General features: G+C 59.4%; 106 protein-coding genes and 1 tRNA gene (1 of these 107 only partly in view). 50 read left to right on the forward strand and 57 right to left on the reverse strand.

What is annotated here, in order from left to right; all coding sequences use genetic code 11:
- A partial coding sequence (locus tag AD930_RS17540; protein ID WP_456303517.1) for an amino acid kinase family protein occupies nt 1-139 on the reverse strand: 139 nt, incomplete at its 3' end.
- 120 nt (nt 140-259) lie between these two features.
- Here AD930_RS17540 and ubiG point away from each other — a divergent pair.
- Complete coding sequence (gene ubiG / locus AD930_RS15570) at nt 260-1,000, forward strand: bifunctional 2-polyprenyl-6-hydroxyphenol methylase/3-demethylubiquinol 3-O-methyltransferase UbiG (protein WP_061507001.1); 741 nt, start codon at nt 260-262, stop codon at nt 998-1,000.
- On the opposite strand, the gene AD930_RS15575 is transcribed toward ubiG, so the two are convergent.
- The 5 genes from AD930_RS15575 to AD930_RS15595 all read right to left on the reverse strand — a co-directional run bounded on the left by AD930_RS15575 (nt 987) and on the right by AD930_RS15595 (nt 4,475).
- Complete coding sequence (locus AD930_RS15575; RefSeq protein ID WP_061490828.1) at nt 987-2,264, reverse strand: lactonase family protein; 1,278 nt, start codon at nt 2,262-2,264, stop codon at nt 987-989. The genes ubiG and AD930_RS15575 overlap by 14 nt on opposite strands.
- A 26-nt stretch (nt 2,265-2,290) precedes the next feature.
- Nucleotides 2,291-2,764: a DUF2147 domain-containing protein gene (locus tag AD930_RS15580; RefSeq protein WP_231866741.1), complete on the reverse strand. Its 474-nt coding sequence runs from the start codon at nt 2,762-2,764 to the stop codon at nt 2,291-2,293.
- A 95-nt stretch (nt 2,765-2,859) separates the two neighbouring features.
- Complete coding sequence (locus AD930_RS15585; RefSeq protein WP_061490830.1) at nt 2,860-3,327, reverse strand: DUF1178 family protein; 468 nt, start codon at nt 3,325-3,327, stop codon at nt 2,860-2,862.
- Nucleotides 3,328-3,343: 16 nt separating this feature from the next.
- A complete protein-coding gene (gene grxC, locus AD930_RS15590) occupies nt 3,344-3,607 on the reverse strand; it encodes a glutaredoxin 3 (protein ID WP_043552517.1) in 264 nt (87 codons plus the stop codon).
- Nucleotides 3,608-3,689: 82 nt separating this feature from the next.
- A complete protein-coding gene (locus tag AD930_RS15595; RefSeq protein WP_061507002.1) occupies nt 3,690-4,475 on the reverse strand; it encodes a ComF family protein in 786 nt (261 codons plus the stop codon).
- A gap of 78 nt (nt 4,476-4,553) precedes the next feature.
- Here AD930_RS15595 and AD930_RS15600 point away from each other — a divergent pair, with 78 nt between their 5' ends.
- Nucleotides 4,554-5,441 (forward strand): methyltransferase domain-containing protein, encoded by an 888-nt coding sequence (locus AD930_RS15600; protein ID WP_061507003.1) that lies wholly within the window; start codon nt 4,554-4,556, stop codon nt 5,439-5,441.
- On the opposite strand, the gene moaA is transcribed toward AD930_RS15600, so the two are convergent.
- The 4 genes from moaA to AD930_RS15620 all read right to left on the reverse strand — a co-directional run bounded on the left by moaA (nt 5,438) and on the right by AD930_RS15620 (nt 9,236).
- Complete coding sequence (moaA, locus tag AD930_RS15605) at nt 5,438-6,454, reverse strand: GTP 3',8-cyclase MoaA (protein WP_061507004.1); 1,017 nt, start codon at nt 6,452-6,454, stop codon at nt 5,438-5,440. The genes AD930_RS15600 and moaA overlap by 4 nt on opposite strands.
- An 86-nt stretch (nt 6,455-6,540) precedes the next feature.
- Nucleotides 6,541-7,950: a phosphoglucomutase/phosphomannomutase PgmG gene (pgmG, locus tag AD930_RS15610; RefSeq protein ID WP_061507005.1), complete on the reverse strand. Its 1,410-nt coding sequence runs from the start codon at nt 7,948-7,950 to the stop codon at nt 6,541-6,543.
- Complete coding sequence (galU, locus tag AD930_RS15615) at nt 7,950-8,834, reverse strand: UTP--glucose-1-phosphate uridylyltransferase GalU (protein WP_061503227.1); 885 nt, start codon at nt 8,832-8,834, stop codon at nt 7,950-7,952. Before galU ends, pgmG begins: the two co-directional genes overlap by 1 nt.
- Before the next feature lie 315 nt (nt 8,835-9,149).
- Nucleotides 9,150-9,236, reverse strand: a tRNA-Leu gene (locus tag AD930_RS15620).
- A gap of 73 nt (nt 9,237-9,309) precedes the next feature.
- Between AD930_RS15620 and lipB the strand changes: the two genes are divergently transcribed.
- On the forward strand, nt 9,310-9,999 hold the full coding sequence (gene lipB, locus AD930_RS15625; protein WP_061507006.1) for a lipoyl(octanoyl) transferase LipB: 690 nt from the start codon (nt 9,310-9,312) through the stop codon (nt 9,997-9,999).
- On the opposite strand, the gene AD930_RS15630 is transcribed toward lipB, so the two are convergent.
- Nucleotides 9,977-10,528 carry a hypothetical protein gene (locus AD930_RS15630; protein WP_061507007.1) on the reverse strand — a complete coding sequence of 184 codons (552 nt, stop codon included), beginning with the start codon at nt 10,526-10,528 and terminating at the stop codon, nt 9,977-9,979. The two genes, lipB and AD930_RS15630, sit on opposite strands and share 23 nt — an antisense overlap.
- Nucleotides 10,525-10,860: a BolA family protein gene (locus AD930_RS15635; protein WP_061507008.1), complete on the reverse strand. Its 336-nt coding sequence runs from the start codon at nt 10,858-10,860 to the stop codon at nt 10,525-10,527. The genes AD930_RS15630 and AD930_RS15635 overlap by 4 nt, the downstream gene beginning before the upstream one ends.
- A gap of 47 nt (nt 10,861-10,907) precedes the next feature.
- On the opposite strand from AD930_RS15635, the gene AD930_RS15640 reads away from it, so the two are divergent.
- The 3 genes from AD930_RS15640 (at nt 10,908) to cobT (ending at nt 14,590) form a co-directional block, all read left to right on the forward strand.
- The gene (locus AD930_RS15640) at nt 10,908-11,516 is read left to right on the forward strand and encodes a DnaJ domain-containing protein (RefSeq protein WP_081894473.1); all 609 of its coding nucleotides are present in this window, start codon (nt 10,908-10,910) and stop codon (nt 11,514-11,516) included.
- A 95-nt stretch (nt 11,517-11,611) separates the two neighbouring features.
- Entirely contained in the window at nt 11,612-12,610 is a 999-nt protein-coding gene (locus AD930_RS15645; protein WP_061507009.1) for an AAA family ATPase, read from the forward strand.
- A 36-nt stretch (nt 12,611-12,646) separates the two neighbouring features.
- A complete protein-coding gene (cobT, locus tag AD930_RS15650) occupies nt 12,647-14,590 on the forward strand; it encodes a cobaltochelatase subunit CobT (protein WP_061507010.1) in 1,944 nt (647 codons plus the stop codon).
- A gap of 105 nt (nt 14,591-14,695) precedes the next feature.
- Here cobT and AD930_RS15655 read toward each other — a convergent pair whose 3' ends face one another.
- Together AD930_RS15655 and AD930_RS15660 are read right to left on the reverse strand one after the other, a co-directional pair.
- Nucleotides 14,696-16,150 carry a pyridoxal phosphate-dependent decarboxylase family protein gene (locus AD930_RS15655; RefSeq protein ID WP_061507011.1) on the reverse strand — a complete coding sequence of 485 codons (1,455 nt, stop codon included), beginning with the start codon at nt 16,148-16,150 and terminating at the stop codon, nt 14,696-14,698.
- Between the two features lie 3 nt (nt 16,151-16,153).
- Nucleotides 16,154-17,143: a bile acid:sodium symporter family protein gene (locus AD930_RS15660; RefSeq protein WP_043552495.1), complete on the reverse strand. Its 990-nt coding sequence runs from the start codon at nt 17,141-17,143 to the stop codon at nt 16,154-16,156.
- A gap of 155 nt (nt 17,144-17,298) precedes the next feature.
- Here AD930_RS15660 and AD930_RS15665 point away from each other — a divergent pair, with 155 nt between their 5' ends.
- Nucleotides 17,299-18,189 carry a hypothetical protein gene (locus tag AD930_RS15665; RefSeq protein WP_061507157.1) on the forward strand — a complete coding sequence of 297 codons (891 nt, stop codon included), beginning with the start codon at nt 17,299-17,301 and terminating at the stop codon, nt 18,187-18,189.
- A gap of 131 nt (nt 18,190-18,320) precedes the next feature.
- Here the strand turns inward: AD930_RS15665 and mfd are convergent, their stop codons facing one another.
- Together mfd and AD930_RS15675 are read right to left on the reverse strand one after the other, a co-directional pair.
- Complete coding sequence (gene mfd, locus AD930_RS15670; protein WP_061507012.1) at nt 18,321-21,800, reverse strand: transcription-repair coupling factor; 3,480 nt, start codon at nt 21,798-21,800, stop codon at nt 18,321-18,323.
- Nucleotides 21,797-22,120, reverse strand: a complete 324-nt coding sequence (locus tag AD930_RS15675; protein WP_061507013.1) for an FAD assembly factor SdhE — start codon at nt 22,118-22,120, stop codon at nt 21,797-21,799. The genes mfd and AD930_RS15675 overlap by 4 nt, the downstream gene beginning before the upstream one ends.
- 69 nt (nt 22,121-22,189) lie before the next feature.
- Here AD930_RS15675 and recG point away from each other — a divergent pair, with 69 nt between their 5' ends.
- Nucleotides 22,190-24,334, forward strand: coding sequence for an ATP-dependent DNA helicase RecG (recG, locus tag AD930_RS15680; protein WP_082781950.1), 2,145 nt, complete (start codon nt 22,190-22,192; stop codon nt 24,332-24,334).
- Nucleotides 24,335-24,344: 10 nt separating this feature from the next.
- Here recG and AD930_RS15685 read toward each other — a convergent pair whose 3' ends face one another.
- Nucleotides 24,345-25,115, reverse strand: a complete 771-nt coding sequence (locus AD930_RS15685) for an AraC family transcriptional regulator (protein WP_208598622.1) — start codon at nt 25,113-25,115, stop codon at nt 24,345-24,347.
- A gap of 116 nt (nt 25,116-25,231) precedes the next feature.
- Here AD930_RS15685 and AD930_RS15690 point away from each other — a divergent pair, with 116 nt between their 5' ends.
- Complete coding sequence (locus AD930_RS15690; RefSeq protein WP_061507014.1) at nt 25,232-25,627, forward strand: nuclear transport factor 2 family protein; 396 nt, start codon at nt 25,232-25,234, stop codon at nt 25,625-25,627.
- Nucleotides 25,628-25,672: 45 nt separating this feature from the next.
- Here AD930_RS15690 and AD930_RS15695 read toward each other — a convergent pair whose 3' ends face one another.
- The 7 genes from AD930_RS15695 to AD930_RS15725 all read right to left on the reverse strand — a co-directional run bounded on the left by AD930_RS15695 (nt 25,673) and on the right by AD930_RS15725 (nt 29,623).
- Nucleotides 25,673-25,975 carry a hypothetical protein gene (locus AD930_RS15695; RefSeq protein ID WP_061507015.1) on the reverse strand — a complete coding sequence of 101 codons (303 nt, stop codon included), beginning with the start codon at nt 25,973-25,975 and terminating at the stop codon, nt 25,673-25,675.
- 68 nt (nt 25,976-26,043) lie between these two features.
- Entirely contained in the window at nt 26,044-26,283 is a 240-nt protein-coding gene (locus AD930_RS15700) for a hypothetical protein (RefSeq protein WP_061507016.1), read from the reverse strand.
- A gap of 145 nt (nt 26,284-26,428) precedes the next feature.
- Nucleotides 26,429-27,043, reverse strand: a complete 615-nt coding sequence (locus AD930_RS15705) for a thiamine phosphate synthase (protein ID WP_061507017.1) — start codon at nt 27,041-27,043, stop codon at nt 26,429-26,431.
- Entirely contained in the window at nt 27,040-27,816 is a 777-nt protein-coding gene (locus AD930_RS15710; RefSeq protein ID WP_061503254.1) for a thiazole synthase, read from the reverse strand. Before AD930_RS15710 ends, AD930_RS15705 begins: the two co-directional genes overlap by 4 nt.
- A 6-nt stretch (nt 27,817-27,822) precedes the next feature.
- A complete protein-coding gene (gene thiS / locus AD930_RS15715) occupies nt 27,823-28,020 on the reverse strand; it encodes a sulfur carrier protein ThiS (protein WP_043552480.1) in 198 nt (65 codons plus the stop codon).
- A gap of 66 nt (nt 28,021-28,086) precedes the next feature.
- Complete coding sequence (locus AD930_RS15720) at nt 28,087-29,070, reverse strand: FAD-dependent oxidoreductase (RefSeq protein ID WP_061507018.1); 984 nt, start codon at nt 29,068-29,070, stop codon at nt 28,087-28,089.
- Between the two features lie 76 nt (nt 29,071-29,146).
- Complete coding sequence (locus AD930_RS15725) at nt 29,147-29,623, reverse strand: DUF3429 domain-containing protein (RefSeq protein WP_061507019.1); 477 nt, start codon at nt 29,621-29,623, stop codon at nt 29,147-29,149.
- 182 nt (nt 29,624-29,805) lie between these two features.
- On the opposite strand from AD930_RS15725, the gene eno reads away from it, so the two are divergent.
- The gene (gene eno, locus AD930_RS15730; protein ID WP_043552476.1) at nt 29,806-31,083 is read left to right on the forward strand and encodes a phosphopyruvate hydratase; all 1,278 of its coding nucleotides are present in this window, start codon (nt 29,806-29,808) and stop codon (nt 31,081-31,083) included.
- A 170-nt stretch (nt 31,084-31,253) separates the two neighbouring features.
- On the forward strand, nt 31,254-31,583 hold the full coding sequence (locus AD930_RS15735; RefSeq protein WP_043552474.1) for an FtsB family cell division protein: 330 nt from the start codon (nt 31,254-31,256) through the stop codon (nt 31,581-31,583).
- Nucleotides 31,584-31,784: 201 nt separating this feature from the next.
- On the opposite strand, the gene rpmG is transcribed toward AD930_RS15735, so the two are convergent.
- Entirely contained in the window at nt 31,785-31,952 is a 168-nt protein-coding gene (gene rpmG, locus AD930_RS15740; RefSeq protein ID WP_003623017.1) for a 50S ribosomal protein L33, read from the reverse strand.
- A 152-nt stretch (nt 31,953-32,104) separates the two neighbouring features.
- Here rpmG and AD930_RS15745 point away from each other — a divergent pair, with 152 nt between their 5' ends.
- Nucleotides 32,105-33,304 carry a molybdopterin molybdotransferase MoeA gene (locus tag AD930_RS15745; protein ID WP_061507020.1) on the forward strand — a complete coding sequence of 400 codons (1,200 nt, stop codon included), beginning with the start codon at nt 32,105-32,107 and terminating at the stop codon, nt 33,302-33,304.
- A gap of 5 nt (nt 33,305-33,309) precedes the next feature.
- Here AD930_RS15745 and AD930_RS15750 read toward each other — a convergent pair whose 3' ends face one another.
- Nucleotides 33,310-34,617: a carbohydrate porin gene (locus tag AD930_RS15750; protein WP_061507021.1), complete on the reverse strand. Its 1,308-nt coding sequence runs from the start codon at nt 34,615-34,617 to the stop codon at nt 33,310-33,312.
- Between the two features lie 257 nt (nt 34,618-34,874).
- Between AD930_RS15750 and lexA the strand changes: the two genes are divergently transcribed.
- Complete coding sequence (lexA, locus tag AD930_RS15755) at nt 34,875-35,540, forward strand: transcriptional repressor LexA (RefSeq protein WP_043552469.1); 666 nt, start codon at nt 34,875-34,877, stop codon at nt 35,538-35,540.
- A gap of 105 nt (nt 35,541-35,645) precedes the next feature.
- Here lexA and bioD read toward each other — a convergent pair whose 3' ends face one another.
- From bioD to AD930_RS15770, 3 genes are read right to left on the reverse strand one after another with little or no spacing between them, the layout of a single operon-like run.
- Nucleotides 35,646-37,094, reverse strand: a complete 1,449-nt coding sequence (bioD, locus tag AD930_RS15760) for a dethiobiotin synthase (RefSeq protein ID WP_061507022.1) — start codon at nt 37,092-37,094, stop codon at nt 35,646-35,648.
- A complete protein-coding gene (locus AD930_RS15765) occupies nt 37,091-37,777 on the reverse strand; it encodes an alpha/beta fold hydrolase (protein WP_156477176.1) in 687 nt (228 codons plus the stop codon). Before AD930_RS15765 ends, bioD begins: the two co-directional genes overlap by 4 nt.
- 2 nt (nt 37,778-37,779) lie before the next feature.
- The gene (locus tag AD930_RS15770; protein ID WP_061507024.1) at nt 37,780-38,976 is read right to left on the reverse strand and encodes an aminotransferase class I/II-fold pyridoxal phosphate-dependent enzyme; all 1,197 of its coding nucleotides are present in this window, start codon (nt 38,974-38,976) and stop codon (nt 37,780-37,782) included.
- 148 nt (nt 38,977-39,124) lie between these two features.
- Between AD930_RS15770 and AD930_RS15775 the strand changes: the two genes are divergently transcribed.
- Complete coding sequence (locus AD930_RS15775; protein WP_061507160.1) at nt 39,125-40,384, forward strand: adenosylmethionine--8-amino-7-oxononanoate transaminase; 1,260 nt, start codon at nt 39,125-39,127, stop codon at nt 40,382-40,384.
- A 142-nt stretch (nt 40,385-40,526) separates the two neighbouring features.
- Here AD930_RS15775 and AD930_RS15780 read toward each other — a convergent pair whose 3' ends face one another.
- The 6 genes from AD930_RS15780 to AD930_RS15805 all read right to left on the reverse strand — a co-directional run bounded on the left by AD930_RS15780 (nt 40,527) and on the right by AD930_RS15805 (nt 45,887).
- Nucleotides 40,527-40,976 carry a molybdenum cofactor biosynthesis protein MoaE gene (locus AD930_RS15780; protein WP_341843841.1) on the reverse strand — a complete coding sequence of 150 codons (450 nt, stop codon included), beginning with the start codon at nt 40,974-40,976 and terminating at the stop codon, nt 40,527-40,529.
- A gap of 4 nt (nt 40,977-40,980) precedes the next feature.
- Nucleotides 40,981-41,244 carry a molybdopterin converting factor subunit 1 gene (gene moaD, locus AD930_RS15785; protein ID WP_061507025.1) on the reverse strand — a complete coding sequence of 88 codons (264 nt, stop codon included), beginning with the start codon at nt 41,242-41,244 and terminating at the stop codon, nt 40,981-40,983.
- 10 nt (nt 41,245-41,254) lie between these two features.
- Nucleotides 41,255-41,782: a hypothetical protein gene (locus AD930_RS15790; protein ID WP_043552460.1), complete on the reverse strand. Its 528-nt coding sequence runs from the start codon at nt 41,780-41,782 to the stop codon at nt 41,255-41,257.
- 169 nt (nt 41,783-41,951) lie between these two features.
- On the reverse strand, nt 41,952-42,521 hold the full coding sequence (gene pgsA / locus AD930_RS15795; protein WP_061491476.1) for a CDP-diacylglycerol--glycerol-3-phosphate 3-phosphatidyltransferase: 570 nt from the start codon (nt 42,519-42,521) through the stop codon (nt 41,952-41,954).
- A gap of 99 nt (nt 42,522-42,620) precedes the next feature.
- Nucleotides 42,621-44,537, reverse strand: coding sequence for an excinuclease ABC subunit UvrC (gene uvrC, locus AD930_RS15800; RefSeq protein WP_082781971.1), 1,917 nt, complete (start codon nt 44,535-44,537; stop codon nt 42,621-42,623).
- A gap of 261 nt (nt 44,538-44,798) precedes the next feature.
- Complete coding sequence (locus tag AD930_RS15805; RefSeq protein ID WP_061507026.1) at nt 44,799-45,887, reverse strand: dipeptidase; 1,089 nt, start codon at nt 45,885-45,887, stop codon at nt 44,799-44,801.
- A gap of 101 nt (nt 45,888-45,988) precedes the next feature.
- Here AD930_RS15805 and AD930_RS15810 point away from each other — a divergent pair, with 101 nt between their 5' ends.
- Nucleotides 45,989-46,795, forward strand: a complete 807-nt coding sequence (locus AD930_RS15810) for an exodeoxyribonuclease III (RefSeq protein ID WP_061507027.1) — start codon at nt 45,989-45,991, stop codon at nt 46,793-46,795.
- Nucleotides 46,796-46,893: 98 nt separating this feature from the next.
- Here AD930_RS15810 and AD930_RS15815 read toward each other — a convergent pair whose 3' ends face one another.
- Nucleotides 46,894-51,261, reverse strand: a complete 4,368-nt coding sequence (locus AD930_RS15815) for a translocation/assembly module TamB domain-containing protein (RefSeq protein WP_061507028.1) — start codon at nt 51,259-51,261, stop codon at nt 46,894-46,896.
- Nucleotides 51,261-53,147, reverse strand: coding sequence for an autotransporter assembly complex protein TamA (locus AD930_RS15820; RefSeq protein ID WP_061507163.1), 1,887 nt, complete (start codon nt 53,145-53,147; stop codon nt 51,261-51,263). Before AD930_RS15820 ends, AD930_RS15815 begins: the two co-directional genes overlap by 1 nt.
- A 334-nt stretch (nt 53,148-53,481) precedes the next feature.
- Between AD930_RS15820 and AD930_RS15825 the strand changes: the two genes are divergently transcribed.
- The 8 genes from AD930_RS15825 to AD930_RS15860 all read left to right on the forward strand — a co-directional run bounded on the left by AD930_RS15825 (nt 53,482) and on the right by AD930_RS15860 (nt 64,693).
- Nucleotides 53,482-54,558 (forward strand): lysophospholipid acyltransferase family protein, encoded by a 1,077-nt coding sequence (locus tag AD930_RS15825; protein WP_061507029.1) that lies wholly within the window; start codon nt 53,482-53,484, stop codon nt 54,556-54,558.
- Between the two features lie 94 nt (nt 54,559-54,652).
- Nucleotides 54,653-56,071, forward strand: coding sequence for a tRNA (N6-isopentenyl adenosine(37)-C2)-methylthiotransferase MiaB (miaB, locus tag AD930_RS15830; protein ID WP_082781953.1), 1,419 nt, complete (start codon nt 54,653-54,655; stop codon nt 56,069-56,071).
- 71 nt (nt 56,072-56,142) lie between these two features.
- Nucleotides 56,143-57,189, forward strand: a complete 1,047-nt coding sequence (locus AD930_RS15835) for a PhoH family protein (protein ID WP_231867428.1) — start codon at nt 56,143-56,145, stop codon at nt 57,187-57,189.
- Nucleotides 57,173-57,712: an rRNA maturation RNase YbeY gene (gene ybeY / locus AD930_RS15840; RefSeq protein WP_043552451.1), complete on the forward strand. Its 540-nt coding sequence runs from the start codon at nt 57,173-57,175 to the stop codon at nt 57,710-57,712. Before AD930_RS15835 ends, ybeY begins: the two co-directional genes overlap by 17 nt.
- On the forward strand, nt 57,709-58,656 hold the full coding sequence (locus AD930_RS15845) for a hemolysin family protein (RefSeq protein ID WP_061507164.1): 948 nt from the start codon (nt 57,709-57,711) through the stop codon (nt 58,654-58,656). The genes ybeY and AD930_RS15845 overlap by 4 nt, the downstream gene beginning before the upstream one ends.
- Before the next feature lie 70 nt (nt 58,657-58,726).
- Nucleotides 58,727-59,353 (forward strand): thioredoxin domain-containing protein, encoded by a 627-nt coding sequence (locus AD930_RS15850; protein ID WP_043552449.1) that lies wholly within the window; start codon nt 58,727-58,729, stop codon nt 59,351-59,353.
- 41 nt (nt 59,354-59,394) lie between these two features.
- Nucleotides 59,395-63,921, forward strand: a complete 4,527-nt coding sequence (locus AD930_RS15855; RefSeq protein ID WP_061507031.1) for an AAA family ATPase — start codon at nt 59,395-59,397, stop codon at nt 63,919-63,921.
- A 13-nt stretch (nt 63,922-63,934) separates the two neighbouring features.
- A complete protein-coding gene (locus tag AD930_RS15860) occupies nt 63,935-64,693 on the forward strand; it encodes a hypothetical protein (protein WP_061507032.1) in 759 nt (252 codons plus the stop codon).
- Between the two features lie 24 nt (nt 64,694-64,717).
- Here the strand turns inward: AD930_RS15860 and AD930_RS15865 are convergent, their stop codons facing one another.
- The gene (locus AD930_RS15865) at nt 64,718-66,235 is read right to left on the reverse strand and encodes an acetyl-CoA hydrolase/transferase family protein (RefSeq protein ID WP_061491000.1); all 1,518 of its coding nucleotides are present in this window, start codon (nt 66,233-66,235) and stop codon (nt 64,718-64,720) included.
- A 265-nt stretch (nt 66,236-66,500) separates the two neighbouring features.
- On the opposite strand from AD930_RS15865, the gene AD930_RS15870 reads away from it, so the two are divergent.
- The 4 genes from AD930_RS15870 (at nt 66,501) to gltA (ending at nt 69,613) form a co-directional block, all read left to right on the forward strand.
- Nucleotides 66,501-67,244 carry a metallophosphoesterase gene (locus AD930_RS15870; protein WP_061503281.1) on the forward strand — a complete coding sequence of 248 codons (744 nt, stop codon included), beginning with the start codon at nt 66,501-66,503 and terminating at the stop codon, nt 67,242-67,244.
- A 65-nt stretch (nt 67,245-67,309) separates the two neighbouring features.
- Nucleotides 67,310-67,627, forward strand: coding sequence for a chorismate mutase (locus AD930_RS15875; protein WP_197056267.1), 318 nt, complete (start codon nt 67,310-67,312; stop codon nt 67,625-67,627).
- The gene (locus tag AD930_RS15880) at nt 67,624-68,151 is read left to right on the forward strand and encodes a SixA phosphatase family protein (RefSeq protein ID WP_061507033.1); all 528 of its coding nucleotides are present in this window, start codon (nt 67,624-67,626) and stop codon (nt 68,149-68,151) included. Before AD930_RS15875 ends, AD930_RS15880 begins: the two co-directional genes overlap by 4 nt.
- Nucleotides 68,152-68,302: 151 nt before the next feature.
- Nucleotides 68,303-69,613 (forward strand): citrate synthase, encoded by a 1,311-nt coding sequence (gltA, locus tag AD930_RS15885; RefSeq protein WP_061507034.1) that lies wholly within the window; start codon nt 68,303-68,305, stop codon nt 69,611-69,613.
- A gap of 493 nt (nt 69,614-70,106) precedes the next feature.
- On the opposite strand, the gene AD930_RS17545 is transcribed toward gltA, so the two are convergent.
- Both AD930_RS17545 and AD930_RS15895 read right to left on the reverse strand, forming a co-directional pair.
- Nucleotides 70,107-70,346 (reverse strand): hypothetical protein, encoded by a 240-nt coding sequence (locus AD930_RS17545; protein ID WP_082779472.1) that lies wholly within the window; start codon nt 70,344-70,346, stop codon nt 70,107-70,109.
- 141 nt (nt 70,347-70,487) lie between these two features.
- A complete protein-coding gene (locus AD930_RS15895) occupies nt 70,488-71,411 on the reverse strand; it encodes an ELM1/GtrOC1 family putative glycosyltransferase (protein ID WP_061507036.1) in 924 nt (307 codons plus the stop codon).
- A 102-nt stretch (nt 71,412-71,513) separates the two neighbouring features.
- Here AD930_RS15895 and AD930_RS15900 point away from each other — a divergent pair, with 102 nt between their 5' ends.
- Nucleotides 71,514-72,275, forward strand: a complete 762-nt coding sequence (locus AD930_RS15900) for an orotate phosphoribosyltransferase (protein ID WP_025828154.1) — start codon at nt 71,514-71,516, stop codon at nt 72,273-72,275.
- Nucleotides 72,276-72,287: 12 nt separating this feature from the next.
- Nucleotides 72,288-73,154 carry a glutamate racemase gene (locus AD930_RS15905; RefSeq protein WP_061507037.1) on the forward strand — a complete coding sequence of 289 codons (867 nt, stop codon included), beginning with the start codon at nt 72,288-72,290 and terminating at the stop codon, nt 73,152-73,154.
- Between the two features lie 294 nt (nt 73,155-73,448).
- Here the strand turns inward: AD930_RS15905 and AD930_RS15910 are convergent, their stop codons facing one another.
- On the reverse strand, nt 73,449-74,519 hold the full coding sequence (locus AD930_RS15910; protein ID WP_061507038.1) for a polyprenyl synthetase family protein: 1,071 nt from the start codon (nt 74,517-74,519) through the stop codon (nt 73,449-73,451).
- Between the two features lie 117 nt (nt 74,520-74,636).
- On the opposite strand from AD930_RS15910, the gene AD930_RS15915 reads away from it, so the two are divergent.
- A complete protein-coding gene (locus AD930_RS15915) occupies nt 74,637-75,422 on the forward strand; it encodes a tRNA1(Val) (adenine(37)-N6)-methyltransferase (RefSeq protein ID WP_061507039.1) in 786 nt (261 codons plus the stop codon).
- Between the two features lie 95 nt (nt 75,423-75,517).
- On the opposite strand, the gene AD930_RS15920 is transcribed toward AD930_RS15915, so the two are convergent.
- From AD930_RS15920 to AD930_RS15930, 3 genes are all read right to left on the reverse strand, one after another.
- Nucleotides 75,518-76,534: a ribonucleotide-diphosphate reductase subunit beta gene (locus tag AD930_RS15920; protein WP_043552429.1), complete on the reverse strand. Its 1,017-nt coding sequence runs from the start codon at nt 76,532-76,534 to the stop codon at nt 75,518-75,520.
- 59 nt (nt 76,535-76,593) lie between these two features.
- Entirely contained in the window at nt 76,594-78,531 is a 1,938-nt protein-coding gene (locus AD930_RS15925) for a ribonucleoside-diphosphate reductase subunit alpha (RefSeq protein WP_061491747.1), read from the reverse strand.
- A 228-nt stretch (nt 78,532-78,759) separates the two neighbouring features.
- A complete protein-coding gene (locus AD930_RS15930) occupies nt 78,760-79,740 on the reverse strand; it encodes a Gfo/Idh/MocA family protein (RefSeq protein ID WP_061507040.1) in 981 nt (326 codons plus the stop codon).
- Between the two features lie 365 nt (nt 79,741-80,105).
- Here AD930_RS15930 and secD point away from each other — a divergent pair, with 365 nt between their 5' ends.
- Together secD and secF are read left to right on the forward strand one after the other, a co-directional pair.
- Nucleotides 80,106-81,671: a protein translocase subunit SecD gene (gene secD / locus AD930_RS15935; protein ID WP_208598626.1), complete on the forward strand. Its 1,566-nt coding sequence runs from the start codon at nt 80,106-80,108 to the stop codon at nt 81,669-81,671.
- A gap of 12 nt (nt 81,672-81,683) precedes the next feature.
- Nucleotides 81,684-82,628 (forward strand): protein translocase subunit SecF, encoded by a 945-nt coding sequence (gene secF / locus AD930_RS15940; protein ID WP_043552422.1) that lies wholly within the window; start codon nt 81,684-81,686, stop codon nt 82,626-82,628.
- Between the two features lie 95 nt (nt 82,629-82,723).
- Here the strand turns inward: secF and AD930_RS15945 are convergent, their stop codons facing one another.
- Complete coding sequence (locus tag AD930_RS15945) at nt 82,724-83,089, reverse strand: hypothetical protein (protein WP_052403984.1); 366 nt, start codon at nt 83,087-83,089, stop codon at nt 82,724-82,726.
- Between the two features lie 80 nt (nt 83,090-83,169).
- Nucleotides 83,170-83,628: a large conductance mechanosensitive channel protein MscL gene (gene mscL / locus AD930_RS15950; RefSeq protein WP_043552420.1), complete on the reverse strand. Its 459-nt coding sequence runs from the start codon at nt 83,626-83,628 to the stop codon at nt 83,170-83,172.
- 273 nt (nt 83,629-83,901) lie between these two features.
- Between mscL and rpmE the strand changes: the two genes are divergently transcribed.
- From rpmE to AD930_RS15965, 3 genes are all read left to right on the forward strand, one after another.
- A complete protein-coding gene (gene rpmE, locus AD930_RS15955; protein WP_043552419.1) occupies nt 83,902-84,132 on the forward strand; it encodes a 50S ribosomal protein L31 in 231 nt (76 codons plus the stop codon).
- Nucleotides 84,133-84,331: 199 nt separating this feature from the next.
- Nucleotides 84,332-84,823 carry an Hsp20 family protein gene (locus AD930_RS15960; RefSeq protein WP_052403983.1) on the forward strand — a complete coding sequence of 164 codons (492 nt, stop codon included), beginning with the start codon at nt 84,332-84,334 and terminating at the stop codon, nt 84,821-84,823.
- A 210-nt stretch (nt 84,824-85,033) separates the two neighbouring features.
- Nucleotides 85,034-85,627, forward strand: coding sequence for a DUF1013 domain-containing protein (locus AD930_RS15965; RefSeq protein ID WP_043552418.1), 594 nt, complete (start codon nt 85,034-85,036; stop codon nt 85,625-85,627).
- Between the two features lie 148 nt (nt 85,628-85,775).
- Here the strand turns inward: AD930_RS15965 and AD930_RS17550 are convergent, their stop codons facing one another.
- Entirely contained in the window at nt 85,776-85,940 is a 165-nt protein-coding gene (locus AD930_RS17550) for a YdcH family protein (protein ID WP_077930046.1), read from the reverse strand.
- Nucleotides 85,941-86,175: 235 nt separating this feature from the next.
- Here AD930_RS17550 and AD930_RS15970 point away from each other — a divergent pair, with 235 nt between their 5' ends.
- Genes AD930_RS15970 through AD930_RS15980 form a run of 3 tightly spaced genes read left to right on the forward strand, consistent with a single transcriptional unit; the run spans nt 86,176 to nt 88,135 of the window.
- Nucleotides 86,176-86,382 (forward strand): DUF465 domain-containing protein, encoded by a 207-nt coding sequence (locus tag AD930_RS15970; protein ID WP_043552417.1) that lies wholly within the window; start codon nt 86,176-86,178, stop codon nt 86,380-86,382.
- Between the two features lie 32 nt (nt 86,383-86,414).
- A complete protein-coding gene (purE, locus tag AD930_RS15975; RefSeq protein ID WP_208598623.1) occupies nt 86,415-86,954 on the forward strand; it encodes a 5-(carboxyamino)imidazole ribonucleotide mutase in 540 nt (179 codons plus the stop codon).
- Entirely contained in the window at nt 86,954-88,135 is a 1,182-nt protein-coding gene (locus AD930_RS15980; protein ID WP_061507042.1) for a 5-(carboxyamino)imidazole ribonucleotide synthase, read from the forward strand. Before purE ends, AD930_RS15980 begins: the two co-directional genes overlap by 1 nt.
- A gap of 4 nt (nt 88,136-88,139) precedes the next feature.
- Here the strand turns inward: AD930_RS15980 and AD930_RS15985 are convergent, their stop codons facing one another.
- Together AD930_RS15985 and AD930_RS15990 are read right to left on the reverse strand one after the other, a co-directional pair.
- Nucleotides 88,140-88,913: a JAB domain-containing protein gene (locus AD930_RS15985; protein ID WP_082781955.1), complete on the reverse strand. Its 774-nt coding sequence runs from the start codon at nt 88,911-88,913 to the stop codon at nt 88,140-88,142.
- Nucleotides 88,907-89,584 (reverse strand): JAB domain-containing protein, encoded by a 678-nt coding sequence (locus tag AD930_RS15990; protein WP_167375207.1) that lies wholly within the window; start codon nt 89,582-89,584, stop codon nt 88,907-88,909. The genes AD930_RS15985 and AD930_RS15990 overlap by 7 nt, the downstream gene beginning before the upstream one ends.
- Nucleotides 89,585-89,737: 153 nt before the next feature.
- Here AD930_RS15990 and AD930_RS15995 point away from each other — a divergent pair, with 153 nt between their 5' ends.
- The 6 genes from AD930_RS15995 (at nt 89,738) to AD930_RS16020 (ending at nt 97,888) form a co-directional block, all read left to right on the forward strand.
- Nucleotides 89,738-91,960 (forward strand): ATP-dependent helicase, encoded by a 2,223-nt coding sequence (locus AD930_RS15995; protein WP_061507045.1) that lies wholly within the window; start codon nt 89,738-89,740, stop codon nt 91,958-91,960.
- Complete coding sequence (locus tag AD930_RS16000) at nt 91,960-92,871, forward strand: 50S ribosomal protein L11 methyltransferase (RefSeq protein WP_061507046.1); 912 nt, start codon at nt 91,960-91,962, stop codon at nt 92,869-92,871. The genes AD930_RS15995 and AD930_RS16000 overlap by 1 nt, the downstream gene beginning before the upstream one ends.
- Nucleotides 92,872-92,949: 78 nt before the next feature.
- On the forward strand, nt 92,950-94,728 hold the full coding sequence (locus AD930_RS16005) for an aminopeptidase P family protein (RefSeq protein ID WP_061507047.1): 1,779 nt from the start codon (nt 92,950-92,952) through the stop codon (nt 94,726-94,728).
- Between the two features lie 94 nt (nt 94,729-94,822).
- Nucleotides 94,823-95,854: an isocitrate/isopropylmalate dehydrogenase family protein gene (locus AD930_RS16010; RefSeq protein WP_061507048.1), complete on the forward strand. Its 1,032-nt coding sequence runs from the start codon at nt 94,823-94,825 to the stop codon at nt 95,852-95,854.
- Nucleotides 95,855-95,951: 97 nt separating this feature from the next.
- A complete protein-coding gene (locus AD930_RS16015; protein WP_244150634.1) occupies nt 95,952-96,686 on the forward strand; it encodes an NUDIX hydrolase in 735 nt (244 codons plus the stop codon).
- Nucleotides 96,623-97,888, forward strand: a complete 1,266-nt coding sequence (locus AD930_RS16020; RefSeq protein WP_244150635.1) for an MFS transporter — start codon at nt 96,623-96,625, stop codon at nt 97,886-97,888. Before AD930_RS16015 ends, AD930_RS16020 begins: the two co-directional genes overlap by 64 nt.
- Before the next feature lie 6 nt (nt 97,889-97,894).
- Here AD930_RS16020 and AD930_RS16025 read toward each other — a convergent pair whose 3' ends face one another.
- Together AD930_RS16025 and rpsD are read right to left on the reverse strand one after the other, a co-directional pair.
- On the reverse strand, nt 97,895-99,442 hold the full coding sequence (locus tag AD930_RS16025) for a peptide chain release factor 3 (protein WP_043552391.1): 1,548 nt from the start codon (nt 99,440-99,442) through the stop codon (nt 97,895-97,897).
- 102 nt (nt 99,443-99,544) lie between these two features.
- Nucleotides 99,545-100,162 (reverse strand): 30S ribosomal protein S4, encoded by a 618-nt coding sequence (gene rpsD / locus AD930_RS16030; RefSeq protein WP_043552390.1) that lies wholly within the window; start codon nt 100,160-100,162, stop codon nt 99,545-99,547.
- Nucleotides 100,163-100,520: 358 nt separating this feature from the next.
- Here rpsD and AD930_RS16035 point away from each other — a divergent pair, with 358 nt between their 5' ends.
- Nucleotides 100,521-101,069 (forward strand): HdeD family acid-resistance protein, encoded by a 549-nt coding sequence (locus AD930_RS16035; protein ID WP_043552389.1) that lies wholly within the window; start codon nt 100,521-100,523, stop codon nt 101,067-101,069.
- A gap of 68 nt (nt 101,070-101,137) precedes the next feature.
- Here the strand turns inward: AD930_RS16035 and AD930_RS16040 are convergent, their stop codons facing one another.
- From AD930_RS16040 to AD930_RS16050, 3 genes are read right to left on the reverse strand one after another with little or no spacing between them, the layout of a single operon-like run.
- On the reverse strand, nt 101,138-101,464 hold the full coding sequence (locus AD930_RS16040; RefSeq protein WP_061507049.1) for a hypothetical protein: 327 nt from the start codon (nt 101,462-101,464) through the stop codon (nt 101,138-101,140).
- Nucleotides 101,465-101,483: 19 nt separating this feature from the next.
- Nucleotides 101,484-102,347, reverse strand: a complete 864-nt coding sequence (gene bla, locus AD930_RS16045; protein WP_244150636.1) for a class A beta-lactamase — start codon at nt 102,345-102,347, stop codon at nt 101,484-101,486.
- A 7-nt stretch (nt 102,348-102,354) separates the two neighbouring features.
- On the reverse strand, nt 102,355-102,975 hold the full coding sequence (locus AD930_RS16050; RefSeq protein WP_061507050.1) for a TetR/AcrR family transcriptional regulator: 621 nt from the start codon (nt 102,973-102,975) through the stop codon (nt 102,355-102,357).
- 99 nt (nt 102,976-103,074) lie between these two features.
- Between AD930_RS16050 and AD930_RS16055 the strand changes: the two genes are divergently transcribed.
- Nucleotides 103,075-104,496, forward strand: coding sequence for a coniferyl aldehyde dehydrogenase (locus AD930_RS16055; protein ID WP_061507051.1), 1,422 nt, complete (start codon nt 103,075-103,077; stop codon nt 104,494-104,496).
- Nucleotides 104,497-104,534: 38 nt separating this feature from the next.
- Here AD930_RS16055 and AD930_RS16060 read toward each other — a convergent pair whose 3' ends face one another.
- Nucleotides 104,535-107,201 (reverse strand): cation:proton antiporter, encoded by a 2,667-nt coding sequence (locus AD930_RS16060; RefSeq protein WP_061507052.1) that lies wholly within the window; start codon nt 107,199-107,201, stop codon nt 104,535-104,537.
- A 300-nt stretch (nt 107,202-107,501) separates the two neighbouring features.
- Between AD930_RS16060 and fumC the strand changes: the two genes are divergently transcribed.
- Genes fumC through AD930_RS16070 form a run of 4 tightly spaced genes read left to right on the forward strand, consistent with a single transcriptional unit; the run spans nt 107,502 to nt 111,097 of the window.
- Entirely contained in the window at nt 107,502-108,950 is a 1,449-nt protein-coding gene (gene fumC, locus AD930_RS16065; protein ID WP_061507168.1) for a class II fumarate hydratase, read from the forward strand.
- Nucleotides 108,951-108,995: 45 nt separating this feature from the next.
- A complete protein-coding gene (locus tag AD930_RS17985) occupies nt 108,996-109,175 on the forward strand; it encodes a hypothetical protein (RefSeq protein ID WP_156477178.1) in 180 nt (59 codons plus the stop codon).
- 14 nt (nt 109,176-109,189) lie between these two features.
- Complete coding sequence (locus tag AD930_RS17990) at nt 109,190-109,351, forward strand: hypothetical protein (protein ID WP_156102591.1); 162 nt, start codon at nt 109,190-109,192, stop codon at nt 109,349-109,351.
- A 12-nt stretch (nt 109,352-109,363) separates the two neighbouring features.
- Nucleotides 109,364-111,097 (forward strand): ABC transporter substrate-binding protein, encoded by a 1,734-nt coding sequence (locus AD930_RS16070; protein WP_082781957.1) that lies wholly within the window; start codon nt 109,364-109,366, stop codon nt 111,095-111,097.
- Nucleotides 111,098-111,277: 180 nt separating this feature from the next.
- Here the strand turns inward: AD930_RS16070 and pstS are convergent, their stop codons facing one another.
- Nucleotides 111,278-112,330, reverse strand: a complete 1,053-nt coding sequence (gene pstS / locus AD930_RS16075) for a phosphate ABC transporter substrate-binding protein PstS (protein ID WP_061507053.1) — start codon at nt 112,328-112,330, stop codon at nt 111,278-111,280.
- A gap of 42 nt (nt 112,331-112,372) precedes the next feature.
- A protein-coding gene (gene pheT, locus AD930_RS16080) for a phenylalanine--tRNA ligase subunit beta (RefSeq protein ID WP_061507054.1) crosses the window boundary here: on the reverse strand, nt 112,373-114,411 show its 3' portion. 421 nt of this gene lie beyond the right edge of the window; the window shows 2,039 of its 2,460 coding nt (coding positions 422-2,460); the start codon falls outside the window, past its right edge — the gene reads right to left on this strand; its stop codon occupies nt 112,373-112,375.

Consider the following 114,411-nt stretch of genomic DNA (forward strand, 5'->3'; position numbering starts at 1 on the left):
TGGCCGAGACAACCACCAGCACATCACAGCCAGCTTCCTTTTGTTTTTTGACACGCTCGGCCACGGCCTTAATGCGCTCAAGATCCCCCACGGATGTTCCACCGAACTTCATGACGATCCGAGGGACGGAACCGGGCATAATTTTTTTCTCCACCAGACGGGCTGCAAATGGTTGCGAAGCTTCACAAGGCGCGTCACATACCCTTCCCGGCCCCCTCTCGTCCAGCGGGGGAGATCAGCAGGAAAGGAATTTTGTTCCATGCATCCCTCCAGCCGAGACGCTGCCTCTTCCGTTTCTCCTGAGGAAATCGCCCGCTTCAGCGCACTGGCCAGCCAGTGGTGGGACCCAACCGGCCCCATGCGCCCACTGCACGCCATGAACGCCCTGCGCATTAGCTGGGCCTGCCGCCACTTCCCCATGCGGGGCCGCACCACGCGCCATGTTCGGGTGCTGGATATTGGCTGCGGCGCAGGTCTTGCCAGTGAGGCTCTGGCCAAAGCCGGCCATGATGTTCTGGGGCTTGATGCCTCGGCAGACGGCATCGCCGCCGCCCGTGCGCATCTGGAAGCCCACCCGCTGCCGGAAGGCTCTGGCACACTGGACTACCGGGTTGGCAGTGCGGAAGAACTGGTGGAAGAAAAGGCGAAATTTGACGCCGTTGTCGCCTTAGAAATTATCGAGCATGTCACTGATCCTGAAGCATTTATGAAAATGCTGGCTGATCTGGTGGAGCCCGGTGGGATTGTGATTGTCTCCACCATGAACCGCACCCTGCGCTCTTTGGCAGTTGGTAAAATCGGGGCGGAATATGTGCTCCGTTTGCTGCCTATCGGCACGCATGAATGGCGCAAATTCCTCACCCCGGCAGAACTGGGGCGGTTTGGCCGGGAGGCCGATCTGCGCATTCAGGCCCTCGCTGGCATGTCCCCCTCTCTTTCCGGGTGGAAAGAGAGCCGGGATCTGAGCGTGAACTACATCGCTGCCTTCAGGAAGGGCTGACGTCCGTCGGATCAGCCGCGATTGTCATGAATTCAAAACATGTGGGGCTTCCAACTGGTGTGAAGTCCCACGTGAAGCTGATCTTGCCGGTCGTCTTATCCACACGGAATGATGTGATGGAATCACTCCTCTGGTTTGCAACATACAAATAGCTGCCAGACGGATCGAACATCAGAGACCGCCCATAATCGGCATGGGTCCAGATTTCATCCACCAGAGTCAGGCTGCCATCTTTGGACACCTGAAAGACTGCCAGCGAATCCCCCAGCCGATTTGAGACGTACAAAAAGCGCTCATCCGGGGAGAGCAGAATACCAGCCGCCAGCGTACTACCCCGGAAATGGGCCGTGACAGAACTCACAGTCTGCTGCGGAGAAATTTTGCCGGTTTGCGGGTCAAAATCCGCCACCACGACCTTGGAATCCTGCTCACACAGCAGATAAATCTTCTTACCTTCAGACCCGAAGACGTAGTGACGTGGCGCAGAGCCGGGCGTCATGGTTGTAAAGGGAACGGCAGCTGGTGAAAGCTTTCCAGTCTCCAGATTGATGGTCCAGACGTACACGCGGTCCAGCCCGGCATCCATCACCAGCACGAATTTGCCGCTCGGATCGGTCTTGATCATGTGCGGATGCGCTGAGGAATGGTCGCTCACGGCAAAGTTACCGGGCGGGTTATCCGCAGCGCGGTCGGGCATCCGGGGGCCGGAGTTATGGATAAGGTCCGTCATGCGGCCCAGAGAGCCATCTGCCAGAACATGCAGAATGCCAATGGTGCCACCTGTGTAATTCGCCACCATGACAAACCGGCCTGAGGGGTGAACGCTCAGATGCGCAGGGTCAGCCCCACCCGAGGCAACCGTATTCAGCTTTTTCAGCCCACCTGTTGCCTGATCCACCAGAAAGGCCGTTACGGACCCGCTGTGCGAGGTGTCAAAATCATTAATCTCGCTCAGCGCATACAGAAAACGCCGGTCGGGTGAGAGCGTGATGTAAGAGGGGCTGGCGATATCCGTAAAGGTTGTCAGGTTGGTCAGCACACCCGTTTTCTGATTCATCTCGAAAACGCTGATGCCTTCTCCATTCCCGCCGGGCGGCCCGTGCTTGGTGTAACCACCAATGTAACAGATGGTCCGCCGGGTTGGTTTTTCATCCTGCGAAGGCGCTTTTGCTGTATCATCCGCCGCCTGTGCAGGCAGAGCGACAGTCAAAGCACCCGCAAAACTACCCAGACCAAAAATACGCCGGGAAAAGGAGTGTGTCATACTGTTATCGCCTTGTTATTTTTATTTCAGGGCATTTTACAAACTGGCCCCAGTGTCCCCTCATACCGCGTCCAGGTCTGTGTTTCACCAAAAAGTGGCAGGCCTATATAGCCACGCAACTTCAGAACATCTTTCTGCGGAGACCAGATCTGGGCCTGATAGACATGCCCGCTATCCGGATCGAGGATCTTGCCGTTCCAGCGCTTTTTATCATCGGACGACTGACGGAAGCCCGTCAGCATCTGAAGGCCGCATTCAGACTGGCCCTTATGGTCTTTGGGCACATCGTCCCCCTGATAGCTCAGGCCGACGAGCTGACCACAGACGGTATCGCCGCACATCCCAATCTTGAAAACGCCATCATGCCCCTGACTGAGCCAGTAGCCCATAAAGACGCTTTCCGGTGCTTCCGCAGCCTGCGCCTGAGCTGGTGCCATCCCTGCGGCACAGAGCAGAAACGAGCTGAGAAACGCCGTCATCCATGCGTTTTTGAGAATCACGCTGCTCTTCTCCCTTTTCAGACACGCCAGCAGAACGGCGGTACGGGCTGGAACCAGCTGGTGGTCATGCCACGTTACCGCCAGCCCTTCAACATTCAGCCATCAGCGCGGCGCACCCATGGAATACTCAAAACATCCACGCCTTCTTCCGCCAGCATGGAACGATCCTCTTCCGAGGCCTGACCGTAGATCCCGCGTTCCGGCGCTTCCTTGTGGTGCATCCGCAAGGCTTCCTCAGCAAAGCGATCGCCCACGTTTTCACACCCCGTTTCCACGGCCTGCCGGATTTTCTGAAAGGCCGCGACCATCTGGTCGGGCAGAACAGGACTGACAGGCTTTTCCCCCGCATTTTCAGCCGGGACTTCAGGACACTGGCGAGGCGCTGGCCCCTCAGAGCGTTTTTTGGCAATGGCGGGAGCCATCAGGGCCTGCTGCACGCCTGCGTGGCCGCATTCTGGGCAGGACAGAAAGCCACCAGCCTGTAACTGCGCAAAAGTCGCGCTGTCACGGTACCAGCCTTCAAACTCATGCCCGGCAGCACAGCGCAAACGGTAGCAGATCATCCCTCGCCTTCCTGGATCAGTCCGCCAGCCCAAGAGCGGCGTTCAGCTGCCCCTGCCGTTCCAGACGCATCAGATCATCACAGCCGCCCAGAGGCCGCCCATCCACAAATGTCTGCGGCACAGTGGTGCTACCGCCTGAGCGCTCACTGGCCAGCTCCCGTTCCGGCGTGCCACGGGGGGCATTAATCTCCTTGAACGGCACATTCTTGCTCTCAAGAAGCCGCACAGCGCGCACGCAATATGGGCAACCGGGCTGCGTATAAATTTCTATTGCTGGCATCGTGCCGTTTTCCTCATTTTTATAGGGACCGCTAAACCGGCCCTCGTGGTGCCTGCCAGACCCGGCATGCCGCCCTCTCTGTTCACATAGTTGTTTCCATGACAGGAAAATCAAGATCAACTTCTTTTTGCGCAGGCACCCTCCCCGCCACCAGCAGACTGACTGACGCCGCACCGGCATCCCGCAAGACCTGTGTGCAGACCGTTGCTGTTGCCCCCGTTGTCAGCACATCATCCACCAACACCACAGATCGGCCTGCAAACTGTGAGACGCGCCCGGGATGCACGGCAATGGCATCCACCATTTCGGCCTTGCGTTCCTGCGGTGAAAAACTCGCCAGACGCGAGGTTGCTTTTCTGCGCACCAGAGCATCCGGCACACACTGCAATCCGGTTCTCCGCGCCAATGCCCAGGCCAGAATCGCAGCCTGATTGTACCGCCGCCCGATTAAGCGCCAGCGATGCACCGGCACAGGCACCAGCACGACGTCCGATGTTAAAATATCCTCTCCCGCCTGCACCATACGGTTTGCCAGAAAGCGGGCATTTTCCAACCTATCGGCATATTTTAGTTGCAGGATCAGATCCCGGCTCGCCTGATCATATAAAAATGCTGCCCGGGCATGCGCCCACAGCGGATGATGGCGCTCACACGCCGGGCATAATCCGTCTGCTCCGATATAAGCCTGTGCGGTTTGTGGCGTGGCACACGCATCACAGCAGGGCGCGCCGCTGGGGTGCAACCGTCCGAAGCAGTCTGTGCAGACCAGTCCCGCCTGCGCCACATCCTCATTGCATAACAGGCACGTAGGCGGAAACAGCACATCCAGCGCTGCCGTCCCTATTTTCCGAGCGTATTTTCCCACCATCACAAAGCCTCGTACAGCATAGGTTTTTGCCGCATCTCCCCTTGGCAAACCAGCCTGAAACGCGCAGCGTCTCCCATTATGGATGCCCCCGTCATTTTTGACCGCAAGGCTGTCAAAGCCCACAGAACCCGCTCTGCCAGACTGCAAACCTCAGTCATGCCCATTCTGGATGCCGCTGCGGATATTCTGATGGACCGACTTGATGATGTCACCCGGCATTTCACCTGTGCGCTTGATCTGGGCGGTCGCGGGATTATGGCGCAACGTCTGATGGCGCGCGGCATTCCGGTGCTCTCGTCTGATCTTTCCCCCGCCATGGCAGCATGCGCTCCGGAACACGCCATCTGCGCGGATGAAGAAACGCTCCCCTTCGCTCCGCGCAGCTTTGATCTGGTCACCGCCAGCCTCTCCCTGCACTGGATTAACGACCTCCCCGGCACGTTCAGCCAGATTTGCCGCATCCTGAAGCCGGACGGCCTGTTCCTCGCCAGCATGCCCATCCTGCCCACGCTGCGTCCCTTGAGGCAGGCATTGGATGATGCCGAACTGGCATTATGTGATGGGATCTCGCCGCGTGTCTCGCCGCTGCCAACGCAGCAAAGCTGCGCGCACCTGCTCCAGCGTGCAGGCTTCGCCCTGCCGGTTGTGGATACAGAAAAACTGGATTTGCGTTACCGCTCTCTCATGGCGCTTTTGCAGGATTTACGCGCAGCAGGAGAAACAAATGCTCTGGCGCTGCGGAGCAAGACTGTGCCCCCGCGCCTCCTCTTCCCCGCAGCAGCCGCTGAGTTGAATCCGGATGAAGCGGACACGTTCGCCATGCCACTGCATATGGCTATTCTGACCGCATGGGCTCCCTCACCCACCCAGCAGCAGCCTTTAAAACCCGGCACCTTTACACATACGCTGGAGAGTGTTCTTGACGCTGCTCAGCCTGCATCGCCCACAGATAGCAAGCGTTCTTAACCGCCTGTTACACTCATATGGCGGACTGGGCCGGATACTTCTCCCGGCTTTGCGCCCAGCATGAAATCATGCCCCGTCGGCTTGCGATCAATAGCTGCCTGTATGCCTGCCAGAATAGCGGCATCATCCCCGCCAGAGCGCAGAATAGCCCGTAGATCCACGCCATCTTCATGCCCGAGGCAGGTATAAAGCTGCCCGGTGCAGGACAGCCGCACCCGGTTGCAGGTTGAGCAGAAATTGTGGCTCATCGGAGTGATAAAACCAATACGCTGCCCGGTTTCCGCCACGCGCATATAGCGCGCGGGCCCTCCTGAACGATCCGCCAGCGGCTCCAGCGTCCAGCGTTTGGCAAGATCCGCTTTGACCTCTGATAACGGCAGATAGCGCGCCGTGCGATCTTCCCCCGTATCCCCCATGGGCATGGTTTCAATCAGGCACAGATCAGCGCCAATTTCTCCGCACCATGCGAGCATGGCGTCAAATTCATCATCATTCACGCCAGCCATCGCCACGGCATTAACCCGCACTGCCATACCGACATCTCGTGCAGCCTTAATACCGTCCAATGTTGCGGCCAGTTTCCCTCGCCGCGTTATGCTGGCAAAACGCTCTTCATCCAGCGTATCAAGACTGACATTAACCCGCCGCACCCCGGCACGGAACAACGTCTCAGCATACAGCGCCAGCCTACTGCCATTGGTCGTCAGGGTTAATTCGTCCAGAGATCCTGCCTGTTCGGGATGGTGCAGCCATTGGCCCAGCGTTTCAAAAAACGGGCCAATATCTCGCCTGACCAGAGGCTCGCCCCCGGTAATCCGCAGCCGTTTAACGCCATGTTTCACAAAAACCTGACACAGCCGCAGCAGCTCCTCAAAATCCAGAACATCCGCGCGCGGCAAAAAAGTCATGCGTTCGGACATGCAGTATGTGCACCGCATGTCACAGCGATCTGTGACCGAAACACGAAGATAGGAGATGCGGCGCCCCGCAGGGTCCACTAAACCGGACAACATAGGTCCTCTATATAGTCGGAAGGAAACATTTTGTCGAAACCAAAAGTGGTTGCGCCGCCAGCAAACTTCAAGCAGACGGACTTTTCTTAATGCCCGGCGTTATTCCCGGAAAAATCTGGCGCGGACAAGCCTGATTGCGCCAGTTGTGCAACCACAGCCTGCTTCAGGCGCTCAAGAGCAGCCTCATCCGGCCCTTCCGCCCGCACCACCAACACGGCCTGCGTGTTGGATGCCCTTAGCAGCCACCAGCCATCGGGCGTGTTGACCCTTACGCCATCAATTTCAGAGACGTCCGCGCCTTCATGCCGCAAACGCGCGGCAACCTCCTCAATCACCTTGAACTTGCGCGTATCGTCACAATCAAAGCGCACTTCCGGGGTTGAAACGGTACGGGGCAGCGCCTCTCTGATGGCGGAAAGAGGCTTGTCCTGACGCGCGAGAATACCCAGCAGCCGCACAGCGGCATACAAGGCATCATCAAACCCGTACCATTTATCGGCAAAGAAAATATGGCCTGACATTTCTCCGGCCAGTGGAGACCCTGTTTCCGCCATTTTGGTCTTAATGAGAGAATGCCCGGTTCGCCACATCAGCGGCTTGCCACCGGCCTTGCGAACCTCATCAAACAGAACCTGGCTGGCTTTGACATCGGCGATAATCGTCGCACCGGGATGCGTTTTCAAAACGTCCCGCGCCAGCAGAATCAGGATCTGATCCCCCCAGAGGATTTCACCCTGATCATCCACCACGCCAACCCGGTCTGCATCGCCATCAAAAGCCAGACCAACATCAGCCTTCTGCCTGCGGACTTCCGCAATCAGCTGTTCAAGATTTTTCGCAACGGTCGGGTCTGGATGATGAGCTGGGAAATGGCCGTCAATCCCGCCATTTAGAACAATGTGTTCACCGGGCAACCCGGCAACCAGCTTTTGGAGAACGTCGCCAGCAGCGCTGTTCCCATTGTCCCAAACAACTTTTAGAGGCTTCTCGCCCCCATCCCAGTCTTTGAGCAACCGGCGCACGTAGTCCGTACGCAAATCAAGCCCGAGTATCGTCCCCCGTGCGAACGGCACGGCATGACCGGTTTCAGCAAGAACACCGAGTTCCTGAATCTGCGGCCCGAAAAAAGGCTTTCCGGCCAGCATCATCTTGAAGCCGTTATAATCTGCCGGGTTATGGCTCCCCGTTACCATCACTGCGCCATCAGCCTGCAGGGAGACAGACGCAAAATACAGCATCGGGGTCGGGCCACAGCGCACCCGCACAACATTCAACCCGCAGGCAACCAGCCCTTCAACCAGCGCATCTTCCAAATCCGGGGAAGACAGGCGGCCGTCGTAACCCGTCACAACAGTTTTGCCGCCATGACGAATGACAACAGAGCCAAACGTCCGCCCGATGGCAAAGGCATCTTCAGACGTGAGGCTTTTCCCGACAATCCCGCGAATATCATATTCGCGGAGACTGGTCGGGTTAAACGTGTGCGTAAACGTCATCAGATCTGAGACGTGTATTTCTTCAGGAATGCTTTCACATCGTCGGCAAGATCGGGGCGCTCGAGAGAGAATGCAATCTGCGCTTCCAGGAAGCCGATCTTGTTCCCGCAGTCAAAACGCTCGCCTTCATAGCGCAGGCCATGGAACGGCACGTGACCAATGGTTTTTGCCATGGCGTCCGTCAGCTGCACTTCACCACCAGCACCTCTTTCCAGCTTGGCCAGGTGCGTCATCACATCCGGGGTCAGAACATAACGGCCAATGATGGACAGGTTGGACGGAGCATCTTCCGGCTTGGGCTTTTCAACAAGGCCCTTCACTTCCACGAGGCGGCCATCATCCTTGCCAATGTCCAGAATACCGTAACGGTTGGTCTGCTCACGCGGCACTTCTGTTACCGCCACAACATTCCCGCCTGTCTGGTTATAGGCATCAACCAGTTGCTTCACGCAGGACGTGCCAGACTTCACAATGTCATCCGGCAGCAGGATAGCGAACGGGTCATCCCCGATGAAGCTGCGGGCACACCAGATGGCATGACCAAGGCCCAGCGGTTCCTGCTGACGCACCGCAACCAGAGAACCGGCTTCAATGCTGGTGGGTTCAAGCGCTTTCAGTGTGTCCAGCTTGTTGCGTTCACGCAGTGTCGCTTCGAGTTCGTAGGCAATGTCGAAATAATCGATCAGGGAATCTTTGCCACGGCCTGTAATGAGACAGAATTCTTCAATCCCAGCCTCACGTGCTTCGTCAATGGCGTACTGAATCAGCGGTCTGTCGACGACTGTCAGCATTTCCTTCGGCATAGCTTTGGTCGCCGGCAGGAAGCGTGTACCTAGCCCTGCAACCGGCAGGACTGCTTTACGTAAAGGCTTGGGCTTGGACACGAATACGACACCTTAAAAAATTAAAGTTACAACAAAAGTGAACTCTGTCGCTCGTAATCGCGGGAAGACCCGCTCGTCAAATCAATCCTGCCCGGCAGCAAAGCAACAGGGTGCTTTGCGCAAACACGCAGGAAAGTGTGACCCATACGGCAACACTAGCTCTATTTGCTTTTAAACCGGGAAAGCTGGGCCTGAATATGGCCAAATGAGCCAATTCGCAGCCATAAGCTGTTAAAAATTTAATATTTTGAGAAAAAGCAGCTCTCACAGAAACCAGAACAATTTTTAAACTGATTTTTGTGAGAGCTGAAAAAATGGTGCGGTCGAGAAGACTCGAACTTCCACGGGGTATTCCCCCACAAGCACCTCAAGCTTGCGCGTCTACCATTCCGCCACGACCGCACGTGACAACCAGCATCTGAAGAGCGATACCGTTTGGTGAGAAGCCCTATAACCGAACCGAGATCACGCGGCAATGACCAACGCACGTTTTTTATGGGAAATTAGCAAAAAGCCCGTTCCCTACCCTGCTGCACTGGCGCGTATGCAGACTTTAGCGCGGGAAATCCGGGCCAATGAGGCAGCTGAGCGGGTCTGGCTGCTGGAACACCCACCGCTTTTTACCGCCGGCACATCCGCAAAGGCGGAAGATTTATTCAACCCGCACCAGTACCCAACCTATGACGCAGGCCGTGGCGGGCAATGGACGTATCACGGGCCGGGGCAGCGAATCGCTTATGCGATGCTGGATCTTCACAACCCTCACGGCGAGGTCCGCGGGCGTGATGTGCGGTCTTACGTACATGGGCTGGAAGAATGGGTGATTCGCACCCTCGCAACATTCGGACTGAAAGGAGAATGTCGCGAAGGGCGTGTCGGCGTGTGGGTCATTGACCCCAGCACCGGTCAGGAAGAAAAAATTGCGGCCATCGGGGTCCGCGTCTCACGCTGGGTGAGCTGGCACGGGGTATCCATCAATCTGAACCCCCGCCTGTCCGACTTTGAAGGGATTGTACCCTGCGGCATTCGGGAATTTGGCGTCACCAGCTTTGAAAAGCTGGGGCTGAATGTCACGATGGCGCAGCTGGATGCAGCGCTAGCAGAAAGCTGGCAGGCTGTTTTTGGCAGCACACCCTCTGCGCTCACACCCCTCCCAGACGAATGAACAACGTGCGCTGCCGTTCATCCAGAATGCGAATTTCATAAAGCTCCAGAGCACGCCCGGCATCCCGGAAAATCAGCGTCACCAGCCCCTGTGACGGATTTTCCGTGCGGGTCAGTGAAATCTGCAAAATCCCTGGCGGTTTCTGAATATCGGTCACGGTCACCGGCCCGGAGAGCGTAATGGGATTGCCCATCAGCACACCCAACGGATTATGCGCGATCCCCATCCGTGTTTCTGACCCGGTCTTGCTATCCTTGAATACGGCATGCGCGCCTGACGCCTCAAGGTCCATGCTGTGCGGCACAGTATAATTCAGGTGCAGGTAGCCAGCGTGATAGGTCAGCACCCCACCCCCGGTCGAGCCATTTGGCCATGTCTGGGTAAAAGGCACATTTTCCAGCTTTGCAGCTCGCAGCCATGCTTCAACACGGGCCGTATCACTGGCCTGCGGGGCCTTCTGGCTACCCTGCCCGGTGGCGCAGGCCGCCAGAAAAGCGGGTGCCAGCAGCAGAATCTTGCGGCGCATCATGCCAGAGCGCTCTCTTCTTCCGGTGTCCGCAACGTAAGCGCCAAAGCGTGCAAACCGCTGCCAAATTCGTAGCTCAGCGCATCATGCACCATGCGGGAGCGATTCACTCTGTTCACGCCCTCAAAAAGAGGGCTGACCAGATAAACGCGAAAATGCGTTTCCGTCGCCCCGGCTTCCGGGCCACGCGTCATGGCCACATGGTGGGCATGACGGCTGCTTTCATCCAGAATTTCAAGCCGTGTCGGCTTAAAGGCAGCAGACAATGCGTCCCTTACCCGGCGGGCACGGATGCCGTCTGCCTCAGGCATGGAAGCTGAATTGCGTTGCGTCATCCTACGTTCCCTCTTGCACAGAACACACCAGCACGCACATAACCCTGATGATGAAGCGAAGGAATACCCGTCACCGGGCGTTCGATCCGGATCCGGATGCGCCCCAGCGCTGCTGTGACATGCCTGATTGTGAAAAGCCAGCAGGCTATCGTGCCCCCCGCTCACGCGAGACTCTTAACCAGTATTACTGGTTCTGTCTCGAGCATGTGCGGGAGTATAACGCACGCTGGGATTACTACAAAGGGATGTCACCCGGCCAGATTGAAGCGCATCTGCGTGCCGATATCGCATGGGATCGGCCGTCCTGGGCGTTTGGCCAGAGCGCCAAGCCCGGCAAGCAGACGTTTCATGAAGAAGACGTGCTGGACCCGCTTGATATCCTTGGCCAGAACCGGCGCTCCCGTGCGGAACGCGCGAAAAGCCGTGCCGCCCCCGGCGCACCGGAAGCCCTGCGGGAACCGCTGGCAACGCTCGGCCTGCCCTGGCCCGTGACCCTGGATGATGCAAAAGCGCGTTACCGCTCACTGGCCCGCAAGCATCACCCGGATGCCAACAATGGTGACCGGCGCTCGGAAGAGCGGCTGAAAAGCATCAATGTTGCGTTCACCGCTCTCAGGGCACATCTTATGTCAGAGGGCCTCGAAAAAGCGGGGTAACCATGCCATGCTGCCTGCATTATAAAGAGGCAGCCCTGACACCGATGCGTGTCTGACTGTCTTTTCGGAATGCCCACCTACCAGACGGATAAAGAATGACTGATTCTGCCAGCCTGACCACCACAGGCGATCTTCCCCCGATTTCAGCTCTTTCTGCGCCTGATCTTCAGGTTTCTGTGCGCGAGGTGTTTGGTATCGATTCTGACCTGACGGTTCCGGCCTTCTCCATCCGCACCGAGCATGTGCCGGAGATCGACCCCGCCTATCTGTTTGACCACGATACCACGCTGGCCATTCTGGCAGGCTTTGCGTTCAACCGCCGTGTTATGGTGCAGGGCTTCCACGGGACCGGGAAGTCTTCCCACATTGAGCAGATTTCTGCCCGCCTGAACTGGCCGTGCGTGCGCATCAATCTGGACAGCCATGTCTCCCGTATCGACCTGATCGGCAAGGACGCCATTGTGGTGCGGGACGGCCAGCAGATTACGGAATTTCAGGAAGGCCTGCTGCCCTGGTGCCTCCAGCACCCCTGCGCTCTGGTGTTTGACGAATATGACGCAGGCCGCCCGGATGTGATGTTCGTCATCCAGCGCGTACTGGAAGTTGAAGGCCAGCTGACCCTGCTGGATCAGAACCGCGTGATCAAACCGCACCCGTGGTTCCGTCTGTTCGCCACGGCCAACACCATTGGTCTGGGTGACACCACGGGGCTGTATCACGGCACGCAGCAGATCAATCAGGGCCAGATGGACCGCTGGAACATCGTCACTTCCCTGAACTATCTGCCGCATGCGCAGGAAGTGGGCATTGTCCTCTCCCGCATGGGCATCAGCCCGGATGACAGAGAAGCCCGTCGCACCATTGAAAGCATGGTCGCGCTGGCGGAACTCACGCGCGCCGGCTTCATGGCGGGTGATCTGTCCACCGTAATGTCCCCGCGCTCCGTGATCGCCTGGGCGGAAAACGAGAAGATTTTCAAGGATACGGCGTTCGCCTTCCGCGTGACCTTCCTCAACAAGTGTGATGAGGCCGAACGCGGCATGGTAGCCGAATATTATCAGCGCTGCTTCAACAAAAGTCCCCTGTCCAAATAAGGGCGCCTGAAGCACAAACGGAGAGCGGCTTTATCAATGGCTGACAGCAGGAAGGGAGCGCACGCTCCACCGTCTGGCCATAACCGGCCAGCCAGCGAGTCCGAGCAGACCAACCGGGTTGATGCCTTCAAGCAGGCCACCGCGGCAACATTGCGGGCCATTGGCGGCCAGCGGGAAGCAGAGGTTTCATTCCACACAGGCAACATGCCTGTGGGGCCGATCAGTCTTGCCGGAAAAATCCGCCTTCCCCAGCCTTCCCGCCATATGGATGAGGAAGAGATCGAGCGTATCCGTGGGGTCGCGGATGCGCAGGCGCTCCGGCTAAAACATCATGACTTTGACCTGCACCGCGCCCGCCAGCCCGACGATACTGTGGCACGAGACGTGTATGACGCTCTGGAACAGGCCCGTATTGAGGCCGTTGGCGCACGGCACATGCGCGGCGTGGCCGCTAACCTGCGCCACAGACTGGAAAAGGATTGTCAGGCTGCCGGGCTGGACCGGATTACCGACCCTGACGAACTCTCTCCGGCAGTCGCTCTGGAACTGCTGGCGCGGGAACGCCTGACTGGCGAGCCAGCCCCGGACTCTGCTCAGCCTATCTTACGCAAATGGCAGGCGGCTCTTTCCCCGCAGGCGCAAACTGCTCTGGAAAATCTGGCGCTCAGTCAGGATGATCAGGCTGCTTACGCTAAAGCGACCCGGAAACTTCTGGCAGCCTGCTCTCTGACGGAAGATGATACGCCGTCTGACGAGATGGAAGCCGATGATAACGGCTCCGACTCTGCCGCGAACGAAGACGAAAGCAACGCCCCGCCACCGGAAGCGCAGGAGGAAGATGTTCCACCTGAACCGGACTCCTCTTCCGACCCTGTCCCGCAGCCGGAGCTGATGGGCGGCGGTGGTGAAGCCTCACCTGAAGCACTGGAAGAAGACCGTGAAGGTAGCGGCGCAGATGGCACGGGTGAAGCCGCTGGCCCCAGTGCCCCGCCTGAGCGCGAGGCCGGAGAGACTGCTGGTGGTTACCATGCTTACACCACCGCTTTTGATGAAGAAATTAAAGCCGAAGAGTTGTGTGACCCGGAAGAACTGACCCGCCTGCGGCATCAGCTGGATCTGCAACTGGCAACCTTGCAGGGCGTCGTCTCCCGCCTGGCCAACAAGCTGCAACGCCGCCTGATGGCACAGCAGACGCGCGCGTGGGAGTTTGACCTTGACGACGGCATTCTGGATGCCGGGCGTCTCTCCCGCATTGTGGTCAACCCCATGCTGTCCCTCTCCTACAAGCGGGAACAGGAAACGGAATTCCGCGATACGGTTGTCACGCTGCTGATTGATAACTCCGGCTCCATGCGGGGCCGCCCCATTTCTGTTGCGGCATCCTGCGGAGATATTCTGGCCCGCACACTGGAACGCTGTGGCGTGAAAGTGGAAATTCTCGGCTTTACCACCCGTGCATGGAAAGGCGGCCAGAGCCGCGAGCAATGGGTCAAAGACGGCAAACCGGCAGAACCCGGCCGCCTGAATGACCTGCGGCATATCATCTACAAAGCGGCCGACATGCCCTGGCGGCGGGCTCGCCCCAATCTGGGCCTGATGCTGCGTGAAGGGCTTTTGAAAGAAAATATCGACGGCGAAGCCCTGCTCTGGGCCTGGAAGCGCATCAAAGGCCGACCTGAATCCCGCAAAATTCTGATGGTCATTTCAGACGGCGCGCCGGTGGATGACAGCACGCTCTCCGTCAACCCAGCATCCTATCTGGAAGACCATCTGCGCGCCGTCATTCATCAGATTGAAGAGCGTAGCCCGGTCGAACTGACCGCAATCGGAATTGGTCATGACGTAGGCCGGTATTACCAGCGTGCTGTGACCATTACCGATGCGGAAGAACTGGGCGGCACCATGCTGCAGGCCCTCTCCGGCCTGTTTGATGAAAAACAGAACCGGCCCGGCCGCCGCGGTAAAGCCAAACGGCGGTAAAACCCGGTTTTTCAGTTCTCATCCTTCAGTGCAGGCGAAGGCGTAAAAACCTGCACCTGCACTGAAAGATGAGGCTGGCTTTTCGGCCTGCCCTGCAGACATCCCTCAAGCAGTCTGACGCTCCAGCGTATGCCCGAGCCGTTTTTCCGCCAGATCCAGCAAAGTATCCAGCATGAGATCTGCATCGGCTTCCACCGTGCGGTGGTTGACGATCGCAGCCCGAATGGCACGCTTGCCATGCACGATTGTGGTTGAGGGTGCAGCTACGCCACTTTCCTGCAGGTCTTTCACTAGCTCACCATTCAGGGTGTCTTCATCTGTGTCTGGTGCAATCACCCGAAAGCAGACAATGTTGAGCGTCACGGGTGCCAGCAGTTCGAGGCAAGGCGTTGCCTGAACCCGTGTGGCCAGATGCTGCGCCACAGCACAACATTGGGACACCACGCCGCCAAGCCGTTCGGTTCCAAACGAAGCCAGCGTGAACCAGACCTTCAGAGCCCGGAAACCACGGGAGAGATCAGGGCCCAGATCACAAAACCACGGTGCTCCGGCAGCCAGCCCGCGATCTTCGCGCGACAAATAAGCGAGTGACTGCGCAAACGCCGCCGCCTGACGGCCCGGTTCGCGCACCAGAACGCACCCGGCGTCATAAGGGGTCTGCGCCCATTTATGGAAATCAAACGCAATGCTGTTAGCGCGCTCCATGCCTGCCAGTGCTGGAGCGTAGTGTGGAGAAAGGCGAGCCATCGCGCCAAATGCCCCATCCACATGGAACCAGAGGTTTTCAGCCTCAGCAAAATCCGCCAGAGCTGTCAGCGGATCAATCGAGCCGGTATCAACCGTCCCTGCCGTGCCCACCACCACAAATGGTTCCAGCCCGGCTGCCCGATCTGCCGCGACCATCTGCCGCAGGGCCGCCATATCCATTCGGAAATCTGCATCGACCGGCACCCGCCGCAGCGCCTGCGTGCCAAGGCCTGCCATATCAAAAGCGCGGGCAATGCAACCGTGGGCCGTTTGAGCAGCGTAGCCAACCAGCTTACGACCTGCCAGCCCAGCGCTCCGCATCTCAAGGCCCCCGTCCACAGCGCGGCTGGCCGTGATCATGGCGATAAAATTGGCCATGGAAGAGCCCGTGACCAGCACACCCGTTGCAGTTTCGGGAAAGCCCAGCATGGTCGCGGCCCAGCGGACAACCATGCGCTCCACTTCAATCGGCGCATGATCCCGGCCACCAAGATTGGCGTTCAGGCCCGCGGCCAGAAGCTCGGCCAGCATCCCCTGTGGCGTGCCGCCCCCATGCACCCACCCCATAAAACGCGGGTGCCGGTTGCCAGTCGCGTAGGGCGTCACGGAGTGGGAAAACTGGTCGTAAAGTGCCGTCAGAGAGGTTTCCTGCGTGGGGAGCTCGGCATCCCGAAAGCCCTGACGGACGGTATCTGGCATGGGCTGCCAGACCGGGCCGGAGGCCACGTTCTGCACGTTATCCAGCATTTCATCCAGCATGCGGTGCCCCAGCGCCCGTAATGCGTCCCAGTTTTCCGGATCAAGCCCCGCCACGTTTTACTCCTTTTGCGGCCCTCCTGCCGCCTGCAGGCCTTCCGCGTTTTCCTGCGTCATGCGGGCAAATTTTCTGGCCAGCACCGCACAGACGAACAACTGGATCTGGTGATAGATCATCAGCGGCAGGACGATAAGCCCGACAGACGCTGCGGGGAACAGCACGTTGGCCATCGGCACGCCAGACGCCAGGGTTTTCTTGGAGCCACAAAACACAATGGCAATCTCATCACGCAGCGGCACACCTGCCAGGCGGCTGCCATAAGCCGTAATCAACAGCACGCACACCAGCAGCAGGAAATCCACCAGTGCAATCAGAGCAAGCTGGCTCAGCGGCAGGCGGTGCCACAAGCCCTGCATCACGGCCTCACTAAAGGCCGTGTAGACCACAATCAGGATAGACCCGCGATCCGTGAGAGAAAGCAGCTTCTTATTGCGGTGAGCCCACTTGCCGATCCATGGCTGGAGCAGCTGACCGAGAAGAAAAGGCAGCAACAGCTGGAAGACGATATTCATCACATTGCCAGAGGCTCCGCCATGCTTGCTGAGCACCAGTCCCACCAGAAATGGCGTGATAAAAATCCCTGCAATGTTGGACGCCGTGGCCGCACAGACAGCCGCTGGCACATTACCCCCACCAATGGAGGTAAACGCAATGGAAGACTGCACAGTGGAGGGCAGGCAGCACAGGAACAGCACCCCGAGCCAGACATCATTCTGCAAAAGCCCCGGCATCAGAGCATGCGCGGCCAGCCCCAGCAGCGGGAACAGGACAAATGTGCACGCCAGAATAATCAGATGCAGCCGCCAGGCCATCACCCCATCAACGACTGCCTTACGGGACAGGCGCGCGCCTTGCAGGAAAAACATCAGGGCAATGACAAGAATGGCAAGCCACTGAAAAACCGGCACGGCCGCACCATGGCACGGCAGGACCGTCGCCAGAAAAATGGTGCAGAGCAGGCCAATGAGGAAGGGGTCCAGTCTGAACATCTGCTGCGCTCTTTTTAATGTGACACGCGCTTTTGGATCGGACGCGTGAAATCTGTATTATTTTTAAGATCCGGATTGCACCCGGCTCCCGCATACGTCACCTTTACGATCAAATGAAACACAACACCATTCCTTCCCCCGCTGGTCTCATGCTTATGAGCCTTGGTCTTTGCGCCGCTGTTGTTCCGTTACGGGCAACACAAGCCGCAGCTCCTCCCGCCAGTTGCGCTGTAATTACGCACGGCTCCGCGCAGGACAGTGCGCATGGCGTGACGTATGAGAACGTCGTTGTGCGCACACCTGATGGTAGCAGCGGACTGACGGCCGGCAAGATGACCTTTACCGGCAGCTCGGCCGATGCCGCGCATGATCAGGCTGATGCCGCCTCTCTGCTCCTGATGTCCGCCATCACCGGCCGCCATAACGCCGCGTGCTCAGACTGGCTAGCCGAGCAGGGTCAGGCCGCCGCAGCAACCCTGAAAGCTGGCGGTGGGTATGACATCACATGGAACAATGCGGTTCTGACACATGGCACCAACCGCGTGTCCAGCAGCACCGCACATTTCAAGGTCGAAGGCAGCACCTCCGCCCATACCAGCGCCGCAACACTGGCCCTGTCCGGCCTAAGCTATCAGGGCATTAGTAATGAAGCCCTGCTCCCCTCCGCTGCTGATGCTGCGTTCTCGCTCCCTGCGTCAGAACTGCCGGCGCTGATGGCAGCCATTGGGGGCCGCTCCACCGCGGCTCCCGCAGTCCATGTCACCATTTCCAGCTTTAATGCGACGCGCGATACCGTGCATATGACAGGGAATGGCACTGCTACCCTTACGGGGAATGTCAATGCCACCACGGCCTCCGGCCATCTGGAAGTCAGCAATCTGGAAGCGCTGATTGAAAAGGCGCGGACCGCCAAACAGATGAAACTGGCCGCAGGCCTCGTGCTGGCTCGACTGGTTAGCCACACCCAGAATGATGCCAATGTCTGGAACACCATCTGGCAAGGGGGTGTGCTGACGGTGAACGGCTTCCCGCTCCCGCTTCACTAACCTCTGAGGCACAAACCAAAAAAAAGCGGGCTGCCTGAGCAGTCCGCTTTTTTTATATGGTCTGGCAGGCATGTTGTCTGGCCCGCACGACCGGCCCGGACACAGCGCGCGCAAGCCCTCTGCATAAAAAATCAGGCGACTTCTGCCGGGACTTTCTTTGTCATCTTAACCAGATCCCGCAGCACACGACGGGCCAGATCAATACGCTGCGCATTGGTCAACTCCCGCACAACTGCCATCTTGTGGTCAGGACGCAGACGGACAGCACCATCTTTCCAGCGGCCCATCCACTGCACCAGCCCTGCGGGGTTTTTGAAGCTGTTATTGCGGAACTGGAGAACCATACCCTTCGGTCCGGCTTCCAGACGCTCGACACCAGCAGCGCGACACAGTCTTTTCAGATCAACGATATCCAGCAGATTCTTCACCTCCGGCGGCAGCGTGCCAAAGCGGTCCACCAGTTCGGCTTCCATGGCTTCCAGCTCAGCATCGGACGCCAGACCGCTGATGCGGCGATACAGACCAAGGCGTACAGGCAGATCCGGCACATAGGCATCCGGGATCAGCACAGGCAGGCCAACAATGATGTTGGGCGTCCAGTCCCGATCTTCCGCACGGCGACGGCTGGTTTCATTACGGAGGTCGGCCACCGCATCTTCCAGCATCTGCTGATAGAGCTCGATCCCCACTTCCCGCACATGGCCGGATTGCTGATCCCCCAGCAGATTGCCTGCCCCACGCAGGTCCAGATCGTGCGAGGCCAGCGTAAAGCCTGCCCCCAGCGTATCCAGCGTCTGCATAACTTCCAGCCGCTTTTCAGCGGAGGTGGAGAGGGCATGCGTTTGCGGCCAGGTCAGATAAGCATAGCCCCGCTGCTTGCCACGCCCTACACGCCCACGCAGCTGATAGAGCTGCCCGAGGCCAAACATATCAGCCCGGTGGATAATCAGCGTATTCACAGCCGGCATATCCAGCCCGCTCTCCACAATGTTGGTGGAAAGCAGGATGTCATATTTCCCGTCCGAGAACTCCGTCATCACCCGTTCAAGTTCCGTTGGCGTCAGGCGACCATGCGCCTGCACCACCTTGGCGTCCGGCACGATGGAGCTCAGCCGCTCCGCCAGACGGTCCAGATCTTCAATACGGGGTGCCACACAGAAAATCTGACCGCCGCGGAAGCGTTCACGCTGAATAGCCTCCCGAATCACGACGCTATCAAACGGCATGATGAAGGTACGCACAGCCAGTCGGTCGGTTGGTGGTGTTGCAATCAGGCTCATCTCCCGCACGCCGGAAAGCGAGAGTTGCAGGGTGCGCGGCAGAGGTGTGGCTGACAGTGTGAGCACATGCACGTCTTCGCGCAGCGCTTTCAGCTTTTCCTTATGACCCACACCAAAATGCTGTTCTTCATCAATAATCAGCAGATCAAGCGAGGCAAACTGCACCGTTTTGGCCAGCAGAGCGTGCGTGCCGATCACGATATTAACGGACCCATCCGCAAGACCTTTGCGCACGGCGGTTGCTTCCTTGCCCGTCACCATCCGGGACAGCTGAGCAACCTTGATGGGAAAGCCTTCAAAACGCGCGGCAAAGGTGCGGTAGTGCTGGCGCGCCAGCAGCGTGGTCGGCACGACAACGGCCACCTGCCCGCCGGACATGGCAGCGACAAAGGCCGCACGCAGCGCGACCTCCGTCTTTCCAAAACCCACATCGCCACACACAAGCCGGTCCATCGGACGGCCTGAACCCATATCATCCAGCACATCGGCAATGGCGCGGGACTGGTCATCCGTTTCCACAAACGGGAAGCGGGCACAGAACTCGTCCCACATCCCCTCCGCCGGAGCGAGAACCGGTGCCTCCTTCAAAGCACGGGCAGCGGCGGTGCGAATCAGCTCTCCGGCCATATCGCGGATGCGCTGCTTCATCTTGGCCTTACGGCCCTGCCAGGCAACACCACCCAGCTTGTCCAGCGGTACACCGGCCTGATCTGAGCCAAAGCGGCTCAGTAGTTCGATATTTTCAACCGGAAGATAGAGCTTCTCGCCGCCATCATAGAGCAGACGCAGGCAGTCATGCGGGGCCACGCCGACGCTAACCGTCTCAAGCCCGTCATACCGGCCAATCCCGTAATCCTGATGAACCACCAGATCGCCAGAGGAAATTTCTCCGGCCTCGGCAATCAGTTCATCCGCGCGACGCCGACGGCGTGGGGGCCGACCAATACGTTCGCCCAGCAAATCCTGCTCGGAGACAAAAGCCAGATCATCCGCAACAAAGCCACGTTCCAGTCCCAGTGTCAGCAGACCAACGGAACCCGGTTTGGCTTTGCGGGCGGAGGCCCAGTCCTCATAACTCTGGGTGGCAACGCCGTGTTCACGCAGCAGCGTGCCAATGCGCTCACGCGAGCCTTTGGTCCATGCCGTCACATACGTCTTGCGCTTAACCTGCCCCCAGTCCCGCACCTGCTCACCCAGCAGTGTGAAAACCTGCTCACGCTGGGCACCGGGGACAATTTTGGCAAACATCTTGCCCGGGCGGCCGCCAACATCCATGCCCGCAGCACCATCAGGCTTGGCATAGGGACTAAACGCCACAACAGGCAGACGGATGAGAATCGCCTCCCAGCCTTTAGAATCCAGATACAGCAGATGCGGCGGCAGAGCGCGGTATGGCGTTTCCCCTTCCCGCGCGGGCTGACGGCGGGCCTGATAATGATCGGCGATCATTTCCAGACGGTTTCTCAGCACGTCCTCGACCTGATAATCCAACGAGACGGAAACATTCGGCAGATAGTCGAACACTGTTTCCAGCCGTTCATGGAACAGCGGCAGCCAGTGCTCAATGCCCGGATAACGACGGCCATCGGAAATATGCTCATAGAGCGGGTCAGAAGCCGCAGCGGGGCCAAAAACATCGCGCCAGCCCGTGCGGAAGCGGGAGATGCTGGCGGCGTCAAGTGAGAATTCAGACACAGGTCGCAGGGTCAGTGCATCCTGTTTGGACGTGGACCGCTGGGAACCGGGATCAAAAGCCCGGATATTTTCGACTTCATCGCCAAACAGATCCAGCCGGACAGGTTCAGCCGCCCCTGCGGGGAACAGGTCAAAAATACCACCACGCGAGGCAAATTCGCCCGCTTCCATCACCGTATCGGTGCGGGTGTAGCCATTGGCAATCAGCAGTTCGATCAGAAAAGCCTGATCGAGGCTTTCCCCCTGTTTGACCGTAAGAGACTGACCTTCAAACGTAGAGCGCGGAGAAACACGCTGCACGGCGGCGGAAACAGTCGTCAGCACCAGACGCGGGCGACCGTCAGACGGTTCCAGCAGGCGCGTCAGGGTCGCAACGCGTTCCGCTACAATCGCCGGGTTGGGAGAAACACGGTCATACGGCAGGCAGTCCCATGCCGGGAAACGCAGGGTTTCCACATCCTCCGCCACATAGGCCAGTATGTCTGCCAGCCGTGCTGTGGAGGCATCATCCCGCGCAATATGCAGGACGGGCCCTTTATGTTCTCTGGCCCTTTTGGCCAGCAAAAGCGCATCATACCCTTCAGGCACGCCCCAGATGGGCGCAATACGGCCCTCAGCGCTCGTCTCTTCCGTCATCCGGCTATCCCAACTCCTTTTGCGCGACACGCATCAACCATCCGGCGTAACATGGGGGTCTCCCGCTCTGGCGGCAATGGCAGACGGCCAAACAGCCAGTCCGTCAGGTCCGGGTCGGGGATTTCCAGAATGGCTTCCATGTCCGTCAGCTCCGCCGCGTTCATGGTGCCGACGTTCTTTTCCACAAAGCCGCCAATCAGGGCATCCGTCTCAAACGTGCCGCGATGCGAGGCGCGAAAACGCAGGCGACGACGCCGAGAGGCCAGAGCCTCCTCAGAATCCTGTTCGGGCGGAAGAGTGGTCGTTGAATTGTGTTGCATGGCGCTGGTGTCCTATAGCCTTGGCGTTCTCTTCTGTCAGCCTGCCAAACAGAGGCCTCTGTCGCGCCAGTGTCCAGCCCCCCGCCTATCACATCCGCTTCGGCGCCCGGTCCGTTTGACCGCTCCAGCCTGTCCGGCATGCTGGCACCGCTGGACTCACTGCCGGGTGTCAGCACAGCGCGGGCAAAGCTGCTGAGCCGCATTGCGGGTGGCTCGCGCGTTCTGGACCTGCTGTTCTGCCTGCCAGAAAGCGTGGTGGACCGCCGCCTGCGCCCCACTCTGGCGCAACTCAGGCCAGACACAATCGCAACCATTTCCGGCACCGTGCAGGATATCCGCGCACCCGCCCCGCGCACCCGTCAGCCATGGCGGGTGACGCTGGCTGATGGCACAGGTCAGCTCGAACTCGCTTTTTTCTCCAAATGGCAGGCAGAAAAAGTGGTGCTGGGCGAATCCATTGCAGCCTCTGGCAAGGTCGAGCGGTTTGGTGAACGCCTGTGCATGACATCACCGGACTATCTGCTCCCGGCGCGCTCGGCAGATCGCATTCCCGGTCTTGACCCGGTCTGGCCGCTCACGGCGGGGCTGTTTGCTGGCAATGTCCGCTCGGCCATGACAGCCGCCCTCACCCGCCTGCCCGCCACGCTGCCGGAATGGCATGAAGCTGCCCTCATTAAAAAGAAAGGCTGGCCGGATTTCCTCACCGCGCTGACCTGGATGCATTTCCCCGACCGCATTCCCGGCAGTGAAGCCGGGGACGCCTGGCGGGCGCAGCAAACACGGGCTCAGGCCCGGCTGGCCTGTGATGAATTGCTGGCTGACCAGCTTGCCACCCGCATTGCCCTGCACGCCTCCCGCGCCCGCCCGGGCCGCAGTCTGCGGGGTGACGGGCACTTACAACGACAGGCACTGGCAGCCTTTGGCCATACGCCAACCCCCGGCCAGAAAAAGGCTCTGGCTGAAATTGAAGCCGACATGGCCGCCCCCTACCGCATGAGCCGCCTTCTGCAAGGCGATGTGGGGGCGGGCAAAACGCTGGTCGCCTTGCTGGCCATGCTACGTGCCGTCGAGGCGGGCACCCAAGGGGCGCTGATGGCCCCCACGGAAATTCTGGCCCGCCAGCATGCCGCCACCTTTGCACGCCTTTCTCCCGTGCCCGTCGCGTTCCTCTCCAGTTCCGTCAAAGGCAAAGCCCGCAAGAAAGCCTTGCAGGAGATAGAAGACGGCACCGCACGGCTGGTGATCGGCACGCACGCGCTGGTGCAGGAGACCGTAAAATTTGCGGATCTGGGGTTGGCGGTGATTGATGAACAGCATCGGTTTGGGGTGGAACAACGCCTGACGCTGGTGGAAAAAGGCCCAGCCACAGACATGCTGGTCATGACGGCAACCCCCATCCCCCGCACCCTGCTGATTACCCGCTTTGGGGACATGCAGATCAGCCGTCTGGACGGCAAACCGGCGGGCCGCAAGCCCGTGCGGACCTCGCTACACACCATCAGTGTGATGGATGAAGTCATTGAAGGGTTGGCCCGCGCTCTGACCAAAGGCGCACAGATCTTCTGGGTTTGCCCGCTCGTCTCGGAAAGTGAGGCGCTGGATATTGCCGCAGCGGAAGCCCGGCAGGCGGCCCTTCTGGAACGGTTTGGCGAGGTCGTCGGGCTGGCGCATGGGCGGCAGGACGCCAATGTGCGGGAAGAAGCCCTTCAGGAGTTCGCGCAGGGCAAAACCCGCATACTGGTTGCCACCACCGTGATTGAAGTGGGTGTGGACGTCCCAACAGCAACCATCATGGTGATCGAACATGCGGAGCGCTTCGGGCTGGCCCAGCTCCATCAGCTTCGCGGGCGTGTGGGCCGGGGTTCAGCAGCATCCTATTGCCTGATGCTGCATGATGAAGGGCTGGGCCTGACCGCACGCCGCAGGCTGACCTGCCTGCGGGAGACGGAAGATGGGTTTCTGATTGCCGACGAGGACTTCCGCCTGCGTGGCGGTGGGGACATGACAGGCCGCCGCCAGTCCGGCCTGCCGGAATACCGGATGGCCCCGGAAATTCTGGTGGATATGCTGCTTGAGACCGCCCATGCAGAGGCAGAAAAACTCCTGCCCGACACCGCGCCGCTGACCGCCGCACCGCCCCTTCCGCTAGCAGCAAAAATTCTGCTGCTTTTGTTTAATAAAACTGACGCAGCCCGCATTTTTGCCGGGGGCTAAAGAGCGGGGATTACGGCTGATCGCCGCCAACAACAGCGGCAAAACGACCGGGCGTTATACCCACATGCGTTTTAAAAACCTCAATGAAGCTGCTCACCGTCTCATAGCCAAGGTCGAACGCAACGGTCGTCACAGGCCGCCCCTCCGTGAGCCATTCAATAGCCTGCAGGACACGAGCGCGCGCTTGCCAGACCCTAAAGGAAAATCCGGTTTGCGCTTTATACCACCGGCTGAACGTCCGTTCTGAAAGAGATGCCTGCGCGGCATAGGCCCTCAGGCTCTCGCGGGCTGAAGGATTTTTCACAACAGCCTCCGCCACGGCCAGTAAGCGGGAATCAGACGGCATGGGCAGATAGAATTCTTCGCGGGGGCTGTTGGCAATCTCATCAAGAATGACCTGCGCAATATGCGTCTGCTGCGCTGTCAGATGCTCAGCGACCGGCCACAGAGCAGCCCGCAAAACAGCTTCCCTCAGCAAGGGGGAGGTTGAGAGGAGTTGTGGTCTATCCGGTAAGGCCCGACATGCGGACTGCGCAATATAGACGCTCCACCCATGAAATGGCCCATAGGACCGAAACTCATGGGCCAGATACGGCGGCACCCACACGGCACTGGCAGGCGGCACGGCCCAGCGTCCTGCTGACGTGCTGAGCATTGAAAGGCCGGTCATCGTGCCAATCAGTTGACCCCGTGCATGCTGGTGCGCCGCAGTCTCCCGCGCACTTCGCCCCTGCGCAGACTGTGCAATGAGAAGGGGATGATCCCTGCTCAGGATATCCAAAGGGAGAAATGGATCGGAAATGGCAGCTAACCCGTATTGATTGGCGTAATCCCATTAACAGGCCATCACACGGATCAGGCAAGACAGGATCTCCATCCCATCAGCAGGAGACCCAAATGGCCGCCCCCGCTTCCGAGCAGATTATTCGCCAGATGTTTACAACTTTTACGGATTTCAGTACCAGTCTGGATCAGCTGAAAGCTTTCCTGACATCTGATTACCAACAGATTGTGGATGGTCGCACACTGACACGGGATGACTTCCTCACGCATGCCCAGGCCTTGCGGGAAGCCCTTCAGTCCCTCGAGATTACGATCGAGCGGATCATCTGTCAGGAGGATATGGCGGCGACTGTGCATGTCGCCCGTGCGACACGCCCCTCCGGCCATATCAGTACAATCAGGGTGATTGCGTTCTTTCAACTCAGGGAAGGACGTATAGCACTGGTCGATGAACTCACGCATGTTCTTGAAGGCAACGGTGAGGATAAGACCCTCGGCTCCCTCCAGTAAACACGACTTTGCTCCGGCACCGACCGGAGCAAAACGCGCAAGCCTTTATTTTACTGAAAGCTCAACGTCGTGCAGGCATGCTTTATCATTCTCTCCCGGATGGCCCTCATGGAAGGGTTCATCCGTCAGCATCACGTTGCTTAGGTCCGCAAGCCGCAGGCAGGCCCACTTGCCTGTGGGTTTGACCTCTTTCTCGTGGGAATCTTCCCCACGATAGATCAGAACCCGTTCTTCTCCATCCCCTTTACCCAGAGCGTGAGGCGAGCCAAATGCGGGCTTGCCCTGAAAAGAAAAGCTCACGGCTTTTTTCTGTTGAATGGCGTCGCTAAGCTGCTTTTTAACCGTCATCTGCAGTAATTCCTTTGTAAAAATACTTTGCCTGCGGACAGGCAGCGCTTGTCAGATCAGAGGAGTTCTCAGGCAGAAAGTATCTTCTTTCCCAGAGCAATAATTTCGTTCTCTTCCAGACCTTCCGGATTATGGCGGGCCTTCCTGGCGGCTTCCTTTTCAAACTCGGAAGCGTGTTCCCCGCCCTTCAGCACATGGTCTGCAAGCTGAATGATTTCTGCTTTTGTCAGGAGTTTGGGAGAATGCGTCGCTTTACGAGCCAGATCATGCAGAGAGCTGGAAGTATGCGGTGCTTTATCGTGAGGCATGATGATTTCCTTAAGTCGTCTACTTCTAACAAAGGTAGGAACGAATAAGGAAATCTCAATGTTATAACAGATATTTACTTACAAGATATATACTGAAAACTTAGCGTTTTCTTTAAGAAATCAAGAAATATAGAGGACCACCCTTTTACGGCGCAGCCTCCCCGGCCTCCGCCAGCCACGCCTTCACCTGCCCTTCCGGGTCCGCATGCTGTGTGAAGTCGGACACAGCGGCGACACTGTCTGCGCCAGCCTCCAGACACGGCCGCAGGCGTTCCAGCGTAATTCCGCCAATAGCTACCAGTGGCAGATCACCAATCAGGTTTTTCCACTCTGTCAGGCGCTCTGTGCCCTGGGGGCCAAACGGCATTTTCTTCAGGCGGGTGGGCCAGATGGGGCCAAGGGCCACATAGTCCGGCTTGCAGGCCAGTGCTCTGGTCAGTTCTTCATGGCTATGCGTGCTGATCCCCAGCCGGATACCGGCCTTGCGAATGGCCTCGAGGTCCGCTGTATCCAGATCTTCCTGCCCGAGATGAAGGTAATCAATCCCCTCCGCCACAGCGATCTGCCAGTAGTCATTCAGCACCAGACAGACGCCATGCTTCTTTGCAAAGGCATGGGCTGCACGAATTTCCGCCAGCAGTTCGTCTTCCGGAAGGTCCTTGATACGCAGCTGGATAAAGCGCGCGCCTGCACTCCCCAGCCGGTCCACCCAGAGCGCGGTATCAACAACAGGATAAATTTTCTGCGGGAGGGATATCATGCCAGCATGGCCTTTCCGACGACGGGGGTTGAAGGAACAGCCATATCGCGCTCTTCCATAGGGTCAGCCTGACGGGCCAGCATTCCGGCCTGCACGGCAAAACGGAACGCTTCAGCCATCACAGCAGGCTCTCCGGCTTTGGCCACAGCGGTGTTAATCAGAACGGCGTCATACCCCAGCTCAAGCGCCTGTGCGGCATGAGAGGGCACACCGATGCCCGCATCCACAACGAGCGGGACATCGGGGAAATGTGCCCGCAGAGCGCGCAGACCGAAGACATTGTTCAGCCCTTTGCCTGAGCCGATGGGCGCGCCCCACGGCATCAGCACTTCACACCCCACAGCCAGCAGACGGTCCGCCACCACCAAATCTTCGGTGGTGTATGGAAAAACCTTAAAGCCATCGTCCGTCAGAATGCGCGCGGCTTCCACAAGCCCGAACACGTCCGGCTGGAGCGTATCCAGCTCCCCGATCACTTCCAGCTTGACCCAGTCCGTGCCGAACACTTCGCGCGCCATATGGGCGGTCGTGACGGCTTCCTTAACGGTGTGGCACCCCGCCGTGTTCGGCAGAACGGGCACACCAAGTTCCTGAATCAGATCCCAGAACGCCTGCCCGGCCCGTTCACCAGCGGATTCACGCCGTAGAGAGACCGTCACAACGCCCGGCTGAGCAGCTCTGACCGCATCGCGCAGAATATCAGGGGATGGATACTGGGCCGTGCCGAGCATGAGCGGAGAAGACAGAACTGTGCCGTAAAAAGATTTGGTCATGAGGCCTCAGCCTCCCTGCATGGGAGCAACAATTTCAACCCGCGCACCATCCCGCAAGACGGTCCGGGCACGGTAAGGGACTGGCACAAAGCTGCCATCCATGGCTGTGGCAATCCGCGCACCGCCGTAGCCGAGCTCATCAATCAGGGCTGCCAGCGTTTTGGCTGAGACCTCATGAACCTCGTCATTGACCACGATCTGCATGTGGGCGTTCTCCCTTAAACCTTTGCTGCCGGACTTAAGCACGATTTCCCTCCGGGGCAATCGCGTTCAGGCGGCCTTGTCCGACGCTCCAAAAATCATGTTCGCCGCTTCCTGCGCCCGCGCGGGGGAAAGCAGAAACCCGTGGCGATACATGCCGTTCACGTAAATATGCTGCCCGGACCGCACGACGGTCGGCATGTTGTCCGGATAGGACGGCCGTAACCCGGTGCCCATTTCCAGAATTTCTGCCTCGGCAAAACCCGGATGCAGCGTCCAGACGGCATTCAGCAGTTCAGTCATGGAGCGCACCGTCATCCCGCCAGCGTTTTCGCTTTCAATCATGGTGGCCCCGACCATGAAGACATGGTCAGCCCGCGGCACAATGTAAATGGGAATACGAGGGTGCAGCATGCGTACCGGGCGATGGAGCGCCACATCCGGGCAACGCAGCAGGATCATCTCGCCCCGCACACCCCGCAAGGTATTGAGTGTGGTGCGGGCATTCAGGCCGGTGCAGTCCACCACCCAGTCAAATTCAGCCTCATCCGGTTTCTGCGCGCCTTCCAGCAGCACGGTGCCGCCCATGGCTTCCAGGCTTTTCCGCAGGGCGACCAGCGCCTTGCGCGGGTCCACATGCCCTTCATCGGCAAAAAAGAGCGCTTTATGGAAACGGCCTGCCAGATCCGGCTCCAGCAGAGCAATGTCTTCCGTGCCGAGTGTGTGAAAATGCGAAGTGCGCCGCCCAAACCGGGCGATTTCCCCCACATCCCGCGGGGGAGCCAGAACCAGACTGCCAGCCCGCACGACATCGGGCACATGAGTAGCCCACCACTCCACCGAATCAACAGACTGTGCCGTTACCTCGGCGGGGGCCGATTCCGCCTCACACCACGGGGCCAGCATGCCACCAGCCATCCATGATGCCCCGGCACCAACGCGCCCACCCCGATCATAAAGCGTCACCTGCCCGCCACGCTCGGCCAGCGTGACAGAGGCCGTCATACCGGCGACACCGGCTCCTTTGACCAGAATGCGCGGAGTGCTGTGCATGGTCTTCAAATCCTTCCACGTCCATCAGGCTACTCAGCCGGATTTCCATGTTATAACAACAAAATAGCAGGAAACACTAGAAGAGGCGGGCCACCAGCACCACCAGCAGGCAGCACTCCGTAATAGCCGTTACAATCCACCGCAGGCCCATATAGCCACTCGGCAAAGCGCCTCTGCGCCATCCCTGCCGCTCCAGCAAGGCGAACAGCGGCACCGCTACCGCCAGAATCGCAACGCCCGCCACGGGCATCCACGCAAATGCCGTATAGGCAGCCACCCAGCCCACAAAAGCAGGCACCACCCCCAGCACAAGCCGGATGATATCCGTGCGGTCTGCCCCGCTGGTCACAATTGCCGGCGCAGGTTCAAGCGCCAGCCCCCAGTGCACCGCCCCGAAAAAGGCGAGAGACACCGCGCAGTAAGACACAAACGCCATCATCAGATTGGGGATGGGCACCCCGGAGGCAAAAAACACAATCCCGCACGCACAGAAAATCAGAGGCAGAAGCCCCGCGATTGCCAGCACCACAGCGACAAATGGAAGTCTCTTCATGAGCTTTGGATGTGCCTCCTCTGCACGCTTTCAGGCCTTCAACTGGTTGACAGAAAAGCCCAACAGGCTGCCACTAGCAACTGCAGGGAAACGCGCGCAGCCGTGTTTCGTTGAAGCAAAAAGAAAAACAACACATCTCGGCCAGCCCAAATCGCCTGAGCCTGAAACGGGAATGAAAAATTATGAGTGCCATTGTCGATATCATCGCGCGTGAAATTCTGGACAGCCGCGGAAACCCGACAGTTGAAGTGGATGTTGAACTGGCCTCAGGCGCAAAAGGGCGGGCTGCCGTGCCGTCTGGCGCTTCCACCGGCGCTCATGAAGCCGTTGAACTGCGCGACAAGGACCCCAAGCGCTTTGGCGGCAAGGGTGTTTTGCAGGCCATTGAAAATATTGAAAATGAAATCCTGCCGACTCTGCAGGGGGCCGAATCGTCTGACCAGATTGATATCGACAATGCGATGATTGATCTGGACGGCACCCCCAACAAGAGCCGCATGGGTGCCAACGCGATTCTGGGTGTGTCTCTGGCCATCGCCAAAGCCACGGCTGCCGAGTTGCATGTGCCGCTGTATCGCTACATTGGCGGAGTATTTGCCCACACCCTGCCCGTGCCGATGATGAATATCGTCAATGGCGGTGAACATGCCGACAACCCGATTGATATTCAGGAATTCATGATCCAGCCGGTGGGTGCGCCGACGGAATCCGATGCCATTCGCTGGGGTGCGGAAATTTTCGCACACCTTAAGAAAGACCTTCAGGCTGCTGGCCACAACACCAACGTAGGCGATGAAGGTGGTTTTGCCCCGGCCCTGAAATCGGCTGATGAAGCTCTGGGCTTTATTACCCGCGCTGTGGAATCCGCAGGCTACCGCCCCGGCGAGGACGTGACCTTCGCGCTGGATTGCGCCTCCACCGAATTCTTCCGGGATGGCAAATACATCATGAAGGGTGAAGGCAAGACGTTTGATTCGGGCGAGATGGTCAGCTGGCTGGCAGACCTGACAAACCGTTACCCCATTGCCTCCATTGAAGACGGTCTGGCGGAAGATGACTGGGAAGGCTGGGCTCTGCTGACGGAAACACTCGGCAAGAAAATTCAGCTGGTTGGCGATGATCTGTTCGTCACCAATCCCGAGCGCCTGCGTCGTGGCATCAAGGCCGGCGTCGGCAATTCCATTCTGGTGAAGGTCAATCAGATCGGCACCCTGACGGAAACGCTGGAAGCCATCGAAGTCGCTCATAAGGCAGGCTACACCGCAGTCATGAGCCATCGTTCCGGTGAGACTGAAGATTCCACCATTGCGGACCTGGCTGTTGCCACCAACTGCGGGCAGATCAAAACGGGTTCCCTGTCCCGGTCTGACAGAACTGCAAAATACAACCAGCTCATTCGCATTGAGCAGGAACTGGCCACCGCAGCGCAGTATGCTGGCCGCACCATTCTGAAGTCCTGAGCGACAGGCCTGCCTCTGCAGGCCCGAGCCATTCAGAGCCGTGTTCTTCGGAGCACGGCTTTTTTTTATGCCCTTCCCGGCCCGAGGTCTCTTCCTGTGCAGATATTCATGGTTTAGACATAAAGATCTGATCAGAATGTCATTTTCCGGGACAGAGGGACGTTAAAATCGTGCAAATCGGCCGCTTTATCAGACGTGCAGTGCGCGCCATTGTTCCGCCCACCGTTTTTCTGGGCATTGCGGTCTATTTTGGCTGGAACGCCACGCAGGGTGACCACGGCATGAAGGCCTATCAGAGCCAGCTTGTGCTGCTTGATCAGGCCAAACAGGCGCAGCAGGACGCCACGGCAGAGCAGATCGCCTGGCGGCGGCGCGTAAACGGCCTGCGGGAGCAGTCTCTGGATAACGACACGCTGGATGAACGTGCCCGCGCCATGCTCAATCTGGCCGACACGAACGATATCGTCGTGCCGTATGACCGGCATGACCCGCTTTACTGAACGCCGTAAGCGCTAACCTCCCGGACATCCAGCAGACCGAAACGCACTATAGCCCTCGCTCGGCACTGTGGCCTGTCACGCTCAAACCCCGCAGATCCGTCTGGCGGGGTTTTTCTTTATCCACACAGCATAGCGGCCATAAAAAAAGCGGCCCCGGATGGAGCCGCTTTTTTATAATCTCTTCCCTCAGAAGGGCGGAGATTATTTGATTTTCGCTTCGCGGAACACGACGTGCTTGCGTGCAACGGGATCGTACTTCTTCAGTTCCATCTTGCCGGTGTGGGCACGGGCGTTCTTCTTGGTGACGTAGAAGTAACCGGTGTCCGCCGTGGAAACGAGACGGATTTTGATAACATTGGTCTTGGCCATAGCTTCCTCAGCAGAGCATCGTTAAACCCGGCACCACGCCAGAAACGTGGTCGGGTGGTGTTCAAGTGCCGGCAAAATGCGCATACAAGAGCCAAACGTCAAGCATTCTTGCATCATTCAGGCGTGGGAATAGCCGAAAGGAGTAAAAAAACATGCTGGATGTGGCTGTTGCGCGCGCCCGAATCCTTGAAAAATTCTCAGCCGGTGGTCTGGAAACCGTCTCTCTGGCCGATGGATGTGGCCGGGTGCTGGCCTCTCCACTCACCGCACGCCTCTCCAATCCCCCCGTCTCCGTCTCCTCCATGGATGGCTACGCTCTGAAGGCTGAGGACGCGCAGGAAGGCGCCACACTGCGCATTGTGGGCGAAGCCCCCGCAGGACACCCATCCAGCCTGACCGTGGAGAAAGGCACCTGCCTGCGCCTGTTTACCGGCAGCCAGATCCCCGCAGGCGCCGATATGGTTATGATTCAGGAAAATGTGCGGCGTGAGGGTGATCATGCAACGCTGCTCAGCGCCGGGCGCGTAGGCCAGTTTATCCGCAAAGAAGGACAGGATTTCCGTAAAGGCGACATTCTGGTGCCGGCAGGCAAAAAAATCGGGCCGCGTGATATCGGGCTGGCCGCCGCAGGCGGACACATCTGGCTCCCCGTCTCGCGCCGCCCACGCATTGGCGTTCTGGCCACGGGTGATGAGATTGTGCTGCCCGGAGACCCGGCATCGCCAGACTCCATCGTCAATTCCGGCGCGTTCATGATTACCGCCCTGCTCAAATCTTTGGGGGCAGACGCCATCCTGCTCCCTGTTGTGCGGGATAATGCCGAGTCTCTCTCTGCCGCCATCGGGCAGGCGCATACGCTGGACCTGCTGGTGACCATCGGGGGGGCCAGCGTGGGCACGTATGACGTCGTGCGCAGCACGCTGGAGGCCCACGGTCTTGCACTGGACTTCTGGAAAATCGCCATGCGCCCGGGCAGACCGCTGATGTTCGGCCAACTGGGGCACACCCCCGTTATCGGCCTGCCGGGTAATCCGGTTGCAGCACTGGTGTGCAGTCTGGTGTTTGTGGCCCCTGCCCTGCGCAAGCTGCTCGGCCAGCCCGTGCCGGAAGAGATGGAAACGGAAGCCGCCCTGCTTGGCGCAGATATTGGCGAGAATGACCAGCGGCAGGATTTTGTGCGATGCCGCCTCACCCCACAGGCTGATGGGCAACTTCCGCTGGCTACCCCTTTCAGCTCACAGGATTCGGCTCAGCTGAATATTTTCGCACAAAGTCAGGCGCTCCTGATTCGTGCGCCCTTCGCACCTCCCGAGAAAGCTGGCGCGCCCTGCCGTATTCTTCGGCTACCCTGACGCCCTCAGAACGACATGCTGGAATGCAGGCCAAAAATGGCTTCGTCTTTCACCCTGCGGCCTGCGCTATCCAGCACGCCGCCGCTGGGTGAGAGCATTCCCTGAAGATCAGGCTGGATAAGGAGCCAGGGTGTCGCCTGAAACTGGTAAGTCAGTTCCAGATGATATTCAGTATGCTGCGCCAGCGTGCCCGCCCGTCGTTCTGACCGCCGCAAAACCGGGCTGGCCTCGCCATAGCCGAACCCTAACCCCAGAACATCGTTTTCGCGCTGGAATGGCGCGTTCAACAAAAGTCCCGCGTCTACCGCATTCACAATCTGGTTGCGATTAGTCGGTGGTGCCCATGTGGCGCGGGCAAAGCCGGCAATCGTCTGCTTCCCGGCAAGATGAGCCAGAACCTGATCGGCCACGGCGTAAAACGTCCAGTTGCCTTTATGGCGAACAGTTGGGTCGGCCTGATCCGGAAAACGACCGGTATCACCGTAACCGCCCAGCTTGTAGGTTCCGTCCTTCCCCCAGAGCTGCGTGTGATACTGCGCTTCCAGAAACATCAGCGCCCCGGTGCCAAAATGGAATCGGGTGCCGCTTGGGTCCTGATTCTGGTTCCACGGGTCGGCCTCGTTCAGAAAGCCCGCACCAATCGGGTTATCATCCGCAACTGCGGCCAGCATCGTCCAGCTTTTGGAGAGCTTGTATTTCACCCTTACGGCAGGTGTGCTCAAGGGTGATGCCGGCCCCTGATCATACAGGTTGTTATCCGGCACCATGGGCCAGGAGAACGAAGCGTTTAGGAACTGTTGTGCGCCGTCACTCCCCATGAAGTCATGACTGAGGTCGAGCTTACCAATCCGCACATCCAGCCGGTCATGGTCAAAGGTCTGGCCATACCAGACCTCATAGAGGCGTAGATTGATATCCGCCTCAATTCCGGAAACCTGATTGAACACATAAAGCGGCTGGTTGCTGAAGGGATGACCGCGAATATCCACCCCGCTAATGCCAATGGTGCCCAGCGGCAGATGCGTCAGACGGCCAAGGTCCACAGAAAGCTGCCCGGTCGTATCGCCAATATAATTGTTGGATGGCTGGCTACCGCCAACAGGAACAGCCCACAGCTCATTCTGGTCCGTCAGCTGAAACTGCACACCATGTTCGGCCAGAGTGCGACGCACGCCGCCCCAGTCCCGCGTCAGGCGATCTTCAAAGCTGAACGCATGAGCATCAGGAGAGCTCCCCTGCGCCTCAGCCTGAAAAATGCTGAGGCTGAAACAGGCATAAACCGCTGCCGGGACCGTGATAATTTTCCTAAACACCGAACCTTTTCAATATGTTATCAAACCGCATGGAAAACGGTATCAGGGATTTCGGACCGGTGACCACCGGCCCCGCTTAAATAACCAGACTGAAAGCACAGGCCCTCAACGGGCCTTCTGCTGGAACCTTTACAGACACAGCAAAAAATACAGAAGGGCTTTTGGCAGGGGTGAATAACCCCTTGACTAAAAAAGAGAACTTATATAGAACAAATCCCTATAAATACAAAAACACTCATCTGCTCCGGGGTGCCGCAATGCTGACGCGCAAACAGCACAAACTGCTGCTTTTTATTGATTCTCACCTCAAGCAGACGGGTTTCTCTCCTTCTTTCGACGAGATGAAAGAGGCCATGGGCCTGCGCTCCAAATCCGGCATTCATCGCCTGATTTCCGGCCTGGAAGAACGCGGGTTTCTCCGCCGTCACCATCATCGGGCCCGCGCGCTGGAAGTCATTCATCTCCCGGAAATGGCACCTGCCTCAGAAACGCTGCCCACCAATGTTGTGCGTGGAGATTTCTCCCGCCAGCAGCCCGCAGCGCTGAAGATCCCGCTTTATGGCCGCATTGCCGCAGGTCTGCCGATTGAAGCCATGGCCGAAACGGATACGTTTCTGGATATCCCGAAAGATATGGTGAGTTCAGGCGATTATTACGCGCTGGAAGTCACCGGAGATTCCATGATTGAAGCCGGTATTCTGGACGGCGATCACGTCATCATCCGCCGCACGGAAGATGCTGAGAACGGGCAGATTGTTGTCGCCCTCATTGATAACAGTGAAGTCACGCTCAAGCGCCTGCGCCGCAAGGGCAACACCATTGCGCTGGAACCCGCCAACCCACGCTATGAAACGCGCATTGTGCCTGCTGAACGCCTGCACATTCAGGGTCGACTGGCCGGACTGATCCGCCGGTATCACTAACGATTGAGAAAATACGGAGCGTGATTTTCCAAAATCACGCGTCCTCTCTGTTGAGGCTTCTCCATTCAGGCGCAGAAGCCCCATGCATCAAGCCCGGGTGAAGCGTCAGACTTTCTCTGAAAAGCCCTTACGCCCCACTTGCATTGCGCACCAGACATCATCCCATGCGGGGATCAGACGGCTCAGTGCAGCAACAGTCTCCGCAGTCACGGCCTTCTGCTGCGGCAGTTCAGCCAGAATGCGCACCTGCCCTTTTTCCTGAATGGTCTTGCTGTTCTCCGGGTTGAGCGGGCCGCTCAGCACCACCCCGGCAATGCCCAGACCACGGGCTCGCAATGCTTCCAAACTAAGCAGCGTATGGTTCAGCGTCCCCAGCCCGCTTCGGGCGACCAGAACAACCGGCAGCCCCCAGCGTTCAGCCAGATCAACCATCATCAGCGTATCGGTCGCAGGCACCATCAGGCCGCCCGCCCCTTCCACTACAAGCGGACGCTGTGGGGCCTCTAAAGGCAAAACCAGACGCGCAGGATCAATTTCCGCCCCTTCGGCCCTAGCCGCCGCCAGAGGGGACAGAGACGCCTGATACGCCCCGGCTGACGGAAAGCAGTCTTCCGGCAGGCAACCGCTCAGCTTCATGACCGTCGCCGTATCGCCTTCTTCATCCGCAAGCCCGCTTTGCAACGGCTTCCAGTAGCCTGCTTTCCACGCATGGACGAGGCAGGCAGATGTCAGGGTTTTGCCCACGCCGGTATCTGTTCCGGTGACAAACACCCCGGCGCGCTGCGGTTTTTGAAAACAGCCATAGGCCAGATGCCAAGTCACCATCGCTCCGGCCTGATCAAAGCGCGCCAGAGCCCGACGCAGTTCGGCGGGAGAAAAAGCCTTCCCGTCTTCACGCGGTACGGACGCCCCCGTCTCCTTCAGATGCTTTACAAAAGCCAGTCCATTTTCAAAGGGCTGAACGCACCGCTCTGTTGTCCATTTCCCGGCGCACAGGCCGGGCTGCCAGCCCTGCACAGTCCGGGCAGCGGGATAATCCGGTGTTGCCGCCATCAGCCCTTCTGTAGTGCAAGCCTGTCGCCATTCTTCAAAGGTGCCATCCAGCAAGGTGGAGACGGCAATCACACCACCGGGGGCCAACTGGTCCGCTAGCTTTTGCAAGGCGACTGAGGGTTCTTCCAGCCACTGGAAAACCAGATTGCCGCAAATCAGGTCAAACGCCCCTACCACATCAGGACGGGCAGCATCCATCTCGCAAAACTGCACACCTTCCCCGACTCGCTTGCGGGCGCGTTCCAGCATGCGGGGCGCAACATCCGTCGCCACCAGTTCTGCCTCAGGCCACGCCTCATGCAGCATATGCGTCAAGAAGCCGGTACCGCACCCAACTTCCAGAATACGCCGGGGTGTCCGGCCTGCCAGCCGAGCGCGGAGACCATCAAACAGACGCCGGGCGGCCACACGTTGCAGCACAGCAGCCGCATCATACCCCTCAGCAGCATCAAAACTTTGCTGAATGCGGGCCTGTCGGGCATGGGCGGAACGGTCGGTCATGAATTTTCCAGATTTTGTAACATCATGCACCGAATAGCCTCGGCACAGACATGTGAATGTGTCAGCGGCAGCATGTGCCCGCCCTCAGCCTCCCATTCAACCGCCATCCCCGGCGGGAAAGAGGCCTGTGTCATGTCCGGGCTGACAATCGGATCAAGCCTCCCTGCCAGAACCTTTAAGGCTCCGGGCTTCTCCGCCAGACGGGCCAGTACAGATCGCGCGTCCAGCGTCATCAGGTCCGTCAGACCATTCTGCAGGGCCGGCACACAAAGAGCATCCGGCGTAACAGGCCCCACACCACAGCGGGCGCGAAAATTATTGACTACCTGAACCGCATCGCGCTGCAAGCCTGTCTGCATGCGGGCCAGCATACGCGGCGGCACACCCTGCGAAAAATCCTCTTCGGCAGCAAAACGCCCGAACGCGTTAATCCCGAGAAAGCGAGTGCCTTTTGGCCAATCGCCACGGGAAAGAAGCCAGAGAAAACCCAGAGAATGACCAACAGCCAGCACGGGCCGTGGTCCCTGCAACAAAGCGTCCAGCCGCTGCTGTGTATCGCTCTGCGAGGCTCCGAAATAGCCCAGATCCAGCACGCAGGCTGAAGGTTGATTAAGCGCCTTCAGCACAGGCTCCCAGATATCCGGGCCGCAACCCCAACCATGCACGAAAACAAGTTGGGGCATGGTCATAATGCCCCCTCTGCTGCGCACTGCGCCACAGCATCCTTAAGCACCTGCGCCAGCTGATCCACCTGCGTCTCTGTGTGGTTTCCATGCAGCACCACCCGCAAGCGGCATCCACCCGGCGGCACGGTTGGCGGACGGATGGCAATCGCCAAAAACCCGGCCTCTTCTACCATGCGAGAGAGTGTCAGAGCCGTGCACTCACTCCCCACCACAACCGGCACAATCTGCGTAGAAGACGGTCCCGTTTCTAGCCCGGCGTGATGCATATGCTGCCGGAACCGCTCCGCCAGTCCCGCCACATGCTGCCGTGTTGCGTCCATCTGAGGCAGCAGATCCAGTGCTGCGTCCACCGCACCCAGCACCAGAGGAGAGGGCGCTGTGGAGTAGATATAGCCGGAGCCTTTATTCACCAGCCAGCGACATACGGCGGATGAGGAGGCGATAAATGCGCCCATTCCACCCAATGCCTTGCTGAAGGTCCCGATAATCAGATCCGCCTGTCCGTCTGCCAGACCTTTACCATCCGGCCCCAGAATGCCCGTGGCATGGGCCTCATCCACACACAGAAACGCACCGTACTGGCGGGCCAGTGTGCCCAGAGCCGCCATATCGGCCCGGTCTCCATCCATACTGAAGACGCTTTCTGTCAGGATGATTTTCAGGCCGGGGCTATCCGCTTTTTGCAGCAGGCTCTCAAGATGCTCCATGTCATTGTGCCGGAAGCGCAGAGGCCGCACGCCAGCCGCCGCACAGCCATGATACAGGCTGGCATGAATCAACTTGTCGACAATCAGTGTGGGTGCCACACCTGTCGCCGTCAACGAGAGCTGAGCAAGAGCAGGCACCAGAGTCGCATTCGCCTGCCAGCCGGAAGAGAAAATGCAGGCTGCCTCCATCCCCTTCAGGGCAGCCAGCCGGCCTTCCAGCGCGACCATGCCGGGGGCTGTGCCTGTCACCAGTCGAGAGGCTCCGGAGCCAGCTCCATAGCGCTCCGCCCAAGCAAGCGCGCGCTCACGCAAAAGCGGGTGCGCGCGCAGGCCGAGATAGTCATTGGAGGAAAAATCAACCAGAACGGTGCCGTCTTCCCTCTCCAGCAGCCCATCGGCTCTGGGTTGAAGACTGCGCGGCGTGCGAAGACGCCCCTGCTCGGCCAGTTCCTCCAGCCCATGCTGGAAAAGATGATCAAACCGCGTCATGAAGCGAGTGGTGCCGGAGCCGGGACCGCCGGTCAATCACCTAAGCAGGAGTTCTCGCGCAATGTCCGCCCCCCAGAATCCCCTTGCGGCCTCCCGCACAGCCTCTTCTCAGCAGTCAGAGCTGGCCGCTGCGCCCTCATCAGCCTCCATGCCGGACTGGTACACCCAAGGCTTGCCGCATATCTGGCTGCCTTACAGCCAGATGAAAACCGCCCCTGCCCCGCTGGCGGCCCGCAGCACGCATAATGCGCGCATTCAGCTGACGGATGGCCGGGAACTGGTGGATGGCGTGGCCGCATGGTGGACAGCCTGCCACGGCTATAACCACCCCCATATCCGCGCCGCCATTGAGGCACAGCTGGCCACCATGCCGCACGTTATGTTTGGCGGCATGGTGCATGAGCCGGCCCTGAAACTGGCCAGCCGCCTGTGCGCCCTGCTGCCGGGGGATCTGGACCGGGTTTTCTTTACAGATTCCGGCTCTGTTGCGGTGGAAGTCGCCATGAAAATGGCCATTCAGTATCGCCTGAATAAAGGTGAGCCGAAACGCACCAAGATGCTGGCTTTCAAGGGCGGCTATCATGGGGACACACTCGCCACCATGTCGGTCTGTGATCCGGAAGAAGGGATGCACCATCTTTATGGAGACGTGCTGGCCAATCACATCATCGCACCGCTCCCGCAGGACGAGGCCAGCGAGGCAGAATTTTTCAGGCTTCTGGAGACCCACGCGCACGAACTGACTGCCATCATCACCGAGCCTCTCGTGCAGGGTGCAGGCGGCATGTTGTTCCATTCCCCCGATGTGCTGCGCACACTGCGCACTGCGGCGGATCGCTATGGCCTGCTGCTCATTCTGGATGAAATTTTTACGGGCTTTGGCCGCACCGGGACGATGTTTGCGTGCGAACAGGCTGAGATTGTCCCGGATATCATCACACTCTCCAAAGCGCTGACAGGCGGCACCATGGCGCTTGCAGCCACCATTGCCCGCCCGCATGTGTTTGAAGCGTTCCTGTCCGACAACCCGGAACACGCCCTGATGCACGGGCCGACCTTTATGGCCAACGCGCTGGCCTGCGCCTGCGCCAATGCCTCACTGGATCTGTTTGAAACCGAACCCCGGCTTGAACAGGTTGCCGCCATCAACGCGCATCTGACCAGAGAACTGGAACGCTGCCGCACTCTGCCGGGCGTGAAAGATGTGCGTGTTCTGGGCGCAATTGGTGTGGTGGAACTGGAAAAGATTGCCAACCCGGATGCTTTGCGGCAGCGCTTTATTGCGGAAAATGTGTGGATCAGACCGTTCCGCTCAATTGTCTATCTGACCCCGGCCTTTACCATTCCGCCGGAAGACCTGACGGCCCTGACGGATGCGATCTATCGCGTTTTATCGACGGAAAACTGAACGCCACACTGGCACAGCAGGCAAAACGCTGTTGTGCCCTCCGGTTTTGCTGGCACTAGGCTTTTCGTGAAAGAAAAACCGCATACCTGTGCCCAAAAAGAAACTTCAAAAAATTTTAAAATCAGATTCCTAATGGATTATTTTAATCCCAGGACGCAGCGGCTTTATCATCCGCTTCCCGCGCTTCGACCCACACCTGACGGCCATCCTGATAGCGTTCGCACTTCCAGAAGGGTGCGCCAGTCTTGAGCCGATCGATAAGAAAATTCGTGCCCGCCAGAGCTTCCGCCCGATGCGCGGAAGACGTGCCGACAAAGACGATCGGTGCCCCGACAACCAGCGTGCCAACCCGATGGATGAGCGTGCAGCCAATCAGGCTGAACCGTTTGACAGCCTCAGCCGCCAGTTCCGTCAGCACTTTTTCAGTCATGCCGGGGTAATGTTCCAGAGTAAGGCTTTCCAGCCCATCCACCCCACCTCGAACCTGCCCCATAAAAACGCTGATGCCGCCAATCCCCTCTGAGCCTACAGAGAGGCGGTCCATCTCCGCCCCCATGTCAAACAACTCGTTTTGGACAAGAACGCGCAGCACCGGCTTATCCGCCCGTCATGGGCGGGAAAAAGGCCAGTTCATCGCCGGGTTTGACGGTATCCTGAAACGTCGCAAGGGTCTGGTTAATGGCAACCCGGATGCGGGGCGAGGCCGCAAAGACCTTATCCATGCCCGTATCTTTCTGGCGCAGTTCCGTCACCAGCGCTTCCACCGTTATGGGCTGCGCAGGCAGGCGGACAGTCTCCGTCTCCCGCCCCATCTGCTCACGCAATGCGGCGAAATAGAAAATTGTGACGTCCTGCGCCATACCTGCGTCCTTACTTAACTGGGGCTTCGGTCTTTTTTGCCTGTGTGGTCGTCACAGAGCCATCCGGATGGATGAGTGTTACTGTGCCGTCGCCATTCGGGATTTCAATCGTGGAGGCAGAGCCACGCTGCGCGCCATATTTGGCTGCGGCATCAGGCTCTGCATCCGGCAGTTTGCCTGTGATGGACTGAGATGTATCGGGCATGCCGTCCGGCTCCCCAACACTCATTTCCCCGCCGTCCTGCAACTGCTTGCCGCCGGAATTAGGCACGCCACCCAGAATGGTGCCTGAACGGTCTTTCTCAACATCTTCCAGCGTGGGCAACGGCGCCGGCGGCCCCGGCCAGATATCCCCGCCAGCAGGCAGGAGCGGCGTTTCCGCCGTGGAATACCCATGCACGCGCCGCATATTGAGATTGTCCCCGGAGGGCGCATTCGGGTTTTCACCCGGCAGGGTTGCGGTATCGGACACAAATTTCCCGAACCCGGAACATCCGCTCAAAACCAGACACAACCCAATAAGAGCGGCTTTCCGCATCACCTGACTCCGCTAACCATGACACCATGCAGGCAAATCAGAGAGACCTGCTACCGACAAAAACATGCCGTCCAAAGCTTAAATAACGGTTTGCGGAGGGGATACAAGCCGATGAAAGCCATTTGAGCCTAATGAGCCACACCTAAGGTGTGTTTAAAATGATCGTTTGTTAGAGATTAACGTGCCGCAGGCCGGTTGTAAGGTAATCCCACCCGGTAATCAGCGTGAGAACGGCGGCAATCCACAAAAGAACCGCCCCGATCAGCGCGACATGCAGCCAGGGCATGCCCAGCAGCATCCCCGTCCCATCCCCTGCCAGCAGAAAGCCAATGGCGGTCATCTGGAAGCCGGTTTTCCACTTAGCCAGCCGTGTGACGGGCAGACTGGCCCGGCGCTCCGCCAGATATTCCCGCATCCCGGACACCAGGATTTCCCGACACAGGATGATAATGGCGGGCCACAGGCTGAAGTAGGCCATACGCCCCAGCCCGGCCAGCACCATCAGGCAGGCGCCTACCAGCAATTTATCGGCAATGGAATCAAACATCCGCCCGAAGTCAGACATCTGATGGCGGGACCGTGCCAGCTTACCATCAAAATAGTCCGTCACCCCGGCAAGGATGAACAGAAGACAGGCCAGCGCATCCGTTTGCGGAGAACCCCATGCGGCAAAAAGAACCACGATCGGGATCGCCACGATACGCGAGATGGTCAGAACATTCGGCAGGTCTGTCAGCATTGGCGGGATGCTAGCCTATTTCCAGCAGAGCTGAAATGGTTTCTGACTGCCACTTTTCACCACTCACCCAGAAGTTCAGTGCAGGGCTGAAAACCGGCACTATGCCGGCGTCCAGTCCGGATGAAAGTGACCATACACAGCCCGCGCTGTCTCACGATTAATTCCCGGTGCCGATTCGAGCTCCGACAGCCCCGCCTGCTTAACTGCCCGGGCTGAGCCGAACGTATTGAGCAGCATCTTTTTCCGCGCAGGACCAACCCCCGGAATTTCATCCAGTTCGGATGTGACCAGCGTCTTCGAGCGCCCGGCCCGGTGGGTGGTTATGGCAAACCGATGCGCCTCATCACGCAGCCGTTGCAGGTAATAGAGAACCGGGTCCCGTGGTTCGAGCTGGAACGGGGACGCGTCCCCCGTATGGAACCACTCCCGCCCGGCATCCCGGTCCGGCCCCTTGGCAATGCCCACCAGTTTGACGCCCGTCACCCCGAGGTCATCCAGCACACCACGCACCGCGGAATACTGGCCTGCCCCGCCGTCAATCAGCAGGACATCGGGCCAGTTGGACATATCGCCCTCAGCCGCCTCCTTCAAAGCGCGACCAAAGCGCCGCTCCAGCACTTCCCTCATCATGCCAAAATCATCCCCCGGCGTGACGGGACCTTTGATCAGGAACTTACGATACGCGCGGCGGTCAAACCCTTCCGGGCCGCCAACAATCATCACGCCATAGGCATGAGAGCCCATGATGTGACTGTTATCATAAACCTCAATCCGCTCAGGCGGCGCATCCAGCCCCAGAACACGGGCCACACCTTCCAGCAGCTTCGCCTGTCCGGCGCTCTCAGCCAGTTTGCGATGCAGCGCATCCCGCGCATTGGCCACGGCATGGTCCAGCACCTGCTTTTTCTCACCCCGTAGCGGGTGAAGGATTTCTACCTTGCGTTCGCGTCGCAGCGTCAACGCTTCTGCCAGCAAGGCTTCTTCCGGAAGTTCATGGTTCACCAGCACCTGTGCGGGGCAAGGCTTGTCGTCATAAAACTGGGCAATGAAGGCGGCCAGAATCTCCCCGGCTTCCTGATCCTGCGTATGGGCCGGGAAGAACGAACGGTTGCCGTTATTGCGCCCACCGCGGATGAAAAACACCTGAATGCAGGCCTGCCCGGCTTCCTGCCAGATGCCGAACACATCGGCGTTCTGCAAGGACGCCGGATTGATCACACTGGATTCCTGCATCTGCGCCAAAGCGCGGATACGGTCCCGCATGGTCGCAGCCCGCTCAAAATCCAGCGCTTCGGCCGCCCGGTGCATCTCGACACTCATTTCCTCCCGCAAAGCGTGATCCTTGCCGGAGAGAAACTCCCGCGCCTGCTCCACGAGCTTTGCGTAGGACTCCTGATCAATCCGCTCCACACACGGGCCGGAGCAGCGTTTGATTTGATACAGCAGGCAGGGGCGAGAGCGGCTGTTGAACACAGAATCCGCACAGGAGCGCAGCAGGAAAACCCGCTGGAGCAGGTTGAGGGTCTGATTAACCGCCCATGCGGAAGCAAACGGCCCCCACAGGCTGGCCCCTTTCACCGGCTTGCCGCGATGTTTGGCAATCTGCGGGAAAGGATGCGCATCTGTCAGCATCAGCCAGGGGTAGCTTTTGTCATCCCGCAGCAGGATGTTGAAGCGCGGCTTCATGCGCTTGATGTAGTTGGCCTCAAGCAGCAGCGCCTCGGCCTCGGTATGGGTGGTGACAATCTCCATGGAGGCTGTCTCGGACACCATACGGCGCAGGCGTTCCGGCAGGCGATTAACGTGCGTGTAGGACGTCACCCGCTTCTTCAGCGCCAGCGCCTTGCCGACGTACAGCACATCCCCCTTCTCACCCAGCATGCGATACACGCCCGGTGAAAGCGGCATGGTTTTGAGCGCGTGCCGAATGACCTCCACGCCTTTCAGCGGGGCAGAAGGCGCATCTTTTGCGGCATCCGGCGGGGAAATGTTTGGAGAATTTTCAGCTGTCATCAGGCGCTCTTTCGAGAAAACAATTTCATCCACCGATTTTGTGGATAAGTCTGTGGAAGAGCCGGGCTTGACACCCCGAAATCCGCAGATTTCCCGTGGTCCTGACGCATTGCATATTTTTTAGCCAAACAAAGCAACCAATTGATTTGAAACGATTTTATATATCACGTTCCGTAACAGCCAGATCACACCTGAAGACTTTATTGAAATAAAATCTGTCAAGAGTGGAAGTGGACAAATGCCACAAAAATCTGGCTGCAGTTTTCAGCCAATAGTCCCGGTTTGTTCCGCCGCTACAGCCTCAGCTCTGGCCAGAAGACGCATGAAGTTTCCGCCCCAGAAAGCGGCAATCTCGCTTTTGTCATAGCCGCGCCGCAGGAGTTCCGCTGTCAGGTTCACACCCTGCGTGGCGTTCTGCCAGTCTGCCAGCGCCCCGCCGCCATCAAAATCGGAAGAAATCCCCACATGCTCTGCGCCAATCCGCCGCACCACATAATCAATATGGTCCACAAAAGCTGACACACCGGCAGAGCGCGCGCCGTTCTCGTCTTTCGGCTTCAGGAAGGCAGGCATGGCGGTAATCTGGATCACCCCACCGCTTTCCTTCAGCGCATCCAGCTGCTCATCATCCAGATTGCGCGGGTGGTCACACAGCGTCCGCACGCAGGAATGGCTGGCCACCACCGGCACAGCAGAGGCCGCAACAGCCTGCAACATAGTCTTTTTGGAGGCATGAGAAACGTCGATCAGCAGACCCAGACGGTTCATTTCCCGCACTGCCTCACGCCCCAGCACGGAAAGCCCACCATGATTTTCCGGCTTATCGCCCAGACTGGGCCGATGCACGGCTGCATCCGCCAAAGCGTTATGGCCATTGTGGGTCAGCGTCACATAACGCGCCCCTTTGGCGCGGAACTGTACCAGAACCGCCGGATTATCCCCCATGGCATAGCCGTTTTCGACCGCAGGAATCACGGCCAGAACGCCAGCCTCATATGCCGCCGTAATTTCCGCCACTGTGGAACAGACGCGCGCCGTTACGCCATTATGCGTGCCCTGCATGGTGTTAATGACATCCAGCATCGCCAGACACTGAGCCTGCGCCTGCGCATGACCTTCAGCATTCACCATCGCCTGAGCAATATAGGCCACAAAGCAGCCAGCAGACATGCCGCCCTTCTGCATCTTGGGCAGATCAACCCGGCGGGTTTCCGTGTCTTCAAACGCATCACCCCGGTCCGGCCAGGGGATATCAATATGGCTGTCCAGCGTGAACAGAGCGCGATGCAGCGCTTGTGCCTCGGCGGAAGGAACGGGGGGCTGGCCCGGCTGAGCCTGTGAGGAAGACGTCATGAGAGAAAAATGGTCCTGTCAGTCAAGATTGCAAGGCGCATGCCCTGCTGTGCCTTCTCTTATGTGACTGTTTTTTCTTGCTCCGCAAACCCGGATGCGCAATGCCTCAGCCCATGCGACTTGTAACCTGGAATATCAATTCCCTCCGCCTGCGCCTGCCCCGGCTTGAAGATCTGGTCACCGAGCTGGCCCCGGACATTATCTGCCTGCAGGAAACCAAGGTACCAGACCCCCTCTTCCCTGAAGACGCCGTGCGCGCTCTGGGCTTTGAGCATCTGCATTACAAAGGCATGAAGAGCTATAATGGCGTGGCCATTCTCTCCCGCCATCCCATCCTCCCGCTGGACAATCTGCCGGACTGGCATGGCAAGGAAGATTGCCGCCATGTGGGTGCGGTCATTACCACCCCTTCCGGCCCGGTGGAGCTACATGATTTTTACGTGCCCGCAGGCGGTGACATTCCAGACCCGGACGCCAACCCCAAATTTGCACACAAACTCGCCTTTGTTGAGGAAGTGACGGAGTGGTTTGAAGAGCGCAAACCGGCCCGCGCCATTCTGGTGGGCGACCTCAACATCGCGCCGCTTGAGCATGATGTGTGGAGCCACAAGCAGCTGCTCAAAATTGTCAGCCACACACCGCCCGAGACTGAGCGGCTCAACCGCTGGCTGGAAACAGGCTTTGTTGATGCCATGCGGCATTTTATTCCGCCGCAGGAAAAGCTTTATACATGGTGGTCTTACCGCAACAAAGACTGGGAAAAATCCAACCGTGGCCGCCGTCTGGACCATGTGTGGGTGACCCCTGATCTGGTCCCCAACCTGACCGGCATGACCGTCGTGCGGGAAGCGCGGAACTGGACCAGCCCCTCCGACCATGTGCCGGTAGTGGTCGATTTCCAGTTTTAAGAGTGTTGTGTGAAGGGGCAAATCCGTCTGCTCCCTTCAAAAACCTTGCCCCGAGCAAATGCTGACCAGCTCTCTGTGAGCCGGTCAGCGCATATTCGTTAGTAACGATACTGCCAGAGCAGGCCCACGCTACTGCCGGGATCATTTTCCGGCGTGGTAAAGCCGGTCACGTTGCCGCCGGTGCCCACTGTCGTGTTCAGTTTGAGGTGCTTAGTCAGGTCAACCTGCACCTGCGCCTGCGTGCCCGAGCCGGATGTGGCCTGCTTGGCCCCCACATAAACGCCGCGCATCACATACTTCCCGGCTTCCACCGTGGTTCCGCCATTGCCCACGCCTGACCCACCGCCAACGGCCAGACGGTCCAGCCCCAGCGTTTTGCGTATCGTGCCCATGGGGTCGAAAGACGTCACACCCGTCAACGTTGCCAGTGCGGTGCCAAGTTCCACCATCTGGGTGGACGACAGGGAATGCGCATCCGTGCCGAACAGCAGCATGGCCAGAACCTGATCCTGCGGCAGAGACGGAATGGACTCAAAGCTGATTTTTGGCGCACTGGCATACCCGCCGACTTTCAGCATCGCGGTTTCCCCGTTCACAGCGCGGTCGGCTTCAAAGTCCAGCGTGGGGTCCAGCTTATGGTCTACGCTGCTGCCGTTAAAGGCCACGCGGCCTTTGGTGAAGTTAAGGGAAATCCCCGCCAGATCGAAGTTTCCGCGCTTAAGGTCAAACCCACCGCTGACCTGCGGCGCAGAACTTGTGCCCTTAACCTTCAGTTTGCCCGCCATTTCGGCATCCAGACCATGCCCGCGCACAAAGAATTTGCCGGGTGATGTCAGGGTCAGATCAAGACCAATCACGCTTGCGCTGGCATTTGTCGTCGCAGCATCGGTCGGGGGCTTGTCTCCCGGACGTATCACATCCAGCCGCGCCACAGAGGATGGCAGAGAGTTGGGAATATTAACTTCCACTTTCCGCAGATCAACATTCCCCGCCACATCCATCCGGCCTGCGGCCTGACCTTTAATGGTCATGTCCGAATTCATGACAGCGGTAATAAGATCGCTGGAAATGGGGCGGGCATCACGCGCCACAAAATGGATATCCACTGGCAGCCCCGGAGCCAGCACGCCAACGGAGCCCGTCACGCCCATCGTGCCGTCACCAGCCTTGGCGGTCAGATTCTGAATGACAATGCTGTTGCCCTGCCCGACAATGCGCCCATTGATGGCAGACAGATGCACACCCTGCGCAAAGTCCTGAATATCCGCATTCTGCAGGTCCACCGTGCCGGTAATATGCGGGGCGGACATGGTGCCCTCCACCTGCAGGGCCAGCAGCACCTGCCCCAATGCCTGCCGGGCCTGCGCGCCCAGATAACCATTGGCAATTGCCAGATCCAGATGCCCGTTGGTGCGCAGATTAACCGGCCCCGTGCTTGTCAGCGGGGCGGTGCCAGCCAGACCAAGCGCGAGTTTAGACCCGGCATCAGCCTGCATCTTCACCTTGGCTGAGGTTCCGGCCAGATCCGCCGTGGCATCCAGATGCAATGGCGGCAGGGATGCCGCAGCCGAAGCCCCCTGCATCCGCAAGCCATTCCCCGTCAGATGCACCTGCCCCTGCGGCCGCTCCATGGTGCCGCTAACCTTGGCCTGCACAGCCAGCGTGCCCTGAGCCTGCAGATCCGGCATAAACGGACGCGCCAGTCCCGGTGTCAGGTTCCGCACATCCACCGTGGCCGCCAGCGTCGGCTTGATACGGCCAGCAATATCCGCTGTGGCCGGTTCGGCCCCCTGCGTGCCCAGTGTGACGCGCAGACGGTCAACGCCCATTGTCTCGCCAAACGAGATCAAGGCCGGAGCCTGCAAACGCAGGTTTTCCTGCTTGGCCGTCGCCGTCAGCTTTTGCAGTTTGACTTCTTTAGCGGGCAGATTGAGCAGAGCCGCCGTATCCAGCGCAAGCGGGCTGCCAGACCATGTTGCCGGGCCAATCTGCGCCGTCAGCGCCATGGCATTTTCCGGCCCTTTGGCTGTCACCCGCGCCTGCCCGGTCATGCCTGCTGCGGCCAGACCACCCAGCTTCAGGCTTAGATCCGCATCCGGATGTGCGGCCGGGTCCTTAACCGTGCCAGCCAGAGCGAGTGAGCCAATTTTGGCTTGCGGCATGGCCACATTGCCATCCAGCTTCAACGCCACCAGCGGCTTCTGATTAACCTGCGTGGTTTTGACGGAGGCCGCCAGCGCGCCGGAAATCGGCTGCCCAATCACATCTTTCAGGTCCGCCAGGCGCCCCACTTTCAGGTCCAGCGTACCCAGCGGCACCACCTCGCCCGTTGCAAGAGAGAGCGTCCCCTGCCCCTGCACGCTGTTCCAGGAAAGGTTTTTCAGATCAAGCTGCCTGCTGCCCTTCTCATCCTGCGCAAAAACAGCATTCAGCAGCAACGGCGCACGATTGACGGAGCCATGCGCATCCACGGTGCCCGCAGGGGCTGACGGCAGATGTTGCAGGGCCGCATCCAACACCACCGGACCACGCGGCATGGTGGCCGTGCCGGGGTCGCCCTCAAGATGCAGGTTGGCAGCAAAATCCTGCATTAACCCTTTGGCAGACAGCGCCAGCGTGACCCCACCGCGCAAAGACGGGAGAGCCTTGGCCAGATCAGGCAGCGCCAGCGTGGATGTAACATCCATATCCTGCCCGGTATTCACCCGGCCCTGCGCCTTCAGGTGCAGCGCCTGCCCATCCACCGTCAGGGACGCCAGATCAATCTGCTGCCCCGCAGACTGTGCCGCAGGCTGAGCAGTCTGGGCTTTCTGCTCACTCTTAACCGCAGAACCGGCCGGATTGGATGTAGAAGCAGACGTCTCTGGTGTCGCGGAGCCCGTCTGTTTGGGCGTGACAGAAGGCGCATGCGTTGATGCCGGCGCAGTTGCACTCGGAGCCGGAGCCGGAGCCGCATGCGGGCGCATGGTAGCAGCAAGTGCAAATGTGCCTTTCGGGCCAATCAGCCCTGCGGCTTGCGGCTGGCCGCCGGTAATGGCCAGCGTGCCATCCGCTTTCAGGTGCGTATCACCTTCCGTCTTAGCCGGCAGATCAAACTGCGCTGTAACCCCGGCATTCCCCTTGAGCGGCGTGCCTGCCGCCTGCCCAATAGGTCCCAGATCTGGCAAGCTGAGTGTCACGGTGCCGCGCTGGGGCGCTGCCGTCATGACAGAGCCTGTCAGATGCAGCAGCGGGTGCGAAATATCCAGCTCCAGCGGTTTGCCAGCGGGTTGCGGCGAGAGCTTTGCATCCAGCTGCACCGGCGCAGACGCCAGCAGATTGGGCGCTTTCCCCGGCAGACGCACACCGTCGGCCGTCATGACAAGATGCAACAGATCCGGCACACCGGCCTGCCCATTCTGGCCCGTGAACGTCGCTTTCAAGGTGCCCACAGCCGCCCCGGCGGCGGCCAGTCTGTCTACCTGAAGCTGCGCCGTGCCATCCGGCGCGGTCATTTTCCCTTTAAGCTGGGCAACCAGATGAATGGCATCCCAGCCGATATCCGGCGTCAGCGCGAGTTGCGGGGAATCAAACTGCGCGGACAACCGCGCCATGTCTCCGGCCAGCAAATTCAGCTCGCCATCCGCTTTAGCCTTCACCGGCCCGGCAGAGGCCGAAAAACCCAGCACAGCCGCGTTCGTCGGGCCTTTAATGTCCAGCGCGAGAGACAGCGGTGTGAGTTGCGGCATTTTCAGCTTAGCCGCAGCAAAGCCATCCTGCCCTTCCTGTGCATCCAGATGCAGGCCCAGCTTGCCGCCACCGGTCGTGGTCGTCAGATCAATCTGACCACTGGCATCCAGCCGTTTGACGTGCAGGGCAATGTCGGATTTCGGCAGTGTGGGCAGGCTTAACCCGTCAATCACCGGGTCAATGGAAGACAGGCTCCCATGCCCGGCCAGAGAGAAACTGGCCGGAACACCGGCCAGTGGCGCGCCCACATTAATACGCTGCACAGCCAGCGTGCGGATATCAACGCTCAGCCCCAGTTTGGACTTTGAGGTCGAGGCCGGAGCCGCAGGCGCTGCATTAGGGTCAGACACCGGCAGACGCGGAATATTCAGTTCATCCGCCTTCAGGGTGTAAATGCGGGCGGTGCGCCACACCATGCTCAGCGGAGACCAGTTGAGGTCAACATTCCGCAGGGAAAGCCAGACACCGTCCTTGTCATGCAGGGCAATAGAATCCAGATGGAAATTATCCGGGAACCGGCCAGACATCCCGGCAAGTGTCACGGTGCCGCCCGTCAGCGCCGTTGTCTGCTTAATCAGCAATCCCCGGCCCGGGCCGGTGTTGGCACCCACCAGAATGGCGCCCACCGCCAGAACGGCAACGCCCGTCAGCACACCAGCGGACAAGCCAATAACACGCCCGGCGCGACGGAGGACCGAGCGGCGCGGGGCAGGATTTGCCTCGTTAAACTCAGCCATCAGAACGTTTCCCCAAGACCGATATACAAATCCCACTTATCGCCGCGATAAGCGCGGTTCAGCGGCACGGCCACGTCCACACGCACCGGCCCGATGGGGGTATAATAACGCACGCCACCGCCAGCACCCACGCGCAACGTGCCCGTAAAGGGCATGCTACTGCTGCCCACCTGCCCGGCATCCACAAACCCGGCCATGCCAAAGCTTTTGAACAGCCTCTGCCGGTATTCGATGGACCCGGCATCCAGCGATGTTCCCCCAATAGCGTACCGCGTACGCCCATATTGCGGCCCCACACCCTGCCAGCGATAGCCTCGCACCGTAGCACTCCCACCCGCATACATGCGCTGGTCAGGCGGGATATCGTAAGTCGATGCACCCTGAATGCTGCCAATCATTCCGCGCAGCGCAATAATGCTGCGCCCCGGCTTGCTGATACCCAGATGGTGGAGGTCAAAATAGGTCGAGGCTGAGGCATTCAGGATAGCGAAAAAGGACGTGCCGCTCCCCTTATTCCCCAGCGAGACAGACGGCGTGGCGTTAATACTGGCGCGGACACCATGCAGAGCCGGTTCAATCGGGTTGCCCACGCCCGTATTATCAAACGTCGCGCCCAGTGGGGCGGAGACAATGGTGTAATCCCGGCTCACGTTGAACTGTTCGATATTTTCCTGTTCCGCAGCCAGCCCGAAATTAATGTTCCAGTGCTTATCAATCCGGCGGGTAATCCCGGCGTTTACCAGAAACGCCGTCTGGCGATAGGACCAGAACAACTGGCGCAGCGCTTCAACGCGCACGCTCAGGTTCTGGTTACGGCTGTAAAAATCAGGCTTCATGAAATCCGCATACACATCATACCCCAGCCCCTGCTGGGCAGAACCACCAAGGCCGGTAATCAGAGCCGTCAGCTTCAGGCGCTCGGCATTGCCCAGAATGTTGTAGTGCGTCCACGTCGCACCCACACGGGCGCCAAGATCTGTTGAATACCCGGCCTCGGCCCCCACGGACCGCCGCTTGGCTTCCTTCAGCGTGAAGTCCAGCGGCATGGTGCCGTTGACCGGCTTAGTAGAGCCGTCCTTGACCCCCACGTTGGAAAACACACCCAGCGCGCTCAGGTCCTGCCGGGCGGCTTCAATTTTGGAGGGCTGATACAGTTCCCCTTCCTTCACCGTCAGCCTGCGCCGCACAAAGGGTTCACGCACGCGCTGCAAGCCATCCACATCAATCTTGCCAATATTGAGCACCGGCCCGGCTGAGGCCGGATAGACAATATCGAGCGTATGCGTGTGTGGCTGAAGGTACGCGCGCGGCTTATCCACCTGCGCCAGCGCATGGCCTTCTTCCCGCCAGACATCCAGCAGGCTCCCGCCACTGCCCAGCACATCCTGCGCCACAGCATCCTGCCCGGTTTTCAGGTTAAAAGCCGTCTGCTGCGCCTGTGTCAGCTCAACGGGGGTGTTGGTTTTCGGGTCCACGACCTTGACCGACCCAAGGTGATAAAGCGGCCCCCTCTGCACCTTGATCTCAGCGGTCACTTTTTCCCCTGCGGGAACGCCCGTCAGCCAATCGGACAGAGCCGGAGCCATTCCGTCGACCGTGACGGAATCTTTCCCCTTTGCCCGATGCAGGGAAATCTGCACCGTGCCTTCGTAATAGCCGTAACTCTCCAGCGCGGAACGCAGGCGGTCATATTCACTACGCACCCGACCGGCTAGCGCAAATGGCCCCACGGCATGCGTCGCCTGCAGGCTGAGCAGATCGGAGGAGGATTTCAGGGCGGCATCAAGATCTGCCTGCCCGGTGCCTGCCAGCTGGGTCACATAAGGCTGCGGGTCCGCCGCCCAGGCGCAGCCTGCTGCCGCACCCCATAACGTCACACCCGTCATCACACGATTCGCTGTCAGCACGAGGCCTTCCAGAACGCCTTTACTGCTCACCTGCACGCACCTCTGCTCTCACCGCCTGTCTCACTCCCTCGCCTCACGCCTCGCGCATCCCGCCTTTTCATGATCACGGCCTGCGTCATGCCGCATCACCATGACGAAAATGAGATCATTTTCAGGCCTTATGGATTTCTCTGCCCCATAGTCCCTTGTGCCATCTTGCAGGCATCTTGCGAAGCACGATTGTCCGAGTGCATCAGTTCGCGTTATGAGAGCCTATGATTTGCCATTCCCGCCGCAAACCCAGCCCCTGCCCGAGCAAGGCAGACCCAAGATCATGAAGCGTGCCTCCCCCGCTCAGACGCGGTTTTCCGAGACATCCGCCCCGCCGGGACGTGACATGCTGTCACCCCTGCCGTCATGGGTAGAAAAGTGGTGTCAGGTCAGCAGTCAGGTGCAAGGCGGCCTGCGGCTGGGGGCCATTACCCTGTGGGTTCCGCTCTCCGTCGGGTTTGAAGCCTGCCTGCTGCTGGTGCCCGGCACCGTCAAAATCCGCTGGACGCGCGTCATCTGGGGCGTGCTGTGCAAGCTGCTGGGCCTGCGCATCCGCGTTATCGGTAAGCGCGCCGGCACTGTGGGTGGTGCGCGCGCCCGGGCTCGGGGGGAACGCCCCGTCATTTATATTTCCAACCATTCCTCATGGCTGGATGTGCTGGTGCTGGGCACGTTGCTGCCATCTGTTTTTGTGGCCAAGGGCGATATCGAAAAATGGCCCATCATGGGGCTGGTCTCCAAAATTGGCCGAACCATTTTTGTCAGCCGCCAGCGCAGCACCACCGGGCGTGAGCGTGACCTGATGATCCGCCGCATGGTGGACGGCGACAATCTGGTTCTCTTCCCGGAGGGCACCTCATCCGACGGCTCCCGCGTGCTGCCGTTCATGTCCGCCTTCTTTGCCATCGCCAAGCTGCCCCGGCTGCGCAATGGCGAGAAAAGCCTGCTGCCCATTACCTATGCCCCCGGCATGTCCCCCATCATTCAGCCGGTTTCCGTGGTGTATGATGAGCTGGAGGGCCTGCCCGTCTCCCGCCTGCGCCGCCCGGTTTTTGCGTGGTATGGCGATATGGATCTCGGCCCGCACCTGTGGCAGCTCGTGCAGTGGCACAAGTCCCGCGCCACCGTTGTTCTGCATGAACCGCTGGACCCGGAACTCTTCCCCAGCCGGAAAGCTCTGGCACAGGCGGCCTGGAATTCCGTAGCGCGCGGCGCGGCCGATTTGCGACAGAACCTGGACCCGGTTCCCCAGCCCGGCCGATGCGAGCCGTCGGAAATTCCCTACAACAAACCGCGCGTCATAAAACGGCTGCTTGACAGACTGCCCCCACGTTTTGCTTCATACCTGAAGATCCGGTGAGGACCCCTTTTCATGGCGCATTACCCCTCCGTTTGCGGAAAAGACTCTTGACCTCTGGCCTCACTGGCCCGATTTCCTCCCCCTGCCGTATGGAATGGGCCTGCGGCGTGCCGGAGCCCCTGCTGTCATGACTGGACTTCCTTCTTCTTCCACCGCCCCGCGCGGCCTGCATGTCATCACATGGGGCTGCCAGATGAACGTGTATGACAGCGCACGGATGAGCGACGTGCTGCGTCCGCTCGGCTACCAGCCGGTGGACACCCCGGACGCTGCCGACATGATCATCCTCAACACCTGCCATATTCGGGACCGTGCGGCGGAAAAGGTCTTCTCCGAACTCGGGCGGCTGAGGAAGATCAAGGAAGCGCGCGAAACCGCCGGCCAGCCGACCATTATTGCCGTTGCAGGCTGCGTGGCTCAGGCGGAGGGGCAGGAAATTCTGGCCCGTGCGCCGTATGTGGATATCGTGCTCGGCCCGCAGACCTACCATCGCCTGCCGGAAATGGTGGCCCGCGCCGCCCGCGCTGGTGGCGCGGTGATTGAGACGGATTTCCCGGCAGAGCAGAAGTTTGACTTCCTGCCAGACACCGCAGCACCGCAGACCCCCGGCAACCTCACCGCGTTCCTCACCATTCAGGAAGGGTGTGACAAGTTCTGTTCCTTCTGTGTGGTGCCCTACACACGCGGCGCGGAAGTCAGCCGCTCTGTCATCTCCGTTCTGGCGGAAGCACGCCGGATGGTGGAAAGCGGCGTGCAGGACATCAGCCTGCTGGGCCAGAATGTGAACGCCTATCACGGCACCGGCCCGGACGGAGAGGTCTGGGATCTGGCGCGTCTGGCGTACGCACTGGCGGCCATCCCCGGCCTGAACCGCATTCGCTACGCCACATCCCACCCGCGCGATATGGATGATGCCCTGATTGCCGCGCACCGGGATCTGCCGGAACTCATGCCCTACCTGCACCTGCCCGTGCAGTCCGGCTCCGACAAAATTCTGCGCGCCATGAACCGCGGCCACACGGCAGATGACTACCGGGAGATTGTCCGCAAACTGCATGCGGCACGGCCAGACCTCGCCCTGTCGTCTGACTTCATTGTCGGCCATCCGGGTGAAACGGATGAGGATTTTGAGGCCACGATGCAACTGGTGCGGGATGTCACCTTCGCGCAGGCCTATTCCTTCAAATACTCCCAGCGCCCCGGAACTCCGGCAGCCGGTGCCCCGTTGCAGGTACCAGAGGATGTGAAAGACGCGCGCCTGCAAGCCTTGCAGGCCTTGCTGCGGGAACAGCAGGATGCTTTCAATCAGTCTCTGGTCGGGCAGACGGTGCCGGTTCTGTTCACGTCAGAAGGGCGCAAGCCGGGGCAGATTTCCGGACGCTCCCCCTGGCTCCAGCCCGTGCACGTCACCGGCTCGCCTGATCTGATTGGCCGGGAAGTGCCCGTACGCATTACCGAACGCCTGACCAACTCTCTGAACGGTATTCTGGAAGAGGAGAAAGTTTACGCTTGAGCACCATAGTCCAGCCCTTTCCCTCCGCTCCCTCTCTCTCTGGCGGCACGGCTCCGGAAAAACCGGTAACCCTGCTGTTTGAAGACAACACACTGCTGGCCCGACTGGTGGGAGACCATGATCGCAATCTGCGACATCTGGAGGAAGGGCTGGATGTACAGGTCGCCCACCGCGGGAACCGGATCTCCATCAAGGGCACGCCGGAGCATGTTGCTCTGGCCCGCACAACGCTCAGCACACTTTACCAGAAACTGGCCGCCGGGGGCGTGGTGGATGTCAGCATGATTGAAGCTGTTATCCGCATGACCCAACTGCGCGAAAGCACAAGGCACACCGATATGCAGCGTTCAGGCTCTGAGACCGAGACAACCGCCCCCGCACCCCGCTCTGAGGCCACGCCGACCCTCCCTGCCCTGAAAATGCGCCATGGCGTGATTGAACCCCGCTCCCCCGGGCAGGCGGCCTATATGCAGGCGCTGGCAAAAAAGGAGATGGTATTCGGCATTGGCCCCGCAGGCACCGGCAAAACCTATCTGGCCGTGGCGCAGGCTGTGGCCATGTTGCAGGCGGGCTCGGTGGACCGGATCATCCTCTCCCGCCCGGCCGTGGAAGCAGGCGAACGCCTTGGCTTTCTGCCCGGAGACATGAAGGACAAGATCGACCCGTACCTCCGCCCGCTTTACGACGCCCTGCACGATATGCTGCCGGGTGATCAGGTCGTGCGGCGGATGGCGGCGGGCGATATTGAGGTCGCCCCGCTGGCCTTTATGCGCGGGCGGACCCTCTCCCACGCGTTCGTCATTCTGGACGAAGCCCAGAACACCACCATCGCACAGATGAAGATGTTCCTGACCCGCCTCGGGCCGGGGTCACGCATGGTGGTTACAGGAGACCTCACCCAGATCGACCTGCCTCCGGGCACGACATCCGGGCTGAAGGACGCTCTGGAAACGCTGGAAAATGTGCGCGGTATCAGCATCACACAGTTTGACGCGGCAGATGTCGTACGTCACAGACTGGTCGCGCGCATTGTGGAAGCGTATGATGCAAGGACGACGGCTCTCAGGGGATCGCCCCGTAACAATCGCCGTCAGGAGAACAATGGAACCGCCAAGTAGCACAAGCCACGTTCACGAAAGGAATGTGGCTGGCCCGGAAAGTCTTGCCGCTGCAGGGTTTTTCCCATCATGCGCGTTTGAAGAAACGCCTGAAATTCTGATAGAGGACCGGCGGTGGCACTGCTATGTGCCCCGCCCGGAACACCTGATACGGCGTGCACTGGCCGCCTGTGAAGGCTATGGCCGGCAGCCCGGCAGCGTTGTGCTCTCAACAGACCGCGTTGTGCGTGTCCTCAACGGGCAGCATCGCGGCAAGCACCGCCCCACCAATGTCCTGACATTTGACCCGCCCCCCGGCATTCCCGGCGGGGACGTCATTCTCGCGCTGGAAACCGTGCTGCGGGAGGCCCGTCAGTCAGGCAAGTCCGTCAGCCATCATCTGGCGCATCTGATCGTTCATGGCAGCCTGCATCTGGCTGGGTATGATCATCATCAGGCGGGAGAAGCCCGCGAAATGGAAATGCTGGAAGCACGCCTGCTCTCCCGGCTGCATATTCCCAATCCATGGAAGCCACGGGCATGAGCGAGCACGAGTCCACACGGTCTGAGGGACAGGACACACCCGGTCGTAACAGCCTGTTCTCCTTTTTCAGCCGTAAGAAGCAGGCCCCCGGCCTGCGCAGCTCCATTGCCGCCCTTGTCCAGCAGGCCGCCAACGAGTCGGAAACGCCGGAAGGCGAAAAACCGGAGCTGGACCGGCAGGAGCGCGTGCTGATTGCCAACATCCTGCGCCTGCGGAACATCTCGGCGGATGACGTGATGATCCCGCGCCCGGATATTGTCGCCATGCCGGTCTCCATCAGTCTGGATGATGCACTGGCCATGATGCGGCGGGAAAACCACTCCCGCATGCCGGTCTATCGCAACCAGCTGGATGATATTGTGGGCATGATCCATGTGAAGGATCTCATCGCCTACGTTGGCACCAGCGAGGCGTTCAATATCGAACCCCTGCTCCGCCAGCCGCTGATGATTGCCCCGCAGATCCCGGTGATGGACCTGATGCTGCAAATGCGCCTGCGGCAGACACATCTGGCGCTGGTGATTGATGAATATGGCGGTGTGGACGGTCTGGTCACCATTGAGGATCTGATTGAAACCATCGTCGGCGATATTTCCGACGAGCATGATGAACCCGCCGTGACCATGATTACGGAACGTCCTGACGGCACGTATGACGTGGATGCCCGCTGCCCGGTGCAGGAATTTGAGCAACGGATTGGCGCGATTCTCACAGCTTCTGAAAAGGAAGCGGAAATCGAGACCATCGGCGGTCTGGTATTCCGCATGGCGGGCCACGTGCCAGCCCGTGGGGAAGTGCTGACGCACGAAAACGGCTATGTTTTCCGGGTCCTTGATGCCGATGCCCGACATATCCGCCGGGTGCGCGTCCGCAAACTGCCAAATGCCGCAGAACCCACGCCCAGCGAGGGTGAGCGCGGTGATGAGACCCCGCGTACAGCTTGACGGAAAGACCGTTCTGCCGTCATCCCTAATTCTCTGATCTGTTCAACCAGTAATGAAGCCAGGATTTCCGATGTCCTTTTCCCGCCGCTCACTCCTTGTCACCGCTGGCACGGCTCTGGCCGCAACGGCAACGCATGGCCTGGCTTTTGCCGATACGGCTCCCGCAGCAGACCCGCGTATGACGACGCGTGAACTGGGTGATCCGAACGCAAAAATTGTTGTGGAAGAATGGTTCTCCCTCACCTGCATTCATTGCGCCCATTTTTCCGAGAACACCTTCCCGCTGGTAAAGAAGAACCTGATCGACACCGGGAAAATCCGCTACGTTTTCCATGACTTCCCGACCGACCAGCTGGCAACCGTGGCCGCCATGGTTGCCCGCACCCTGCCGCCGGAACGCTATGAACCCTTCACCGCGTCCCTGCTCGCCAGCCTCGACCGCTGGGCCTACATCAAGGACAGCAGCCCGCTGGAAGCCCTGAAGAAAATGGCCGCCTTTGCCGGTATGCCGGGCGATGTGTTCGACAAGACGGTGGCTGACCAGCAGATGATGCAGTTCATCCTGTCTCAGCAGACGGAAGCACAGAACAAATATCATTTCGATTCCACGCCGACCTTCCGCTTCAACAACAAAATTCAGCTGTCGAATGACATGACGTACGAAGCCTTCGCCAAAAACGTGGCAGACGCCAGCTGAAGCACTCTTCCCCCTCTCTCCTGCAGTAAGTCCGTTTCTGCATGACCGTTCGTTTTGTCCGTTTGCGGATTGTCGGGTTCAAAAGCTTTGCTGAACCCGTCACCGTAGAAATCCTCCCCGGTCTGACCGGCATTGTGGGGCCTAACGGTTGCGGCAAATCCAACGTGGTGGAAGCACTGCGCTGGGTGATGGGGGAATCCTCCGCGCGCTCTCTGCGCGGCGGAGAAATGGATGATCTGATTTTTGCGGGTACGGCAGGCCGCCCCGCCCGCTCTCTGGCGGAAGTCACCGTCACGCTGGAAGGCACGCAGGGCCGTGGCCCCGCCGCCTTTGCCGATCAGGACGAACTCCAGATTACCCGCCGGGCCGAACGCGGCTCCGGCAGTGAATACCGCATTAACGGCAAACCCGCCCGCGCGCGTGATGTGCAGACTTTGTTTGCCGATCTGGCCTCCGGTGCCCGCTCTTCCGCCATGGTCAGCCAAGGCCGCGTGGCTATGCTGGTGGGTGCCCGGCCGGAAGAACGTCGCTCCATTCTGGAAGAAGCCGCAGGCATTACCGGCCTGCACGCCCGCCGGCACGAGGCCGAACTCAAGCTCCGCGCGACCGAAAACAATCTGACCCGCGCAGAAGACCTCCGTCAGCAGCTGGAAGCCCGGCTGGGTGGTCTGGCCGAACAGTCCCGCGAGGCCAGCCGCTACCGGGAACTCTCCTCCGCCCTGCGCGAAACAGAAACCGAATTGCTGGCCGTACTGCATGCCCGCGCCCGGCAGGCTGTTGAACGCGCTATCGATACTGCCGCCCGCGCCCGCCATGCCCTGACAGAGCATGAAGAGGCCGCAGAAAGCGCGGTGGTTGCGGAATTTGAAGCCAACCAGAAACTCCCCGCCATCCGCGCCCGTGCGGATGAAGCCCGCACCGTGCTGGAACGCTGCCGCGTAACGGCGGAAGGCGTGACGCGGGAAGAAGAACGCGCCGCCGCACAGGCTAAAAGTGCCACAGACCGCCTCCATCAGCATGAGGCCGACACCGCTGCCGCCCAGACCCGCGTGGAGGATGCCACCAAGACGCTGGAGCGCCTGAATGCGGAAAAGGCCGAGGCCGAAGAGGCTGAGGCCTCGCTCCCGCAACGGACGGCAGACGCACAAACCCGGCAGAAAGAGCTGACCGAAGCGCTGACGGAAAGCGAGCGCACCCTCGCCCAGCAGACCGAAACACTGGCCGCCGCCCGCGCCCGCAAGCAGCGCGCGACGGAAGATCTGGACGCCGCCACAACCTCGCTAACCCGTGCATCAGACGCCGTTTTCACCCTTCAGGCCGAACTGAGCGCCCTGCAGGAACGCCTGCCGTCTGATGAAAGCATGGAAGCCGCCGTCAAAGCCGTGCAGGACGCCCGTGCAGCACAGGCTGCCGCCCGCACGGCTTTTGAGGACGCGGACCGCGCCCGTTCCGAATCCAGCGTGGCCCTCTCCATCGCCCGGAACGACGCAGAAAATGCCCGCCAGACACAGGCTGAAACCCGCAAAGCGCTGGAACGCAGCCGTGCTAAACTTAACACCCTGCGGTCCGATCTGGCGCAACTGGAAAAACGCCATGCCGACACGCAAGGCGCCTTGCTGGAAGATGCGGCTCTTCAGGCTCTGAGAGACAAGGCCGCCCAAGCCACCACATCCCACCAGACCGCAGCCCGTACACTGGAAGAGGCCGAAGCCACCCGGCGCGAGACCTCAGCCGCCCTTACGCAGGCCAGCCGCAATTTTCAGGAACATGAAAGCCACCGTAAGACGGTAGAAGCCGCCTGCTCTGCGGCTCAGACCGCCCTGCACCGCGCCCGTCAGGAAGAAGAAACCCTGACAAAAGGGCTGCAACAGGCGCAGGCAGATGCCCTTCCGGACGACACACTCAAAGCCGCCCAGACCGCCCGCGCCACGCAGGAAGATAAGCTGCGCACCGTCACAGATGCGCTCAGTCAGGCTGAAGCCGCCCTCACAGACCTCAAAACCCGCCATAACGACGCCCTGACCCGCCAGAACACCCTGCGCACGGAACTCACCCGCTTGCAGGCTCAGGCGGAAGGTCTGGCGCAGGCACTGGGAACGGACGCCACAGGCTCGGACGAACCCGTCTCCGCCCGCATGGAAATCCCGGAAGGGTATGAGGCCGCTCTGGCCGCCGCTCTCTCGGAAGGGCTGGATGCCCCGGTGGCAGAGAACGCCGCGCGCGGCTGGCACGTTCTCCCCGCATCCGGTGATCTGCCCGCCCTGCCCGGTGGCGCGGTGCCCCTCAAGGCGCATATCAAAGCCCCGGAAGCGCTGGACCGCGTGCTGGCCTGCATCGGCCTGCTGCCGGACGGTGTGGATGGTCGCCCCTTACAGGCCGCTCTCAAGCCGGGGCAAAGCCTCGTCTCCCGCAAGGGCGACCTCTGGCGCTGGGATGGGTTTTATACCCGTGCGGGCGAGCCGGACGCCGCAACCCGCCGCCTTGGCCAGCGCCGGATTCTGAAAGAAACAGAACAGCGGATTGCAACGCTTCAGGAAGACGCCCCGGAAGCGGAACACGCGGTCACCGAAGCCACCCGTGCCCTGCGGGAAATGGAGCAGCAGGCGGCAGACCAGCGGACCCAGCGCGCAAAGCTGGAACAGGCTCTGCAACAGGCCCGCACGCAGGAGGCAGACCTTGAGCGCCGCCATGCAGCCTCTCGCGCCCGGCTGGACGGCCTGCGCCCGCAGCAGGAACGCGCCGTCGCGGCCAGAGAGGATGCGGACACTGCCCTGACTGCCGCCACAACAGCGCGCGATGCCCTGCCGCAGACGGAAGCCCTGAAAATGGCACTGGATCAGGCGCGCCAGAAAGACACCGCCGCCCAGCAAGCCGAACAACAGGCCCGCACAGCCCTGAAAATGGCGGAACAGCAACTCCGCTCCGCGCAGGATACCCTCACCCGCGCGGAAAACCAGCAGGCAACCGCCAGTGCCAGGCTGGAAACCCTTCTGCCAGAACGCGACCGCCTGCGGCAGGACGTTGCCGCAGAAGAAAGCGCCCTCACTGATCTGGAAAGCCGTCGGGCTGCCGGACAGGCGGACAAGCAGATTGAAGAGGTTCTGCAAGCCGCCCAAACCCGGCAGACCGAAGCCGAGGCCGCCTGCCGCACGGCAGAACAGGCGGCTGTGCGTGCTGAAAGCGCCGCACAAACGGCAGCACAACAGCACCAGAAACTGCAGGAACTCTCGCTCGAACTCCGCTCCCGTCTGGCGGCTCTCTCCCCACGTCTGGAAACGCTTCAGGCAGAACAGGCTGAAGCCGAAGAGCGCAAAACCCGCGCCAGCACCGCACTGCAAGAAGCCTCTGCCGCTCTGCCGGAAAGCGGTGAAGAAGAGCTCGCCACCCTGCGGGAGAAGCGCAGCGCCTTAACAACAGAACTGGAACAGGTGCGCGAACTCCGGGCCGCCCTGCAGGCAGAAAAAGCCACGCTGGCCAGCAAACAGGCCTCTCTGACCGCTGCCGTGCAGGACTGGACAGCCCGCGCAGAAGCCGCCCGGACGGACCTGACCCACGCGCAAGCACGGCTGGAAGCCGCCCGCACGGAACATCAGACCGTCTCGGAACTGCCGGCAGAAGCCGAGCGGCTGAAAAAGAACACGCTTCAGGCTTTGACCGAGGCAGAAACAACCTACGCCGAAGCCGACAAAGCCCGCGCCGAGGCCGAAGCCGCTCTGGCGGACGCCAATGAGCAGCGCCGTAAAACGGAAGCACAGCTCACCGCCGCGCGGGAAAACCTGCTGAAAGCCGAAGCCCGCAGTGAGCAGGCACAGGCTATTCTCGACCAGCTTCTGGTGGAAACCCCAGCTCCGCCGCGCCCACCCACCGGAGACCTGACAGAAGCCGCAGAAAGCGCCCTCCGCCGCAAGATCTCCCGCCTGACGCGGGAGCGCGAAGAGATGGGGCCGGTCAACCTGCGTGCTGAAATTGAGGCTGAGGAAGCCTCTGGCCAGGCCAACACGCTGGCTGCGGAAATTGCCGACCTTGAGGCCGCCATTGCCCGCCTGCGTGGCTCCATCGGCTCGCTGAACAAGGAAGGGCGGGAACGCCTGATGGCCGTGTTCACGCAGGTGGACCAGCATTTCCAGTCCCTCTTCTCCCGCATGTTTGGCGGCGGCCGGGCGCATCTGGGCCTTGTGGGCAGTGATGATCCGCTGGAAGCCGGGCTGGAAATCTATGCTCAGCCACCGGGCAAAAAGCTGGCCACCCTCTCGCTGCTTTCGGGAGGTGAACAGGCTTTAACGGCTCTTTCATTGATTTTTGCAGTGTTTCGCTGTAATCCGGCCCCCGTTTGTGTGCTCGACGAGGTTGACGCACCGCTTGATGATGCCAACGTTGGACGTTTCAGTTCCCTGTTAGGGGACATGGTCACAGAAGCAGGAACCCGTTTTCTGGTTGTTACTCACCATCAACTGACAATGGCGCATATGGACCATCTCTTTGGCGTAACCATGCAGGAGCGCGGCGTCAGCCGTGTTCTGTCAGTTGACCTTGCTCGCGCCGCCGCCATGGCTGGGCAACAGGACTAGGGATAAAAGACAGATGCCGCATCCTGATACGACATCAGACAAACCCTGCAAATCCACAGGGAGTCCCCTCAAACGCTGCCTTGGCAAAGGTATTGTTGCTGTTGGTGTGTGCATGCTGGCCTGTGCCGGCGTCGTTCTGCATCACTCCAAAGCCTATGGGCTTATGGCCCGCATCCATCATGGTCTGATTATCTGCACACCCGGCACCGGGCTGAGCATGACGTCAGCCTCCGCAGGCCTGCCACACCAGAACAGCCCCGGCATGCTGCGGCTGGAACTGGCCTCTCAGGAAGATGGACGGGTGATTGTTGTGCCCGGCTCTAACCCGCTGAACGAGGTTCTGGCCTCATCCCGCCGTGCGCATACACTGCTGATGCTGGATCTGAACGACACCAATCCGGCAGATGTCGCCATGCTGGTGCGCAAAGCCAGAATGCGGGACCGTGTGGTGCTGGTGCCGTCCAGCAAGGAAACCACGCAGGTCGCCCTGCAGGCAGACCCATCCATGATGGTTGCCATTCCCGTTCATTCAACGCGGGAAGCCTATGCGGCTCACCGTATGGCAGGGCATCATCCTTACGCGGCGTATCTCTCTCCCACCGCAGCACCGGACCTGTTCACGCTGGTGCACCGGGACGCGGAAGCCGTGATTACGGAAAACCCGATCACGACAACCTTCTCGGCCGATGAGTTTCTGGCCGACCGCCCGGTAGATATTGTCGTCACGCCGCAGCCCACGCAGCTGTCCCAGACGCTCGCCCGGGACAGCTAATCAGGCTGCCGCCTTCCGGCCTTTTCAGGCCGGTAACATGCTTCCCGTTTCCACAAAACGCTGATGCCAGGACAGCGCTTCGTTCAGCAGATGCGGCGTATGTTTGCCGAACGACTCTTTAAGCGCGCGGTCAAAATAATCCTGCAACATCGGCTGATAATCCGGGTGCGCGCAGTGCGTAATAATCTGCTGCGCCCGCTGCACGGGTGAAAGCCCACGCAGATCCGCCAGACCGCGTTCCGTCACAAAAATCTGGGTATCCTGCATGATGTGGTCCACATGCGCCGCCATCGGCACAATGGCGGAAATCTTGCCGCCCTTGGCTGTGGAGGGTGACAGGAAGATGGACAGATAGGAGCTACGGGCAAAATCGCCGGAGCCACCAATCCCGTTCATCATCTTGGAGCCCATCACGCGGGTGGAGTTCACGTTGCCATAGATATCGGCTTCAATCATGCCGTTCATGGCAATACAGCCTAAGCGACGGATCACACCGGGGCTGTTGCTCACATCCTGCTGGCGCAGAATGATCTTGTTGCGGAAGAAGTCCATGCGGTTGTTGATCTCTTCCGCCGCATCCGGGCTGAGAGAGAACGATGTGGCAGAAGCCACCCGCATCCGGCCAGAATCCAGCATGGCCAGCATGCCGTCCTGAATCACTTCACTATAGCCAACCAGATTTTCAAACGGGCCTTCATTCAGCCCTTCCAGCACGGCATTCGCCACGTTGCCCACACCAGACTGCAAGGGCAGCAGAGAAGGCGGCAGGCGATTCTGTTTCACTTCATGGCTAAAGAAATCGAGCAGATGCCCTGCAATTGCCCGGGCGTTTTCATCCGGAGCAGCAAAGGGAGCGTTGCGGTCTCTGTCATGCGCCTTGACCACTGCGACAATCTTGTCCGGGTTTACGCGCAGCGCGGGGCCACCAATGCGGCCATCTGCCGTGCGGAGCGGAATGATATCGCGCGGCGGGAGGCCACTGACGTTCCCGTCCCAGATATCGTGGATGCCTTCCAGCCCCGGATTCTGCCAGTCATTGACCTCAATAATCACCTTCTCGGCGATATCCAGAAAGGTCTGGGAGTTCCCGACGGATGAGGTCGGGACAATGCCGCCATCTTCCGTAATCGCCACAGCTTCAATCAGGGCAATATCAAACTTGCCGTAATTACCCTGCACGGCGCGCCCGGCAACCTGACCAAGATGGTTATCGAAATACTCTGTCTCACCATCATTAATACGATTGCGCATGGTGGCATCGGTATTGAAGGGTGAGCGGAACGCCACACCATTGGCTTTTGCCAGCACGCCATCCAGCTGCGGGCCGGTGGATGCCCCGGTAATCAGGCTGATACGGTAGTCATCACCCCGAGCGTGCGCCTGCTCCATAATGCTGGCCAGAGCTTCCGGCACAGCTTTTGGGTAGCCCGCTCCGGTAAAACCACTAGCCCCCACCACCGCACCGGGGCGGATAAGTTCAGCGGCTGTTTCTGCCGAACAGACTTTGCTACGCAGGGCGACGTTACGAATGCGCTCTTTCATGAGAGGCCTTCCTGTTCTTTATTATTCCTGTTCCGACACGAAGCGGACCAAACGGGCACGAAGCGCTGTATATCCCATTGCTCCACTCCTTCCCACCGGCACACCTGTGGGGCCGGATGATGCGCGTAACGTAGGCAGAAAATTTCAGGCGTGGCGCGTCACATGCTTGTGCACAAAACACTGGCTCACAAAAAATTCCGTCTCCTCCCTTCCCTGCGTCCGCCTGTGGCGCCTACATGGGAAGGAGAAAGATGGATAACAGCAGATGCACACAAGCCTCTTCCATGACGAAAACGTGAAAGCGGCAATGCGGAAAGGACTCCGCATTGTGGGAGACGTGCATGGAGATTTACAGGCCTTCCGCCACGCCGTTGCCACGGACCGCTTCATTATCCAGCTGGGCGACCTCGTAGATTACGGGCCGGATAGTGCAGGCGTACTGCGGCTGATGCACGACGTGATGCGTGAGGGACGCGGCCTGTTTCTGATCGGCAACCATGACCGCAAGCTGGGCCGCGCCCTGCTGGGCAAAAAACTGCGGCCCGACCCGCCGCTGGAAGCCACAATGGCGCAGCTCCACCAGCCAGAAAACGCAGATGTGCTGGAATTTGCGCTGGATATGCTGGAGGCCGCCCCGGCGTGGTTGGTGCTGGGCCGGATGCTGTTTGTCCACGGAGCCTTTGACGTGCGGATGCTGATGGAGCCGCCTCCACCCGCATTAGGCCGTGTGACCTTTCTGCTCTCCCGCGCGCTGTTTGGGGAAACCACCAGCAGAGTGCAGAAAGACGGCTTTCCCGAACGTTGCCTGAACTGGGTCAACCACATTCCCACCGGCTACACCGTGTATTGCGGGCATGACCAGCGCTCCACCAATGGCTGCCCGCTGACCATTCCCGGCCGTGCCGGGGGGCAGGCTATCTTTACGGATACGGGTGCGGGAAAAGGCGGCCACCTCGCGTGGCTGGATGTGCCTGCTAACTTTATGGAAGATTCCGGCTCCGCAGTGTAATAGTCTTGCGCGAACCAGTCTCCTATATTACGAAATAGAAACAGAAACGAAGAACCGTGCAAACCGTGACCGACCAGCCCACCCCGACTGATGCCCTGCTGGACCTCCGTCGCAGCATCGACAATATTGACGCCGCCCTTGTTGCCATGCTGGCCGAACGCTTCCGCTGCACCAAAGCAGTCGGCGCGCTCAAAGCCCGCTATGGGATGCCGCCAGCCGACCCGGCCAGAGAATCCCGCCAGATCACCCGCCTGCGCACGCTGGCGGAAGAGGCGCATCTGGACCCCGATTTTGCCGAGAAGTTTTTGAACTTCATTATCCATGAAGTCATTCGCCACCACGAGGCGATTGCAAAACAGTCTTCCGAATCGACCCAAAAGTGACGCGCCGCCTCCTTCTGCTGCGGCATGCGGAAGCTGCCAGCCCTCCCGGGGGTGATTTTAGCGAACAGGCCGATCTGGGCCGCCCGCTGAGAGCCGAAGGACGGCTTGCCGCCAGCCGATGCGGCGCATGGCTCCGGGCCCACGCTCTGGCCCCGGACCTTGTTCTGTGCAGCCCCGCCCGCCGCACGCGGGAGACTCTGGCCGGGCTGGAACCCTTCCAGCCGCCGCCTGCACGCCCCACCCAGTTCTGCCCTGACATTTACGAAGCCCCACCCTCCGCTCTGCTGGAGCGCATCCGGCAAACCCCGGCTGAAGCCCGCACTGTGCTGATGATTGGGCATAACCCCGGCATTTCTGCCCTCGCCCGCTGGCTGGATGATCAGGCCGACGTGCTGGATCAGGGATTCGCAACAGCCTCTCTGGCCGTCTTCCATATGTGGGGCTCTGAAATTGCAAACGACGCGTCGCGCTGGGATCAGTGCGATGAGAAAAGCCTGACTTTGGACACATTCGCGCGACCCTAGAGCGCAGAAAGCGCAGTTTTCTGAGCATGATCCTTTTTGATAACGCGCGGTTTATCGCCCACCTGCTTCCTGTTTCTTTCTGGATCGGGGAGAAGAATCAGACAGCAGGCCGCCAGTCTGGCAGCGGCTCTACAATGCAGAAGGAAAGATCATGAGCGCATCGCAGAATGAAGGTCAGCGGTCTAACGCAACCCTATCACTCGGTGGGCGGACGGCTGAACTCCCGGTCCTTTCCGGCACAATCGGACCGGATGTTGTCGATATCCGCAAGCTCCCGGCCGAGATGGGCGTTTTCACCTACGACCCCGGCTATGGCGAAACAGCATCCTGTTCCAGCAAAATCACGTTTATTGACGGGGACAAGGGCGTTCTCCTGCATCGCGGCTATCCCATTGCCCAGCTTGCGGAAAATGCGTCCTATGAGGAAGTCATCTATCTGCTTCTGAATGGTGAACTGCCGAACGAAGGCGAATTCCAGAAATTCTCCAAAACCCTGACCAATCACACCCTGCTGCATGAGCAGATCCGCAACTTCTTCAACGGTTTCCGGCGTGATGCCCACCCCATGGCTATCCTGTGTGGCACGGTTGGCGCGCTCTCCGCGTTCTACCCGGACGCCAGTGATATTGCGATCAAGTCCAACCGTGACCTCGCGGCTATGCGGCTGATTGCAAAAATTCCGACCATCGCGGCATGGGCTTATAAATACACGCAAGGCGAAGCCTTCATCTATCCGCGTAATGATCTGAACTACGCAGAGAATTTCCTCTCCATGATGTTCGCGCGCGTGTCCGAACCCTACAAGATCAACCCCGTTCTGGCCCGTGCCATGAACCGGATCCTGATCCTGCATGCAGACCATGAGCAGAACGCTTCCACCTCCACCGTGCGGATGGCCGGCTCCACCGGCGCTAACCCGTTTGCCTGTATTTCCGCAGGCATTGCTGCGCTGTGGGGACCTGCACATGGCGGCGCGAACGAGGCTGTTCTGAAAATGCTGGCCAGCATTGGCAGCAAGGAAAATATCCCCGACTTCATCGCCAAGGTGAAAGACAAATCCAGCGGCGTGAAGCTGATGGGCTTTGGCCACCGCGTATACAAGAACTTCGACCCGCGCGCGAAGATCATGCAGCAGACCTGTCACGAAGTGCTGGGTGAACTCGGCATTAAGGATGACCCGCTGCTGGATCTGGCGATCGAACTTGAGAAAATCGCCATCAATGACGACTATTTCGTCCAGCGGAAACTCTATCCGAATGTCGATTTCTATTCGGGCATTATCCTGAAAGCCATGGGCATTCCCACCAGCATGTTCACCGTGCTGTTTGCCGTGGCTCGTACCACCGGCTGGGTCAGCCAGTGGAAGGAAATGATCGAAGAGCCGGGCCAGCGCATCTGCCGCCCCCGCCAGCTCTATACCGGCTCACCACAGAGAGACTTTGTAGCGCTCGACAAACGCTAAGGCTCTTCCGAGCCTCACCGTTTAAAAAGACCGACGGATTTTGCGCCTGTAATGCGAAAGCATTCAGGCGCAAAATGCCTTTACAGCCCCTAAGACCACCTGGGTGGACTGCATGGCAGCCAGTGTAGCCCCGCACACTTCAGGAACACCCAAGTAAAGAGCATGGCGGCTCCATAGCCATGGCTAAGTGAGATGCACGCCGACAGGCTCAAACGGCTTCCCACACGCATCTTTCCAGACAGCACCCGCAGCCTAAGCCTAAGCCTAAGCCTAAGCCTAAGCCTAAGCGCACCTCTCCACCAAAGGGAGACGTCCCTCAGCATTAGCTTCACCCTGCTATTTCTCAATTTTTTATTTAAAAACAAAAATCTAAAGAGTATTCTTCAGAAACAGTCTGAAGCCCTTTAGGCATGCGCCAATAAAAAAGCCAGACCGGGCAACCCGATCTGACCTCTCCTAAACACGCAACACTCTGCCTTATCGGCTGAGTGAATTAATCGCAGTCACACCCTTTTGTCGGGGATTTAGACTCACGCACCACGTGATGATCAATCCATTCAGAGACCAGACGACGGGCTTCGTTCAAAGACGATTCAGGATGATGAATGCGATACAGAGTTGTGCAGGCATGGAAAGCGGTCACATCCTCTGTGCCGACTTCGCGTAACTCCTGATACGCCGTGACGACAGCTCGCTCGCATTTACGCGCGATCCGACTTAGTTCAACAGCCACAGCACTATCCTTAATTAATAATCACTCTCAACAACGCAGATTAGACGCCAATTCTATCGAATATGCAAGGCACAATGAGCCTCCAGAGCCCTTATTCTGATCACAAGTTTTTACATGCCTCATAATACAGCCTCCGCGCGGCTATAAGGCCCATCGACTTCTCAAAATAGCTGCCACCCGACCTGCTTCATCCAACACCTCTCGAGGCCATGGCGAGAGACTATCGACCAAAACACGCACATGCCCGTCTTCTATCAGGCGGCGCGCCACACGCCCCCGCACACCACGCAAATCCTGCTCACGCTCCATCAGAAAGACCGGTTTATCTGCCACACAGGCTTCCACCAGCATGGCAACATCGCCGCCGCCCACCACCACGCAGTCTGAGCAGGCCATAAAGCCCAGAAGCGGCTCTTCATCCGGCTCGCCCTGCCGCCAGACCAGTAAGAAGGTGTCAGAAAGCCCTGTAATAAAAGCATCCGTCAGGTCCGGCTTGCTATCATCCCGCACCACCAGCAGCACGGAGCCACCCTGCCGGTTCACCAGCCCCGCCAGCTTTTTGCCGTGTAACAAAGCCTCTTCCTGCGTGCGGTAGGCCTGGGCGCCCACAAGAACCGTCATGCGCGGATGCGGCAGATGCTCCAGCCGTTCCTGCCAGGCCCTGCCGGCCCTCGCCAGAAGAGCGGGCGAGACAATCGTCATCGGCCCAAGCGTCGGGCAGAATTTGGCCGTGGGCGCTGCGGGAGATGGCGCAACTACAAGATCAAACGGCATGGAACGCAGCATCGGCGCAGACCGGCCTTCCTGCCGCACACACCACACCACCGGGCACCCGGCCCGACGCGCCGCTTTGAGTGCCGCATACCCCGAGCGCCAGCCGGACGTGAGGATCAGCCCCGGCTGCCGTCCTTCTTCCAGAAACGAATCGAATGCGAGCATCTCCATCCGCACCCGCCGGAACAGGCAGCCAAGGCGGGAGGCCAGCACATAGGCCGGCCCCGGCTCGGGTCCAACGGTGGTCTCTACCACCCAGACAGGCGCCAACTTTGTTACAGAGAAGCTCATTTTCTCATTCCGGCACGCAAGACTGAGATGAAGCATAGATTTTCACGCCGCCGGGGGCTATGCCAAAGCAAATTCCAACCGCCATAATCAAGGAAGCGCTTCATGACGTCACCCGCAAACCTGGTCGCCCCTCATTCTGGCGAGACCAGCGACTGGGATCGCGATGCGGCCCTGTGCACGGCACGTCTGCTGCTGGAAATCAAAGCCATCAACTTTCGCCCGGAAGAGCCTTACACGCTGACGTCCGGCTGGAAGTCCCCGGTTTATATCGACTGCCGCCGCATCATCTTCTTCCCCCGCGCCCGTGCCAAGATCATGGAACTGGGTGTGGAAAAAATCGGCCGTCATGTCGGGTATGAAAGCATTGACGCCGTTGTGGGTGGCGAAACCGCAGGCATTCCCTTCGCGGCATGGATGGCCGACCGCATGATGCTGCCGATGGCCTATGTCCGCAAAAAGCCCAAAGGCTTTGGCCGCAACGCCCAGATTGAAGGCGATGTGCCGGAGAACATGCGCACCCTGCTGGTGGAAGATCTCACCACGGATGGCGCGTCCAAGGTTGCTTTTGCCAATGCGCTGCGGAATGCCGGTGCGCTGATTAATCATGCTTTTGTCATCTTCTATTACGGGGTCTTCCCGGGGGCTCATCAGTCTCTGACAAACATGAACATCTCCCTGCACGCCCTGTGCACATGGTGGGATGTGCTGGAAGCCTGTTCAACGCGTCCTTACTTCTCGGAAGAGGCTGCGGCAGAAGTACGGCGCTTTCTTGAAAATCCGGCTGCATGGTCTGCTCGCCACGGCGGCGTCGGCAGTCTGGAAGAGGCCGCAGCCTTCAAAGCGAACAAAGACAAGCCTGCCTGAGTTCAGCGTTCCATGACCACCCCTGCTTTCTCCAGCCCCCGGCATATTCTGGCGTTTGATTCCGGAATTGGGGGGCTGGGGATTGTCAGGGCGATTCGCACCCTCTGCCCCGCTACCTCGGTCAGCTATCTGGCGGATACGGCGGTTTTTCCATACGGCGAGCAGGATGATGCGTTTCTGACGAACCGCATCGTCTCCCTCCTCTCCGACGCCATTCAACGTCTGCGCCCGCAAGCTGTTGTTGTGGCCTGCAATACCGCCAGCACACTGGCGCTGGATGCGCTGCGCATTGCCTGCCCGGCTATGCCGTTTATCGGCTGCGTGCCCCCCATTCGCTGGGCCGCCCGCACAACAAAAACCCACGTTATCGGCCTGCTAGCCACCCGCGCCACCACCAAGCGCCCTTACCTGAGCAAGCTACAGGCGCTTTACGCCCCCGACTGCACACTGATTGCTCATGCCGCACCGGGGCTTGCCGCCTGCGCTGAACGGGTTTTCCGAGGCTACGCTGTGCCGGATGCCGTCATTAGAGCCGAAATCAACGGTCTGTTCACGCGCGACTGCTCTACTCAACTTGATACGGTCGGCCTTGGCTGCACGCACTACACCTTCGTGCTGGATCAACTGCGGGCCGTCTCACCCCCCGGCATCACATGGCTGGACCCCGCAGAAGCTGTCGCCCGCCACACCGCAACCATCCTCAGCACGCAGCCTGAGTGCGCATCCATGCCGGAACCCGCCCGCGCATGGTTCACCGCCGAGCCACCAGACAGCGCAGCCCTGATTAAAGCGCTGCCCGCCTATGGCTTTGACGATATTGCATTGTGGGATGCAGAAAGCTTGCCTACGCGCCTAAACGCCACCAGCCATCACGCCTAGAGGGCCTTGCACGCGCCCCTTACCGACTGCCCCTTTTTCCGCACCCAGATTATGGGGCTCACTTTCTTCATGCGGAAAGACGCTACAGACGGCCCTAATCGCGCGTTTTCATAATGCCATTAAGACTAAGCAAGCAGGAAAAACCTTCCTGAAATTGCCACACCTCAAGCCTCGCTCTGCACCAAAAAGGGCAATAAAAAAGGGCGGCCTGAGCCACCCCTCTTTAAACCTCAGCCCCCATCAGCAAGCTCAGAAGAGCACTGACTGATAAAGAAAACTCTCTGCAAACCGCCTTTAGCGTTCCCGGCTCGCCGAATAGCTTGCGGTTTCAATCAGCAGAGAATGAATGTCACATTCTGGGAACAGCGCCAGTGCTTCACGCGCCTTGGCTGCATACTCTTCCGCTTTGCGCAGTGTCGCGCCAATAGCATCAGTCTGCGCAATCAGCGCCAGAGCAGCATCCAGATCTTCCGGCGTCTGCTCAGAGTCTTCAATCACGCGACGCCAGAATACCCGGTCTTCCTCATTGCCTGCTTCATAGGCCGCCAGAACCGGCAGGGTGACTTTTCCTTCACGGAAATCATCGCCCACTTCCTTGCCCAGCACAGCCTGATCCGCCGCGTAATCCAGCGCATCGTCCACCAGCTGGAAGGCCATGCCCAGATTAGCGCCATAGACCCGCAGGGCCTCGCGCTGCTCCGGTGTGCCTTCACCAATCACGGCCCCGGCTTCACACGCGGCAGCAAACAGTGCCGCGGTTTTGCCATAGATCACCTGCAAATACTGATCGACTGATGTGGAGAGATCATTCTGCGTGGTCATCTGCATGACCTCGCCTTCCGCCAGCGTGGCAGAGGCCGCAGAGAGAATCGCCATCACATCCAGCGAGGCATCGGCTGTGAGAATCTGGAACGCCCGCGCGAACAGGAAATCCCCCACCAGCACGGACGCTTTATTACCAAAAATGGCATTGGCGCTGGCAAGCCCACGGCGGAGCTGGCTTTCATCCACCACATCGTCATGCAGCAGCGTGGCGGTATGAATGAACTCGACGCAGGCCGCAATTTCGACATGCCGCAGCTTGCCGTCCTGATTATCGTACCCGCAGAGCCGGGCCGCAGCCAGCGTCAGCAACGGACGTAGGCGCTTGCCCCCGGCGGCAACAAGATGCGCCGCGAGTTGCGGGATAAGCGCAACCGGGCTCTGCATCCGTGCAACAATAACCTGATTACAGGCGCGCATATCCTGCGCGAGGTAATCGGCCAGGGCTTTTAAGCCCGCTTCTCCTGGCTTACTCACAGAAACACTAGATCCATCCTGGCTTGTGGCCCTACCAGATTCTGGCAGACTAACTGCAACACCCAAACGCTATATCCCCCAGCCATGGGATGAGTTGACGCCCAACCATATGCGGGGCACCAGAAAAACGGTCAAGCTCCAACCGCCTCAAGACTGCCAGACACTTTTAGTTAAGACCCGTTTATGGCCCATCCTTCAGACCTTTCTCATGACACCTTACTGGGGGGGCGGATTGCCTACTCCCAGTTCCGCATTGGTTACAGAACCGGCCTGGAACCAGTGCTTATGGCTGCTGCTGTTCCTGCCCGCGCCCCGCAGCGCGTGGCGGAAATCGGCTGTGGTGCGGGTGCTGGCCTGCTTTGCCTGAGCCAGCGCATAGCAGGGCTGACAGGCACCGGCGTGGAGCAGAATGCGGAGACAGCAACCCTCGCCCGCCAGAACCTCAGCGCGAATGCACGCGACGGACTCACTATTCTCAATGCTCGTTTTCCGGAGACGCTGCCGGACGGACCGTTTGACCACTGTTTTGCGAATCCGCCCTGGCATGACCCGGACGGCACGGCCTCTGTCATTGAACGACGCGACCTCGCCCGCAGAGCCCAACCGGACACTCTGAAACTCTGGATACGCGGCAGCGCCCGCCTGCTCCGGCATAAAGGCAGTCTGACACTGGCGTTGCCTGTCAGCCTGATGGCCGCCGCCATTACCCAACTGACGGAAAGTGGCTTTGGCGGCGTGACCACCTACCCCTTTTGGCCCAAGGCCGGGCGAGAGGCACGCATTCTGCTGCTACAGGCCCGTTACGGCGTGCGCAGCCCCGCCCGCCTGCTGCCGGGTATGATTTTGCATGAAGAGGATGGCAGCTTCACAGCGCAGGCACGTGCTGTGCTGGAAGAGGGAGCAGCCTTGCCCGGCCTGCAAGAGGCGCGCGTCCCATTGGAGCCGCGCCGAGGGCGCAGCGTAACCTGAATGACTCTCTCTAAGGCTTCAAAATAGGTCCGGCGCAGCCTTTAGGGGCTACGCCGGACAAAAATTCAGAACCCGATTTTTAGAACCCGGGCGACTTATTCGAAAACAGACGCCTCAAAAGCTTCTTCCCACGTCCCCGTGGTAGAGGCGCGGCTGTATTCCGTAGAGCGGTTTTCAAAGAAGTTGGTGTGTTCCACCGCGTTCAGCATGTCATCCAGCCAGGGCAGCGGGTTGGTCGTCGTGTTGTAGAGCGGGTCCAGACCAAGCTGGATCAGGCGACGATCGGCAATGAAGTGGATGTAGGTTTTCACCTGCTCCGCATTCAGCCCTTCAACCGCACCCATTTCAAACGCGAGGTCAATAAAGGCCTCTTCATGCTCAACAATGGTGGCGCAGATTTGGCGCAGTTCCTGCTGGAACGCATCCGTCCAGATTTCCGGGTTTTCATGGATAAACTCACGGAACAGGCGGATCACGGACAGGCAGTGCAGTGTTTCATCCCGCACGGACCAGGACACAATCTGCCCCATCCCCTTCAGCTTGTTGAAGCGGGGGAAGTTCAGCAGAATGGCGAAGGAGGCGAACAGCTGAAGCCCTTCGGTAAAGGCCCCGAACGCGGCCAGCGTCTTGGCGATTTCATGCTTGCTGTCCACAGAGAACGCCTGCATGTAATCGTATTTATCCTTCATTTCCTTATACTTAAGGAACGCAGAATATTCCGTCTCCGGCATCCCCAGCGTATCAAGCAGATAGCTGTAAGCCGCGATATGGATAGTCTCAATGTTGGAAAACGCTGAGAGCATCATCAGCACTTCAGTCGGCTTAAACACCCTGCTGTAATGCTTCATGTAGCAGTTGTTCACCTCAACGTCAGACTGGGTGAAGAACCGGAAAATCTGCGTCACAAGGTTCCGCTCGCTGTCATTCAGCACGCGGTGCCAGTCTTTCACGTCATCAGCCAGCGGCACTTCTTCCGGCAGCCAGTGCACGCGCTGCTGCGTCAGCCAGGCATCATAAGCCCACGGATAGCGAAAGGGCTTGTAGACGGGGTTTGCGGTCAGCAGGTCGAAATGCTGTTCCTGTTCGCCCGTTCCGGCAGGTTTTTCGCTCATGAGACTGTCCTTACAACGGAAAGTTTTAAAATCATCTGGTTACGAGAGTTTATGAAGACTTACTGGCAGGCCAGACATTCATCATAATTGCTCCCGTTAGACGTCGGGGCTTCGGGCACAACACCTGCACGCTGGGCGGCTTCGGCAGCCAGAACGCCTTCCTTGGTCAGCACGTTACTCACCGTATCCGCCCGCTGGATGGACAGGGACCGGCAGTAATACAGAGACTTCAGGCCCTTCTTCCAGGCCATGTGGTGGATCTGGTGCAGGTCGCGCTTATGTACGTTGGCAGGCAGGAACAGGTTCACCGACTGCGCCTGACAGATGTACGGCTGACGATCTGCCGCGTGTTCCACAATCCAGCGCTGATCCAGCTCAAAGGCGGTCTTAAAGACATCCTTTTCCTGCTGGGTCAGGAAGTCCAGCTCCTGCACGCTGCCTTTGTTCAGGGTGATGAAGGACCAGATTTCATCCGTATCCTTCCCCTTCTCTTTCAACAGTTTCTGCAGGTGGCGGTTGCGGACCGTAAAGGAGCCGGAGAGCGTTTTCTGCAGGAAGACGTTTGCCGCAATCGGCTCAATCCCCGGGCTGGCATTGCCCGCAATAATGGAGATGGAGGCCGTCGGTGCAATGGCCATCTTGTTGGAGAAGCGTTCCTGAATACCGTATTCGGCCGCATCCGGGCAGGCCCCACGCAGGTCCGCCAGCTTGCGGGAGGCCGCGTCAGCCTGCTCACGAATGTGCTTGAACACCTTACGGTTCCAGACTTTGGCCACAACCCCTTCAAACGGCACATTCTTGGCCTGCAGGAAGGTATGGAAACCCATGACGCCAAGCCCGACTGACCGCTCACGCGAGGCCGCATAAGCCGCCTTCTTCATTTCCGGGGGCGCGCGGTCAATAAAGTCCTGCAACACGTTATCCAGGAACAGCATGACGTCTTCAATGAACTGCGGATTTTCGTTCCACTGGTCCCAGGTCTCTAGGTTCAGGGAAGACAGGCAGCACACAGCCGTCCGCTGTTTGCCGTGATGATCAATCCCGGTCGGCAGCGTAATTTCCGAGCACAGGTTGGAGGTCTTGACCTCAAGCCCTGCCAGCTTGTGGTGCTCAGGCCGGGCGTTGTTCACATGGTCGGAATAGACGATGTAAGGCTCGCCCTGCTCCATGCGGGCCGTCAGGATACGAATCCACAGCGCACGGGCCGAAACCTTACGGATTACGGAGTTATCGCGCGGGGAGAGCAGGCCCCATTCTTCGTCCGCTTCCACAGCCCGCATAAAGGCGTCGGACACCAGCACGCCATGATGCAGGTTCAGCGCCTTACGGTTGGGGTCACCCCCGGTCGGGCGGCGGATTTCTACAAATTCTTCAATTTCAGGGTGCCAGACCGGCAGATACACAGCAGCAGACCCACGACGCAGCGACCCCTGACTGATGGCCAGCGTCAGGCTATCCATCACGCGGATGAACGGAATCACACCGGATGTCTTACCGTTGCGGCCCACATTTTCACCAATGGAGCGCAGGTTACCCCAGTAGGAGCCAATGCCGCCGCCCTTGCTGGCCAGCCAGACGTTCTCGTTCCACAGGCCGACGATACCGTCGAGGCTGTCACTGGCTTCGTTCAGGAAGCAGGAAATCGGCAGGCCACGGGTGGTGCCGCCATTGGACAGAACCGGCGTTGCAGGCATGAACCAATGCTGGCTCATATAGTCATAGATACGCTGTGCGTGCCCGGCATCGGCTCCGTAATAGGACGCAACACGCCCAAAGAGATCCTGATAGCCCTCATCCGGCAGCAGATAGCGGTTATCCAGCGTTGCCTTGCCAAACGGCGTCAGCAGGGCATCGCGAGAGCGATCCACGCGCACCTGATGGTGGCCGGGCAGCTGCACCATGTCTTCCAGCTTACCGGGTTCAAACAGGTCTGCTTCTTCCCCGGAGCCGGACATGGAACGACGGCTTTCATTTTCCTGAACGTCGATCAGACTCATGGTGGCGTGCTCCGGTTTTTTGCATTTGCGTGATCTGGCTTGAGAGGCGCTAAGACACACAGGAGTCATGCCCCGCGCTCTCGTGCCTCACCATATGTCGCGTTCATGCGACATATGCGCCCCTATATCTAGTGATTTTTTTACGCTCACAGACCCAAAAAAGGCTTGTGTTTGAAAAGATGGCAGTTTCTGGCTGATCATAAATTATTTCAGCCGACCAAAGTTTTTTTAGCCCGCGTGGATCAGCCCCGACATCTCCATCCGGCGCCGTGACTCTGTAATGCCGTCTGCCACAGCCAGCGCTGCCGCCAGAGCGCGCCGTCCGGCCCGTGCATCCACCTTGACGGGCGCGCCGTCAAGGCAAGAGGCCACAAAAGCCTCATGCTCAGCAAACAGCGAATCATGATCTTTCCATGAAATCGCTTCCCGACGGAATCCACCCGTGCCGGGCAGCGGCAGGCCTTTCTCGCGGCCAATCATAGTCAGCTCACGCTTACCAAAGTCAGCAGACAGATAGCCTTCCTCGGAAAACAGCCGCATCCGCCGCTCTGTCTTGAGGGAAATGCGGCTGGCCGTAATGGTCGCCACGCAGCCATTTTCAAAGCGCACGCGGGCATTGGCGATGTCTTCGTATTCAGAACTGACAGCCGCCCCCAGCGCATCCACCTGCTCAATGGGGCTGTCCACAATCGCCAAAACCAGATCCAGATCATGGATCATCAGGTCCAGAATAACGGACACATCCGTACCACGCGGCTTGAAGGGCGCAATACGTGTGGCCTCAATATAGAGAGGCCGGGTGATTCGTTTTGTAATGGCCTCATGCTCGGCGGAATAGCGCAGCAGATGCCCAACCTGACACACCCGCCCGCTCTGCTCGGCGAGCGTGATGAGCAAGTCCGCCTGCTCCAGCGTCGCCGCCACCGGCTTTTCCACCAGAACATGCTTGCCAGCCCGCAAAGCCTCGGTCGCCAGGTCAAAATGATATTCTGCCGGGGCCGCCACCACCACGGCATCACACGCAGCCAGCAGCTCTTCGACTGACCCCATGACGGGACAACCGGCTTCCTTCGCAACCACAGCCGCCCGCTTTGCATCCGGGTCAAACAGACCGACAAGCGTCTCGCGGGGCACCTCTTTAACCTTCAGGGTATGGTACCGCCCAAAATGCCCGGCCCCAATCACTCCAACCCGCAGCGCTTTGTCCATCTTTCCTGACCTTCCCGACCCTGTGCCTCATGGCGTTGCCGTCAGCGGTAGCAGCCTCCGACCAAAATCCCAAAATCACGCGCGTCTTACGCAAAAGCACACCGGCCCCAAAAGCCCCGGATGTCCGGCAGTCCGTAAAAAAACCATAAATTTTTCAGCCCCGACCGAATCCGGTCGTTTCGGAAACATTCCGCAATTTGTGGCGCTTCAGCCCCGCTTCAAAGCCGGGTGTGGCTCGGAAATGTGATGCAACCCCGCCACTGCCGCCCGCCGAATCCCGCCACACAGGTCTGCAAATGTCTGTGGAGTGTTGCATCGCACGCAAGGGAGCGGCATGTTCCGGGCGACAAAAATCGATTGATCAGGTGAGAATGTATTACAGCCGCCTCAAGTTGGCCTCGGTACTGGGTGTGTGCCTTTTAGGGCTGCTGCTCTGCCTGCCCAATGGTCTGCGCAATCCCTTCCCTTCCATGCCATGGCGTCAGATTCATCTGGGGCTGGATCTGCGCGGCGGGTCCTATCTGCTCATGCAGGTGGACCTGAAAAGCCTGACGCATGACAGGTTGCAAACTCTGGCGGACAGCACGCGTGAGACGCTGCTGAAGTCCCAGCTCGGCTACCGCAACATCACCACCAATGCGGACGCCAGCACGGTGACCTTCATGCCGCGTGATGCGTCGGAAACCGACGCTGACCTCGCAGCCCTCAACAAGCTGCCGCGCGTCGTCCCCAATGAATTCAGCGTGAAGAAGCAGGATAATGGCAGCATTGTCTTCACCCTCTCCCCGGAAGCGCTGAAGGCCCGTGCGCGGGAAGCTGTGACACAGTCCATCGAGATTGTTCGCCGTCGTATTGACGCCACCGGCGCAGTTGACCCGGAAATCACCCGTCAGGGCGATGACCGCATTGTGGTCGAACTGCCCGGCGTGAGTGACCCGGAACGCATCAAGGCGCTGCTGGGCACCACCGCAAAAATGACGTTCCGTCTGGTGGACCCCAACCCCATGCACGCAACGGCAGCACCTCCCGGCGTAAGCCTGCTGCCGATGTCCACTGAAGGTGAAGGCCCGCCGCTGCCGGTTTATGACCATGTGGACGTAGACGGCACGGACCTGACCAACGCTGGCGCTGTGATTGATTCCCAGAGCGGCGAATGGGCAGTGACCTTCACGTTCGATTCCGTCGGCACGCATGCCTTCTCCACGGTTACGCAGGCCAATGTCGGCCGTCGCTTTGCTATCGTGCTGGATAACAAGGTCATTGAAGCTCCGGTCATCCGCTCCCCCATTACGGGCGGCAGCGGGCAGATTACTGGTGGCTTTGATGCTCAGAAAGCCACCGACCTCGCCCTGATGCTCCGCGCAGGCGCCCTCCCGGCACCGCTGAGCGTTATGGAACAGCGCACCATCGGCCCGTCTCTTGGTGCCGATTCCATCCGGGCTGGCATGCTCAGTCTGGCTGCGGGCTTCGTGTTCGTTATCCTGTTCATGGCGCTGTTTTATGGCCGCTTTGGCTGGTATGCGAACGTCGCCCTGCTGGCCAACCTTGTGCTGATGATCGCCATCCTCTCCCTGTTTGAAGCCACCCTGACCCTGCCGGGCATGGCCGGGATGCTGCTCACACTCGGGATGGCGGTGGATGCCAACATTCTGATCAATGAACGCATCCGGGAAGAAGTGGCTCGTGGCCGCACGCCTCTCGCAGCCATGCAGGCCGGGTTTGAGCGCGCCACCTCCACCATTGTGGATAGTAACGCCACGGCCCTGCTGGCCCACGTCATGCTGTTTGTGTTTGGCACAGGCCCTGTGCGTGGCTTCGCGCTGACCATCACCATCGGGATCGTGACCACCCTGTTCACGACCCTCCTGCTTTCCCGACTGCTTATGGTCCGCTGGTATGCGCTCACGCGCCCGACCAGCCTGCCGGTCTGAGACGAGGCGCTTATGTTTGGACGTCCTCTCCTGCGTTTTGTGCGCAAGGATACCCATATCAACTTCATGCGCGGGCGCTATGCGGGCCTGATTGTCTCGGCTGCGCTGTCTCTGCTCTCCATCGTGCTGTTCATGCATCCGGGCCTGACACTGGGTCTGGATTTCCGGGGCGGCATTGTGGTGGAGGCCAAAACCTCTGGCCCGGCTGACTTTGCCAAGCTGCGCAGCGCACTGGCCGCGCATAATGTCACCCACGCTTCCATTCAGGCTTTCGGCGCACCGGATGACGTGCTGATCCGTCTGGATGCTGGCGATGAGCAGCAGACCAACGCCATTGTAGACACAGTCCGCCACGCGGTTGCGGAAGCCCAGCCGGGCACGACCGTCCTGCGGGCTGATGCTGTCGGCGCGTCTGTGTCCTCAGAACTGTTCCGCAACGGCATGCTGGCCCTCGGCCTCAGCCTTGCGATGATTCTGGGCTATATCTGGTTCCGGTTTGAATGGGAGTTCGCCCTCAGCGCTGTCATCACGCTGGTGCTGGATCTGACCAAAACCATGGGCTTTCTGGTCATCACCGGTTTTGAATTCGATCTGGTGATGGTCGCCGCCATCCTCACCATTCTGGGTTACTCCACGAATGATAAAGTGGTGGTGTATGACCGCGTGCGTGAAAATCTGCGCAAATACCGCACCATGCCACTGCGGGAACTCATTGATCTGTCGATCAATGAGACCCTGAACCGCACACTCGGCACGTCCTCCACCGTCTTTCTGGCGTCTCTCCCGCTGGCTCTGTTTGGCGGCACCACGCTGTCCGGCTTTGCCTGGACCATGCTGTTCGGGATTGTGGTGGGCACGTCCTCTTCCATCTTCATCGCCGCCCCGCTCCTGCTCTTTATGGGCGAGGGTCGCCTGAAGCGGGATGCCAAGCCTCCCGCCCCGCGCAAAAGCGCCTGAAAACGCAAAAAGCGTTCCGCACCTCTCGGTCGGAACGCTTTTTTTATAAGGGGTGCAAAGCACCCCCTTAGCCACAACCTTTAAAATCCGCGCCCTTAACGCCGCACCACAGAGGGTGGCGTGGGATCAGACGGCTCAATCACCGCAAGAAAGTTCTGCACCGCCTGCCCGGCATTTTTAATGCCCGCGCCGGATGGGCTATATTCTGCGTTGAGAATAGCCGCCAGCGCAGCGCGGTCTGCATTCACAATCTGCACAAGCCGCTCTGGTGAGACGAGGCCAGACATCACCTGCCCTCGGGCCATACCGCTGGCAATCACGTAGCTATATATCAATGTGCGGGGTGTGGGGGTTATCGCCACCCTGCCGGCGGAAGACTGGCAGCCTGCCAGCACCGTAAGGCCTGCAAGGCCAGCCATCAGGCGAAAAAAAACCGGAAATCCAGATACGGAGCGCGTCATGCGACGAGCCTACTCCATATCTGTCTTTCCGGTAAATCTCCTCAGCGCCCCGCAGGACGCCTCAGATCAGACGTTCAGTCTCAGACCTTGCGGGCTGCCAGTTCGTCACGGATCTGCTCAAGCAGAACTTCCGTTTTGGTCGGTGCCGGGGGTTCTGCCGGTTTCGCAGCTTCCTGCCCGTGCAGGCGGCTCAGCACTTTAACAAACCAGAAGATAACCAGAGCCATGATCAGGAACTGAATGACAGCATTCAGGAACAGGCCCACATTCAGCGTCACCGCACCGGCTTTCTGCGCGTCCGCCAGCGTTGCCAGATGCGGGCCTTTCAGCGTGATGAAGAGGTTGGAGAAATCAATCCCACCAATCACCAGACCCAGCACCGGGTTGAAAATGTCTTTCACCAGGCTGTTCACAATAGCGGTGAACGCCGCACCGATGATGACACCAACGGCCAGATCGATAACATTGCCACGCATAATAAAGGCGCGGAATTCGCCCACCCAGCCCGGGGTGTGCACATGAGATTTAATGTCAGCCATAAGCCACTTTATCCTTTTGAAGGCAGAATATCCTGCTGTCTGTATCCAGTATGAACCCTTTTTAACAAGTCTAAACCACTCCGATTCGCTGACTTTCCTCTCAGGACGTGGCTTTTACAGCAACACAGACACATTTTTCCGGCCCTTACCCGGTAAAAACCGTTCAGGAAGACCGCATGAGTTGTTGATCCCACCTGCACAGACGGCTATACGCACTCGCACGCATAGCCCGGTCGGTATCGGGACAGCCTTTTGAACAGAAAGACGCAACACATGAAATCCGGCATTCACCCTGACTACCACGAAATCACCGTCATCATGACCGATGGCACCGAATACAAAACCCGCTCCTGCGCAGGCAAAGCTGGTGACACGCTCCGTCTGGACGTGGACACGAAGTCTCACCCGGCATGGACCGGCGTGCAGCGCATGATGGACACCGGGGGTCAGGTTGCGAAGTTCAACAAGCGCTTTGCTGGTATCGGTACGCGCTCCAAGGCCTGATCAGCCTCTTCTTTCTCAGATCAGTTAAAAAATCGGGAACCCCGCCTCTTGAATCAGGAGGCGGGGTTTTCCACGTTTAGCTCTGAGAGGAATGCCCGAAGACGGGGTTCTTCTCTGACTGTCACCTGCCGTGGCAGGCCCGCCAGATCTGGGGGCTATTGCACGGCAAGACCTTGCTGAACGAGGAGGTTTTTTGACCATGAGTTACGATTTTGCACCGCTTTTCCGCACCGCCATCGGCTTTGACCGTCTGGCACAGGTGATGGACACCGCATCCCGCAGTGCGGCTACCCCGAGCTACCCCCCGTATGACATCGCCAAAACCGGGAATGACAGCTACGCCCTGACTATGGCAGTCGCTGGCTTTGGCCCGGACGATATTGAACTGGTTGTGCAGGACAACACGCTGATTGTGTCCGGTCGTGTAAGCGACCCGCAGAATGAAGGGGAAATTCTGCATCGCGGCATTGCCCGCCGGGCCTTTGAACGTCGCTTTGCGCTGGCGGACCATGTGGAAGTCACCGGGGCTGACATGAACAACGGCCTGCTGCGTATTTCTGTGCGCCAGATTATGCCCGAGGCCCTCAAGCCGCGCCGTATTCCCGTGCAGTCCGGCCCACAGGCTGAACTGGTGACAAAAACCGAGGCTCCGGCCCCGGCAAACCCTCAGCCCACAGCTGCGGCAGCGTAAGCGCACCCTGCTCAAACAGTGTGGAAAAGGAGGAACGCAGGTTCCTCCTTTTTTGTCAGAGCGCATTTGTCGCTTGACCTGTGAGGGACGCTCCCCCCATATCGTCGCCACAGATGCGCGCCGGCAGGCCCGCGGGCCTTCGGAATGGTTTCCGGACCGTCAGTTTCTCCGGTGCCTGCGCAAGCGCCGCCCGACGACAGGATGGAAGCAATGACGACCTTACCGCTGATGCCCAAGGCCACCGCAGTGTGGCTGATTGAAAAAACCGCCCTGAGCTTTACTCAGATTGCTGAGTTCTGCGGCATGCACCCGCTGGAGGTGCAGGCTATTGCCGATGGTGAGGTTGCTCAGGGGATTGTCGGGTATGACCCCGTTGCCAACCACCAGCTCAAACTGGAAGAAATTCACCGTTGCGAAGCAAATCCTGACGCACGGCTGAAAATTCTGGCTACCAACAACCCGGTCAAACGTCGCTCCAAAGGCGCACGCTATACGCCGGTGGCCAAACGGCATGACCGTCCGGATGGCATTGCCTTCCTGCTGCGCAACTTCCCGCAGCTGAATGATCTGCAGATTGTCAAACTGCTGGGCACCACCAAGGACACCATTGCCAAAGTGCGTGACAAGCAGCACTGGAACACGCCCAACATCAAACCGCGTGACCCGGTGACCATTGGCCTGTGCAGCCAGATGGACCTGAATGCTGCTGTGAATGCGGCCACCACGCGCCTTGAGCGCGAAGGGCACGAAATTCCGCAGCCGCCGCCGATGGATATGGTGGATCACGAAGGGAGCGGAGAGTAATCTCTCCGCGGCACTGGCTGGACTTTGCGCCTGCCAGTGCCTTTTCTAGCCAGTTTCTGGCAGTTTTCAGATAATCTCTCTGCTTAAGAGAGACGCTTTAGCCCAGTCTGCCCGCATGATCGCCGGGATACAGAGGGACTAGAATCTGTCACGCAGACAGGCGCTCAATTTCCTCTTTGAGCCGCAGCTTCTGCAATTTGAGACACATCAAAACACGCTCATCCGGTCTGGGTCGGCCGCCTTCTGATGAGATCTGTTTATCGATCCGTGAGTGGCGGGATTTAAGACTCTCAATCCTGGACTGGTAGGTCATTGACTGCCTCCATTCGGTTGATGACACCTCACGGTAACGCAGTCTTCGCGTGTTTTTTCATGTTTTTTTCACATTTCAGGCATTTTAGGCATGCGTAAATTGCATATCTATTTTTTCTTCTTTTGCCGCTGGTCTCCGCTGCATGCATGCGCAAAACTAGGCGCTGAAAACTCTGGCAGACTCTGAAAAATCCCGTTCACACAGAGTCCTCATGCCACGCAGGAGAGGGACTACAATGCTGAAAGACCGCGATTCACTCCTCGGCCAGCTCCATGAACTCCGCAGTGAACATCGTGATCTTGATACCATCATCAGTCGCCTGACCGATGGGACGATCCTGACCGACCAGTTGCAGCTCCAAAGGCTGAAAAAACGCAAATTACTGCTCCGGGACCGCATAACACGGCTTGAAAGCGAACTGATCCCCGACGATATTGCGTGACCATTTCCCCACCAACCGGATCGTGCCTCATCGTGAGCGAAACAGCCCCCCTGCCCACCGCCCCGTCTCAGGACACCGACCTTACCCCTAAGGTTGGCATTATCATGGGGAGCCAGTCGGACTGGGAGACCATGCGCCATGCGGATGCCATCCTGACAGACATGGGCATTGCCCATGAAACACTGATTGTCTCGGCCCACCGCACACCGGACCGGCTGGCGGAGTATGCCAAGAGCGCAGCAGACCGCGGGCTGTCGGTCATTATTGCCGGCGCTGGCGGTGCCGCGCATCTGCCCGGCATGTGTGCGGCATGGACGCGCCTGCCCGTGCTGGGTGTGCCGGTAGAATCCCGGGCCCTGAAAGGCATGGATAGCCTGCTCTCCATCGTCCAGATGCCCGGCGGCGTACCCGTCGGCACACTGGCTATTGGAGCCTCCGGGGCCAAAAATGCCGCCCTTCTGGCCACCTCCATTCTGGCCCTGCAAGACCCGGAACTCGCCGCAAAGCTGGACGCATGGCGCGCCCTGCAAACGGCCTCCGTCGCTAACGCTCCGATTTCTGAAAACGAATAATGTCAGCTTCTTCTTCCCGGTTTTCCTCTGCGGCACTCGCTCCTAATTCTGTCATCGGTATTGTCGGCGGGGGGCAGCTGGGCCGCATGTCCGCTGTCGCAGCTGCTAAACTCGGCTTTCGCGCGCATATTCTCACGCAGGACGCCAATGGCCCTGCAGCGCAGGTCGCTCATCAGGTCACGCTTGGTGCGTATGATGACCATCAGGCGCTGGAAGCCTTTGCCCGTGCGGTAGATGTCGTCACTTTTGAGTTTGAAAATATCAGTGCCGATGCGCTGGATTGTCTGGCTCAGTACTGCCCCGTGCGCCCCTCCGGTGCGATCCTCCGCATCAGTCAGGACCGGCTGTCGGAAAAGACCTTTCTCTCAGAGGCTGATATTCCTCTGGCCCCCTGGATGGCCGTCACCGATCACGCCTCCCTGCACGCTGCGGCGGAAAAGCTTGGGTTCCCGTTCATCCTGAAAACCACCCGCAACGGGTATGATGGTAAGGGGCAGGCCCGTGTTTATGAGGCCTCCCAGCTGGAAGACGCCTTTGCCTCCCTTGCCCCGCATCCGCTGGTTGCGGAAGGGATGGTGGATTTTGCCTGCGAAATCAGTGTGATGGTCGTCCGTGGCACGGACGGCACAACGCGTTGCTTTGCTCCCGGCCTTAATTCCCATCGGGATGGTATTCTGGACGTCACACTGGCCCCTGCCCCTGTGCCGGAAGAAACGGCAGAACGTGCGCAGGCCCTGGCCGTCGCCATTGCGGAAAAGCTGGATCTTATCGGCATTCTGGGCGTGGAGATGTTTATCGACAGCACCGGTAATCTGCTGGTGAATGAAATTGCACCGCGCCCGCACAATTCCGGCCACTGGACCATGGATGCCTGCCCGACGGACCAGTTCGACATGCATATCCGGGCCGTCGCGGGCCTGCCACTGCCCCCCACTCTGCGCCATTCTGATGCGGTGATGAAAAACCTCGTCGGCCCGGATGATATGGCACTGTGGCCCGAAATTCTCGCCACACCGGGGCATATTCCGCATCTTTACGGCAAGGCCGCAGCCCGCGTCGGCCGCAAGATGGGCCATGTGAACATCCTGTTCCCCTATGGCAGCCTGCCCGGCGCACTGGGGATTCAGGACGCACTCGGCCCTCTGGCGGAAAAGCCGAATACCGAGAACGACGACGCATAAACGCCTAGAAAACCCCTTCTTCTTTCAGGCTTAACAGGCGGCCACTGCCAATAATTACATGGTCCCAGACCGTGATTCCCAGCAACGTGGCCGCCTGCGCAATCCTCTGTGTCATGAGGATATCATCCTGCGAGGGAGACGGATCTCCGCTGGGATGGTTATGCACCACCACCAGAATAGTGGCCTCCAGTTCCAGCGCCCGCCGCATTACCTCTCTGGGGTAAATGGGCGTGTGGTCCACGGTGCCGCGCCCCAGCATCTCATCGGCAAGCAGACGGTGTGCTTTATCCAGAAACAGCACCCGCACCTGCTCTACCGGCTCATGCGCCAGCATGGCGCTGAGATAAGCCTTAAGCTGCCCCCTGTCTGCCAGAACCCCCACACGCATCAACCGCGCCTGATGCAGCCTGACAGCAGCCTCCTGAACCAGCCGCAGCGTCACACGAAACGCAGGGGTCTGCCCGGCAATATTCTGCATGACCTGATCGGGCGCGGATAAGAGAGCGGCCAGAGACCCAAACTGATTCAGCAGCGACAGCGCCCATATATCGGGTGACGGATGTCGGGGGGCAATGAGCGCAATCAGCTGCGTCAAAACCCTGTGGTCGTCAGGAGCCTCGACCGAAGTCCTTGCTTCGGCCAGTTGCGACACAAATGATAAATCCGGCAGAGGCGGCACAGCCTGCTCCGCGCTGGCCTGAAGCCTGAACCCGGCAATATCCGCCAATTCCGATTTTGAGCGCCTGCCGCCTTTACCCTTTGGCAATCGGGTCACCATGCCTGCTGCTCCAGATGCCGAAAACTGCGCCAGCGGCGGCCTTTCAGCACCACATGATCATGCATCGTCACCGCCAGCAAAGGGGCCGCCTGCAAAAGGGCCTGCACCAGCGGTCCATCATGCAAAAGCTGGCGGTCCGGCTGCACATCGTCTCCCGCCAGCCTGACCGTAATCAGGGAACAGGCATGCAGGGCCAGTGCCCTCTGCATGATGGCGGAAACCACCTGCGGCACAGGAATGGGAGCGTCCTCTCCTCCAGATGCCTCCCGTGCCTGCGTCTCCACGACTTCATCCGCCAGCAACTGATTGCGGCTATCCAGAAACAAAACATGCAGAGCCCCGGCCTCCGCCGTCACAAGATGCGTCGCACAATACGCCAGCAACTTGTCCCAACTCCCAAGGTCAGCCCGCACAGGGTCATCTGGTGCGCCCAGCCGGTCCGCCGCCAGCGGCACCAGCCCCAGCAACGCCACGTTCCCACGCGTCGCACCCGCTTCTTTCAGAGCCTCCGGCGCAGCTTCAAGCACATCAGCCAAAGACCCGAACTGGTTGATCAACGCCTTGGCCAGCGGCTTGGTGTCCCGCCGGGGCACACCCGGAAAAAGCAGCATTTCCAACAGCTCATAATCCGCCAGAGACGCAGCCCCCGCATTGAGTACCCGCACACGCATGCGCTTCCGGTGCCCTGCGGGGCCTGTGGAAGAAAAAGGGGCACTCCCCTCCCTTCGTCCAAAACTGCTCTGTTTTTCTCCATTTTCGGAGGACACCATGCCACTGCTCCGATTGGCCTCAGGCTTTCAAGACGATATAAGGGTAAAGTGAATATGTCCGAAAACCCTTCCTCCGCGCTTTTTTCATCATCCTCGGACCAAGGCGAGTCCTATCTCGCACGTCTGAACCCCGAACAACGCGCCGCGATTGAAACCACGGACGGCCCCCTGCTGGTTCTGGCGGGTGCCGGCACAGGCAAAACACGGGTTCTGACCACACGCTTTGCCCATATTCTGCTGACAGACCGCGCCAAACCCTGGCAGATTCTGGCTGTTACCTTTACCAACAAGGCTGCCAAGGAGATGCGCGAGCGCGTCTCTTTCCTGCTCGGCAGCCCGGCGGAAGGGTTATGGCTCGGCACCTTTCATGCCCTGTGCGCCCGCATGCTGCGTCGCCATGCCGACTATGTGGGGCTGACCAGCAGCTTCACTATTCTGGATACGGACGACCAGCTCCGCCTGCTCAAGCAAATTATTGTGCCCTGGCAGATTGATACCAAACGCTGGCCCGCCCCCGGCATTCTGGGCGTGATCCAGCGCTGGAAAGATCGTGGGCTGACGCCTGAGCGCGTGACAGATTCGGAAGATTCCGACTTTGCGGATGGCCATTGCCGCGCCATCTACAAAGCCTATCAGGAACGGCTGATCCAGCTGAACGCCTGTGACTTTGGAGACCTGATGCTCCATGTCACGGAAATTCTGCGCACCCGGCCCGATGTGCTGGCGCAGTATCATCGTCTGTTCCGCTACATTCTGGTGGATGAGTATCAGGACACCAACACCGTCCAGTATCTCTGGCTGCGTCTGCTGGCCCTGCGCCCCGGTGAGCCGTCCAACATCTGCTGCGTGGGGGATGATGATCAGTCGATCTACTCCTGGCGTGGCGCGCAGGTGGGCAACATTCTGCGGTTTGAAAAGGATTTCCCCGGCGCGCAGATTGTCCGGCTGGAACGCAACTACCGCTCTACCCGCCATATTCTGGGCGCTGCTGCCGGTTTGATTGCCCATAATGATGAACGACTAGGCAAAACCCTGCGTTCTGGCCGCGAGGATTCTGACGGCGAGAAGGTGCTGGTGATCGGCGTTGGCGATTCCGACCATGAAGCCCGCGATGTCTGCGGCATGGTCGAGAAAATGCAGCGTGACGGGCATTCCTTGGGGGAAATGGCCATCCTCGTCCGGGCTGGGTTCCAGACACGCGCGTTTGAAGAAAAGCTGGTCCAAAGCGGCGTGCCTTACCGCATTGTCGGCGGGGTGCGGTTCTATGAACGCGCTGAAATCCGCGATGCGCTGGCCTATATGCGCGTGCTCAACCAGCCTTCGGATGATCTGGCGTTTGAGCGTATTCTCAACACCCCCAAACGCGGCATGGGGCCTGCGGGTGTGCAAAAACTACACGCCGCAGCCCGCAGTCATCAGGTTCCGCTGACCGCCGCCACCCAGATCCTGCTGGCCGAAAAAATCCTGAAAGGGAAAGTGGGCGATCAGGTGCGCGCCCTGATGACCGCACTGGACACCACGCGCGACATTCTGGCGCGTGAAGGCCATGTGGTGGCCGTGGAGCATCTGCTGGAAGAAAGCGGCTATCTGGCCATGTGGCAGGCCGATAATTCGCCCGAAGCCCCCGGACGGCTTGAAAACCTGAAGGAACTGGTCCGCGCTCTGGCTGACTTCGGCACGCTGGGCGAGTTTCTGGAACATGTGGCACTCGTCATGGAGCATGACGAAAATGCCGGAGAAGCTCGTATCTCCCTCATGACCCTGCACGGGGCCAAAGGGCTGGAGTTTGATGTCGTCTTCCTGCCCGGCTGGGAAGAAGGCGTCTTCCCCTCCCAGCGCACGCTGGATGAAGGCGGGAATTCCGGGCTGGAGGAAGAGCGTAGGCTTGCCTATGTAGGCATTACCCGTGCGCGCAAACACGCCATGATCTTCCACGCAGCCCGGCGACGGATCTATGCCAACTGGCAGGATTCCATGCCCAGCCGCTTTCTGGATGAACTGCCGGATGAGCATGTCATCCGGCACGGCGAACGCGACGCCAACCTCCGCGGCCTGCGCGCCACAGACTCCGTCTTTGCAGGCGGCGCACCGCTCATCGCCCGCAGACGGCGCGACCCGCTGGCAGGAAACACGCCCACCTTCCAGCTGGGCGAGCATGTTCGCCACCCGCGCTTTGGGGAAGGCATTATTGTCTCAGCCGATCACCACCATGTTGATGTCGCGTTTGAAGGCGTCGGCATCAAACATCTCCTCTCCTCCTTTTTAGAGAAACTTTAATGGCCGTTGCTCCCCGTCGTCACGCCACCGCTCTGGAAACGGTTGCGGTCACCGTTCCGGAACCTGCTGTCGAAGCTTATGAAAACGCCATCGGCAGCGTCTGCACCACGGTTGGTATTTTTGAAGCCAACCCGGAAGGCACGCTCTGGCGCGTGGAAGGCGTGAAAGACGCCGGACATCGGGAAGATGAACTGGCCGTAGCCCTCGTTCTGGCCCAGTTAACCAGCGGCGTGGACGCCACGCTGGAACGCGCCGCCACAGAGGCCGAAGGCTGGCTGGCCCGCACCTATGAATCCTTCCCCGAGCAGGATGTCGGGCAGCGCTTTGTCATCCGTGGCACCCATCTGCCGGACGTAAAGCACCCGACCCGCATTGCCCTGACGCTTGATGCCGGTGTGGCCTTTGGCTCTGGCGAGCATGGCTCCACCCGCGGCTGCCTGCGTGCTCTGGAGCGCATTGCCTACCGCAAGCCCCGCAAAATTCTGGACCTGGGCTGCGGCTCCGGCATTCTGGCGATGGCGGCAGCGGCCCTGCTGCACAAAAAGGTTCTGGCGGTTGATATTGAGCCCTGGTCCGTCCGCGTGGCGGCACAGAATGCCGAACGCAACGGGCTGGGCCGCGCGCTCACCTGCCGTCTGGGTAATGGCTGGCAAACCCCGGAAATCCGCCACAATGCCCCGTATGATCTGGTGTTTGCCAATATTCTGGCCCGCCCGTTGTGTCTGATGGCCAAGGATCTGGCCCATAATCTGGCCCCCGGCGGCACGGTCATTCTAGCTGGCCTGCTCCGCACCCAGATCCGCATGGTTCTGGCCGCGCATCGCAGGCTTGGGCTGGTGCTGGAACACACCTTTACAGAGGGTGACTGGGCCACTCTGGTCCTGCGTCGCCCCTACGGCCCCAAGGCCTGAAAAACGCGCCTGCATGGCCCTCCCATGCAGGCTTTTTTATTTCGCCCGTTCTTTTGAGACATCATTTTGAGGTCTGTCATGCCGTCCGCTTCCGCCTCCCGCCTCGCTGCCCTGCGCACCCTCCTGAAACAAAATGAACTTGATGGGCTAATTATCCCCCATAGCGACGAATTTCTTGGGGAATACACGCCCGCCTGCGCGGAACGTCTGGAATGGCTAACTGGCTTTAGCGGTAGCGCAGGGATGGCACTCGTGCTGGCAGACTCCGCCGCCGTGTTCTCGGATGGCCGCTACATCACCCAGATGGACCAGCAGGTAGATGGCTCCTGCTGGGAACGCCAGCATATCTACCAGACGCCGCCCCCCGCATGGCTGGCCCAGAAAGCCCCGAAAAATGCCCGCATCGGGTATGACGCCCGCATTATGAGCAGCGCGGAACTACGGCCCTTTACAACGCTTTCCGGCATCACGCTGGTTCCCACCAACGGCAATCTGACAGATGTGCTGTGGACCGATCGCCCGGCCTTCCCCGCAGCACCGGCCACCATCCACCCGCTGGTTTATGCAGGCGAGTCCTCTCAGGATAAACGCACCCGTCTGGGCAAGGCTTTGGCAGAAGCCGGGCAGGCCGCCGCTGTGCTGAGCGATTCGGCCTCTATTGCATGGCTGCTGAATATTCGCGGCACGGATATCCCCTGCACCCCGGTTGTTCTGGCCTTCGCCGTGCTGCACGCCGATACCTCGGTCGATCTGTTCCTACAGGGCAGCAAGCTCCCCGCAGACGTGCGGGACTGGCTGGGGGCAGACGTGCGCGTGCACGAGCCCGAGGCTCTGGAAAGCGTTCTGGCCACCCTCAGCGGCAAAACCGTGGGCGTAGACCCAGCCAGCAATGCCGTCTGGTTTGCTGAAACGCTGACGCGCCACGGGGCCACCATGCAGGAAAGCCCGGACCCGTGTGTGCTGCCCAAAGCCCGCAAAAACACGACGGAACAGGCAGGCACCCGCAAAGCGCATCTGAAAGACGGCGTCGCTCTGTGCCGCTTCCTGCACTGGCTGGATACGGAAGAGGCCCGCGGCACCACGGAGCTTAAAGCCGCCACCAAACTGGATGCCTTCCGCGCAGAGGGTGCGGACTATCGGGGCGAGTCCTTCCCCGCCATTTCCGGCGCGGGGCCGAACGGCGCCGTCATCCATTACCGCGTCACCCCGGAGAGCGACCGCCCCCTGAACGCGAATGAAGTCTATCTGATTGATAGCGGCGGCCAGTATCCGGAAGGCACGACGGACGTCACCCGCACGGTCTGGACCGGCCCGGACGCGCCTCCTGCCCGCCTGAAGGAAACCTTTACCCGCGTGCTGCGGGGCAATCTGCGCCTTGGCCGCGCCCGCTTCCCCGCAGGCACCACAGGCCACGCGCTGGATGCACTGGCGCGGTATGACCTGTGGCAGGCCGGTCTGGATTATGACCACGGGACAGGCCACGGCGTGGGCAGCTTCCTCTCCGTGCATGAAGGCCCGGCGCGGATTTCCAAAAATCCCTCCGCCATCACGCTGCAGGAGGGCATGATTCTCTCCAATGAGCCCGGCTATTACGAGCCGGGTGCCTACGGCATCCGTCTGGAAACACTGGTTCTGGTGCGTGAGAAAGCTGGTGAGAACCGCCCCGGCTACGCGTTTGAGACACTGACCCTCGCGCCGTTTGACCGCCGCCTGATCGACACAGCGCTTTTAGGGGAAGAAGACTGCCAGATTCTGGATGCCTACCATGCGCAAATCATGGACCAGATTGGCCCTCACATGCCAGATGAGGCCAAAAACTGGCTGAAAACGGCTTGCGCCCCACTCAACAGGGCGTGAGAGAACGGGTTATTCGCAACTGGTCACGCAATTGGGAATCGCCTGCCGGACCGAAGAAGAGCAGAAAAGCTGCGAAGTGAAGGGAGCTTCCAGAATGACGACAGACAGCAAAACCATCCCCGCTACTCTTATCGCCGGTGATGGGATCGGCCCTGAGATTGTTGAATCGGTTACCGAACTTCTTGACGCCGTCGGTGCCCCGTTTGTGTGGGACCGCCAGCTTGCCGGCATGGCCGGGGTGGATGCGGTCAATGACCCGCTGCCCAAACAGACCATCGAGAGCATCCGCCGCACCGGCCTTGCTCTGAAAGGCCCGCTGACCACACCGGTGGGTGGTGGCTTCAAATCCATCAACGTCACACTGCGTCAGGAATTCGGGCTGTTTGCCAACCTGCGCCCCACCAAGACGATTGTTCCCGGTGGCAAGTTCGACAAGATTGATCTGGTCCTGTTCCGTGAAAATCTTGAAGGCTACTACGCCGCCATGGAACATTACGTTCCGGTTGGTGACGACCCGAAGGGCATTGCCCTGAGCACCGGCTTCAACTCCCGTGTTGAGTGCCGCCGCATTGTGAAATTTGCTTTTGAGTATGCGCTCAAAAACAACCGCAAGACGGTAACCCTCGTCCACAAAGCCAACATCCTCAAACTGCTGACCGGCCTGTTCCTTGAAGAAGGCCGCAAGGTTGCTGAGGAATATAAAGGCCGCATCGCCTTTAACGAGCGGATTGTGGATGCCTGCGCCATGCAACTGGTCCTCAACCCCTGGCAGTTCGACGTGATTGTCACCACCAACCTGTTTGGTGACATCCTGTCCGATCTGACGGCGGGCCTTGTTGGCGGTCTGGGCATGGCTCCGGGTGCAAACATTGGTGAAAAAGCAGCGGTGTTTGAAGCTGTGCATGGCTCTGCGCCTGACATTGCCGGACAGGGCATTGCCAACCCGCTGGCCCTGCTGCTGGCTGCCGTCATGATGCTCCAGCATGTGGGCCGTCAGGATCTGGCAGACCGAATTGACCACGCCATCAAGAAGGTCATTACGGAAGGCCCCGTCCGCACGAAGGATCTGGGCGGTAATGCTACGACGAAAGATCTCACAGCCGCTCTCAAACAGCAGCTCGTCTGATCACCCTGAAAAACGGGAGCGCGGCTTTGTCCGCCTCCCGTTTTTTCTGAGCATTTTTAAGTGTTCACGACAGTTTTTTGACACGTGTTTCGCTGTCATGCGTATCATCACCCGCATGATACCCAGCTTTCCCGGTCAATGGCCCATCCTGCGGCTTTCCCCCTCCTGCACCATTACGGTCACCCCGCATGTGCCCCGGCATACGGCGGAAACAGAGACCGAAATTACGCGCATCTGGGCTGAAGCCTGCCAGAAAACCCCCGCTCTTTTTAACGGCTGCGTTTTCTCAGCAGACCGCGTAACCTGCACCGAAATTTCCGGCCACTGGACGGACTATCGCTCGGTTCTCGCACAAATGAAAAACCCGGCTTTGTTCACCCAACTCCGGCTGCAACCACTCGCCGTCATTGGCCTGCTGGAAACGCCGGAAGGCTATGTTCTGGGCCGACGCAACCCATCTTCATTATATCAGGGCAATTTCTGGCAAAGTCCGCCAGCAGGCAGCATTGAACGACGCGGGGAAAGCACAGCCGTCCATCTGGACGAACAGCTTCTGGCGGAAGCTGAGGAAGAACTCGGCCTGAAAGCTGAAGCCCTCACCATCGGCGCACCGCAACTCATCGCCCGCCATCCGGGCACCCGTATTCTGGATATCGGCATCCCCATGCGCACCTCACTGTCTTTCAACACGGTCGAGACGCACTGGAAAAACGGGGCCAATCAGGAATATGACCAGCTCGCTCTGGTGCCCCATGCGGAGATTGACGCATGGCTGATCCGACCGGACCTGCTCCCGACCTCCCGCGCGCTGCTGGCAGCCGCCCGCTCATGACAACTCAGCCTGCCCCTAAGCCCCCAAACAGCACAGAACAGGCTGGCCCCAGCCCAAACCTGATCCGAGTCATTGCGGCGGCGTGCGGGCTGATTGTTGCTAATCTCTATTATGCGCAGCCTCTGGCCGGGCCTATCAGCGCAACACTTGGCATGCCGGAAAGCCAGTCCGGCCTGATCGTCACCATCACGCAGATTGGCTACTGCCTCGGCCTGCTGCTGATTGTCCCGCTGGCCGATTTGCTGGAAAACCGCAGCCTGATTGTGTGGATGACGCGGCTGGTCATGCTCGCACTGCTGGCCTTACCCTTTTCACACCACCCACTACCCTTCCTGCTTGCCATCGGGCTAGTTGGCATTTTGTCCGTCGCAGTACAAATTCTGGTGCCGTTTGCCGCCAGTCTGGCCCCGGAAGCCATACGCGGGCGGGTGGTCGGCAATGTGATGAGCGGCCTGATGCTGGGCATTATGCTAGCCCGCCCCGTCTCCAGTTTTGTGACGGAATTTTCGTCCTGGCACACCATTTTCCTGATCTCTGCCGGGATCATGCTGGTGCTGTCCATCCTACTCCAGCGCATTTTGCCTGAGCACAAACCCACGACTCACACGCCGTATGGCACCCTGCTCCGCTCCATGGGCACACTGCTGTTCACCACAAGAGTTTTGCAACGACGGGCGTTTTATCATGCCTGCCTGTTTGGGGCTTTTAGTCTGTTCTGGACAGTAACGCCCCTGCTTCTGGCGGCTCCCCCGTTCCTGTTTTCTCAGGGACAGATTGCATTATTTGCTTTTGTGGGTGTTGCGGGAGCGATTGCAGCCCCTATTGCCGGACGCATTGCCGATAGAGGCTGGACATGGCCTGCTACCCTCGCCGCCATGGCGCTGGTTTCCCTCGCCTTTCTGACAAGTGCTGTCATGCCGCAGTCTGTTTTTATCGTCGTGCTGGCACTGGCGGGGATTGTGATTGATTTTGGCGTCACCGCCAATCTGGTGCTGGGGCAACGCGCCCTGTTTGTGCTGCCCGCAGAAAACCGCGCCCGCCTGAACGGGCTTTATATGGCGATTTTCTTCATGGGCGGCGCTGCTGGCTCAGCCCTTGGCAGCTGGGCTTACGCCTACGGCGGCTGGCCACTGGCCTCTGCTCTGGGGGCAGCTTTGCCCGCGCTCGCTTTTGCCGTCTGCCTGACGGAAAAGCGGCGCTAGGCAGGATTATTTAATTTCAATCCCGATCTGCTTGATATCATGGAAGGTGATATCCGGGTTTTGTTCCTGCGTGCGGCGCATCATAAAGGCTGATGTGGCCAGGAACACCGGATCATCATCCAGATCATCCGCCATGGAAGAGCGGTTTGCCATGGCAAAGGCTTCAATTTTCTCACGCGGGCCAGTCACCCAGCGGGCCAGAGAAAATGGAATGCCATCAAACCCAATCGCCACACCATATTCCGCCTTCAACCGTGCCTGAAGCACGTCAAGCTGAAGTGTGCCGACCACCCCCACAATCGGCTGCGCGCCATCCTGCGGTTTGAAGAGCTGCACCACGCCTTCTTCCGCCAGCTGGGTGAGCGCCTGCTTCAGCTTCTTCGCCTTCATGGCGTCATCCAGCCGGACACGACGCAGAATTTCCGGGGCAAAATGCGGCACACCGGTAAATTTCAGGTCTTCACTCTCCGTCAGCGTATCGCCAATACGCAGCGTGCCGTGGTTGGGAATCCCCACCACATCGCCCGCAAAGGCTTCTTCCGCCAACTGGCGGTCCCGCGCAAAAAAGAACTGCGGGGTATGCACGGCAAAATTCTTACCCGTGCGGCTATGGCGCAGCCGCATGCCGCGCGTCAGCTTGCCAGAACAAATCCGGGCAAAGGCAATACGATCCCGATGGTTGGGGTCCATATTGGCCTGAATTTTAAAGACAAGCGCGGTCATGCCTTCTTCATCAGCCTTGACCGTGCGGCTTTCGGCAACCTGATCCCGCGGGGACGGCCCGAACGCGACCAGCGCGTTCAAAAGGTCCGTCACGCCAATTTCCTTCATGGCGCTCCCGAAGAAAACCGGCGTCAGATGCCCGGCGTCAAAGGACTCCCGGTCAAACTCAGGCAGAGCCGCTTCTGCCAGTTCCAGCTCTTCTGAAAGCTGCACCATGCGCGGGTCGGACTGAGCCAGCGTTTCCTGCGTATGCACTTCTTTGGTGCGCAGGTCATACGTGCCAACAAACCCGGCAGCGCGGCCAATCGGCCATGTGGCGGGTGCCGTATCCAGCGCAAGAGCGGACGCAATTTCATCCAGCAGCGCAAACGGGTCCTGCGCCTCACGGTCCATCTTGTTGATGAAGGTGACAATCGGAATATCGCGCAGACGGCAGATTTCGAACAGCTTGCGCGTCCGGTCCTCAATACCTTTGGCGGCGTCAATCACCATCACGGCAGAGTCCACAGCCGTCAGCGTGCGGTAGGTATCTTCCGAGAAGTCTTCATGGCCCGGTGTGTCCAGCAGGTTGAAAATGCACCCGCCATATTCAAAGGTCATCACGGAGCTGACAACGGAAATCCCACGGTCACGCTCAATGGACATCCAGTCAGACCGGGTGCGCCGCCGCTCACCCTTGGCCCGCACGTTCCCCGCCAGCTGAATAGCGCCACCTGCCCGCAGAATGCGTTCCGTCAGCGTGGTTTTACCAGCATCCGGGTGCGAGATGATCGCAAACGTACGGCGGCGGGCAATTTCCGTGCTGAGGTCAGGTGCGAGCGTTTCAGACATGACAGACAATCCGGCTGGAAAAGATACGGGGTAAAACGGCAAACGCCGGATGGAGAGAAAAACCCTCCACCCGGCGCAGCACAAATCGGGCCGAAGCGCCGATTAACGAGAGTAGTATTCGACCACCAGGTTCGGTTCCATCTGCACCGGATACGGCACATCAGCGAACTTCGGACCACGGACGAACGTGCCCTTCATCTGACGGTGATCAACGTCCATGTATTCCGGAACGTCGCGTTCACCCGTCTGGGTGGCATCCAGCACGATGGCCAGCTGCTTGGACTTTTCACGGATTTCGATCACGTCCCCGTCCCGCACCAGATAGGAGGGGATGTTCACCTTGCGGCCGTTGACCGTGATGTGGCCATGGCTGATGAACTGACGCGCAGCGAACGGCGTGATGGCGAATTTCATGCGGTAGATAACCGCATCCAGACGACGCTCGAGCAGGTTGATCAGGTTTTCAGACGTATCGCCCTTACGACGCACGGCTTCCTGATAGTAGCGACGGAACTGCTTTTCGCTGATGTTACCGTAGTAACCCTTCAGCTTCTGCTTTGCCATCAGCTGGACAGAGTAGTCAGACGGCTTGCCTTTACGGCGCTGACCATGCTGACCCGGGCCGTATTCACGACGGTTAACCGGGGACTTCGCACGGCCCCACAGGTTAACGCCAAGACGGCGGTTAATCTTATATTTGCTCTCGAGGCGCTTGCTCATAGGGCGCTCTTCTCTTCTCTGTCTGCGTGAGCCACAGTCTTATCTGTGTCTCATCATGATACCGGTAGTCTCCGTCCCCCGTGGATCAGAGCGGGCGCAGTCCGTATCACCGGCAGGTGGGAGCATCTGTCCACCTGCATCGGCCGTCCTGTCCACATTCCCGGCAATGGGAGCAGCCATTACGGAAAGCGGGGCTTTCTGTCAACTCATCCCCGCCTGCCTGCTCATACCAGATAATGGCATGCCACCCCGCTCAGAGCCCAAAATGCGTGCCTTTACAGATAGTATTTCCGCCCTATGTGCCTTAGATTGTTCCATGATTTTCAGAAACACGTCTAAAGAATAAGGAAAAACCACCATGCCGTTCGCTAAAAAATGGGCGATGTTTGTCGCTCTGGGCGCGGTGCTGATTGCGCTGGGCTTTATTGCCTGCGTGGATGCCATTTCCGTCACGCTGGCCAGCACAATTTTTATTGGCATTCTGCTGATTATTGCCGGCGCTTTTCAGGTCGCCCATGCTTTTGCCGTGCGGGAATGGGGTGGCGTCCTGTTCTCCGTGCTGTTCGGCCTGCTTTATATCGCAGCAGGCGGCATGATTATTGAAGAACCCGCCACCGGCTCGGTGATGATCACCCTGTTTGCTGCCGCCTGCTTTATTGTGGTGGGTGTGATGCGCAGCCTTATGGCCATCCAGTATCGCAGCCTGCCCGGCTGGGGCATTGTGCTGGCTGGCGGGCTGATCAGCCTCGTCGTGGGGCTGTCCCTGTATTTCACCCTGCCCTGGTCCGGCCTGTGGCTGATTGGCACCTTTGTGGGGGTTGAACTGATTACCAGCGGCATCGGCTGGCTCCAGTTCGGTCTGGCTCTGCGCCAGAGCGACGTGCGCCCGCCTATCAGCCGGCTGTAAGAACTAACCGGTCCTTGAAGGCCAAAAAAGGCGCTTTGCTTCATGCAGAGCGCCTTTTTTATGAGCTCCTAATTCAGTACCCAGCACCGGGACGTCGGAACGTTCTGGTCAGAGTGTGTAAACGGTGCCGTCAGCACGCACAAAATAGCTTTCCGGTCTTTTCTGAGCGTAAAAATCGCCCCTTTTGCCACATGGCTGGCGGTCGTGATGACATATCCATCCGTCAGCAAATCGGACAAGGACCGACTCTCCGGGGCCAGTTTTGTGGGCACCTCCAGAGAACTGTAAGCATTTTTGGAACCGGCCTCTGGGAACCCGTCCTCAGCCGCCTGTGCATAGGCAAAAGCGGGCAGCATCAGCAGCACTGCCACAGCAAATTTAGAGACTACGGCCATATCTGCACTCCGTTTCAATCTACCCCAGAACCTGCCCGACCATACGCCCAATACCGGCAAACGCAGTCCTGAACTGTTCTTCAACCGGATGGCCGCCACGGGTGTAAACGCTGAGAATAATCGGCCTTTGGGGAGCCGCCCATGCAACAGCAATATCGCTGACCGCGTCACGCCCGTTATTGCCGGTTTTGTCTCCCACACCCCAGCCTTCCGGCAAACCTGCGCGCAGCCGGTGGGCTCCGGTGCGGCACCCTTTCAGCCAGTCCGTCAAAAGCGTGCGGGAGGACACGGAGAGCGTATCCCCAAACAGCAGATGCTCTAACGTGCCAGCCATAGCGCGGGGCGTTGTTGTATTGCGTAAACCGCCCGGTGGGGTTCTGTTCAGAACGGGCTCCCAGTCATCCAGACGGGTTTGCGCATCCCCCAGAGACCGCCAGAAGCGCGTCAGCATGGCCGGACCACCGACGCGAGCCAGCAACAGATTGGCGCAGGCATTATCACTCTGCTCAAGCGCCGCCTGACACAGGGTTCGGACTGTCAGGCCACCAGCCTCAACATGAGCCTGCGCCACAGGAGCATAGGCAGCTTTTTCAACATCTGCCTGCGTATACGGCACCACTTCCTCAAGCCGTTCCTTGCCCTGATCCACTCGCAGGAGAACCAAAGCGACAAGGGAGGCCTTGAACGTGCTGCACACGGCAAATCGTTCATTCTCCCGCCATGTCAGGGCCTGCCCCGTCACCAGATTGCGGGCATAAACGCCAATACGCCCTCCGGTTGCGTCCTCATACTCAGACAGGACAGAGGCTACTCTAGGGGCCGCACAGGCAGGAAGCGCCATCACAACAGGCGCACAGGCCAAAAATTTCCGACGAAACAGCATGAAAGTTTCAGTGTCCTTTTCGGTGGCTCTGACACAGTCCATCCAGCAGCACCTCCAGCGCAGCCTGCACCGGATCTGGCCCAACCTTTTCTTCAAGAAGCTGACCGTTCATGGCCAGCATAGCCAGACCATGCACTTGCGCCCAGCTTGCTGCCGCCAGCGCCGTAAGAGCAGCAGGCCGAAAGCTCCCATCCTGTTGCCCCTCTTGCAAAAGGCGTAACAGAACCCCGAACGTCGCCATAGCGGCCTCATGCAGCCGTGGGTCCGCGGCCTTATCCGCATCGGCACTGAACATCAGGCGATACAGGCCGGGGTTATGCTGTGCGAACGCAATACAGGCCTGAGCACCAGCAACAAGTTTCCCGCGAGCGGAAACCGGGCCTGAGGACAACGCTGCCACCATAGCCTGCTCAAGCCGGACGAACCCAATCCGGGCCAGTTCCCGCAAAAGCGCGTCTTTATCCTGAAAATGCTTGTAAGGCGCTGCGTGGCTCACACCGGTACGGCGTGCCACTTCCCGCAGCGTAAAAGTCCAGTTCTGATCGGCGGCCAGCATGGCAAGGGCTGCATCGATCAGGGCGCGATGCAGATCCCCATGGTGGTAGGATCGGCGCTTGGTATCACTCATTCGTGAGGCCTATGTTTACAAGAGAAACTTTATTGACGCGAGCTTGTTGTTCTCCCTAACCTGCCCAGAAAAGTTTTCCCTGTAAACATGGAGGACGCAATGTCCGACACTGTTCCCGCTCCCACACCTTCTTCTGAATTGTCCCGCCTTCTCGGCCTCCAGCGCGCCGCCTTCCTGCGGGACGGACCACCCGATCTGGCTCAGCGTCGGGCCGCGCTGCGCCGTCTGAAAGCGGAAATTCTGAGGCGACGCACAGAAATTACCCGTGCCCTGAACACAGATTTCGGCCAACGCTCGGAGCGGGAAAGTGCGATTGTGGAACTCATCCCGCTGGTGCAGTCCATCACTTACCTCATCCGACATGTGGGGCACTGGATGCAGCCGGAACGTCGCCACGTTTCTGCATATTTCCAGTTTGGGCGCGCATGGGTTATCCGCCAGCCGGTCGGCGTCGTGGGCATTATCGCCCCGTGGAATTATCCGGTCTCCCTTGCCCTTGTCCCGCTGGCCACGGCCATTGCGGCAGGTAACCGCGCGATGCTCAAACCCTCGGAACTCACGCCCGCCACCTCGGCCATCATCGCAAAAATCGTCCGGGCTGTGTTTCCACCGGAGCAGGTTTCCGTTGTTCTGGGAGATGCGGACGTGGGGACGGCCTTCTCAGCCCTGCCGTTCGACCACCTCCTGTTTACAGGCAGCACAGCGGTCGGGAAGAAAGTGGCTGCCGCCGCCGCCCGCAACCTGACGCCGGTCACGCTGGAACTGGGCGGCAAGTCTCCCGTGGTGATCGAACCCGGTTTTTCCATGCAGCAGACGGCAGAGCGGATCGCCTTCGGCAAACTGACCAATGCCGGGCAAACCTGCATCGCGCCGGATTATGTCCTGCTGCACGAACAGGATCAGGAGCGTTTTGCACAAGCCTATCAGGACGCCGGGCACAAACTCCACCCCAACGGATATACCGGCTCACCTGATTACACAGCTATCCTCAACACGCATCATTACGAGCGGCTTAGCGGTCTGATCCATGATGCTGAGGCGCAGGGAGCAAAGGTCATTCGGCTGGGGCAGGACGCACCTGCTAAGCATCTCCTTGCCCCTGTTCTCCTGCTGAATGTCACGCCCGAAATGGCAGTCATGCAGGAAGAAATTTTCGGCCCCGTCCTGCCTGTGCTGACCTATCGCCACCTTGATGAAGCGATTGCCTTCATCAACGCCCGCCCCCGGCCTCTGGCCTTGTATTACTTTGGAGGCAAGCGCGCAGAGCGGAACAAAGTGCTGAAGCGTACGGTTTCAGGCAACGTCACGCTCAACGGGACATTGCTGCACTACGCTCAGGACGATCTGCCCTTTGGTGGCGTGGGAGATAGCGGCATGGGCGCCTACCACAGCAAGGAAGGCTTCATCGCCCTCACCCATCCACGCGGCATTTACAAGCAGGGGCGGTTCAACGCCGCCACCCTCCTCAAGCCTCCGTTTGGAAAGCTGACGGACCTCATCACGAAATTTATTCTGCATTAAAAAAAGCCAGAGCATTCAGATGCTCTGGCTTTTTTGCCTCAGTGTGAAGACGAGGACGATGAGGACGCTTCTGATTTATTCTCCGCCTCATTCTTAGGCGGCTCGTTAGACGGCGGCGGTGGCATTTTGCTATCCAGCTTCAGCAGTGCTTTTGCCGCCAGCCCGGGCCCCTCTACGCCCTTCTCGGTCGGAGGAGCCCCCGGCACCAGCTTGATGGCCCGTTCGCCCTCTTCACGCTTGCGCCGCAGCCGTTCAATATTTTCCAGCACCAGCGGATATTCTTCCACCAGCCGCTTAAAGCGAGACGCGCTGATAACCATGAAGTGCCCAAACTGCACAGCACGGATATTGGCCGGGCACCGCTCGTTATTAATGGTGGAAAGCGCGCCAATCAGGTCACCCGCGCCGTAGAGCACATCCCGCTCCGCCACATGCGATTCCGCCAGCCCCGCGCTGATGAAGTAGATATTGCGGATCTTACGTCCACGGCGGCAGATCAGCTCCTGCGGGGCCACAAAACGCAGAGACGTGGTTGTTGCCAGATCATGCAGTTCCGCATTGGGCAGCCCCCGGAACACAGCCGCATGTTTCAGGCGGCTTTCAATCCCGCTGCGCAGGTCAAAGCTCAGCGGCTTGTCCAGCCGGTGGCGGCGGCGCTCCAGCTCTTTCAGCAACTCACGGTTCAGTTCGTCACTAATCAGAGATTCCGCCAGCAGGGAGTCATACTCCTCCCCTTCCAGCCGCAGGACAATCTGCCGGAAAATTCGGTTTTCCAGCGCCTCCGAATAGCCATGATAATGCAGCCGCAGGGTTTCCAGTGCCTCATCCAGCAGCTTCCGCTGCCGTTGCAGCACCTCCGCCACAACCTCACCAATACGGCTGCCCAGCGTCGGCTCCAGCCGCTCGCTCATAAAGCGCGTGAGTGAGATGGAGACGAAATGCGCCACCATCAGCATTTCAAAACGCTCCGCCATGCACAGCATCAGGGGCCGGTCGATGCGCAGGTTTTTATGAATCCACTGCGCGGCCTTAAAGCGCAGAGACGGGCTCAGCCGCTTACGCAGGGCGCGCACATACCCCAAGCGCCCTTCCAGCCGAGCGCCGTCAATCGCGGCTTCGGATGACCGGAGCAAGGTTTCCATCACCCGACGAGACAGGCCCTGAATCCGGAACAGGTCCAGCAGAACCGACCGCTCCTGACTGGCAATGGTAATCAGCGCCAGGTTCACGCGCTGTGTATCCCCCAGCGCGGTATCGAACGAGTTGGCGGCCTGTTCCTCATGCGCCCTGCGGTCCACCTGCTCAATAACGGTGCCGGTCGCATCCGTGGAAAAGCCCAGCCCATCGGCCAGCTTTTCTGCCCGGTCCTTCACATTTTCCAGACCAATGCTCAGCACCTGATGCCGCATGGCTTCATCAATGGGTGAAAGCTTATCGAGCTTGAGGAACAGCACCAGAGAGCGCAGCGTGGTGCCATTCAGCAGCAGCGTAATCAGCACGAAGCCGGTTGCGAGAATACCGATAAAGTGGGCCACAGGCGTAGAGACGCGCTCGTTCTCCGTCACCGCCAGCGCCAGTGCCAGCGTAATGGCCCCGCGCAAACCGCCCCAGACCATGGTGACCTTGAACGGTGTCGGCACAGGGGGCGCCAGCTTGGTCATGGCGAGAAAAGGCAGCAGACCAAACACCACTGCCCCACGGGCCGCCAGCCCTGCAACACTGGCAATCAGAATCAGCACGCAGTCCCAGCGCGTCATGCCCACCAGCAGATGCGGCACCAGCATGGAGGCCAGCACGAACACCAGAGACCCGGCCCAGAATACAAGCTGCTGCCAGAGCTGGTTGAGGAAGAGCCATGTCTGCGGTCGGACCGTGGATGGCCCGTAGACCGATAGCGTCAGCCCTGCAGCTGCCGTGGCAACCACGCCGGACACGCCCAGAAATTCGTCAGAAACAATATAGGCCACATAAGGGAGTGCCACGGTCAGCGTAATTTCCGCCGCTGCCGAGCCACCGAGGGCCGTAATCATCATCAGGGTCAGTTGCCCGAAGACCACACCCACAATCAGCGCGCCGACAAAGGAGATCACAAACGAGATCACCGCCTCGCCGGGATGAATGGCGTGGTGCAGCGTGACGGACGGCAGCAGGATGGAGAAGATGGAAATGGCCGCCGCGTCATTCAGCAGCGCCTCACCTTCCACCAGACGCGTCAGGCGCGTTGCGGCCCCGATATCGCGGAAAATCCCGGCCACAGCGGACGGGTCGGTGGTCGCCACAATGGAGCCCAGCAGCAGGCAGACAACCAGCGGCATTTCTGCAAACGGATAAAGCGCCAGCCCGATCGCACCCGTGGAGACCACAACAGCCACCACAGCCAGCAACAGAACGGTCGCGGCCTCATGCGCCAGACGCCGCACATCAATAGCCAGCGCGCCCTGAAAGACCAGCACAGGCAGGAAGATCAGCAGGAACGCTTCACTGTTGATGGGGAAGTCGAGCAGCGTTTCCGCAATGCCGTTCAGCGCAGACGTATGCGTGGTGCGCAGAGCGAGGTCCGCCAGACTGCCGATAATAATGCCGACAATAGCCAGCAACACGGTTTCAGACAGTTCCAGCCTGCGGGCAATAGGCTGCACCGTGCTGACAATGACAAGAAGAAGCGCAATGGCAAGCAGTACCGCAGCCAAACCCGTTACCGCCATACCCTCTTTGCTCCTCCAGCCAGATTATTCTGCAATCAGATCTTCCTGTTACACGGTGATAAGGCACCAGAAAGGCAGACGTTCCAGAATGTGAGTGTCTTTTAACACACTCTTTTGGCGAAAACCTACCGCCCCCGGCGCGTTTCCTGCCTTGCAGAATGGCTCTGCCGTGGGGTGAGCCTCGCTGCAATGTGACTTTATTCTGACATGCGGCAGCTATGCCACACCCCATATTGGGAAAAGGACGCCAGACCTCCGCACCACGGCATGAGGCCGGCATGAACAATCGGGATGCGTATCATGACCTCATCACCCAAAATCACAGACTGCCCGGTGGGCCTGACCGCAACGGGGTTCCGCATGGAGCGGGATTCAATGGGCGAAATCAAAGTGCCCGCAGACAAATACTGGGGGGCACAGACGCAGCGCAGCCTCGTGCATTTCTCCATTGGGGAGGACCACATGCCCCTGCCGCTGTGCCATGCCTATGCGGTGGTCAAAAAAGCCGCGGCTCTGGTCAACGCAGCAGACGGACGGATGCCACAATGGAAGGCTGATCTGATTGCCCGCGTGGCGGATGAAATTTGTGACGGCAAACTGGACGCGCATTTCCCGCTCTATGTCTGGCAGACAGGCTCCGGCACCCAGACCAACATGAATCTGAATGAAGTCATCGCCAATCGCGCCATCCAGCTTGCAGGGGGTGAAGTCGGCTCCAAAACACCGGTCCATCCGAATGATGATGTTAATATGGGGCAGTCGAGCAATGACTCCTTCCCCACCGCCATGCACGTCGTCACGCTGCTGGAAATAGAAGACCGGCTGATCCCCGCGGTGGAAGCCCTGAGCGACAGTATCCAGAGCAAAGCCGAGCAGTGGATGAATGTTGTCAAAATTGGCCGCACCCATCTGCAGGACGCCGTGCCGCTTACTGTCGGGCAGGAATGGTCCGGCTGGGCCTGCATGCTGGAAGATGCTCTGGCCAACCTCCGCACTGCGCGCGAGGGTCTGTTCCAGCTTGCCGCCGGGGGCACCGCAGTCGGCACAGGGCTGAATGCGCCTGCCGGCTTCAGCAAGGCCATTGCCAGCAAAATTGCCGAGCTGACAGGCCGTCCGTTTGTCACCGCACCCAATAAATTCGCGGCTCTGGGCGGGCTGGACGCCATGGTCCGGGCCTCTGCCGGCTTACGCGGGCTGGCGGTCCCCCTCCTGAAAATTGCTAATGACATGCGCCTGCTGGCCTCCGGCCCCCGCTGCGGGCTTGGAGAACTGCATCTGCCGGAAAACGAACCCGGCTCTTCCATCATGCCCGGCAAGGTCAACCCGACCCAGTGTGAGGCCATGGTGATGATCGCCTCTCAGGTTCTGGGCAATGATGCCACCGTGGGCTTTGCCGCCAGCCAGGGCCAGCTGGACCTGAACGTGATGCGCCCGGTCATTCTGGCCAACTGCCTGCACAGCATCCGCATTCTGGCGGATGGCTGCCGGAATTTCAGAGTGTTCTCTGTAGAAGGAACGGAACTGAATGAGCCGCGTCTTGCTCAGTATGTGAATGGCTCCGTCATGCTCGTCACCGCCCTCAGCCCTGCCATCGGGTATGACAAGGCGGCGGACATTGCGCATCGGGCCATGGAGCAGAACCTCAGCCTGCGGGAGGCTGCCGTGCAGTCAGGCTATCTGGACGGTGAGGCCTTTGACAAGCTGGTTAACCCGCTGGATATGGTGGGCAACGGCGTAGCCGGGGCCTGACAGACATCCCTTTCGTCCCACCCCAAATCCCGGTATGGTTTCCCGATGAAACGTTTTCCTCTTTCTGCACGGTTGATGATGCCGGGTGTGTTTCTGTTCAGTCTGCTCGGGCTCGCTGCCTGCGCAGATGATCATGACCACCACTATTACCACCCCAGAACACACCACGGGGAACGCGGGCCGAGCTGGTACCGCCCCCCCACCAACCCCACGACACAACGCTAAGGAACCGCAGGATTATGGAAGGCAAACTCGTGCGGCTTGGCATTGTGATCGTCACGCTGATTCTGGGCATTTTTCTGGTAAGTTCCCTCTACAAGAACTTCTCTCACCTTATAGACCAGCCACCGGGGCAGACTGATCAGCCCGCGGTGAATGACGCTCCGGCCGAAAAACCTTAAAGAGGGGCAGGAATGCGCGCCTTCCGCACGCTAAGGCACCGGGGCGTGCACCGTTACTGTTTCGCTGTTCTGCTGGCTGGCCTGACAACAGCCGCCAGCATGGCAACGGCCACGGCACAAACAGCCGTTGACCAAACGCCTGAAACACTGGCCGCGCATCGGGGCGGCACGCTCAGGCTGGTCGCTGCAGCGTCCGGCGGCACACTGGACCCACAGATCAATTACACCAGCAAATACATCAACCTGTATGCGGTGGTGTATGACGGGCTGACGACCTTCCGCAAAGTTACCGGCCCCGGTGGGAATGATGTCGTAGCCGATCTGGCCGAAACACTTCCTGCCCCGCAGGATGGCGGTCTGACCTATGTGTTCACCCTCCGCCCCAATATCCGCTTTTCCAACGGCCAGCTTCTGACCACAGCAGATGTTGCCGCCTCCTTCCGGCGCATTTTCCGGGTTGGCTCTCCGACAGCTGGCTCCTTTTATTCCGCTATTGCGGGTGCCGATGCCTGCCTGCGCAGCCCATCCACCTGCACGCTAAAGGAAGGCATTACGGAAGACCCGGCACACCGCACCGTTACCTTCCACCTTGCCCGGCCTGATACGGAATTTTTGCAGAAACTAGGCTTTACACACGCCGTCATTCTGCCCGCCGGAACCCCGGACCACGATCTTGGCAACGTGGCCGCCCCAAGCACCGGCCCGTATCGGATCACGACGTATGACCCGAACAAATTCCTGCATCTGGACCGCAACCCGTATTTCCGGGTGTGGGACGCTCAGGCCCAGCCCGAGGGCTACCCGGACCGCATAGAATACAGCTTCGGCATCCCGGATGAAGCCGCCGTGACCGCTGTTGAAAATGGCCAGTATGACTGGCTGGCGGACACGGTCCCCATGGACAGGCTGGGCGAACTGGGGAGCCGCTTTACAGCGCAAACCCATGTGGCACCCCATCCGGCCATGTATTTCATCCCGATGAACGTCAATCTGCCGCCCTTTAACCAGCTTAAAGCACGGCAGGCCGTTAACTACGCGCTCAACCGCAAGGCGATGGTCATTCTGTATGGCGGCCCCGGTATTGCCCGGCCTCTGTGCGGCATGTTGCCCTCGTCCTTCCCCGTCGCGTCTGACCAGTGCTTCTACACCCGCGGCGCGTCTCCTTCCGCCCCTGCGGCGCAATGGTCCGCACCGGATCTGGAAAAGGCCCGCGCTCTGGTGCGGGAAAGCGGGACTGCCGGGCAGCACGTCACGCTGGTAACGGCCAATACGAGCATCGATTACGCCATGGGCACATGGCTGCGCGACATGCTGCAAAGCATTGGCTATCAGGCCACGCTCCGTCCGCTCAGCAGTTCCATGGCGTTCAACTACATGCAGAACTCCGGCAATCATGTGCAGATTGCCCTCAAGGACTGGTCAGCGGACTATCCGTCCCCCTCCAACTTTCTGGATGACCTGCTGGGCTGTGAGAACTTCCATCCCAATTCGGACAGTTCCATCAACATTCCCGGCTTTTGTGACAAGCGCATTCAGGCGCTGATGGACCGCGCCAAAACGGACGTCTCCCTTACCCAGCACCAGAGGGATGAACTCTGGCGAGAGGTGGATCATCTGGTGATGGAACAGGCCCCCATCGCCCCGGCGATTGAGAAAGATGATGTCATCATCACCTCACCGCGCCTGAAGAATTTCTTTTACACTCAGGTCAATAAGCTCTTTTTCTCACAGGTGTGGCTGCAGTAGTCACTGCGCCTTCACCCGCGTCAATTCTCTTCCCATCGAGAGCCGCCGTCCGTCCCGACCCGCTTTATCCACAGAATCTGTGGATGAAAGTCGGGACAACAATGGGATGAGTACGGGATGACTGCGCATATCCCCCCACATCAGACTGGCGAGAGGATTTTTCTGCCCCCAGCGAGGGCGCTATTCCTTAGGCGTTCCCGGCTGCGCAAGCTGATCCAGCCGCCCGAGCGCCATGGTTCGCACGCGCGCCGGAATAGGCACGTAATCCAGCTTGCGGCTGGCATCCTCACCATTTGTCAGCCCCCAGCGGAAGAACGTCCGGACTGCCTGCCCGTGTTCCGTACCCGCCAGATGCTGCGGCACCAGAACATAGGTTGTGGTCACAATCGGCCATGCCCCCTCGCCCTGAGTGTCGGACAACGCTGCTGTCAGAGTTTTATCGTCCCACTGAGCAGAGTCTGCTGCTTTAGCAAAACTCTCTGCCGAGGCCGTTACAAAACCCCCCGCCTTGTTCTGCAACTGCACCATCGGCAGGTGGTTGCGCTCGGCATACGCATATTCCACGTAGCCAATGCTACCTTCCGTGTTGGCCACGTAGGACGCAATGCCGTCATTCCCACGAGCACCAGACCCGGCTGGCCAGTCAACCGATGTCCCACGCCCGACGGCCGTGCTCCACTCAGAAGAAACCCGGCCAAGATAGTCGGTAAACACAAAGGTTGTGCCGGACCCATCGGCCCGATGTAGTGCCGCGACAGGCAGATCAGGCAGTTTGAGGCTGGGGTTAAGCTCCACAATGCGCGGATCATTCCAAGAGCTGATGCTGCCATCATACAGACCAGCCAGCACCGGGCCTGTCAGGCGTAACGCCCCATCGGGCACACCCGGCACATTTACAATCACCACAATGCCGCCAATGCCTGTGGGAAACTGCATCAGATGCCCGGTTTCCAGCTTTTCCGGTGCCATCGGCGCATCAGAGGCCCCGAAATCCACCGTGCCAGCCAGCACCATGTTCTGCCCGGCCCCGGAGCCGATGGTCTGGTAATTGACCCTCACCCCGGTGCTTGCGGACGAAGCCGCAGACCATGCCTGATAAAGCGGGGCCGCAAAGCTCGACCCAGCCCCGGTAATCTCTTCCGCCCGCAGGTTTTGAGCACCGCACAAAAGCACCGTGGCAGAAAGCAGTGCCAGCTTTACCCCATTTCTCAGGAGTGTCGTCCGGTGTGTCATCCCTGCTGCTCTCCGCTTCCGGTTTCTGTCACGTTGCCCTGCTTAGCGCAGGGTTGCCCCTGTTGCTTTGGCGACAGCGGCCACAATACGCTCGGAAACAGCTTCCAGTTCCGCATCCGTCAGGCTTTTGTCCACGGGCTGCAAGGTGACTTCCACCCCCATGGAACGATGCCCTTCCGGCACATGCTCACCTTCATACAGGTCAAACAGGCTGACATCGGACACGAGATTGCGGTCCGCACCCTTCACGGCTTTCAGCAGCTTTTCACCCGGCACGTCGCGCGCCACCACAAAGGCAAAGTCACGCCGCACAGGCTGGAAGGCAGAGAGTTTCGGCGCGGATTTCCGGCGGCGCTTCGGTTCCGGCACGGCATCCAGCAGGATTTCAAATCCCACGACCGGCACATCAATGCCTTCCGCCTGCAACAGAGACGGATGCAGCTCACCAAAGTAGCCCAGCACCATTTTCGGCCCCTGACGCAGCACGCCAGACCGGCCCGGATGATACCATGACGGCGCATCCGGCGTCGCACTCAGCCCCTCAACCGACACACCAAGCTGTGTGAGCAGTTCCAGCGCATCCGCCTTGGCCGTCCACAGGGACACAGCCGTGCTGACCTGCCCCGGATAACGCGGCGTATGGCCAGCGCGGAGGCCCGCGGCAATCTGCTGCTGCCCGTCTTCCGAGAACCCGGCCCCAATTTCAAACAGCCCGATATCCGCCCAGCCCCGCGCAGCATTGCGCTGGCTGGCTGCAACCAGATTGACCATGGGCGTGGGGCGCATCTGGTCCAGATCAGATGCAATGGGGTTCAGCAGCCGCAGGGAGTCCGGTGCGCCACCAAAGCGCAGCGCATCCTCATGTGAGACGAAGGAGAACCCAACCGTTTCCACCAGTCCACGTGCAGCCAGAACCCGACGCGCCCGCGCAGCCCGCACCTGACGCGGCGTAAGAGCCACAGCAGGCACTACGCTGACAGACGGCAGCGGCACAGGCGGCACAGCGTCCAGCCCTTTCAGGCGCAGCACTTCTTCCACCAGATCGCTCTCGGCTTCAATCAGTTCCACACCTTCGGCAGCACGAGCGGCCTGATCAGCAGGCAGATCCTGCCCCTGAGCCAGAACCGGCTTCTGAGCAATATCATTGCGCCAGGACGGCACGCTGGCCCGCACATGGGTCTCGGTCTTTTCCTGAACCTCAAAGCCAAGCTTTTCCAGCAGGGCGATGCTGTCCTGCGCAGGCACATCCAGCCCACCCAGATCCCGCACCCGGTTGAACCGCAGCGTAGCTTCCCGCTGCCATGCGGGCTGCTCACCAGCGGAGACAACCTCACTGGCTTCACCGCCGCACAGCTCAATAATCATGCGGGTTGCAGCTTCCATAGCTGCAACGGGCAGAGCCGGGTCCACGCCGCGCTCAAAGCGATAACTGGAATCAGAAGATAGCCCCAGACGGCGGCAGCTCAGAGCAATATGCACGGGGTCAAACAGCGCACATTCCACGAACACGTCCGTCGTGCCCTCATCCGCACCAGAGGCGTCGCCGCCCATAATGCCCCCAACGGACTGCACGCCGTTGGCATCGGTAATCACGCAGTCATCCGGCGTGACCGTATAGTCCTGCCCGTCCAGCGCCTTAAAGGTCTCTCCGGCACCGTGACACAGGGTCAGACGGCTACCTGAAAGTTTTTTAACATCAAAGACATGCAGAGGGCGACCAAGATCAAAACAGAAGTAATTGGTAATATCCACCAGCGTAGAAATAGACCGCAGACCAATGCTTTCCAGCTTGCGGCGCAGCCATTCCGGGCTGGGACCATTCTTCACGCCCCGCACGGTGCGACCAAGCACCCACGGGCAGGCTTCCGGGTAGGAATTTTCCCATGTGATGGGGGACTCAAACGTCCCTTCAACCGCCTCGGCCATCCATGGCCGCAGCGTGCCCAGACCAGCTGCAGCGAGGTCACGCGCAATCCCACGTACGCTCAGCGCATCGCCACGGTTGGGGGTGATGGCGATTTCAATCACCACGTCGTCCAGACCGGCAAAATCGGCATAGGACTGACCGGGGAGTGTATCTT

This window comes from Acetobacter malorum (assembly GCF_001580615.1).
Taxonomy (GTDB): Bacteria; Pseudomonadota; Alphaproteobacteria; order Acetobacterales; family Acetobacteraceae; genus Acetobacter; species Acetobacter malorum.

Bases quoted from the DNA above. Each gene is read 5' to 3' on its own strand.
- ubiG (WP_061507001.1), top strand. From the start codon at position 260: ATGCATCCCTCCAGCCGAGACGCTGCCTCTTCCGTTTCTCCTGAGGAA.
- AD930_RS15575 (WP_061490828.1), bottom strand. From the start codon at position 2,264: ATGACACACTCCTTTTCCCGGCGTATTTTTGGTCTGGGTAGTTTTGCG.
- AD930_RS15585 (WP_061490830.1), bottom strand. From the start codon at position 3,327: ATGATCTGCTACCGTTTGCGCTGTGCTGCCGGGCATGAGTTTGAAGGC.
- grxC (WP_043552517.1), bottom strand. From the start codon at position 3,607: ATGCCAGCAATAGAAATTTATACGCAGCCCGGTTGCCCATATTGCGTG.
- AD930_RS15595 (WP_061507002.1), bottom strand. From the start codon at position 4,475: ATGGTGGGAAAATACGCTCGGAAAATAGGGACGGCAGCGCTGGATGTG.
- AD930_RS15600 (WP_061507003.1), top strand. From the start codon at position 4,554: ATGGATGCCCCCGTCATTTTTGACCGCAAGGCTGTCAAAGCCCACAGA.
- moaA (WP_061507004.1), bottom strand. From the start codon at position 6,454: ATGTTGTCCGGTTTAGTGGACCCTGCGGGGCGCCGCATCTCCTATCTT.
- pgmG (WP_061507005.1), bottom strand. From the start codon at position 7,950: ATGACGTTTACGCACACGTTTAACCCGACCAGTCTCCGCGAATATGAT.
- lipB (WP_061507006.1), top strand. From the start codon at position 9,310: ATGACCAACGCACGTTTTTTATGGGAAATTAGCAAAAAGCCCGTTCCC.
- AD930_RS15630 (WP_061507007.1), bottom strand. From the start codon at position 10,528: ATGATGCGCCGCAAGATTCTGCTGCTGGCACCCGCTTTTCTGGCGGCC.
- AD930_RS15635 (WP_061507008.1), bottom strand. From the start codon at position 10,860: ATGACGCAACGCAATTCAGCTTCCATGCCTGAGGCAGACGGCATCCGT.
- AD930_RS15640 (WP_081894473.1), top strand. From the start codon at position 10,908: ATGATGAAGCGAAGGAATACCCGTCACCGGGCGTTCGATCCGGATCCG.
- AD930_RS15645 (WP_061507009.1), top strand. From the start codon at position 11,612: ATGACTGATTCTGCCAGCCTGACCACCACAGGCGATCTTCCCCCGATT.
- cobT (WP_061507010.1), top strand. From the start codon at position 12,647: ATGGCTGACAGCAGGAAGGGAGCGCACGCTCCACCGTCTGGCCATAAC.
- AD930_RS15660 (WP_043552495.1), bottom strand. From the start codon at position 17,143: ATGTTCAGACTGGACCCCTTCCTCATTGGCCTGCTCTGCACCATTTTT.
- AD930_RS15665 (WP_061507157.1), top strand. From the start codon at position 17,299: ATGAGCCTTGGTCTTTGCGCCGCTGTTGTTCCGTTACGGGCAACACAA.
- mfd (WP_061507012.1), bottom strand. From the start codon at position 21,800: ATGACGGAAGAGACGAGCGCTGAGGGCCGTATTGCGCCCATCTGGGGC.
- AD930_RS15675 (WP_061507013.1), bottom strand. From the start codon at position 22,120: ATGCAACACAATTCAACGACCACTCTTCCGCCCGAACAGGATTCTGAG.
- AD930_RS15690 (WP_061507014.1), top strand. From the start codon at position 25,232: ATGGCCGCCCCCGCTTCCGAGCAGATTATTCGCCAGATGTTTACAACT.
- AD930_RS15695 (WP_061507015.1), bottom strand. From the start codon at position 25,975: ATGACGGTTAAAAAGCAGCTTAGCGACGCCATTCAACAGAAAAAAGCC.
- AD930_RS15700 (WP_061507016.1), bottom strand. From the start codon at position 26,283: ATGCCTCACGATAAAGCACCGCATACTTCCAGCTCTCTGCATGATCTG.
- AD930_RS15705 (WP_061507017.1), bottom strand. From the start codon at position 27,043: ATGATATCCCTCCCGCAGAAAATTTATCCTGTTGTTGATACCGCGCTC.
- AD930_RS15710 (WP_061503254.1), bottom strand. From the start codon at position 27,816: ATGACCAAATCTTTTTACGGCACAGTTCTGTCTTCTCCGCTCATGCTC.
- thiS (WP_043552480.1), bottom strand. From the start codon at position 28,020: ATGCAGATCGTGGTCAATGACGAGGTTCATGAGGTCTCAGCCAAAACG.
- AD930_RS15720 (WP_061507018.1), bottom strand. From the start codon at position 29,070: ATGCACAGCACTCCGCGCATTCTGGTCAAAGGAGCCGGTGTCGCCGGT.
- AD930_RS15725 (WP_061507019.1), bottom strand. From the start codon at position 29,623: ATGAAGAGACTTCCATTTGTCGCTGTGGTGCTGGCAATCGCGGGGCTT.
- eno (WP_043552476.1), top strand. From the start codon at position 29,806: ATGAGTGCCATTGTCGATATCATCGCGCGTGAAATTCTGGACAGCCGC.
- rpmG (WP_003623017.1), bottom strand. From the start codon at position 31,952: ATGGCCAAGACCAATGTTATCAAAATCCGTCTCGTTTCCACGGCGGAC.
- AD930_RS15745 (WP_061507020.1), top strand. From the start codon at position 32,105: ATGCTGGATGTGGCTGTTGCGCGCGCCCGAATCCTTGAAAAATTCTCA.
- lexA (WP_043552469.1), top strand. From the start codon at position 34,875: ATGCTGACGCGCAAACAGCACAAACTGCTGCTTTTTATTGATTCTCAC.
- bioD (WP_061507022.1), bottom strand. From the start codon at position 37,094: ATGACCGACCGTTCCGCCCATGCCCGACAGGCCCGCATTCAGCAAAGT.
- AD930_RS15765 (WP_156477176.1), bottom strand. From the start codon at position 37,777: ATGCCCCAACTTGTTTTCGTGCATGGTTGGGGTTGCGGCCCGGATATC.
- AD930_RS15770 (WP_061507024.1), bottom strand. From the start codon at position 38,976: ATGACGCGGTTTGATCATCTTTTCCAGCATGGGCTGGAGGAACTGGCC.
- AD930_RS15775 (WP_061507160.1), top strand. From the start codon at position 39,125: ATGCCGGACTGGTACACCCAAGGCTTGCCGCATATCTGGCTGCCTTAC.
- moaD (WP_061507025.1), bottom strand. From the start codon at position 41,244: ATGGCGCAGGACGTCACAATTTTCTATTTCGCCGCATTGCGTGAGCAG.
- AD930_RS15790 (WP_043552460.1), bottom strand. From the start codon at position 41,782: ATGCGGAAAGCCGCTCTTATTGGGTTGTGTCTGGTTTTGAGCGGATGT.
- pgsA (WP_061491476.1), bottom strand. From the start codon at position 42,521: ATGCTGACAGACCTGCCGAATGTTCTGACCATCTCGCGTATCGTGGCG.
- AD930_RS15805 (WP_061507026.1), bottom strand. From the start codon at position 45,887: ATGACGTCTTCCTCACAGGCTCAGCCGGGCCAGCCCCCCGTTCCTTCC.
- AD930_RS15810 (WP_061507027.1), top strand. From the start codon at position 45,989: ATGCCTCAGCCCATGCGACTTGTAACCTGGAATATCAATTCCCTCCGC.
- AD930_RS15815 (WP_061507028.1), bottom strand. From the start codon at position 51,261: ATGGCTGAGTTTAACGAGGCAAATCCTGCCCCGCGCCGCTCGGTCCTC.
- AD930_RS15820 (WP_061507163.1), bottom strand. From the start codon at position 53,147: ATGACGGGTGTGACGTTATGGGGTGCGGCAGCAGGCTGCGCCTGGGCG.
- AD930_RS15825 (WP_061507029.1), top strand. From the start codon at position 53,482: ATGAAGCGTGCCTCCCCCGCTCAGACGCGGTTTTCCGAGACATCCGCC.
- miaB (WP_082781953.1), top strand. From the start codon at position 54,653: ATGGGCCTGCGGCGTGCCGGAGCCCCTGCTGTCATGACTGGACTTCCT.
- ybeY (WP_043552451.1), top strand. From the start codon at position 57,173: ATGGAACCGCCAAGTAGCACAAGCCACGTTCACGAAAGGAATGTGGCT.
- AD930_RS15845 (WP_061507164.1), top strand. From the start codon at position 57,709: ATGAGCGAGCACGAGTCCACACGGTCTGAGGGACAGGACACACCCGGT.
- AD930_RS15850 (WP_043552449.1), top strand. From the start codon at position 58,727: ATGTCCTTTTCCCGCCGCTCACTCCTTGTCACCGCTGGCACGGCTCTG.
- AD930_RS15855 (WP_061507031.1), top strand. From the start codon at position 59,395: ATGACCGTTCGTTTTGTCCGTTTGCGGATTGTCGGGTTCAAAAGCTTT.
- AD930_RS15860 (WP_061507032.1), top strand. From the start codon at position 63,935: ATGCCGCATCCTGATACGACATCAGACAAACCCTGCAAATCCACAGGG.
- AD930_RS15865 (WP_061491000.1), bottom strand. From the start codon at position 66,235: ATGAAAGAGCGCATTCGTAACGTCGCCCTGCGTAGCAAAGTCTGTTCG.
- AD930_RS15870 (WP_061503281.1), top strand. From the start codon at position 66,501: ATGCACACAAGCCTCTTCCATGACGAAAACGTGAAAGCGGCAATGCGG.
- gltA (WP_061507034.1), top strand. From the start codon at position 68,303: ATGAGCGCATCGCAGAATGAAGGTCAGCGGTCTAACGCAACCCTATCA.
- AD930_RS15895 (WP_061507036.1), bottom strand. From the start codon at position 71,411: ATGAGCTTCTCTGTAACAAAGTTGGCGCCTGTCTGGGTGGTAGAGACC.
- AD930_RS15900 (WP_025828154.1), top strand. From the start codon at position 71,514: ATGACGTCACCCGCAAACCTGGTCGCCCCTCATTCTGGCGAGACCAGC.
- AD930_RS15905 (WP_061507037.1), top strand. From the start codon at position 72,288: ATGACCACCCCTGCTTTCTCCAGCCCCCGGCATATTCTGGCGTTTGAT.
- AD930_RS15915 (WP_061507039.1), top strand. From the start codon at position 74,637: ATGGCCCATCCTTCAGACCTTTCTCATGACACCTTACTGGGGGGGCGG.
- AD930_RS15920 (WP_043552429.1), bottom strand. From the start codon at position 76,534: ATGAGCGAAAAACCTGCCGGAACGGGCGAACAGGAACAGCATTTCGAC.
- AD930_RS15925 (WP_061491747.1), bottom strand. From the start codon at position 78,531: ATGAGTCTGATCGACGTTCAGGAAAATGAAAGCCGTCGTTCCATGTCC.
- AD930_RS15930 (WP_061507040.1), bottom strand. From the start codon at position 79,740: ATGGACAAAGCGCTGCGGGTTGGAGTGATTGGGGCCGGGCATTTTGGG.
- secF (WP_043552422.1), top strand. From the start codon at position 81,684: ATGTTTGGACGTCCTCTCCTGCGTTTTGTGCGCAAGGATACCCATATC.
- AD930_RS15945 (WP_052403984.1), bottom strand. From the start codon at position 83,089: ATGACGCGCTCCGTATCTGGATTTCCGGTTTTTTTTCGCCTGATGGCT.
- mscL (WP_043552420.1), bottom strand. From the start codon at position 83,628: ATGGCTGACATTAAATCTCATGTGCACACCCCGGGCTGGGTGGGCGAA.
- rpmE (WP_043552419.1), top strand. From the start codon at position 83,902: ATGAAATCCGGCATTCACCCTGACTACCACGAAATCACCGTCATCATG.
- AD930_RS15960 (WP_052403983.1), top strand. From the start codon at position 84,332: ATGAGTTACGATTTTGCACCGCTTTTCCGCACCGCCATCGGCTTTGAC.
- AD930_RS15965 (WP_043552418.1), top strand. From the start codon at position 85,034: ATGACGACCTTACCGCTGATGCCCAAGGCCACCGCAGTGTGGCTGATT.
- AD930_RS17550 (WP_077930046.1), bottom strand. From the start codon at position 85,940: ATGACCTACCAGTCCAGGATTGAGAGTCTTAAATCCCGCCACTCACGG.
- AD930_RS15970 (WP_043552417.1), top strand. From the start codon at position 86,176: ATGCTGAAAGACCGCGATTCACTCCTCGGCCAGCTCCATGAACTCCGC.
- AD930_RS15980 (WP_061507042.1), top strand. From the start codon at position 86,954: ATGTCAGCTTCTTCTTCCCGGTTTTCCTCTGCGGCACTCGCTCCTAAT.
- AD930_RS15985 (WP_082781955.1), bottom strand. From the start codon at position 88,913: ATGGTGACCCGATTGCCAAAGGGTAAAGGCGGCAGGCGCTCAAAATCG.
- AD930_RS15990 (WP_167375207.1), bottom strand. From the start codon at position 89,584: ATGCGTGTGCGGGTACTCAATGCGGGGGCTGCGTCTCTGGCGGATTAT.
- AD930_RS15995 (WP_061507045.1), top strand. From the start codon at position 89,738: ATGTCCGAAAACCCTTCCTCCGCGCTTTTTTCATCATCCTCGGACCAA.
- AD930_RS16000 (WP_061507046.1), top strand. From the start codon at position 91,960: ATGGCCGTTGCTCCCCGTCGTCACGCCACCGCTCTGGAAACGGTTGCG.
- AD930_RS16005 (WP_061507047.1), top strand. From the start codon at position 92,950: ATGCCGTCCGCTTCCGCCTCCCGCCTCGCTGCCCTGCGCACCCTCCTG.
- AD930_RS16010 (WP_061507048.1), top strand. From the start codon at position 94,823: ATGACGACAGACAGCAAAACCATCCCCGCTACTCTTATCGCCGGTGAT.
- AD930_RS16015 (WP_244150634.1), top strand. From the start codon at position 95,952: ATGCGTATCATCACCCGCATGATACCCAGCTTTCCCGGTCAATGGCCC.
- AD930_RS16020 (WP_244150635.1), top strand. From the start codon at position 96,623: ATGGCTGATCCGACCGGACCTGCTCCCGACCTCCCGCGCGCTGCTGGC.
- AD930_RS16025 (WP_043552391.1), bottom strand. From the start codon at position 99,442: ATGTCTGAAACGCTCGCACCTGACCTCAGCACGGAAATTGCCCGCCGC.
- rpsD (WP_043552390.1), bottom strand. From the start codon at position 100,162: ATGAGCAAGCGCCTCGAGAGCAAATATAAGATTAACCGCCGTCTTGGC.
- AD930_RS16035 (WP_043552389.1), top strand. From the start codon at position 100,521: ATGCCGTTCGCTAAAAAATGGGCGATGTTTGTCGCTCTGGGCGCGGTG.
- AD930_RS16040 (WP_061507049.1), bottom strand. From the start codon at position 101,464: ATGGCCGTAGTCTCTAAATTTGCTGTGGCAGTGCTGCTGATGCTGCCC.
- bla (WP_244150636.1), bottom strand. From the start codon at position 102,347: ATGCTGTTTCGTCGGAAATTTTTGGCCTGTGCGCCTGTTGTGATGGCG.
- AD930_RS16050 (WP_061507050.1), bottom strand. From the start codon at position 102,975: ATGAGTGATACCAAGCGCCGATCCTACCACCATGGGGATCTGCATCGC.
- AD930_RS16055 (WP_061507051.1), top strand. From the start codon at position 103,075: ATGTCCGACACTGTTCCCGCTCCCACACCTTCTTCTGAATTGTCCCGC.
- AD930_RS16060 (WP_061507052.1), bottom strand. From the start codon at position 107,201: ATGGCGGTAACGGGTTTGGCTGCGGTACTGCTTGCCATTGCGCTTCTT.
- fumC (WP_061507168.1), top strand. From the start codon at position 107,502: ATGACCTCATCACCCAAAATCACAGACTGCCCGGTGGGCCTGACCGCA.
- AD930_RS17985 (WP_156477178.1), top strand. From the start codon at position 108,996: ATGAAACGTTTTCCTCTTTCTGCACGGTTGATGATGCCGGGTGTGTTT.
- AD930_RS17990 (WP_156102591.1), top strand. From the start codon at position 109,190: ATGGAAGGCAAACTCGTGCGGCTTGGCATTGTGATCGTCACGCTGATT.
- AD930_RS16070 (WP_082781957.1), top strand. From the start codon at position 109,364: ATGCGCGCCTTCCGCACGCTAAGGCACCGGGGCGTGCACCGTTACTGT.
- pstS (WP_061507053.1), bottom strand. From the start codon at position 112,330: ATGACACACCGGACGACACTCCTGAGAAATGGGGTAAAGCTGGCACTG.